General features: G+C 64.1%; 122 protein-coding genes and 2 pseudogenes (1 of these 124 only partly in view). 72 read left to right on the top strand and 52 right to left on the bottom strand.

The window, feature by feature from the left end:
- The 5 genes and pseudogenes from AC04SI_RS04945 to AC04SI_RS04965 form a co-directional block, all read left to right on the top strand.
- Positions 1–128 (top strand): annotated as a pseudogene (locus tag AC04SI_RS04945) (IS110 family transposase); the annotation flags it as partial.
- A 275-nt stretch (positions 129–403) separates the two neighbouring features.
- On the top strand, positions 404–787 hold the full coding sequence (locus AC04SI_RS04950; protein WP_404283421.1) for a RidA family protein: 384 nt from the start codon (positions 404–406) through the stop codon (positions 785–787).
- Positions 788–791: 4 nt separating this feature from the next.
- Positions 792–1,142, top strand: a complete 351-nt coding sequence (locus AC04SI_RS04955; RefSeq protein ID WP_404283419.1) for a VOC family protein — start codon at positions 792–794, stop codon at positions 1,140–1,142.
- An 86-nt stretch (positions 1,143–1,228) separates the two neighbouring features.
- Entirely contained in the window at positions 1,229–2,332 is a 1,104-nt protein-coding gene (gene leuB / locus AC04SI_RS04960) for a 3-isopropylmalate dehydrogenase (protein ID WP_404283418.1), read from the top strand.
- A gap of 4 nt (positions 2,333–2,336) precedes the next feature.
- Positions 2,337–2,822 carry a GNAT family N-acetyltransferase gene (locus AC04SI_RS04965; protein ID WP_404283416.1) on the top strand — a complete coding sequence of 162 codons (486 nt, stop codon included), beginning with the start codon at positions 2,337–2,339 and terminating at the stop codon, positions 2,820–2,822.
- Here the strand turns inward: AC04SI_RS04965 and AC04SI_RS04970 are convergent.
- On the bottom strand, positions 2,812–3,525 hold the full coding sequence (locus AC04SI_RS04970) for a DUF805 domain-containing protein (protein ID WP_404283415.1): 714 nt from the start codon (positions 3,523–3,525) through the stop codon (positions 2,812–2,814). The genes AC04SI_RS04965 and AC04SI_RS04970 overlap by 11 nt on opposite strands.
- 140 nt (positions 3,526–3,665) lie before the next feature.
- On the opposite strand from AC04SI_RS04970, the gene AC04SI_RS04975 reads away from it, so the two are divergent.
- Positions 3,666–5,087: a glycosyltransferase gene (locus tag AC04SI_RS04975; RefSeq protein WP_488473974.1), complete on the top strand. Its 1,422-nt coding sequence runs from the start codon at positions 3,666–3,668 to the stop codon at positions 5,085–5,087.
- Between the two features lie 31 nt (positions 5,088–5,118).
- Here the strand turns inward: AC04SI_RS04975 and AC04SI_RS04980 are convergent, their stop codons facing one another.
- Entirely contained in the window at positions 5,119–6,984 is a 1,866-nt protein-coding gene (locus AC04SI_RS04980; protein WP_404283412.1) for a DEAD/DEAH box helicase, read from the bottom strand.
- A 578-nt stretch (positions 6,985–7,562) separates the two neighbouring features.
- On the opposite strand from AC04SI_RS04980, the gene AC04SI_RS04985 reads away from it, so the two are divergent.
- Complete coding sequence (locus tag AC04SI_RS04985; RefSeq protein ID WP_404283410.1) at positions 7,563–8,597, top strand: aspartate-semialdehyde dehydrogenase; 1,035 nt, start codon at positions 7,563–7,565, stop codon at positions 8,595–8,597.
- A 201-nt stretch (positions 8,598–8,798) separates the two neighbouring features.
- Entirely contained in the window at positions 8,799–9,251 is a 453-nt protein-coding gene (locus AC04SI_RS04990) for a GNAT family N-acetyltransferase (protein ID WP_404283408.1), read from the top strand.
- Between the two features lie 9 nt (positions 9,252–9,260).
- Here AC04SI_RS04990 and AC04SI_RS04995 read toward each other — a convergent pair whose 3' ends face one another.
- Positions 9,261–9,665, bottom strand: a complete 405-nt coding sequence (locus AC04SI_RS04995) for an ACT domain-containing protein (RefSeq protein ID WP_404283437.1) — start codon at positions 9,663–9,665, stop codon at positions 9,261–9,263.
- A gap of 199 nt (positions 9,666–9,864) precedes the next feature.
- On the opposite strand from AC04SI_RS04995, the gene AC04SI_RS05000 reads away from it, so the two are divergent.
- The 4 genes from AC04SI_RS05000 to AC04SI_RS05015 all read left to right on the top strand — a co-directional run bounded on the left by AC04SI_RS05000 (position 9,865) and on the right by AC04SI_RS05015 (position 12,263).
- The gene (locus AC04SI_RS05000; RefSeq protein ID WP_404283407.1) at positions 9,865–10,770 is read left to right on the top strand and encodes a bestrophin family protein; all 906 of its coding nucleotides are present in this window, start codon (positions 9,865–9,867) and stop codon (positions 10,768–10,770) included.
- A 135-nt stretch (positions 10,771–10,905) separates the two neighbouring features.
- Entirely contained in the window at positions 10,906–11,310 is a 405-nt protein-coding gene (locus AC04SI_RS05005; RefSeq protein ID WP_404283405.1) for a DoxX family protein, read from the top strand.
- 20 nt (positions 11,311–11,330) lie between these two features.
- On the top strand, positions 11,331–11,858 hold the full coding sequence (locus AC04SI_RS05010) for an SRPBCC family protein (protein WP_404283403.1): 528 nt from the start codon (positions 11,331–11,333) through the stop codon (positions 11,856–11,858).
- Positions 11,859–11,999: 141 nt separating this feature from the next.
- Positions 12,000–12,263, top strand: a complete 264-nt coding sequence (locus tag AC04SI_RS05015) for a YMGG-like glycine zipper-containing protein (protein ID WP_404283402.1) — start codon at positions 12,000–12,002, stop codon at positions 12,261–12,263.
- 87 nt (positions 12,264–12,350) lie between these two features.
- On the opposite strand, the gene rpsP is transcribed toward AC04SI_RS05015, so the two are convergent.
- The 9 genes from rpsP to AC04SI_RS05060 form a co-directional block, all read right to left on the bottom strand.
- Positions 12,351–12,752, bottom strand: a complete 402-nt coding sequence (gene rpsP / locus AC04SI_RS05020; protein ID WP_404283400.1) for a 30S ribosomal protein S16 — start codon at positions 12,750–12,752, stop codon at positions 12,351–12,353.
- Positions 12,753–12,801: 49 nt separating this feature from the next.
- Positions 12,802–13,128: a chorismate mutase gene (locus AC04SI_RS05025; RefSeq protein WP_404283398.1), complete on the bottom strand. Its 327-nt coding sequence runs from the start codon at positions 13,126–13,128 to the stop codon at positions 12,802–12,804.
- A 7-nt stretch (positions 13,129–13,135) separates the two neighbouring features.
- Positions 13,136–14,737, bottom strand: coding sequence for a signal recognition particle protein (gene ffh / locus AC04SI_RS05030; protein ID WP_404283396.1), 1,602 nt, complete (start codon positions 14,735–14,737; stop codon positions 13,136–13,138).
- 135 nt (positions 14,738–14,872) lie between these two features.
- Positions 14,873–15,028: a hypothetical protein gene (locus AC04SI_RS05035; protein WP_404283395.1), complete on the bottom strand. Its 156-nt coding sequence runs from the start codon at positions 15,026–15,028 to the stop codon at positions 14,873–14,875.
- On the bottom strand, positions 15,025–15,966 hold the full coding sequence (locus AC04SI_RS05040; RefSeq protein ID WP_404283393.1) for a glycosyltransferase: 942 nt from the start codon (positions 15,964–15,966) through the stop codon (positions 15,025–15,027). Before AC04SI_RS05040 ends, AC04SI_RS05035 begins: the two co-directional genes overlap by 4 nt.
- Complete coding sequence (locus AC04SI_RS05045) at positions 15,966–16,910, bottom strand: CPBP family intramembrane glutamic endopeptidase (RefSeq protein ID WP_404283391.1); 945 nt, start codon at positions 16,908–16,910, stop codon at positions 15,966–15,968. The genes AC04SI_RS05040 and AC04SI_RS05045 overlap by 1 nt, the downstream gene beginning before the upstream one ends.
- 141 nt (positions 16,911–17,051) lie before the next feature.
- Positions 17,052–17,654, bottom strand: a complete 603-nt coding sequence (locus AC04SI_RS05050) for a DUF1236 domain-containing protein (protein ID WP_404283390.1) — start codon at positions 17,652–17,654, stop codon at positions 17,052–17,054.
- Between the two features lie 64 nt (positions 17,655–17,718).
- Positions 17,719–18,816: a zinc-binding metallopeptidase family protein gene (locus AC04SI_RS05055; protein WP_404283389.1), complete on the bottom strand. Its 1,098-nt coding sequence runs from the start codon at positions 18,814–18,816 to the stop codon at positions 17,719–17,721.
- A gap of 79 nt (positions 18,817–18,895) precedes the next feature.
- Complete coding sequence (locus AC04SI_RS05060) at positions 18,896–20,143, bottom strand: flavin monoamine oxidase family protein (protein ID WP_404283387.1); 1,248 nt, start codon at positions 20,141–20,143, stop codon at positions 18,896–18,898.
- Between the two features lie 253 nt (positions 20,144–20,396).
- Between AC04SI_RS05060 and AC04SI_RS05065 the strand changes: the two genes are divergently transcribed.
- The gene (locus tag AC04SI_RS05065; protein ID WP_404283386.1) at positions 20,397–21,191 is read left to right on the top strand and encodes a lytic murein transglycosylase; all 795 of its coding nucleotides are present in this window, start codon (positions 20,397–20,399) and stop codon (positions 21,189–21,191) included.
- Between the two features lie 123 nt (positions 21,192–21,314).
- Here the strand turns inward: AC04SI_RS05065 and AC04SI_RS05070 are convergent, their stop codons facing one another.
- Positions 21,315–22,532, bottom strand: coding sequence for an argininosuccinate synthase (locus AC04SI_RS05070; protein WP_404283385.1), 1,218 nt, complete (start codon positions 22,530–22,532; stop codon positions 21,315–21,317).
- 167 nt (positions 22,533–22,699) lie between these two features.
- Between AC04SI_RS05070 and AC04SI_RS05075 the strand changes: the two genes are divergently transcribed.
- On the top strand, positions 22,700–23,341 hold the full coding sequence (locus tag AC04SI_RS05075; protein ID WP_404283383.1) for a LysE family translocator: 642 nt from the start codon (positions 22,700–22,702) through the stop codon (positions 23,339–23,341).
- On the opposite strand, the gene AC04SI_RS05080 is transcribed toward AC04SI_RS05075, so the two are convergent.
- The 5 genes and pseudogenes from AC04SI_RS05080 to AC04SI_RS05100 all read right to left on the bottom strand — a co-directional run bounded on the left by AC04SI_RS05080 (position 23,313) and on the right by AC04SI_RS05100 (position 26,718).
- Positions 23,313–23,795, bottom strand: coding sequence for a hypothetical protein (locus tag AC04SI_RS05080; protein WP_404283382.1), 483 nt, complete (start codon positions 23,793–23,795; stop codon positions 23,313–23,315). The genes AC04SI_RS05075 and AC04SI_RS05080 overlap by 29 nt on opposite strands.
- The gene (gene rlmN, locus AC04SI_RS05085; RefSeq protein WP_404283380.1) at positions 23,792–25,027 is read right to left on the bottom strand and encodes a dual-specificity RNA methyltransferase RlmN; all 1,236 of its coding nucleotides are present in this window, start codon (positions 25,025–25,027) and stop codon (positions 23,792–23,794) included. The genes AC04SI_RS05080 and rlmN overlap by 4 nt, the downstream gene beginning before the upstream one ends.
- Positions 25,028–25,285: 258 nt before the next feature.
- Positions 25,286–25,678 (bottom strand): annotated as a pseudogene (locus AC04SI_RS05090) (invasion associated locus B family protein); the annotation flags it as partial.
- Positions 25,679–25,930: 252 nt separating this feature from the next.
- Entirely contained in the window at positions 25,931–26,293 is a 363-nt protein-coding gene (locus AC04SI_RS05095) for a YkvA family protein (protein WP_404283378.1), read from the bottom strand.
- 128 nt (positions 26,294–26,421) lie between these two features.
- Positions 26,422–26,718, bottom strand: coding sequence for a 4a-hydroxytetrahydrobiopterin dehydratase (locus AC04SI_RS05100; protein ID WP_081482158.1), 297 nt, complete (start codon positions 26,716–26,718; stop codon positions 26,422–26,424).
- Positions 26,719–26,825: 107 nt separating this feature from the next.
- Between AC04SI_RS05100 and AC04SI_RS05105 the strand changes: the two genes are divergently transcribed.
- Positions 26,826–27,344 (top strand): low molecular weight protein-tyrosine-phosphatase, encoded by a 519-nt coding sequence (locus AC04SI_RS05105; RefSeq protein WP_488473975.1) that lies wholly within the window; start codon positions 26,826–26,828, stop codon positions 27,342–27,344.
- On the opposite strand, the gene thpR is transcribed toward AC04SI_RS05105, so the two are convergent.
- Both thpR and AC04SI_RS05115 read right to left on the bottom strand, forming a co-directional pair.
- Positions 27,248–27,844, bottom strand: coding sequence for an RNA 2',3'-cyclic phosphodiesterase (gene thpR / locus AC04SI_RS05110; protein ID WP_404283375.1), 597 nt, complete (start codon positions 27,842–27,844; stop codon positions 27,248–27,250). The genes AC04SI_RS05105 and thpR overlap by 97 nt on opposite strands.
- 117 nt (positions 27,845–27,961) lie before the next feature.
- Complete coding sequence (locus tag AC04SI_RS05115; RefSeq protein ID WP_404283373.1) at positions 27,962–28,606, bottom strand: arylesterase; 645 nt, start codon at positions 28,604–28,606, stop codon at positions 27,962–27,964.
- Positions 28,607–28,690: 84 nt separating this feature from the next.
- Here AC04SI_RS05115 and AC04SI_RS05120 point away from each other — a divergent pair, with 84 nt between their 5' ends.
- From AC04SI_RS05120 to AC04SI_RS05135, 4 genes are all read left to right on the top strand, one after another.
- Positions 28,691–29,389 (top strand): ABC transporter ATP-binding protein, encoded by a 699-nt coding sequence (locus AC04SI_RS05120; RefSeq protein ID WP_006202690.1) that lies wholly within the window; start codon positions 28,691–28,693, stop codon positions 29,387–29,389.
- Complete coding sequence (locus tag AC04SI_RS05125) at positions 29,389–31,938, top strand: ABC transporter permease (RefSeq protein WP_488473976.1); 2,550 nt, start codon at positions 29,389–29,391, stop codon at positions 31,936–31,938. The genes AC04SI_RS05120 and AC04SI_RS05125 overlap by 1 nt, the downstream gene beginning before the upstream one ends.
- Before the next feature lie 236 nt (positions 31,939–32,174).
- Positions 32,175–32,948 carry a Bax inhibitor-1/YccA family protein gene (locus AC04SI_RS05130; RefSeq protein ID WP_192181748.1) on the top strand — a complete coding sequence of 258 codons (774 nt, stop codon included), beginning with the start codon at positions 32,175–32,177 and terminating at the stop codon, positions 32,946–32,948.
- 107 nt (positions 32,949–33,055) lie between these two features.
- On the top strand, positions 33,056–33,631 hold the full coding sequence (locus AC04SI_RS05135) for a GNAT family N-acetyltransferase (RefSeq protein WP_488473977.1): 576 nt from the start codon (positions 33,056–33,058) through the stop codon (positions 33,629–33,631).
- On the opposite strand, the gene AC04SI_RS05140 is transcribed toward AC04SI_RS05135, so the two are convergent.
- Together AC04SI_RS05140 and AC04SI_RS05145 are read right to left on the bottom strand one after the other, a co-directional pair.
- A complete protein-coding gene (locus AC04SI_RS05140) occupies positions 33,628–34,017 on the bottom strand; it encodes a DUF2794 domain-containing protein (protein ID WP_404283369.1) in 390 nt (129 codons plus the stop codon). The genes AC04SI_RS05135 and AC04SI_RS05140 overlap by 4 nt on opposite strands.
- A 659-nt stretch (positions 34,018–34,676) precedes the next feature.
- Complete coding sequence (locus tag AC04SI_RS05145) at positions 34,677–35,426, bottom strand: DUF1223 domain-containing protein (RefSeq protein ID WP_404283368.1); 750 nt, start codon at positions 35,424–35,426, stop codon at positions 34,677–34,679.
- A gap of 184 nt (positions 35,427–35,610) precedes the next feature.
- On the opposite strand from AC04SI_RS05145, the gene AC04SI_RS05150 reads away from it, so the two are divergent.
- A complete protein-coding gene (locus tag AC04SI_RS05150; protein WP_404283367.1) occupies positions 35,611–36,288 on the top strand; it encodes a ceramidase domain-containing protein in 678 nt (225 codons plus the stop codon).
- A 32-nt stretch (positions 36,289–36,320) separates the two neighbouring features.
- Here the strand turns inward: AC04SI_RS05150 and acnA are convergent, their stop codons facing one another.
- Positions 36,321–39,011 (bottom strand): aconitate hydratase AcnA, encoded by a 2,691-nt coding sequence (acnA, locus tag AC04SI_RS05155; RefSeq protein WP_488473978.1) that lies wholly within the window; start codon positions 39,009–39,011, stop codon positions 36,321–36,323.
- Positions 39,012–39,295: 284 nt separating this feature from the next.
- On the opposite strand from acnA, the gene ccmA reads away from it, so the two are divergent.
- The 5 genes from ccmA to AC04SI_RS05180 all read left to right on the top strand — a co-directional run bounded on the left by ccmA (position 39,296) and on the right by AC04SI_RS05180 (position 41,687).
- A complete protein-coding gene (gene ccmA / locus AC04SI_RS05160) occupies positions 39,296–39,904 on the top strand; it encodes a heme ABC exporter ATP-binding protein CcmA (RefSeq protein ID WP_404283364.1) in 609 nt (202 codons plus the stop codon).
- A gap of 223 nt (positions 39,905–40,127) precedes the next feature.
- Positions 40,128–40,793 carry a heme exporter protein CcmB gene (ccmB, locus tag AC04SI_RS05165; RefSeq protein ID WP_404283362.1) on the top strand — a complete coding sequence of 222 codons (666 nt, stop codon included), beginning with the start codon at positions 40,128–40,130 and terminating at the stop codon, positions 40,791–40,793.
- Complete coding sequence (locus tag AC04SI_RS05170; protein ID WP_404283361.1) at positions 40,793–40,921, top strand: hypothetical protein; 129 nt, start codon at positions 40,793–40,795, stop codon at positions 40,919–40,921. Before ccmB ends, AC04SI_RS05170 begins: the two co-directional genes overlap by 1 nt.
- Positions 40,918–41,112, top strand: coding sequence for a heme exporter protein CcmD (gene ccmD, locus AC04SI_RS05175; RefSeq protein ID WP_404283360.1), 195 nt, complete (start codon positions 40,918–40,920; stop codon positions 41,110–41,112). The genes AC04SI_RS05170 and ccmD overlap by 4 nt, the downstream gene beginning before the upstream one ends.
- Before the next feature lie 2 nt (positions 41,113–41,114).
- Complete coding sequence (locus tag AC04SI_RS05180) at positions 41,115–41,687, top strand: DsbE family thiol:disulfide interchange protein (protein ID WP_404283435.1); 573 nt, start codon at positions 41,115–41,117, stop codon at positions 41,685–41,687.
- A 153-nt stretch (positions 41,688–41,840) separates the two neighbouring features.
- On the opposite strand, the gene AC04SI_RS05185 is transcribed toward AC04SI_RS05180, so the two are convergent.
- Positions 41,841–42,008: a hypothetical protein gene (locus AC04SI_RS05185; protein ID WP_006202677.1), complete on the bottom strand. Its 168-nt coding sequence runs from the start codon at positions 42,006–42,008 to the stop codon at positions 41,841–41,843.
- 285 nt (positions 42,009–42,293) lie between these two features.
- Between AC04SI_RS05185 and AC04SI_RS05190 the strand changes: the two genes are divergently transcribed.
- Positions 42,294–43,214, top strand: a complete 921-nt coding sequence (locus tag AC04SI_RS05190) for an SMP-30/gluconolactonase/LRE family protein (protein ID WP_488473979.1) — start codon at positions 42,294–42,296, stop codon at positions 43,212–43,214.
- Positions 43,215–43,226: 12 nt separating this feature from the next.
- Here AC04SI_RS05190 and AC04SI_RS05195 read toward each other — a convergent pair whose 3' ends face one another.
- The 8 genes from AC04SI_RS05195 to AC04SI_RS05230 form a co-directional block, all read right to left on the bottom strand.
- On the bottom strand, positions 43,227–43,760 hold the full coding sequence (locus AC04SI_RS05195) for an NADPH-dependent FMN reductase (protein WP_404283357.1): 534 nt from the start codon (positions 43,758–43,760) through the stop codon (positions 43,227–43,229).
- Positions 43,761–43,800: 40 nt separating this feature from the next.
- Positions 43,801–44,421, bottom strand: coding sequence for a pyridoxamine 5'-phosphate oxidase family protein (locus tag AC04SI_RS05200; RefSeq protein WP_404283356.1), 621 nt, complete (start codon positions 44,419–44,421; stop codon positions 43,801–43,803).
- 10 nt (positions 44,422–44,431) lie between these two features.
- Entirely contained in the window at positions 44,432–45,100 is a 669-nt protein-coding gene (locus tag AC04SI_RS05205; RefSeq protein ID WP_006202673.1) for a septation protein A, read from the bottom strand.
- A gap of 60 nt (positions 45,101–45,160) precedes the next feature.
- Positions 45,161–47,107: a signal recognition particle-docking protein FtsY gene (ftsY, locus tag AC04SI_RS05210; RefSeq protein WP_404283355.1), complete on the bottom strand. Its 1,947-nt coding sequence runs from the start codon at positions 47,105–47,107 to the stop codon at positions 45,161–45,163.
- A gap of 12 nt (positions 47,108–47,119) precedes the next feature.
- Entirely contained in the window at positions 47,120–48,418 is a 1,299-nt protein-coding gene (gene mtaB, locus AC04SI_RS05215; protein ID WP_404283354.1) for a tRNA (N(6)-L-threonylcarbamoyladenosine(37)-C(2))-methylthiotransferase MtaB, read from the bottom strand.
- Entirely contained in the window at positions 48,418–49,302 is an 885-nt protein-coding gene (gene dapF / locus AC04SI_RS05220; protein ID WP_404283352.1) for a diaminopimelate epimerase, read from the bottom strand. The genes mtaB and dapF overlap by 1 nt, the downstream gene beginning before the upstream one ends.
- 97 nt (positions 49,303–49,399) lie before the next feature.
- A complete protein-coding gene (locus tag AC04SI_RS05225) occupies positions 49,400–49,561 on the bottom strand; it encodes a DUF1328 family protein (protein WP_120014473.1) in 162 nt (53 codons plus the stop codon).
- A 58-nt stretch (positions 49,562–49,619) separates the two neighbouring features.
- Positions 49,620–50,633 carry an MBL fold metallo-hydrolase gene (locus tag AC04SI_RS05230; RefSeq protein WP_404283350.1) on the bottom strand — a complete coding sequence of 338 codons (1,014 nt, stop codon included), beginning with the start codon at positions 50,631–50,633 and terminating at the stop codon, positions 49,620–49,622.
- A 133-nt stretch (positions 50,634–50,766) separates the two neighbouring features.
- Between AC04SI_RS05230 and AC04SI_RS05235 the strand changes: the two genes are divergently transcribed.
- From AC04SI_RS05235 to zapE, 3 genes are all read left to right on the top strand, one after another.
- Positions 50,767–51,210, top strand: coding sequence for a VOC family protein (locus tag AC04SI_RS05235; RefSeq protein WP_404283349.1), 444 nt, complete (start codon positions 50,767–50,769; stop codon positions 51,208–51,210).
- 264 nt (positions 51,211–51,474) lie between these two features.
- A complete protein-coding gene (locus AC04SI_RS05240) occupies positions 51,475–52,014 on the top strand; it encodes a protease inhibitor Inh/omp19 family protein (RefSeq protein WP_404283347.1) in 540 nt (179 codons plus the stop codon).
- A gap of 89 nt (positions 52,015–52,103) precedes the next feature.
- Positions 52,104–53,303 (top strand): cell division protein ZapE, encoded by a 1,200-nt coding sequence (zapE, locus tag AC04SI_RS05245; RefSeq protein WP_404283345.1) that lies wholly within the window; start codon positions 52,104–52,106, stop codon positions 53,301–53,303.
- A 252-nt stretch (positions 53,304–53,555) separates the two neighbouring features.
- Here the strand turns inward: zapE and AC04SI_RS05250 are convergent, their stop codons facing one another.
- Positions 53,556–53,984, bottom strand: coding sequence for a GNAT family N-acetyltransferase (locus AC04SI_RS05250; protein ID WP_404278410.1), 429 nt, complete (start codon positions 53,982–53,984; stop codon positions 53,556–53,558).
- A gap of 215 nt (positions 53,985–54,199) precedes the next feature.
- Between AC04SI_RS05250 and mdh the strand changes: the two genes are divergently transcribed.
- The 12 genes from mdh to AC04SI_RS05310 all read left to right on the top strand — a co-directional run bounded on the left by mdh (position 54,200) and on the right by AC04SI_RS05310 (position 66,219).
- Positions 54,200–55,168: a malate dehydrogenase gene (mdh, locus tag AC04SI_RS05255; RefSeq protein WP_404278412.1), complete on the top strand. Its 969-nt coding sequence runs from the start codon at positions 54,200–54,202 to the stop codon at positions 55,166–55,168.
- A 31-nt stretch (positions 55,169–55,199) separates the two neighbouring features.
- Complete coding sequence (gene sucC / locus AC04SI_RS05260; RefSeq protein WP_404278414.1) at positions 55,200–56,393, top strand: ADP-forming succinate--CoA ligase subunit beta; 1,194 nt, start codon at positions 55,200–55,202, stop codon at positions 56,391–56,393.
- A gap of 4 nt (positions 56,394–56,397) precedes the next feature.
- A complete protein-coding gene (locus AC04SI_RS05265) occupies positions 56,398–56,769 on the top strand; it encodes a cupin domain-containing protein (protein ID WP_404278416.1) in 372 nt (123 codons plus the stop codon).
- 50 nt (positions 56,770–56,819) lie between these two features.
- On the top strand, positions 56,820–57,722 hold the full coding sequence (sucD, locus tag AC04SI_RS05270; protein ID WP_192181726.1) for a succinate--CoA ligase subunit alpha: 903 nt from the start codon (positions 56,820–56,822) through the stop codon (positions 57,720–57,722).
- Between the two features lie 148 nt (positions 57,723–57,870).
- Complete coding sequence (locus tag AC04SI_RS05275; RefSeq protein WP_488473980.1) at positions 57,871–60,858, top strand: 2-oxoglutarate dehydrogenase E1 component; 2,988 nt, start codon at positions 57,871–57,873, stop codon at positions 60,856–60,858.
- A gap of 31 nt (positions 60,859–60,889) precedes the next feature.
- The gene (odhB, locus tag AC04SI_RS05280; protein ID WP_404278421.1) at positions 60,890–62,182 is read left to right on the top strand and encodes a 2-oxoglutarate dehydrogenase complex dihydrolipoyllysine-residue succinyltransferase; all 1,293 of its coding nucleotides are present in this window, start codon (positions 60,890–60,892) and stop codon (positions 62,180–62,182) included.
- 11 nt (positions 62,183–62,193) lie between these two features.
- Positions 62,194–62,463, top strand: coding sequence for a hypothetical protein (locus AC04SI_RS05285; protein ID WP_404278423.1), 270 nt, complete (start codon positions 62,194–62,196; stop codon positions 62,461–62,463).
- Positions 62,463–62,774, top strand: a complete 312-nt coding sequence (locus AC04SI_RS05290) for a hypothetical protein (protein ID WP_404278426.1) — start codon at positions 62,463–62,465, stop codon at positions 62,772–62,774. The genes AC04SI_RS05285 and AC04SI_RS05290 overlap by 1 nt, the downstream gene beginning before the upstream one ends.
- Before the next feature lie 69 nt (positions 62,775–62,843).
- Positions 62,844–63,296 (top strand): hypothetical protein, encoded by a 453-nt coding sequence (locus AC04SI_RS05295; protein ID WP_404278766.1) that lies wholly within the window; start codon positions 62,844–62,846, stop codon positions 63,294–63,296.
- Positions 63,293–64,048 (top strand): SDR family oxidoreductase, encoded by a 756-nt coding sequence (locus AC04SI_RS05300; protein ID WP_404278428.1) that lies wholly within the window; start codon positions 63,293–63,295, stop codon positions 64,046–64,048. The genes AC04SI_RS05295 and AC04SI_RS05300 overlap by 4 nt, the downstream gene beginning before the upstream one ends.
- A 25-nt stretch (positions 64,049–64,073) precedes the next feature.
- On the top strand, positions 64,074–65,477 hold the full coding sequence (lpdA, locus tag AC04SI_RS05305; RefSeq protein WP_404278430.1) for a dihydrolipoyl dehydrogenase: 1,404 nt from the start codon (positions 64,074–64,076) through the stop codon (positions 65,475–65,477).
- 409 nt (positions 65,478–65,886) lie between these two features.
- Positions 65,887–66,219 carry a hypothetical protein gene (locus AC04SI_RS05310; RefSeq protein ID WP_404278432.1) on the top strand — a complete coding sequence of 111 codons (333 nt, stop codon included), beginning with the start codon at positions 65,887–65,889 and terminating at the stop codon, positions 66,217–66,219.
- Between the two features lie 94 nt (positions 66,220–66,313).
- On the opposite strand, the gene AC04SI_RS05315 is transcribed toward AC04SI_RS05310, so the two are convergent.
- Positions 66,314–67,381 carry a TraB/GumN family protein gene (locus AC04SI_RS05315; protein WP_404278434.1) on the bottom strand — a complete coding sequence of 356 codons (1,068 nt, stop codon included), beginning with the start codon at positions 67,379–67,381 and terminating at the stop codon, positions 66,314–66,316.
- A 74-nt stretch (positions 67,382–67,455) separates the two neighbouring features.
- Entirely contained in the window at positions 67,456–68,394 is a 939-nt protein-coding gene (locus tag AC04SI_RS05320; RefSeq protein ID WP_404278436.1) for a tyrosine recombinase XerC, read from the bottom strand.
- A 113-nt stretch (positions 68,395–68,507) separates the two neighbouring features.
- On the opposite strand from AC04SI_RS05320, the gene rimM reads away from it, so the two are divergent.
- Together rimM and trmD are read left to right on the top strand one after the other, a co-directional pair.
- Positions 68,508–69,107 (top strand): ribosome maturation factor RimM, encoded by a 600-nt coding sequence (gene rimM / locus AC04SI_RS05325; protein ID WP_404278438.1) that lies wholly within the window; start codon positions 68,508–68,510, stop codon positions 69,105–69,107.
- Positions 69,104–69,802, top strand: a complete 699-nt coding sequence (gene trmD / locus AC04SI_RS05330; RefSeq protein ID WP_404278440.1) for a tRNA (guanosine(37)-N1)-methyltransferase TrmD — start codon at positions 69,104–69,106, stop codon at positions 69,800–69,802. The genes rimM and trmD overlap by 4 nt, the downstream gene beginning before the upstream one ends.
- 46 nt (positions 69,803–69,848) lie before the next feature.
- Here the strand turns inward: trmD and AC04SI_RS05335 are convergent, their stop codons facing one another.
- The 4 genes from AC04SI_RS05335 to AC04SI_RS05350 form a co-directional block, all read right to left on the bottom strand.
- Entirely contained in the window at positions 69,849–70,262 is a 414-nt protein-coding gene (locus tag AC04SI_RS05335; protein ID WP_488473981.1) for a GFA family protein, read from the bottom strand.
- A gap of 84 nt (positions 70,263–70,346) precedes the next feature.
- Positions 70,347–70,811: an SRPBCC family protein gene (locus AC04SI_RS05340; RefSeq protein ID WP_404278442.1), complete on the bottom strand. Its 465-nt coding sequence runs from the start codon at positions 70,809–70,811 to the stop codon at positions 70,347–70,349.
- Entirely contained in the window at positions 70,808–71,128 is a 321-nt protein-coding gene (locus AC04SI_RS05345; protein WP_192181840.1) for an ArsR/SmtB family transcription factor, read from the bottom strand. Before AC04SI_RS05345 ends, AC04SI_RS05340 begins: the two co-directional genes overlap by 4 nt.
- A 57-nt stretch (positions 71,129–71,185) precedes the next feature.
- Complete coding sequence (locus AC04SI_RS05350) at positions 71,186–71,812, bottom strand: LysE family translocator (protein WP_404278445.1); 627 nt, start codon at positions 71,810–71,812, stop codon at positions 71,186–71,188.
- A gap of 242 nt (positions 71,813–72,054) precedes the next feature.
- Here AC04SI_RS05350 and AC04SI_RS05355 point away from each other — a divergent pair, with 242 nt between their 5' ends.
- A complete protein-coding gene (locus tag AC04SI_RS05355) occupies positions 72,055–73,545 on the top strand; it encodes an aminotransferase-like domain-containing protein (protein ID WP_488473982.1) in 1,491 nt (496 codons plus the stop codon).
- On the opposite strand, the gene AC04SI_RS05360 is transcribed toward AC04SI_RS05355, so the two are convergent.
- Positions 73,527–74,279 (bottom strand): sulfite exporter TauE/SafE family protein, encoded by a 753-nt coding sequence (locus AC04SI_RS05360; protein WP_404278449.1) that lies wholly within the window; start codon positions 74,277–74,279, stop codon positions 73,527–73,529. The genes AC04SI_RS05355 and AC04SI_RS05360 overlap by 19 nt on opposite strands.
- 323 nt (positions 74,280–74,602) lie before the next feature.
- Here AC04SI_RS05360 and rplS point away from each other — a divergent pair, with 323 nt between their 5' ends.
- From rplS to AC04SI_RS05405, 9 genes are all read left to right on the top strand, one after another.
- Positions 74,603–75,163, top strand: coding sequence for a 50S ribosomal protein L19 (gene rplS, locus AC04SI_RS05365; RefSeq protein ID WP_006202641.1), 561 nt, complete (start codon positions 74,603–74,605; stop codon positions 75,161–75,163).
- Between the two features lie 179 nt (positions 75,164–75,342).
- Entirely contained in the window at positions 75,343–75,777 is a 435-nt protein-coding gene (locus tag AC04SI_RS05370; RefSeq protein WP_404278451.1) for an organic hydroperoxide resistance protein, read from the top strand.
- Positions 75,774–76,283, top strand: coding sequence for a MarR family winged helix-turn-helix transcriptional regulator (locus AC04SI_RS05375; RefSeq protein WP_404278453.1), 510 nt, complete (start codon positions 75,774–75,776; stop codon positions 76,281–76,283). The genes AC04SI_RS05370 and AC04SI_RS05375 overlap by 4 nt, the downstream gene beginning before the upstream one ends.
- A gap of 176 nt (positions 76,284–76,459) precedes the next feature.
- A complete protein-coding gene (locus tag AC04SI_RS05380; RefSeq protein WP_404278455.1) occupies positions 76,460–77,257 on the top strand; it encodes a transporter substrate-binding domain-containing protein in 798 nt (265 codons plus the stop codon).
- A gap of 270 nt (positions 77,258–77,527) precedes the next feature.
- Complete coding sequence (locus AC04SI_RS05385) at positions 77,528–78,343, top strand: amino acid ABC transporter permease (protein ID WP_404278457.1); 816 nt, start codon at positions 77,528–77,530, stop codon at positions 78,341–78,343.
- A gap of 56 nt (positions 78,344–78,399) precedes the next feature.
- The gene (locus AC04SI_RS05390; protein WP_488473983.1) at positions 78,400–79,035 is read left to right on the top strand and encodes a class I SAM-dependent DNA methyltransferase; all 636 of its coding nucleotides are present in this window, start codon (positions 78,400–78,402) and stop codon (positions 79,033–79,035) included.
- A gap of 504 nt (positions 79,036–79,539) precedes the next feature.
- Complete coding sequence (gene leuC / locus AC04SI_RS05395; RefSeq protein WP_404278461.1) at positions 79,540–80,949, top strand: 3-isopropylmalate dehydratase large subunit; 1,410 nt, start codon at positions 79,540–79,542, stop codon at positions 80,947–80,949.
- Between the two features lie 256 nt (positions 80,950–81,205).
- Positions 81,206–82,402: a GGDEF domain-containing protein gene (locus AC04SI_RS05400; protein WP_488473984.1), complete on the top strand. Its 1,197-nt coding sequence runs from the start codon at positions 81,206–81,208 to the stop codon at positions 82,400–82,402.
- Between the two features lie 98 nt (positions 82,403–82,500).
- Positions 82,501–83,709, top strand: a complete 1,209-nt coding sequence (locus tag AC04SI_RS05405) for a GGDEF domain-containing protein (protein ID WP_488473985.1) — start codon at positions 82,501–82,503, stop codon at positions 83,707–83,709.
- Here AC04SI_RS05405 and AC04SI_RS05410 read toward each other — a convergent pair.
- Complete coding sequence (locus AC04SI_RS05410) at positions 83,693–84,052, bottom strand: hypothetical protein (protein ID WP_488473986.1); 360 nt, start codon at positions 84,050–84,052, stop codon at positions 83,693–83,695. The genes AC04SI_RS05405 and AC04SI_RS05410 overlap by 17 nt on opposite strands.
- Positions 84,053–84,309: 257 nt before the next feature.
- Here AC04SI_RS05410 and AC04SI_RS05415 point away from each other — a divergent pair, with 257 nt between their 5' ends.
- From AC04SI_RS05415 to AC04SI_RS05445, 7 genes are all read left to right on the top strand, one after another.
- On the top strand, positions 84,310–84,672 hold the full coding sequence (locus AC04SI_RS05415) for a hypothetical protein (protein WP_488473987.1): 363 nt from the start codon (positions 84,310–84,312) through the stop codon (positions 84,670–84,672).
- Between the two features lie 235 nt (positions 84,673–84,907).
- Positions 84,908–85,327, top strand: coding sequence for a succinate dehydrogenase, cytochrome b556 subunit (gene sdhC / locus AC04SI_RS05420; RefSeq protein ID WP_404278472.1), 420 nt, complete (start codon positions 84,908–84,910; stop codon positions 85,325–85,327).
- 2 nt (positions 85,328–85,329) lie between these two features.
- The gene (sdhD, locus tag AC04SI_RS05425; RefSeq protein WP_404278474.1) at positions 85,330–85,725 is read left to right on the top strand and encodes a succinate dehydrogenase, hydrophobic membrane anchor protein; all 396 of its coding nucleotides are present in this window, start codon (positions 85,330–85,332) and stop codon (positions 85,723–85,725) included.
- A 2-nt stretch (positions 85,726–85,727) separates the two neighbouring features.
- Entirely contained in the window at positions 85,728–87,566 is a 1,839-nt protein-coding gene (gene sdhA / locus AC04SI_RS05430) for a succinate dehydrogenase flavoprotein subunit (RefSeq protein WP_404278476.1), read from the top strand.
- A 2-nt stretch (positions 87,567–87,568) separates the two neighbouring features.
- Positions 87,569–88,003, top strand: a complete 435-nt coding sequence (locus tag AC04SI_RS05435; protein ID WP_404278478.1) for a DUF3052 domain-containing protein — start codon at positions 87,569–87,571, stop codon at positions 88,001–88,003.
- Entirely contained in the window at positions 88,003–88,782 is a 780-nt protein-coding gene (locus AC04SI_RS05440; protein WP_488473988.1) for a succinate dehydrogenase iron-sulfur subunit, read from the top strand. Before AC04SI_RS05435 ends, AC04SI_RS05440 begins: the two co-directional genes overlap by 1 nt.
- Before the next feature lie 141 nt (positions 88,783–88,923).
- A complete protein-coding gene (locus tag AC04SI_RS05445) occupies positions 88,924–89,565 on the top strand; it encodes a YceH family protein (RefSeq protein WP_404278481.1) in 642 nt (213 codons plus the stop codon).
- Positions 89,566–89,616: 51 nt separating this feature from the next.
- Here the strand turns inward: AC04SI_RS05445 and AC04SI_RS05450 are convergent, their stop codons facing one another.
- The gene (locus AC04SI_RS05450; protein ID WP_404278483.1) at positions 89,617–90,042 is read right to left on the bottom strand and encodes an OsmC family protein; all 426 of its coding nucleotides are present in this window, start codon (positions 90,040–90,042) and stop codon (positions 89,617–89,619) included.
- A 214-nt stretch (positions 90,043–90,256) separates the two neighbouring features.
- On the opposite strand from AC04SI_RS05450, the gene AC04SI_RS05455 reads away from it, so the two are divergent.
- The 3 genes from AC04SI_RS05455 to AC04SI_RS05465 all read left to right on the top strand — a co-directional run bounded on the left by AC04SI_RS05455 (position 90,257) and on the right by AC04SI_RS05465 (position 91,539).
- Positions 90,257–90,484: a hypothetical protein gene (locus tag AC04SI_RS05455; protein ID WP_404278486.1), complete on the top strand. Its 228-nt coding sequence runs from the start codon at positions 90,257–90,259 to the stop codon at positions 90,482–90,484.
- Entirely contained in the window at positions 90,481–90,837 is a 357-nt protein-coding gene (locus AC04SI_RS05460; protein WP_404278488.1) for a YciI family protein, read from the top strand. The genes AC04SI_RS05455 and AC04SI_RS05460 overlap by 4 nt, the downstream gene beginning before the upstream one ends.
- Positions 90,838–91,011: 174 nt before the next feature.
- Complete coding sequence (locus AC04SI_RS05465; protein ID WP_404278768.1) at positions 91,012–91,539, top strand: hypothetical protein; 528 nt, start codon at positions 91,012–91,014, stop codon at positions 91,537–91,539.
- A 222-nt stretch (positions 91,540–91,761) separates the two neighbouring features.
- Here the strand turns inward: AC04SI_RS05465 and AC04SI_RS05470 are convergent, their stop codons facing one another.
- Positions 91,762–93,024 carry a ubiquinone biosynthesis hydroxylase gene (locus tag AC04SI_RS05470; protein WP_404278490.1) on the bottom strand — a complete coding sequence of 421 codons (1,263 nt, stop codon included), beginning with the start codon at positions 93,022–93,024 and terminating at the stop codon, positions 91,762–91,764.
- Positions 93,025–93,139: 115 nt separating this feature from the next.
- Here AC04SI_RS05470 and tesB point away from each other — a divergent pair, with 115 nt between their 5' ends.
- The 7 genes from tesB (at position 93,140) to AC04SI_RS05505 (ending at position 101,563) form a co-directional block, all read left to right on the top strand.
- Positions 93,140–94,003: an acyl-CoA thioesterase II gene (tesB, locus tag AC04SI_RS05475; protein WP_006206119.1), complete on the top strand. Its 864-nt coding sequence runs from the start codon at positions 93,140–93,142 to the stop codon at positions 94,001–94,003.
- A gap of 264 nt (positions 94,004–94,267) precedes the next feature.
- On the top strand, positions 94,268–94,606 hold the full coding sequence (locus AC04SI_RS05480; RefSeq protein ID WP_006201125.1) for a P-II family nitrogen regulator: 339 nt from the start codon (positions 94,268–94,270) through the stop codon (positions 94,604–94,606).
- A 31-nt stretch (positions 94,607–94,637) separates the two neighbouring features.
- Complete coding sequence (locus AC04SI_RS05485) at positions 94,638–96,068, top strand: ammonium transporter (protein ID WP_404278493.1); 1,431 nt, start codon at positions 94,638–94,640, stop codon at positions 96,066–96,068.
- 269 nt (positions 96,069–96,337) lie between these two features.
- Positions 96,338–96,613: a hypothetical protein gene (locus AC04SI_RS05490; protein WP_404278495.1), complete on the top strand. Its 276-nt coding sequence runs from the start codon at positions 96,338–96,340 to the stop codon at positions 96,611–96,613.
- Between the two features lie 438 nt (positions 96,614–97,051).
- Positions 97,052–99,718: an FtsK/SpoIIIE family DNA translocase gene (locus AC04SI_RS05495; RefSeq protein WP_488473989.1), complete on the top strand. Its 2,667-nt coding sequence runs from the start codon at positions 97,052–97,054 to the stop codon at positions 99,716–99,718.
- Between the two features lie 150 nt (positions 99,719–99,868).
- Complete coding sequence (locus AC04SI_RS05500; protein ID WP_192181867.1) at positions 99,869–100,549, top strand: outer membrane lipoprotein carrier protein LolA; 681 nt, start codon at positions 99,869–99,871, stop codon at positions 100,547–100,549.
- Positions 100,550–100,756: 207 nt separating this feature from the next.
- Positions 100,757–101,563, top strand: a complete 807-nt coding sequence (locus AC04SI_RS05505; protein ID WP_404278499.1) for an exodeoxyribonuclease III — start codon at positions 100,757–100,759, stop codon at positions 101,561–101,563.
- 23 nt (positions 101,564–101,586) lie between these two features.
- On the opposite strand, the gene AC04SI_RS05510 is transcribed toward AC04SI_RS05505, so the two are convergent.
- Both AC04SI_RS05510 and AC04SI_RS05515 read right to left on the bottom strand, forming a co-directional pair.
- Positions 101,587–102,042, bottom strand: a complete 456-nt coding sequence (locus AC04SI_RS05510) for a cyclic nucleotide-binding domain-containing protein (RefSeq protein ID WP_404278501.1) — start codon at positions 102,040–102,042, stop codon at positions 101,587–101,589.
- Positions 102,043–102,264: 222 nt separating this feature from the next.
- Positions 102,265–102,948, bottom strand: coding sequence for a response regulator transcription factor (locus tag AC04SI_RS05515; RefSeq protein ID WP_006201134.1), 684 nt, complete (start codon positions 102,946–102,948; stop codon positions 102,265–102,267).
- A gap of 147 nt (positions 102,949–103,095) precedes the next feature.
- Between AC04SI_RS05515 and AC04SI_RS05520 the strand changes: the two genes are divergently transcribed.
- The gene (locus AC04SI_RS05520) at positions 103,096–103,629 is read left to right on the top strand and encodes a L,D-transpeptidase family protein (RefSeq protein ID WP_404278504.1); all 534 of its coding nucleotides are present in this window, start codon (positions 103,096–103,098) and stop codon (positions 103,627–103,629) included.
- A 150-nt stretch (positions 103,630–103,779) separates the two neighbouring features.
- On the opposite strand, the gene AC04SI_RS05525 is transcribed toward AC04SI_RS05520, so the two are convergent.
- On the bottom strand, positions 103,780–104,034 hold the full coding sequence (locus AC04SI_RS05525; RefSeq protein ID WP_488473990.1) for a hypothetical protein: 255 nt from the start codon (positions 104,032–104,034) through the stop codon (positions 103,780–103,782).
- A 163-nt stretch (positions 104,035–104,197) separates the two neighbouring features.
- On the opposite strand from AC04SI_RS05525, the gene gcvA reads away from it, so the two are divergent.
- A complete protein-coding gene (gene gcvA, locus AC04SI_RS05530; RefSeq protein ID WP_404278508.1) occupies positions 104,198–105,148 on the top strand; it encodes a transcriptional regulator GcvA in 951 nt (316 codons plus the stop codon).
- A 34-nt stretch (positions 105,149–105,182) separates the two neighbouring features.
- Here the strand turns inward: gcvA and AC04SI_RS05535 are convergent, their stop codons facing one another.
- From AC04SI_RS05535 to tsaD, 6 genes are all read right to left on the bottom strand, one after another.
- Positions 105,183–105,605 carry a DUF1761 domain-containing protein gene (locus AC04SI_RS05535; RefSeq protein WP_404278511.1) on the bottom strand — a complete coding sequence of 141 codons (423 nt, stop codon included), beginning with the start codon at positions 105,603–105,605 and terminating at the stop codon, positions 105,183–105,185.
- Positions 105,606–105,708: 103 nt separating this feature from the next.
- Positions 105,709–106,407, bottom strand: a complete 699-nt coding sequence (locus AC04SI_RS05540; protein WP_404278513.1) for a class I SAM-dependent methyltransferase — start codon at positions 106,405–106,407, stop codon at positions 105,709–105,711.
- Positions 106,362–106,787, bottom strand: a complete 426-nt coding sequence (locus AC04SI_RS05545; protein ID WP_404278515.1) for an EVE domain-containing protein — start codon at positions 106,785–106,787, stop codon at positions 106,362–106,364. Before AC04SI_RS05545 ends, AC04SI_RS05540 begins: the two co-directional genes overlap by 46 nt.
- Before the next feature lie 27 nt (positions 106,788–106,814).
- Complete coding sequence (locus AC04SI_RS05550; protein ID WP_404278517.1) at positions 106,815–107,111, bottom strand: YciI-like protein; 297 nt, start codon at positions 107,109–107,111, stop codon at positions 106,815–106,817.
- Between the two features lie 27 nt (positions 107,112–107,138).
- Complete coding sequence (locus tag AC04SI_RS05555) at positions 107,139–108,164, bottom strand: NAD(P)H-dependent glycerol-3-phosphate dehydrogenase (RefSeq protein ID WP_404278519.1); 1,026 nt, start codon at positions 108,162–108,164, stop codon at positions 107,139–107,141.
- Positions 108,161–108,984, bottom strand: partial view of a tRNA (adenosine(37)-N6)-threonylcarbamoyltransferase complex transferase subunit TsaD gene (gene tsaD / locus AC04SI_RS05560; protein WP_404278770.1) — the 3' portion only. 262 nt of this gene lie beyond the right edge of the window; the window shows 824 of its 1,086 coding nt (coding positions 263–1,086); the start codon falls outside the window, past its right edge — the gene reads right to left on this strand; it ends in the stop codon at positions 108,161–108,163. Before tsaD ends, AC04SI_RS05555 begins: the two co-directional genes overlap by 4 nt.

Consider the following 108,984-nt stretch of genomic DNA (forward strand, 5'->3'; position numbering starts at 1 on the left):
GCTTCAAAGCCTTCTATGCTGCACTCGCGGCTCGCTCCGGATCAAAGAAACTCGCCATCGTCGCTGTCGCCAGAAAACTTCTGATCACTCTCAACGCCATCATTCGAGACAAAACCGCATTCGCATGAACACAGTTGCCATGCCGTGACCGTCGTCCAAGAACGCGACGGAACAGAATTCTGCACCGCAGCAGCGCCTTGATGTAACGGCATGGATCCTGGGGTCTTCGCCGCGTCGCTTCGCTCCTTGCTACGCCCCAGGATGACGAAGGCGCGAGGGTCCCACCAACAAACTACCAAAGTGATGCTGGCTCGTCGCTGGCATAACAATGGTCAATTCTCTCTGGCCCATGACTGACTACGCCTCCCCTGCTAGACGACCACCTACGAATGCGAGGAAGCCCATGCGCAAACTCATCTCCACCGGTTCGCCCTTCGAAAAAACCGCCGGCTACTCGCGCGCCGTCGTACAAGGCGATTGGTGTTTCGTGTCGGGAACCACCGGCTACGACTATGCGACCATGACGATGCCGGAGACGGTCGAGGCGCAGGCGCGCAATTGCCTGGCGACGATTGCCAAGGCCTTGCAGGACGGCGGCTTCGAGATGGCCGACGTGGTGCGGGCGCATTACTACATCACCGACCAGGCTTTCGTTGATGTCGTCTTCCCGATCCTTGGCGAGGCCTTCGGCGAGATCAGGCCGGCGGCGACGATGATCGTCTGCCAGTTGAACAGACCGGAAATGAAGATCGAGATCGAAGTTACGGCGCTGCGGCGCACGGTATGAGCCCATGAAAGTCCGGCGCATCGTTGCAAACATAGACACGCAGGATATCGCGGCGGCAAGGCGCTTCTATCAGGATGTGCTCGGCCTCGATGTGCTCATGGATATGGGCTGGATCGCCACCTATGGCTCGCAAGAGACAATGACCGTGCAGATCAGCTTCATGGCCGAAGGCGGCTCCGGCACGCCGGTGCCTGACCTGTCGATCGAGGTCGACGATGTCGATGCCGCGCTCGACGCCATGAAGAGCGCCGGCTTCGCCATCGAATACGGCCCGGCCGACGAACCCTGGGGCGTGCGGCGCTTTTATGTGCGCGATCCGTTCGGCAGGCTGGTCAATATCCTCTCGCATCGGTGACCACGCTTCCCACGCGCAGGCTTGCGCGCCGGCCGCTTGGCGTTTAGCAAGGCCGCGATTTCAACTTCTTTCCGGGACGGTTCTCCATGGCTTCGAAAAATCTTCTCCTGCTCGCCGGCGACGGCATCGGCCCCGAGGCGATGGCCGAGGTGAAGAAGCTGATCGCGGCCATGAACGCAAAGCTGGGCAGCGGCTTCGTCACCGACGAGGGGCTGGTCGGCGGCTGCGCCTATGATGCGCATGGCGCGGCGATCTCCGATGCCGACATGGAAAAGGCAATGGCGGCGGATGCCGTGCTGTTCGGCGCCGTCGGCGGGCCGAAATGGGACAAGGTGCCTTATGAAGTCCGCCCCGAGGCCGGGCTGCTGCGGCTGCGCAAGGACATGGAGCTGTTTGCCAATCTGCGTCCGGCCATCTGCTATCCGGCGCTGGCAGCATCCTCTTCGCTCAAGCAGGAGGTCGTCGAGGGTCTCGATATCCTCATCGTGCGCGAACTCACCGGCGGCGTCTATTTCGGCGAGCCGAAGCAGATCATCGACCTCGGCAACGGCCAGAAGCGCGGCATCGACACGCAGGTCTACGACACGTTCGAGATCGAGCGCATTTCAAGCGTTGCCTTCGAGCTGGCGCGGACGCGCAAGAACCACGTCACCTCGATGGAAAAGCGCAATGTGATGAAGTCGGGCGTGCTGTGGAACGAGGTCGTCAGCCACACGCACAAGGCCAAATACGCCGACGTCAAGCTCGACCACATGCTGGCCGATGCCGGCGGCATGCAGTTAGTGCGCTGGCCAAAACAGTTCGACGTCATCGTCACCGACAATCTGTTCGGCGACATGCTGTCCGACATCGCCGCCATGCTGACCGGCTCGATCGGCATGCTGCCGTCGGCCTCGCTCGGCGCGCCGGATGTGAAGACCAAGAAACGCAAGGCGCTCTACGAGCCGGTGCATGGTTCGGCGCCCGACATCGCCGGTCAGGGCATCGCCAACCCGATCGCCATGATCGCCTCCTTCGCCATGTGCCTGCGCTATTCCTTCGGCATGGTGGCCGAGGCCGACAAGCTCGAAGGCGCTATCGCCGCCGTGCTCGATCAGGGCTTGCGAACCAAGGACATCATGTCCGAGGGCATGACCGAGGTCGGCACCGTCGAGATGGGCGACGCGATCATCGCCAAGTTCCTGGGCTGATCCGATGGCGGTCGACGTCCGCTGGGCGACGACCGGCGATGCGGCGGCGCTTGCCGTCATGCTCTGCGAGATGGCGGTGCATTACCGGCAGCCGCCACTCGACAGCGAGCGCGCGCTGGCTGCGGCGCGAAAATGGCTTGGCGAGGAAAGCCCTGCCTATCCGCATTTCGCGCAGGCCTTCGTCGATGGCGAGGTTGCCGGCCTGGCATCGGTGGCCATCGCGCATCCCGGCATTGACCTTGAGAGACTGCTTTTCCTGAAAGATCTGTTCGTACGCGACCATGCCCGCAATGCTGGCGTCGGCCGGGCGTTGATCGGCTTTCTCGCCCGTCATTGCCTTAGCGAGGGCATCGGCCGCCTCGACCTCACCACCGAGGACTGGAACGAGGGCGCGCTACGCTTCTACGCGCAGCTCGGCGCCGAGCGTCACGGCCAGAAGGTCTTCCTCAGACTGTCGGGCAAGGCGCTGGAAACGGCAGCTAAACCCTGACGCCTACCGGCACCGGCCCCCACCGGTTTTCTTGTCCCTGCGTCGGGATCAGCGCGAAGACCAGCGTGGCGAGGCCGCCGACCGTCGGGATGAAAAACAGCACGGCAAGCCAGCCGGTCAGGCCGATATCGTGCAGGCGGCGCACGATCAGCCCGATCCACGGCACGAACGTTGCCAGGATGAACGTGATGGAAAGCCCCATCGCCATCGCCGGCAGGTCTGTGCCGGCGTCCAGATTGCCCATGGCCGCGTCGGCGGCGACGCCGATACCGAAGACCACGATCAAACTGACCATCCAGAACAGGCAAAAAGCCCAGAATTCCTTGCGGCGGGCGCGACCGGCAAAGTTGAAATAGTTTTCCGTCACCGCCCGCCAGAAATAGCCCCACAAACCGGTGGAGCCGCCGGTCTCGGTGTCGGCGAGACGGCCAAAATGCTGCGGTTGAGACGCGGCCGCCGCCGGCTTGCTGCCGGCCTGAGGTGATGTGGCGGTGGGGCCTGCCGGAGCCGCCGACGTCTGGGTACGGATCGAATAGACATTGCGCGCCTGGCCACCGCCCGGCTGGAATTCGACAAGCGCGCCCTTGGCCACCGAGGCGTCGCGGCGCATGTCCTCGCGCGCGAAGCCGTAGCGGTTGCCGTCAGCTCCGGCGATGAAACCGAAGCCCTGGTCTTCGTCATAGTGAAGAACTTCGCCGCGCATGTCCTTGCCCCCGCAATACATCCGGCCGAAATGTGACACGCGCCCGAACCGGCAAGCAAGGCCTGCGCCAGGAAAACGTGGCTTTTGCCGTCGCTGCAAATGAAGCATAAGGCGCAATCTTCCTCGTCAAGAAGTAGGCAATGACCATCCAAAGCTTGAATGCCGGTACGACGGGGGAAGACGAAGCGGGCACGAGAGCGCCAACGCTGTTCATCGACGCGACGGGATTGTTGTTGTGGCCGCCCGGCAAGGCCCTGGCGGGCATTCCGCGGATCGAAGAGTTTCTGGTCAAGGCAGCCTTGGCGGATCCCGACCCTGCCGTGGAGGTGGTGGCGTTCAGAGCTGCGGAGTGCAGGTTCGAACCGCTGGCCCCCTTCGAGCAGGATTATTGGGCGGCAAGCGGGATTGCGCCTTTTCGCGCCAGGCGACGGCCAGGGACGATAGAGGCGCTGTCGCAGGCTCTCCGGTCGGTGAGGCAATATCCGTGGGGCAAGCGAGATGCCGACCGTCACCTTGCCATGACGGTGACCAGCGGCAAGAAGGGACCCGGGTTTCACGCGGTGAGGCTGCTGATCCGTGCCTATCGCTCATACCGGCGGGTTCTTGGCAGGCTCGGCTGGCGCCAGGAGGTTCCGCATCGACCCGTCGATGCCGAACGGAGCCTGGTGCTGATCTCCAATCACATTCTCACACGGGAGGACCGATCGGCCATCTCGGGCGACGCCAAAGGCTTCGCCTTCATCTGCCACGATCTCATCCCGGTACTGCGCCCCGACCTGGTAGGCTCGGGCCCGACCGAGAAAGCCTTCGGGACCTACCTCGAGAGGCTTGTGCGGTCGGGGGCGACGGCTTTCTGCACCTCGGCCGAGGCCAGCGTCACGCTGACCGATCACACGCGCCAGGCCGGCATCGCGCCGCCGGTCATCCACCGCTTTCCAATGCCGTCGATCCTCTACGAGACTGCTTCGCGGCTCGATATGACGTCGCGCTTCGAGCCCGATGAGCCGTTCGTGCTTTACTGTTCGACCATCGAAGTGCGGAAGAACCACATCATGCTGGCGCGGATCTGGCGGCATGCGCTCGAAGACGGCGTCAGCCTGCCAAGGCTTGTCTGCGTCGGACGCCGGGGATGGATGGTTGAGGCGTTGAACGCCTATCTGAAGGCTCACCCCGAGCTGGCCGGTCCGGTGACGTTCACCGGCCCGATCAGTGACGAGGAGCTTATCCGCCACTACCGCAGCGCGTCCTTCGGCGTCTTCCCTTCGCATATCGAGGGCTGGGGCTATGGCGCCTCGGAATGTCTCGATTTCGGGGTGCCGGTGATCGTGTCGAAAACGCCGTCGCTGATCGAGGCGACCGGCGGCCTGATGCCGGCAATCGAGTCCACCGATCAGGCAGGTTGGTACGCAGCCATCCGCAGGATGGCCGAGGACACGGAATGGCGTTCCTCGCTGACGGACCGCATCGCGCGGCAGCACCGGCCGACGCCCGCAGCAGCCAGCTGGGCGGCGATCAAGGCCGGTCTCAAGGCAGGCAGATCACGTCCGCCTGAGGCCGGCTGAGGGCCGCAAGGCCGGCGGCAAGGGCTCGCCTCTACGCCGGCCGCGTCTTCGACTTCTTGTGCTTTGGCGGTCCGGCCTTGTCGAATTTCGGCTTGCCCGCTTTCGCGGCCCAGGGCTTTGCCTCGAACGGAGGGCGCTGGCCATCCGATGCCGCGGCGCGCTTGTCGAATTTCGGCTTGTGGGCACTTTGGGGCGCATTCTGGTCGAATGCCCGCTTGCCGCGGTGCGGCTTCTTGTCAGGCTGCGGCGGCTGAGAACCGGCGCGGGAAAGATCGGGCGTACCGTCCAGCCGCTGCACCACGATGTTGTTCTGCAGCTTCTTGTCGGGGCCGATCGCCGCCAGGAACCGGTCGGCCCAGTCGGCGGCGATCTGCACGAAAGTCTCTTCCGGCTGCATCTTGATGGCGCCGATCTCGCGCTTGGAGATGTTGCCGGTGCGGCACAGCATCGGGATCAGCCAGCGCGGTTCGGCATTTTGCCGACGGCCGACCGACAGCGAGAACCAGACGCTGGCGCCGAAATCGTCACGGCGGCTGGGCGTCTCGTCGCGGCGGGCAAACTTTTCGCCCGACGGCGTGAACGGTGCGACATCGAGCAGGTCCTCGGGCGCCGAGCGGCTGGCACGACATTGGCGTACGAAGGCGGCCGCCACCTGTTCGGCGCCATGCCGGGCGAGAAGCGCGTCGATGAAACCGCGCTCGTCATCCTTCACGGGCTCGTCGAAAGCCGGATCGGCAAGAATGCGCTCGTCGTCGCGCTGGATCACATCGTCGGCCGATGGTGGGCTCGCCCATGTCGCCTTCAGCCCGGCATTCTGCAAAAGCCGCTCGGTGCGCTTGCGGGCACTGTTCGGAACGATCAGCGCGCTGACGCCCTTGCGTCCGGCACGCCCGGTTCGCCCGCTCCGGTGGAGCAGCGTCTCAGGATTGGTCGGCAGGTCGGCGTGGATGACCAGTTCGAGGTTAGGCAGGTCGATGCCGCGCGCCGCCACGTCGGTGGCGATGCAGACCTTGGCGCGGCCGTCGCGCATCGCCTGCAAGGCATGGCTGCGCTCGTTCTGGCTGAGCTCGCCCGACAGCGCCACGACGGAAAAATTGCGGTTGTTGAAGCGTGCCGTCAGATGGTTGACGGCGGCGCGGGTGTTGCAGAACACCAGCGCGTTCTTGGCCTCGTAATAGCGGAGCACGTTGATGATGGCGTTTTCCCGGTCGGCCTGGGCGACGTTCAGCGCCCGGTATTCGATATCGAGATGCTGCTTTTCCTCGCCGGCGGCCGAGATGCGCACCGCATCTCGCTGGTAGCCTTGCGCCAGCGTGGCGATGGAGCGCGGCACGGTGGCCGAAAACATCAGCGTGCGGCGCTCGGCCGGGGCGGCATCGAGGATGAATTCCAGGTCTTCGCGAAAACCGAGATCGAGCATCTCGTCGGCCTCGTCGAGAACGACGGCCTTGAGCGCCGACATGTCGAGCGCGTGCCGAGTGATGTGGTCGCGCAGCCGGCCTGGCGTGCCGACGACGATGTGGGCGCCGCGCTCCAGCGCGCGCCGCTCCGTGCGCATGTCCATGCCGCCGACGCAGGACGCGACCGTCGCGCCGGTCAGCTCGTAGAGCCATTGCAATTCGCGCGTCACCTGCAAGGCGAGCTCGCGCGTCGGCGCCACGGCCAGCGCCAGCGGTGCTCCCGCCTGGGCAAAGCGATCCGCGCCTTCGAGAAGGGTCGGCGCCAAAGCAAGGCCGAAGGCGACGGTCTTGCCGGAACCGGTCTGCGCCGAAACCAGTGCGTCGGCCTGACCGAGTTCGGGGGCGAGAACCGCCTTCTGCACCGGCGTCAGCTCGGCATAGCCGCGTTTTTCCAGCGCCTGTGCAAGCGCAGGAACAATACCTTGGAAACTGGACATCTATCTCTTTCGGAATTCTGGGTCTGCGCTCGTCATGGAGCACATGCCGGCGCATGCCAGCCAAACAATCTTGGCCGTTCGTACTTCCTGCCGCCGCCATTGTACAGGGCGAGCGGCACTGCCTTTCCCTTCTCCCCTTGTGGGAGAAGGTGGATCGGCGCGCAGCGCCGAGACGGATGAGGGGTGTTGGACGGATCGCAGTCGGCGCCAAGCTGGAACACCCCTCATCCGTCGCCTTCGGCGACACCTTCTCCCACAAGGGGAGAAGGGAGAGCAGAGCGCGCAATTGACTCTTTTTGCAAACCGCGTAAAAGCCGGCATCGAACGGGATCGTCATTCGATGCGCGGCCTTTTGATGGCTCTTCTTGCATTCGACTTCCCTGGCCACAATGCGAACCATTGGGCCGGGCGCGTCGGCGCGTCCCCTCGTTCCAGCAAAACCACGGCCAAAACGACCACTAAAACGGTCTGATTCCCTTGGCCTAACCACCCTCTCCCGGGTCCGGCCTGGGGGTTGAAACCCGCATCGGCCGGCGGGTTTTCTCCAAAAACCGAGCGGAGAGGGACAGGAGATCTTTATGAGTTTCAAGGTTGCGATCGTCGGCGCCACGGGCAATGTGGGCCGGGAAATGCTGAACATACTGGAAGAGCGCGGCTTTCCGGTGAGCGAAGTGGTGGCACTGGCCTCGCGGCGCAGCCAGGGCACGGAAGTGTCGTTCGGCGACCGCACGCTGAAGGTCAAGTCGCTCGACCAGTATGATTTTTCCGATACCGATATCTGCATCATGTCGGCCGGCGGCAACGTCTCCAAGGAATGGTCGCCGAAGATCGGCAAGCAGGGCTGCGTCGTCATCGATAATTCGTCGGCCTTCCGCTACGATCAGGACGTGCCGCTGATCGTGCCGGAAGTGAACCCGGATGCGATTTCGCTGTTCACCCGCAAGAACATCATCGCCAATCCGAACTGCTCGACGGCACAGCTGGTGGTGGCGCTGAAGCCGCTGCATGACTTTGCCACCATCAAGCGCGTCGTCGTCGCCACCTACCAGTCGGTGTCGGGTGCCGGCAAGGAAGGCATGGACGAATTGTTCACGCAGACGCGTGCCGTGTTCGTCGCCGACCAGGTCGACGTCAAGAAGTTCACCAAGCGCATCGCCTTCAACGTCATCCCGCATATCGACGTCTTCCTCGACGACGGCTTCACCAAGGAAGAGTGGAAGATGGTGGCCGAGACCAAGAAAATGCTCGACCCCAAGATCAAGCTGACGGCGACCTGCGTACGCGTCCCGGTGTTCATCGGCCATTCGGAAGCGGTCAACATCGAGTTCGAAAAGCCGATCACCGCCGACGAGGCGCGCGACATCCTGCGCGAAGCGCCGGGCTGCCAGGTCTTGGACAAGCGCGAGGATGGCGGCTACATCACGCCACTCGAATCGGCCGGCGAGGACGCCACCTTCATCTCGCGCATCCGCGAGGATTCGACCATCGACAACGGTCTGTCGATGTGGATCGTCTCCGACAATCTGCGCAAGGGCGCGGCGCTGAACGCGGTGCAGATCGCCGAGCTGCTGGTCGAGCGCGGCCTGATCCAGCCCAAGAAGAAGGCGGCATAATCTCGCTCACGGGCGGTTCCGTTTTCGCTCACGGGCCGCACCGCCGCTACCGCGGCTGGCCCTCCGCGGGGGCGCCGGACGACCGGCGGCCCGCAGTCGCGGGCTCGGCCTTCGGCCGGGCAGCTCCCTTCTCCCCGTTCACGGGGAGAAGGTCCCGGCAGGGGGATGAGGGGCAGCGCCGGCCTCTGCTGAGAAACGTCCATGAACGATCCCGCCAAAGTCACGCTGCGCCCGGCCACCGGTTCTGACGCCGCTGCTATCGCCAGGCTCATGCGGGCAGCTCTTGGCTCGTTCGACTGGATGCCGGTCATCCACACGCCGGACGAGGATTTTTCTTTCATCCGCGATATCGTACTACCGCGACAGCAGGTGACGGTCGCAGAGGCCGGCGAGACGATCGTCGGCTTCATCGCCATCAGTGGCGACTGGGTCGAGCAGCTCTATCTCGATCCGGCCTGGACCGGACGAGGCATCGGCAATCGGCTGCTGATAGACGCGACCGCTGCCATGCCGGTCGTGAAACTGCATTGTTTTCAGGCCAACAGCGGCGCCCGGCGTTTCTATGAGCGGCACGGGTTTCGCGTGGAGGCCTTCGGCGACGGCACGAGCAACGAGGAGGGCCTGCCGGACATCCTGTATGTCCGCAAGCGTTGACCTCGCCTCTCAGGCGCTCTCGGTTGCCAAGTCCCTCAGCAGCTCCATCGCCTCTTCCGCCCGGTCGGCCGGTACGAACAGGTGGTCGTGATAAAAGGCCGAGACCGGGTTGACGCCCATGCCGGTTCTGGCCAGCCGCGCGGTGATGGCGGCGAGGAAGCCGACCGCCTCCAGCGGCGAATGGATGTTCAGCGTGATCATGCAGCACGGGAAGACGGCGTCGAGGCCAGCTGCCCTGGCTTCGCCTTCCAGCACGATCAGCGTCGTGCCCTCGCGCTCGCGAAACAGCATCACCGGTTCGAGCGTGCTGGGAACCGGCATACCGGGCGGCAAGGTGACGAAGACATGGATGCCGGCAAGCAGTTCCGGCGTCATCGTCGCCAGAAGTTTTTTCAGGTCGGTCTCGCCAGCCATCGGTTGCTTCCGGATCTTGTGCAACAGGCGGTCGTTGAGCGCCTGCGCCCTTTCGTCAGTTTCGCCGACTTCGATAACGCGCACCGCCGTTCCCTCGCAAGGCGACATGGCTATGTCGTTGACGGCTGAGCTTGCGCAGCAGCGCCGCCACACAATAAACGAGCTCAGGGCCGGCGCCGGTCCGTGAAAGGGTTTTCCTATGATCGTTCGCCCGCGTCCGGGGGTCCTGCACCTGTTCTTCATCATGCGCGGATCGGTGGTGCCGCGCATCCTGCCGCAGATCTTTGGTTTTGCCGCCTATGGCGCGCTGGTGGTGGTGATCGTCAGGGCGCTGAAGCTCGACTTCGGCCATGCCGGCACAGCACCCTTCGCCCTGCTTGGCGTCGCGCTGTCGATCTATCTCGGCTTCCGCAACAACGCCGCCTATGACCGCTGGTGGGAGGCGCGCAAGCTGTGGGGACAGCTGGTCTTCGACATCCGCAATTTGGCGCGCGCTTCCACCGGGCTGATCGAGGACCGGACCGAGTTGCGCTGCCTGTTGATGGAGGCGACGGCCTTCTGTCACTTCCTGCGCGGCCTGCTCAGACGGGTCGATGCCACGGCGGAAGCTCGCACCTTCATCGGCGACGAGGTTGAAGGCGCCGTCCAGGCCGCCAACGCGCCGGACGCCATGCTGCGGCGGATGGGCGGGCGTATTGCAGCACTCCGCAGGGCCGGCGCCATCGACACGATCGGTTATCGCATCCTCGACGAACGGCTGTCGGAGATCGCCGCCGCACAGGCAGGCTGCGAGCGCATCGCCGGAACGCCGTTGCCTTTTGCCTATACGCTGCTCTTGCAGCGCACCGCCTACATCTTCTGCCTGCATTTGCCCTTCGGGCTGACTTCCGCCGCCGGCTGGGCGACACCGCTGTTCACGGCGCTGATGGCCTACACGTTCTTCGGCCTCGACGCGCTTTCGGAGGAGCTCGAGGATCCGTTCGGCACCCAGCCCAACGACCTTGCGCTGGACGGCCTGTGCCGCGCCTGCGAGATCTCGGTGTTCGAGGCGCTGGGCGAGACGCCGCCGAAGATGATTGCGGCCGAAAGGTTCTATTTTTCCTAGCCTTGGCAATGGCTTACCGGGCGGCACCGCGCCCGGATGCCAAAAGATTCCGGCCCGTGTCGGATTGCCGCCTCCTGCCGCGTCCTTGGCTCGACTCCCAAAAAAGGGGGCTCGCAGCATCAGGAGGGAACATCAATGTCCATGTCGCAAACCGCACCCGTCTCATCAGGCGCCTTATGGACCGGCCGTGCGCTCAGCACGATCATCGTGCTGTTCATGATCTTCGATGGCGTCATCAAACTGCCGCCGCTGGATATCGTCACCCAGACCATGACGCAGCTTGGCTGGCCGGCCGATGCCAATGCCGCGCGCCTGCTCGGCATTATTGGGCTGGTTTCGACCGCGCTCTATGCGTTGCCGCGCACCTCGGTGCTCGGCGCCATCCTGCTCACTGCCTATATGGGCGGCGCCGTCGCCACCCATGTGCGCATCGGCAGCCCGCTGTTTTCGCACATTCTGTTCGGCGTCTATCTCGGCGTCATCCTGTGGGGCGGCCTGTGCCTGCGCGACCCCAGGGTGCGCGCACTGTTCGCCAACTAACCCATTGAAGGGATAGGACAATGCTTGCCACCATCCTCATCATTCTCGTCGTCATCATCGCCGCGGTGCTCCTCTATGCCGCGACCCGGCCCAACGATTTCGTCGTCAGCCGCTCGGCCGACATCAAGGCGCCCGCCGAGGCGATCTTTCCACTGATCAACGATTTCAGGCGCTGGCCTACCTGGTCGCCGTACGAAAAACTCGACCCGGACATGAAACGCACGCTCTCCGGCGCCGAAAGCGGCAAGGGCGCCGCCTATGCCTGGCATGGCAACAGCAAGGCCGGGGTCGGCCGTATGGAAATCACCAATTCGGTTCCGTCCTCACTGGTGGCGCTGAAGCTCGATTTCGAAAAGCCGTTCAGGGCCAACAATACCGTCGACTTCACCCTGACGCCGTCGGGCGAGAACACGAACGTCACCTGGGCAATGCGCGGCGGCCGGCCCTTCATCGCCAAGCTGATGGGCCTGTTCATGAATTTCGACACGCTGATCGGCAGGGATTTCGAGGCCGGACTAGCCAATCTGAAGCGGGCCACCGAGAAATAGATCCGGACCAGGCTTGCGACACCGCTGCTTCCTCGAGATCTGGCGGTCGCAAAGAAGCGCATCTGCATTCTCGCGTGGATCGATTCCTTCACTTTTGCGTTATTGCGCATGGCGTAGCGGGCGAAACCGAGAGGAACGACAATGAAGAAGCTAATGGTTTTGATGGCGTTGCTGGTGCCGCTCGGCGCGTGCTCGCAAACGGAAAAAGGCGCGGCGGTCGGCGGCCTGGGCGGCGCGGCCGTAGGTGCCGCGGTCGCAAACGATCCGGTGGAAGGCGCAGTTGTCGGTGGCGCTGTTGGTGCCGTCGCCGGTGCGCTGATCGGCCGGGCCAGCGAACCGGATCGTTGCCGCTACCGGGACCGCTATGGGCGTACCTATATCGCCCGCTGCCCGGACGGCTATTGAGCGGGCGCGGCCTTCGGCACAGGGCATACCCTGAAAAGAGAACGGCGGGCCAATGGCCCGCCGTTTTCGTAAGCAAATTGAGCCGGATTACTCGGCGGTGGCGGCTTCCGCCTCGGCAGGTGCTGCGGCCGCGGCGGCAACAGCGGCTGCGGCATCGTCCTGCGCCTTCTTCAAAAGGGCAGCGCGCTCCTGCGCCTTCTTGCCGGGCTCGGCCTTCTTCGGGTTGGAGCGGGCGTCGCGCTTGGCGAGGCCTGCCTCGTCGAGGAAGCGCAGTACGCGGTCGGTCGGCTGGGCGCCGTGCGACAGCCAATGCTTGACGCGGTCGGCGTCAACCTTGACGCGCTCGCCGTCCTTGGGCAGCAGCGGGTTCCACGAGCCGAGCGACTCGATGAAACGGCCGTCGCGCGGCGAACGGGCGTCGGCAACGACGACGTGGTAGTAAGGACGCTTCTTCGAGCCCGCACGGGCCAGTCTGATCTTCAATGGCATTTCTTTTCTCCTAGAAACTCTGATTTCGTTGGTTGGTTACGGCTGGTCCTCAGCCGGTTTTCGTCACGCCGTTGGCAGCGGCGATCTGTTCGTGGTGACGGATCACTTCGCGGACGACGAAGTTGAGGAATTTTTCCGCGAAATCGGGGTCGAGATGCGCATCCTTGGCCAATTGGCGAAGGCGGGCGATCTGCTGTTGCTCGCGCGCCGAATCGGCCGGCGGCAGGCCGTGCTCGGCCTTCAGCACGCCAACCGCCTTGGTACAGCGGAAGCGCTCGGCCAGCATATGGATGAGGGCGGCGTCGATGTTGTCGATCGAAGCGCGATAACCGGCCAGGATGGTGCGTGCGTCGGCCATGTCCTTGTCCTCGTTCATGACGCCCTCACTTCTTCTTACCAAGACCGGGCAGCCCGCCGCCGCCCAGGCCGGGAAGACCGGGTAGCTTCATGCCGCCGGGCAGACCGGGCAGGCCATCGCCGCCGGGGAGGCCGCCGGGCAAGCCCTTCATGCCGCCGAGGCCGGCCGCCTGCGCCTGCTTCTGCAAGGCTTCGAGCTGCTTGGGGTCCATCTTGGACAGGTCCGGCATGCCTCCCATACCGCCCATGCCACCCGGCATCATGCCACCAAGACCCATCTTCGAGGCAAGGCCGCCCATCATGCCGCGCATGAGGCCGCCGCCTTTGCCTTTGCCGCCCATCGCCTTCATCATGTCGGCCATGCCGCGATGCATTTTCAGCAGCTTATTGATCTCGGCTGCATCGGTGCCGGAGCCGGCGGCGATGCGCTTCTTGCGTGAGTGCTTCAGGATATCGGGGTTGGCGCGCTCGGCCTTGGTCATCGACGAGATGATGGCGAGCTGACGGCCGAACATCCTGTCGTCGAGGCCGGCCGCGGCCATCTGGTCCTTCATCTTGCCCATGCCGGGCATCATGCCCATGATGCCGCCCATGCCACCCATCTTCGACATCTGCTGAAGCTGGCCAGCAAGGTCGTTCAGGTCGAACTTGCCCGATTGCATCTTCCTGGCCATCGCCGCCGCCTGCTCGGCGTCGATGTTTTCGGCGGCCTTTTCGACAAGCGAGACAATGTCGCCCATGCCCAGGATGCGGTCGGCGATGCGCTTGGGATGGAATTCCTCCAGCCCGTCCATCTTTTCGCCGGTGCCGATCAGCTTGATCGGCTTGCCGGTGACGGCGCGCATCGAAAGGGCCGCGCCGCCGCGGCCGTCGCCGTCCATGCGGGTCAGCACCAGGCCGGTGATGCCGACGCGCTCGTCGAAACTCTTGGCCAGGTTGACGGCGTCCTGGCCGGTCAGCGAGTCGGCGACCAGCAGGATCTCGTGCGGCGACGACACCTTCTTGATGTCGGCCATCTCGACCATCAGCGGCTCGTCGATATGGGTGCGGCCGGCAGTGTCGAGGATGACGATGTCATGGCCGCCGAGCTTTGCCGCCTGCACGGCCCGCCGCGCGATATCGACCGGGTTCTGGCCGGCGATGACCGGCAGCGTCGCCACCTTCACCTGTTCGCCGAGCTGGCGCAGCTGCTCCTGCGCGGCGGGGCGCCGCGTGTCGAGCGAGGCCATCAGAACCTTCTTGTTCTGGCGCTCGGTCAACCGCTTGGCGATCTTGGCCGAGGTCGTCGTCTTGCCGGAGCCCTGCAGGCCGACCATCATGACGACGACGGGCGCCGGCGCGTTGAGGTCGACGGCGACGCCCTCGGCGCCCAGCATCTCGACCAGCTCGTCATGTACGATCTTGACGACCATCTGGCCGGGCTTGATCGACTTCACCACGGCGGCGCCGACCGCCTTCTCGCGCACCTTGTCGGTGAAGGAACGGACCACCTCCAAGGCAACGTCCGCCTCGAGCAGCGCGCGGCGCACCTCGCGCAGCGCCGCCGAGACATCCGCTTCGGACAGCGCACCGCGGCCAGTCAGGCCGTTCAGGATCGAACCAAGACGTTCCTGTAGCGATTCAAACATTCTTTTTCCTTTTCCCTGGCACCCGGATGGCTGCCCGAGAGGTAGTGCGTTCGCGCCGATCGTCCAACCAGAAGCCAAAGCCAAAAAGCACCCGGGGGCGCACAGCGCTGCCGGGTGTTGGCCTCCAGGATCGATTTACGGCACTCGCCTCAAAAAGGCTTCGGCGTCCTGGTCGGCTTGCTCGGAGGGATACTCGTCGCGGGATTCGCGGCGTGTAGACAGGAAATCGGCCGTAGAGTCAAGGCGCGGGCCGAGATGAGCGTCGAAACGCTGTTTTTGCGACTGGTTCAAGGGAGCACCTCTCCGTCGAGAATACGCGCGTAGAGGTCGAGGTAACCCTTGGCGGTCCGGGCGATCGGAAAGCGCTCGGCGGCCGAGTCGCGGCAGCGTTGCGGGGATAGATCCGCGACGGCGGCAAGGGCCGCGCCGAACTCCGCGTCCGTGTCGAAGAAGCGCCCGGTGTCGGCGTCGACGATCTCGGGCAGCGCGCCGCGCGGGGTCGTCAGCACCGGCGTTCCGCACAGCATCGCCTCGACCGAAGCCATGCCGAACGGCTCTTCCCAGGCGATCGGATTGAGAAAGGCCTTTGTCTCTCCCAGCAGGCGCAGCTTTTTGTCGCCATCGACGATGCCATGGAAGCGGTAGCGGCTGGCAAGGCTTTTGAAGAAGACGCCCTGGTTTCGAACATGGCTGCGCGTGAGCAGTTTCCAGCGCGAGCCGCCGGCGATATCGAGGGGGAAATCAAACTTCTTCGCCAGGTCGACGGCGCGGTTCAGGTTCTTGCCGGCGCGCGCGATGCCGGCAAGGAACATCAGACGATCGGTCTTGGTTTCGGCCAGCCGATAGGCCTCGGTCGGAAAGCCGTTGTGGACGAAGGTCTCGCGGCCGTGGTTGCGGGCATGGCTGGCGCTGACGAAACTCCAGTTCTTCTGCCGTCTGGGCTCGCTTGGAGTATGGCCGTGCTCGGTGTTGAGGGTCGGAAACGGAACCTCGATAAACCAGCTGTTGAAATGGACAATATCGGTGTCGGCGGGGATGGCGGCCCGGCATTGCTGCGCCGACGACGCCTGCCGCACTTCGCACAACGGATGGCTGGAGCCAGGGTCGGCGATAAGCACCACCCGGTGACCGAGGCGCGCGAGTTCGCTCGCCAGCCACTCGACCTGACGCTGAGTGCCGCCATAGCCCTTGCAGGGGATTGCGCCCCTGACCACCAATGTGATGCGCATTAGTCCGGCCCGACCTTCAGCGGCGAGCGCGGATGCAACAGGAGCAACACCGTCAGCAGGCTGCTGACGATGCCGATCGCGGCGATCAGGACCGCGTCCCACGTCGTCCAGCCGGGGCCTTCCAACGGCTTGGCGTTGAACAGGGCAAAGGAATTGTAGCCTGCCTGGTGCGAAATCAGCAGGAAGCCGGTCAGGTTGTTGCCGAGATGGGCGCCGAAGGCAGCACCCAGATTGCCCGTCGCATAGACCAGAAGCGTCAGCACCAGCGCGAAGGTGGCGATCGAGACCAGCACGCAGGCATTGATGGCGAGCGACGAGGCCGAACTCCAATGCAGCGCGGTGAACAGCAGCACCGGCAGCAACACCCAGATAAGAGGGCTGCGAAACCGGTTTGCCAGGCCTCTCAGCAGATAACCGCGAAACAGCGCCTCCTCAGAGGACGTCTGCAGAAAGGCCAGCAAGACGATCGGGACGAGGAACAGCAGCCAGGACGGCAGGCTGATCGCGCCGCGCGCGATCTCGGGTTGCAGCCAATAGAGCAACACCTCGGAGAGCAGCGAGGTGATCAGCACCGCCGCCAGGCCCTTGAGGAATCCCTGGCGCGAAACGCGGCGGCTGGTTCCGATCAGCGCCGACAGCGGCTCCCCGTGCACCCAGCGCATAGCGATCCAAAGGCCGATCCAGATGCCGGCGAAGGAGACCAGTGCGATAAGGATCCCTTCGGGCGATGCCAGGAAATCCTGCACCGGCCGGCCGATCGGCGCGCTGCCGGCCATCGAGGCCCGCCAGGCGACGAAGGCATAGGTGCCGCCGAGCAGCACGACCAGGGTCGTCGCCACCCAGAAAAGCACGACAATGGCGCTGCCGAGCAGGAGGCGCGGCAAATTTGTCCTGTCGTTCGGCGAGCGCCGATAGCGCTCGAAAGCGGCATTGTCGATGATCACGCGGCTCCCCTGCCCAACGTATTCGCGACGCATGATCTATGGGATCGGGGCTCCGTGCGCAATCATCCTCGTCAGGCCCTCATGTGCTGAGCTCGAAAAGAGCGGCGGCCGCCAGCGCTGGCGGCCGCGTGTTTCAGTGACCTAGTCACGCATGACGTAGACGATGCGCCGCGTGCCGGGGTCGACCAGCGCCGGCTGGTTGTTCACATAGACGTAGCGGTAGTCGTAATCGGGGATTTCGCGCAACTCGACCGTGTCCGGCAAGGTCGCGCCTGTCACCACCTCGCCGTCGAGATAGACAGGATCGAGCCGGTGCGTCGTGACGTAGGTGCCGACTTCGGCCGGAGGCCTGGCGATCGGGTCGATCGGTTCGGCCGCGACAATGGCGCTGGTATAGGTATCCGTATAGATATCGTCACTCGGCGGCGTCACAACCTCGATATCGGCGTCAACCGGCCGGCGCGTCAGCACCACCTGATTGCCGCCGAAATCGGCCGTTACATAATCCGAATAGACCCAGCCCTGGCCATTGGCCTCGGCGATCGTGCACCATTTGCTGTTTGCAATGCAGCCTTGGAGCGTTGCCGACTGGCCGGCGGCCAGCACGCCGATCACGGGATATTGCGGGCCGGGGCCGGCGCGCACGTTGAGATCGGTGACAGCCGAAACGGCGGTTTCGGCCAGGGCCGCGCCCGACATGGCGACGAGCGCCCCGGCGATGGCCGGAAACAGTATGGCTTTCATGATTTCTCTCCGTTCTTCGAACTCCCTCGCGAACGGAAACGAAACAAGGCTCTATGCGTTCCGGCTAAAATGCCCCTGCCGGCTCACGAATTGTTCCGGTTTCTTTCGGCAAACCGGTCAAAAGCGCGTGGACGAAGTCCAGTTTCCGCGCCGTCACGTCCGAAATGACGAAGGGATAGAGATCGGGCAGGCCCATGCAGCGGTTGATCGAGTTGGACGCCTCCGACAGGACCAGCCAGCGGGCGAGGATCCTGTCGAAGGGCTCGGGCACGGTGGCGGGTTCGGACGGCGCTGCCTGCAGTTCGCCGCCGGTATCGCCGCGCGGCAGCGCCTCGGCGTCAACCGTCTCCAGCCGGCCAAGCGGGAAATTCAGCGCATGCACCATCTCCAGCGTGTCGGTGATGTGCAGATAGTGCGCGAAGGTTTCGGCCCAGTCTTCCCAAGGGTGCGACGTCGCATAGGCGGAGATGTGGCCCTGCTGCCAGTCGGGCGCAGCCCCCGTGGCATAGTAGGTCTGCAGCGCCTGCTCATAGTCCGGGCGGTCGTCGCCGAACAAGGCGCGGAAGGCTGCAAGCCTTTGCGGGTCGTCTCGGATCAGACGATCCCAGTAATAGTGGCCGAGCTCGTGGCGGAAATGGCCGAGCAGCGTGCGGTAATTCTCGCCCATTTCGACGCGCCGTCTTTCACGTTCGGCGGAGTCCGCCTCGGCGACGTTGAGCGTGATCAGGCCGTTGTCGTGGCCGGTCAGGATGCGCTCGCCGCCGGGGCCGCCGCCGATCGGATCGGCAAGGAAGTCGAAGGCAAGGCCGGCCTCGTCGCCGGGGTTGTGCTTTGGTGCGGTCGGCAGGCCGAAGGCGAGCAGCGAATAGATGGCGCGCTTCTTGGCCGCCTCGACGCGGATCCAGCGCCGGCGGTTGCCGTCGACCGAGAGGTCCGGGATCAGCTGGTTCAGCGCGCAGGCGCGGCAGAAGGCCTGGCCCGGCTCCGCCCGCCAGTTGCAGGCGCATTCATCGGCATTGGTGCATTGGAAAACGCCGTCGACACCAGACAAGGTAAAGCTTGCCTGCTCGGGATCATAGAGGACGAGGCTGGCGCAGCTCAGGCACTGGGCGTTCTCGAAATATAGGCGGTGGCCGCAATGCGGGCAGTCGAACAGCTTCATTGTGCTCTCAAATCGTCAGAGCCCGCATATAGGGCGGGATCGCCGGCCACCCAAACGCGAGCCGCCGCCCCAGCCGCCGCTATCCAATCGCAAGCAAGGCGGCCACCTGCCGTGCCACGCTCTCTCCCGACAGGCGCGCGCCGCCGCAGGTCTGGATGAGCGGACCGGCCAGGTGCTCGCCGGCGAAGAAGATCTTTTCCGCCACCGGCTGCATCAGCGTGGCGCGCGCTTCGGAACGTCCCGGGCGGGCCGCCGCATACGCTCCGCGCACGAAGCGCTCGCCGCCCCAATTGGTCATCATGGCGCGTGCGACATGCTTGCGGGTGTCGGCACCGAAGATGTTGCAGAGCCGGTCGACGACGAAGTCGATACCCGCCGCCTCACCGGCAGCCGACATCTCCCAGGCGAAGTCGCCGCCGACGAAACCGACCATCAGGTCGAGATCGAAGGGAAAGCACAGGAAGTAGATGTCGTGCCTGGCCAACCGCTCGATCAACAGATCGTCGAAGGGCTGCAGGCCAAGCCTGGTGCCCCGGATCTCGACCGGCAGCTTGGTCAGCATGCCCATAGGCAGATCGAAGAAGGCGCCAAAATGCGTATCGGGAAGCGCCGGCGAGAATTCGATCTCCTCGAAGGCGAGCACCGCCGGCGAGGCTGTGACGATGACCGCCCTGGCGCGGATGGTGCCGCGATCGGTGACGCAGGCGACACCCGGCACGTCCCAGAGGATCTTGCGCACCGGCGTCGACAGTTCCACCGGCAGGTCTGCCCCGAAATGCGCCACCAGGGCGCCAAACCCTTCCTTGCTGAAATAATTGGGATCGAGATCGGCGGCGGCCTGAAAGTCACGGATCGATATTTCATCCTCGTCGGCGCCAAAATCCATCGGCCCGGCGAAGGTGGCGGCGGCGCGCGGCGCATGTCCCTTGGCGAGGAGTGCCGAAAGGCGGTCGTCGTCGCCTTCTTCCACCTGGTGCGCGGCCAGCAGTTCGAACAGCCGTGCATCGGCGGCCTTCATCTCGGCCTCTTCGACCTCGCTTGCCTTGCGCTGGCGGTAATAGAGATGATCGACATTCATGTCGTGATGGTGAAGCGTCCAGCCGGCGGCCTCGGCCTCGGGAAAATAGGGATTGCGGTCCGCGGCATGCAGCCAGGCGCAGCCGATGTCGAACGGGACGCCGAAATGCTGGTCGCTGGTCCAGGCGCGACCGCCGACGCGGCCCATCGCTTCCAGTAGTTTGAAGGAAAGGCCGGCGGCGCGAATGGTCTTGGCGGCGGCGAGGCCAGCGGAGCCGGCGCCGATGATCACGACGTCAACATCTTCCATGAATGCAAGACCCCCGCCACAATATCTACTTGATCGTAGGCAAATTGCGCGGCATTGGCCAGTGCGGTGGATTTTGAAGGTCCGGTGGCATCAGTGTTCGAAGGCGTTGAAACCGAATTTCGCGCGTAGCCTTGCTGCAAAGACTGCGATTTTCGGCTTCGCCGCATCGGCGCTCTACCGGAGCCAGTGACAATGAACCGGTTCACTGGCAAATTCGCAACCGGGACGTGATTCAGGCAATCAGGAGAAAAGCATGGCATTTCTTGCCAAGGGAAGAATTTTTGCGGCCGCGCTGGTGGCGATGCTTGCGCTGGCGACGGGCGCGCAGGCGGCCAGCTGCGGCAAGAACGGCGCCGGCTTCGAGGCGTGGAAGCAGGAGTTTGCCGCGGAGGCCAGGTCCAACGGCGTCGGTTCGAAGGGTCTGGCCGCTCTGGCCGGCGCCACCTACGCAACAAAGACGATCAGCGTCGACCGCGCCATCCATAAGGCTTTCAGCGGCTCTGTCGAAGAGTTTATGAAGCGCCGCGGTGGGGCCGCGATCATTTCAAAGGGCCGTTCGCTGAAGAAGTCGAACGCGGCGCTGTTCAACAAGATCGAAGCGACCTACGGCGTGTCGCCGGGTGTGTTGCTCGCCATCTGGGGCATGGAGACCGGCTTCGGTTCTTCCTTGGGCAAGCAGAATACGGTCTCTGCCATTCTGACGCTTGCCTATGATTGCCGCCGCCCGGGGTTCTTTTATCCGCATGCCATCGCAGCCCTGAAGCTGGTCGATCGGGGTGCGTTGAGCGCCTCGTCGGTCGGCGCAGCGCATGGCGAGATTGGCCATACGCAGTTCCTGCCCGGAAATGTTTTGCAGTATGGCGTCGGCAACGGGAATCTGCGCGACAAGGCCACGGCGCTGGCCTCCACCGCCAACTTCCTCAAGGCTCATGGCTGGCAGGCGGGTGCGAGCGCGAGCGCGAATATGGGCGCCATTGCCGGCTGGAATTCCGCGAGCGTCTATCAGCAGGCCATCGCCCGCATCGCCACGGCGATCGACGGCGATTGAAAAGACATCCCTGTTCGAAAGAAAGCCCGGCGATCGCCGGGCTTTTTTGTGCCTGTCGCTGCAGATTGGCGAAGGCCGGGATGACGGCCAATCTCCCCCTTGAGGGGGAGATCGGCTGCACCTCTAGCGGTTGCGCGCGGCAAGTGTGCGCAGCCGCAGCGCATTGAGGCGGATGAAGCCGGCGGCGTCCTTCTGGTCGTAGGCGCCGCCGTCGTCCTCGAAGGTGACCAGCGCGTCGGAATAGAGCGTCTTCTTTGACTTGCGGCCGGTGACCATGACATTGCCCTTGTAGAGTTTCAGCCGCACCGTGCCTTCGACGTCTTCCTGGCTCTTGTCGATCATCGCCTGCAGCATCAGCCGTTCGGGCGCGAACCAGAAGCCGTTGTAGATCAGCTCGGCATAGCGCGGCATGAACTCGTCCTTGAGGTGGCCGGCACCGCGGTCGAGCGTGATCGATTCGATGGCGCGATGCGCTGCGATCAGGATCGTGCCGCCAGGTGTTTCATACACACCCCGCGATTTCATGCCGACGAAGCGGTTCTCGACCAGGTCGAGCCGGCCGATGCCATTGTCGCGGCCGAGATCGTTGAGGGCGGCCAGCATGGTCGCCGGCGACAGCTTCTTGCCGTTCAGCGCAATCGGATCGCCCTTGAGGAATTCGATCTCGATTTCGGTGACCTTGTCCGGCGCGTCCATCGGCGAAACGGTGCGCTGGTGGACGAATTCCGGCGGCTCGGTCCACGGGTCTTCCAGCACCTTGCCCTCTGAAGATGAGTGCAAAAGGTTGGCATCGACCGAGAATGGCGCGTCGCCCTTCTTGTCCTTCGGCACCGGGATCTGGTGCTGCTCGGCGAAGTTGATCAGGTCGGTGCGTGATTTGAACGACCAGTCGCGCCACGGCGCGATGACCTTGATGTCGGGGTTCAGCGCATAGGCCGACAGTTCGAAACGGACCTGGTCGTTGCCCTTGCCGGTAGCACCATGAGCAATTGCATCGGCACCCGTCTCCCTGGCGATCTCGACCAGATGCTTGGAGATCAGCGGCCGGGCGATCGAGGTGCCGAGCAGGTAAGTGCCTTCATAGACGGCGTTGGCGCGAAACATCGGGAAGACGAAGTCGGCGACGAATTCCTCGCGCACGTCGACGACGCGGATGTCCTTGATGCCCATCATCTCGGCCTTGCGGCGCGCCGGCTCCAGCTCGCCGCCCTGGCCGAGGTCGGCGGTGAAGGTGACGACTTCGGCGCCGAGCTCGGTCTGCAGCCATTTCAGGATGATGGAGGTGTCGAGGCCGCCGGAATAGGCGAGCACGACTTTCTTGACGTCTTTTGCTTTTGACATTTGGCGGTTCCGCGACAGGAGTTCTCGGCGGGCGAGGTATCACGGCGTTTCCGGCCTGCGCAAGAGACGAACGGTGGCTGGACCAGACGCCGGATCAGTCAGAAGCTGGCAAGGGCAGGACACTTGCGTTATGGCTGCGCCGTCTTTTTGCTGCCTTGAGACCGGCCATGTCCTTCATTCCCGACACCACGACGCTGATCCAGTTTGCCATCGCCACCGTGATCCTGGCGATCACGCCGGGGCCCGACATGACGCTGTTTGTTTCGCGGACACTGAGCCAGGGCCGCGCCACCGGCTTTGCCTCGATGGCGGGTGCGCTGTGCGGCACGCTGATCCACACCACGCTGGTGGTGGTCGGCGTCTCGGCGCTGATCGTCGCCTCGCCGATGGCCTTCTTCGTGCTGAAGGTTTTTGGCGCCGGCTATCTGGTGTTCCTGGCCTGGCAGGCGCTCGCCAGGGGGTCCGCGTTTTCGCCGGAGAAGAAGAGCGGGCCACAAATCTCGTTGTTCCGCAGCTGGGCGGCCGGGCTGGGCGTCAATCTGCTCAACCCGAAGATCATCCTGTTCTTCATGACGTTTTTGCCGCAATTCGTTTCCGCGCACGACCCGAATGCGCCGGGAAAGCTGTTCTTCCTCGGCGTGATGTTCATCGTGCTGTCGATCCCGGTGACGGCGCCGATGGTGTTCGCGGCGGAAAAATTCTCGACGGCGATGAAGGCCAGCCCGCGGGTGACGCGGGTGGTCGATTATCTGTTCGCCGGCGTGTTCTCGGCTTTCGCGCTCAAGATCCTGACGGCCCAGGCGAAGTAGCGGCCTTGTCCTCCTTCCACCAGCTTCCGGCCCAGCGGCCGGCGGCGAGCCAGTAGAAGATGCCGCCGACCATGCCGCAGCCGATCACGGCGGCGATGGCGCGGGGGTCGGTGACGTCGAAATTGGCATCGGCATTCTGATGGACGAAGCCGAGGAAGACCGCGGCAATCACGCCGCCGGCTAGCGCATAGAACAGCCAGTCGCGCCGTCCCAGGATTTCGGCGATCAGGATGACGATCGCAGCCGGCATGAAGGCGAAATAGGCGACGAACAACGCCACGAACGGAATAGAAAAATAGAGCGAGGCGGTCGCCGTCGGGTGGGCCTGGTCCGGTGCATAGCCGAGCGAGGCCAGGAACAGGATGTTGAGGAATGCGCTCGCCGCCAGCGAGGCGACGACATAGCCGACCAGGATCACGGCGAAGCGGATGAGGTAGGCAAAGAGACGGCTCACGCCTCGCCGTGCCCCGCGATCATCATGGCTTCCAGCGCCAGCCGGTCGACTTTGCGCATGCGCTCCGATTCCGACTTGAGCTGGCCGCAGGCGGCGAGGATGTCGCGGCCGCGCGGGGTGCGGATCGGCGAGGCATAGCCGGCATTGTTGATGTAGTCGGCGAACTTCTCGATCGTCTCCCAGTCGGAGCACTGGTAGTTGGTGCCCGGCCAGGGGTTGAACGGGATCAGATTGATCTTGGCCGGGATGCCCTTGAGCAACTTGATCAGCCCCTTGGCGTCCTCGATGGAATCGTTGACGTCCTTCAGCATCACATATTCGAAGGTGATGCGCTTGGCGTTGGAGAGGCCGGGATAGGCGCGGCAGGCGGCAATCAGCTCCTTCAGCGGATACTTCTTGTTGATCGGCACCAGCAGGTCGCGCAGATCGTCATTGGTGGCGTGCAGCGAGATCGCCAGCATGACGCCGATCTCCTCGCCGGTGCGGAAGATCTCGGGCACGACGCCCGAAGTCGAGAGCGTGATGCGGCGCTTCGACAGGGAAAGACCGTCGCCGTCTGAGGCGATCAGCAGCGCTTTCTTCACCGCCTCGAAATTGTAGAGCGGCTCGCCCATGCCCATCATGACGATGTTGGACACTTTGCGTCCCTCGGCCGGCACGATGGCGCCGTCGGGCGTGTCGCGGTCGGGGAAATCGCCGAGCCGGTCGCGGGCGGTGAGCAACTGGGCGAGGATTTCCTCGGCCGTCAGGTTGCGCACCAGTTTCTGCGTGCCGGTGTGGCAGAAGGAGCAGGTCAGCGTGCAGCCGACCTGCGAGGAGATGCAGAGCGTGCCGCGGCCCTCTTCGGGGATGTAGACGGTTTCGATCTCGACCGGCCGGCCGGCGCCGCGCGGCGGAAAACGGAACAGCCATTTGCGGGTGCCGTCGGCGGAAATCTGCTCCTCGACGATCTCGGGCCGGGCGACGGTGAAGTGCTTGTCGAGCTCGGCGCGCAGATCCTTGGAGATGTTGAACATGCCGGCAAAGTCGGAAACGCCGCGTACATACATCCAGTGCCAGAGCTGCTGGGCGCGCATTTTCGACTGGCGCTCCGGCACGATGCCGGCACCGACAAGGGCTTCCCCAAGCTCGGCCCGCGTCAGGCCGATCAGCGACGGTTTTTCAGCCGACGCGGTGCGGGCACGCAACGCGTCACGGGCGCCGTCGGCGGTCAGATCGAACGAAAGGGTCATGGTTGCGCCAATATAAGCGGTTTGCGGCCGATTTCAGCATCGTGCCCGAAATGAAGCGCGGCGCATAGCACAGGTTGCGCGCGGAGTCATGCGGGGGAGCGGTGACTCTCCTTCTCCCCTTGTGGGAGAAGGTGGATCGGCGCGCAGCGCCGAGACGGATGAGGGGTGTTGGAAGGAATGAGGCGTTGGCTGGGTATCGCCGCCGTTAGTCAGTCAGCGTCTAGGCGGAGCGTTCCGCCAAGCTGGAACACCCCTCACGGTCTTCATGGCGGCGATCAGCACCGGCTCCTCGGCGGCGTTCTCGACCCAGGCCGACTTGCCGCGCGTGAACATCGAGAAGGATTTCTTGTCGATGGTGACGGTGGCCTTGGAGCCCTCCTGGAAATTGTAGCCGGCGATGAATTGCGGCTCGTAGGAGACTTGCTGTCCCGGCCGCTGGCTGACGAAGAAGAACATGTCGCCATGGTCGAGCGTCGGCGGCTGCTTGTCGGTCGGCACGGTGAGCACGTAGCAGACCTTGCCGCCGGATGCCTGGTAGCTGTAGGTGCCCCAGGCATTGTGCTGGCCGATCTTGGTCGCCGACTGCGCCAGCGCCGGCGCGGCCAGGGCCACCAGGACTAGGCTGGAAACTGTAGCAATCAATCCGCGCATCGTTTTTCCCGTATTCCAACTGGTGCGGCGGCAGGCCGGTCTGGCGTCCTGCCCGTCGCTTCATTTTGATTTAATCTGGGTTACCAAACGGTGAATTTTCCTCAAGAAAAGGACCCACACCCCAGGAAACCGCCGCCATCACCGCACTGCTGCTCGAAAAGCAGCAGCGCGACGTCCCTGTCTCGGACTTGGAGGCCACGAAAGCGGCAAGAGTTTGTCTTTTCAAACCACCCCTGCGTGTGCTGTGCCGGCTCAGCTCTTGTCGGCAATCGCCTGCTTGGCAGCCTGCCGGTGCGCCGGGGTGATGTGGGCGCTGACGGTGGTGATCGCGGCCGTCAGCACGGCGATATCGTCGGTGAAGCCGAGGCCGAGCACGAAATCGGGGATGAAGTCCACCGGCAGCACGAAGTAGCTGAGTGCCGCCACCAGGATGCCCTTGGCGCGCAGCGGCGTGTTCTTGTCCATGGTGCAGTAATAGGCTGCCACCACGTCCTCCATAAACGGGATCTGCCGGGCAGCCTTCTTGGCGGTGCGCCAGAACTTCTCGCGTACCTCACGCTCGCCGGCAAGCTTGTCGCCAAAGCCGAAGAAATCAAAACCGGAATCTTGCGCCATCAATCTCTCCTTGCAGGCGGCTGCGTATCGTTCAACGCGCGGCTGCGAGCAAAAATGTGGTGAAAGCCGACCCCCGCTGCAAGATGCCGGCGCCGATTTGGCATGCTGGGCCTGTCGCGGGGCGTCACTCAGCCGCCGAAATAGCGGTTCATCTTCTTCGCCAGTTCGATATCGAGAGCGGTCACGCCGCCGGCATCGTGCGTGTTCAGCGTGACGTCGACGGTCTTGTAGACGTTCGACCAGTCCGGATGATGATCCATCTTTTCCGCCGCAAGCGCGACGCGGGTCATGAAGGCGAAGGCCTCGGAGAAGTTCTTGAAGACGAAGCTGCGCTTGATCGAAGCGCCGTCGGCAGCCAGCGACCAGCCGCCCAGTTCAGCAAGGGCAGCAGCGATAGCGTCCTTGCCCAGTTTCTCTCTCGTCATGTCGGATTCCTGTGCTATTCGAAAAATGACCCTCACCATAATGCATGTCGCCCAGAAGTGCGTCGCGGTTTTGGGATAACGACATCCACAAAAATAGCGCCGGATCGATGAGCGCAAAGCCCATAAAGTCCATTCTGTTCGTCTGTCTCGGCAACATCTGCCGCTCGCCGCTGGCCGAGGGTGTTTTTCGCGCCGTTTGGAGTGAGCGTGCAGGGGACCTGGATATGGTGCTCGATTCAGCCGCAACCAGCGGCTGGGAGGTGGGCTCGGCCCCCGACCCACGCTCGATCGCGATCGCCACCCGCCACGGCATCGACATTTCCGGACAGACAGCACGCAAAGTTGCGCCAGAAGATTTTCACCGCTTCGACCTGATCCTGGGGATGGACCGGCAGAATGTCCGCGACCTGAAGGCGCTGTCGCCTGCCGCCGTGCACGACCGCATCCATCTTTACCTGAAGTTTGCGAGCGGCAGCGGTCGCGATGTGCCGGACCCTTACTATGACGGGCCGGAGGCGTTCGCGACCGTCTACCGCATGATCCGCGAGGCGTCGGAAGCGCTGGCGACGCGGCTGGCAGTGCGCGTGTCGGCGCCCGACAGCGGCCAGGCTTCCTCGACGATATAGGGGCCGCCGCCGACCGAATCGCGCGACGACATCAAGACGAAGCGGCCAACGCGGAACGGCAGCGTCGAAAAATTGCCGCGCGCCGAAAGATATTGGGCGACGTCGAGCGGACTCGAATTGCGCAAGCGCGCCAGCGTCACATGCGGCGTGAATTTGCGTGGGTCGGCCGGCAGGCCGAGCCGCTGGCAGATGCGGTCGATTTCGGCTTGCAGGCCGGTAAGATCCGGCGAGGCGGAAACGCCGGCCCACACCGCATGCGGCTTTTTCTGGCCGAAAGCGCCGACGCCGGACAAGGCTATCGGGAAGGACGGGCGGTGGACGCGGTCGAGCGCGATGGCGATCTCGTCGGCGACATGGCCCTCGACATCGCCGATGAAGCGCAGCGTCAGATGGTAGTTTTCGACGTCGATCCAGCGGGCTCCGGGCAGGCCGCCCCGGAGCAGGGACAGCGAAAGGGCAGCATCACGCGGAATTTCGAGGGCGGTGAAAAGACGTGGCATGGCAAGCCTCCTGTCCTCGAATCGAACTCACGCCCCTAGCGAATCATCGATATTCAAACGGGGCAAGCGGTTTGTTGGCTCCGCGGTTTCCCCAGCGGCAACCGTGACTTTCCGGCCTCACGACGCACCGCCCGCCCCCGCAATGGCCTTTTCGGCCGTCGGCAGGATACGTTCGACCATCATTTCGACACCCTTGGCGTTGGGATGCAGGCCGTCCTCCAGCCGCAGCCCGGGCTGGCCGGCGACGCCGTCGAGAAAGAACGGGTAGAGCGGAACGCCGTATTTCGCGGCCAGCTTCGGATAGATCGCGTCGAAGGCGTTCTGGTAGTCGGCGCCGAGATTGGGGGCGGCGCGCATGCCGGCCAGAAGCACGGCGATCTTGCGCTGTTTGAGCTTGGCCAGCATCTCATCCAGGTTCTTTTCGGTGATGCCGGGCGAGACGCCGCGCAGCATGTCGTTGGCGCCGAGCTCGAGGACCACCAGTTGTGTGCCGTCGGGCACCGACCAGTCGAGCCGCGCCAGGCCGCCGCTTGTCGTGTCGCCGGAAACGCCGGCATTGGCGACCGTCACGTCATGGCCCTTGGCGCGAAGTGCGGCCTGCAGCCTGTCGGTAAAGCCTTCGCCGGGGCCAAGGCCGAAGCCCGCCATCAGGCTGTCGCCGAAACCGACGATAGTGAAGGTCTCGGCGCGCGCCGACGAAATCGCGCCGCTGATCGCGGTGAAAAGAACGAGGGCTGCGGCAAGTGTGTGTTTGAAAGCCATGCGGCAGGCCCCATATGAGCGGAACAGTTTTTTGGCGAAGGCAAACTTCGTCCCCTATACAATCCCATATAGGACGCTTTCATTGTGACAGAAGCCGTCATCGTGCTGAAAGACGTATCGCTGACGCTCGGTGAAGGCGCGTCCTCGGTCCATGTGCTGAAGGGCGTCAGTCTCGATGTCGCCGCCGGCGAGGCAACCGGCATCGTCGGCCCTTCGGGCTCCGGAAAGTCGACGCTGCTGATGGTTCTGGCAGGGCTGGAAAGGGTCGATTCGGGTACGGTTCGAATCGCCGGCGAGCTGCTCAACGGCAAAAGCGAGGACCAGATCGCATCGTTTCGTGGGCGAAACATTGGCATCGTCTTCCAGTCCTTCCATCTCATCCCCAACATGACGGCGCTCGAAAATGTCGCGGTGCCGCTCGAACTCGCCGGCCATGCCGATCCGTTCGGTGTGGCGGCACGCGAACTCGCGGCAGTCGGCCTCAGCGACCGCGTCACCCACTATCCCGGTGAATTGTCCGGCGGCGAGCAGCAGCGCGTGGCGATCGCGCGGGCGCTGGCGCCTTCGCCGCGCATCCTGGTCGCCGACGAGCCGACCGGCAATCTCGACCAGGCGACAGGCCGGCAGGTCGCCGACCTCCTGTTCGCCAAGGCGGCCGAGCGCGGCATGACGCTGGTGCTGGTCACGCATGATCCGGCGCTGGCGGCGCGTTGCTCGCGCCAGGTCTCGATGCGCTCTGGACGGATCGAGGACACACCGAGGCCGCTGAAGGTGACGGCCTGATGCCGCTGTCGCAGACGCTGAAGCTCGCCGTCCGCTTCTCGCTGCGCGAAATGCGCGGCGGGCTGTCGGGCTTCCTGATCTTCCTTGCCTGCATCGCGCTCGGCGTCGCGGCAATCGGCGGCGTCAATTCGGTAGCGCAGGCAATCACTGCCGGCGTTGCCAATCAGGGCCAGACGCTGCTTGGCGGCGATCTGCGCTTCCAGCTCAACCAGCGCGACGCGACGCCGGACGAACGTGGTTTCGTCGATCGGCTGGGCGCTGTTTCGCACAGCGCCAGCATGCGCTCGATGGCGCGCCTCGAGGACGGCTCCGACCAGTCGCTGGTCGAGGCCAAGGCGGTCGACGACGCCTATCCGCTCTATGGCGCGCTGGAGACCGAGCCGCAGCTATCGAGGCAGAACCTGTTCGGCGAGAAATCCGGCGTCTTCGGCGCCGTGGCACCCGACCTGCTGTTCGACCGGCTGAACCTCAAGATCGGCGACCGGCTGAAGCTCGGCAGCGCCACATTCGAACTGCGCGCCAGGCTCACCAGCGAGCCGGATGCGGTGTCCGACGGTTTTGGCTTCGCGCCGCGGCTGCTGGTGTCGACCGAAGGGCTTGCCGCATCCGGCCTGATCCAGCCTGGCAGCCTGGTCGAGCACACCTACAAGATCCGCCTGCCCGCCGGCGCCAGCGAGGCTGATATCGAGGCGATCCAGGACCAGGCCGCAGCGGACTTTCCGCAGGCCGGCTGGTCGATCCGCACGCGCAGCAACGCCGCGCCCGCACTGTCCTCCAACATCGAGCGCTTCTCGCAATTCCTGACCCTGGTCGGGCTGACGGCGTTGGTGGTCGGCGGCGTCGGCGTGGCGAACGCGGTGCGCGCCTATCTCGACGGCAAGCGCGGCGTCATCGCCACCTTCAAGAGTCTGGGCGCCTCGGGTGGTTTCGTCTTTGCCGTCTACCTGGTGCAGATCCTGCTGATCGCCGGTCTCGGCATCGTGCTTGGCCTCATCCTCGGCGCCTTGATGCCGTTCGCGGCGAGTGCGGCCCTTCAGTCGGTCATCCCGGTGCCGGCGGAGGGCGGCTTCTATCCCGGCGCGCTTGCCATGGCGGCGCTGTTCGGCCTGCTGGTGACGCTGGCTTTCGCGCTGCTGCCGCTTGGCCGCGCCCGCGACGTGCCGGCGACGGCACTGTTTCGCGAGATGGGCTTCGAGAGCCGCGGCTTTCCGCGCCTGCCCTATGTGGCGGCAGCGGTCGGCATCGCGCTCGCCCTGGCGGCCTTGGCCATCTTGTTTTCCGGCGACCGCCGCATCGCCTCGATCTTCGTCGGCGCCACGCTTTTTGCCTTCCTGGTGCTGCGCCTGGTCGGTGGGCTGGTGCAGTGGGCCGCCAAAAAGAGCCCGAGGGTCCGCTCCTTCGCGCTCAGGCTTGCCATCGGCAATATCCATAGGCCGGGCGCCCTGACCCCCTCGGTGGTGCTGTCTTTGGGACTGGGGCTGACACTGCTGGTGACGCTGGCGCTGATCGACGGCAATCTCAGGCGGCAGATTTCCGGCAGCCTGCCGGAGCAGGCGCCGAACTTCTTCTTCGTCGACATCCAGAGCAGCAACGTCGATGCCTTTTCGGCGCTGGTCGGCGGGCAGGCGCCACAGGGAACGCTGGTCAAGGTGCCGATGCTGCGCGGCCGGGTCATGGCGCTGAACGGCGTCGATGTCGAAAAAGTCAAGGTGCCGGCGGAAGGCGCCTGGGTGCTGCGCGGCGATCGCGGGCTGACCTATGACGACCGCCAGCCTTCGAACGCGACGCTGATGGAAGGCTCATGGTGGCCGCAAAACTATGCCGGCGAGCCGCTGGTGTCGTTCTCGGCCGAGGAAGGCAAGGAGATCGGGCTGAAGCTCGGCGACACCGTCACCGTCAATGTGCTGGGACGCAACGTCACCGCCAGGATCGCCAATTTCCGCCAGGTCGAGTGGGAAACCATGGGCATCAATTTCGTCATGGTGTTCTCGCCCAACACATTTGCAGGTGCGCCGCATGGCTGGCTGGCGACGCTGACCGAGAAGAACGCGTCGGCGGCGGACGATGCCCGCCTGCTCAATGCCGTCACCCGCGCTTTCCCGGCGGTGACGACGGTGAGGGTGAAGGACGCGCTCGATATCGTCAACCGGCTGGTGGCGCAGCTCGGAACGGCCATCCGCGCCGCCGCCGGCGTGGCGTTGATTGCGTCCGTGCTGGTTCTGGCCGGCGCGCTCGCCGCGGGCAACCGGGCGCGCATCCACGACGCTGTGGTGCTGAAGACGCTGGGTGCCACCAGGCGAACGCTGATAGCGGCCTTCTCGCTCGAATATATGCTGATCGGCCTTGCCACCGCGGTCTTCGCTTTGGCGGCTGGCGGGGTCGCTGCTTGGTTCGTCGTCGCGCGCATAATGACCCTGCCATCGCATTTCATGCCGGAAGTGGCGGTGGCAACCATAGGCTTTGCGCTGGTCATCACGGTCGGCATCGGTCTTGCCGGAACCTGGCGGGTGCTGGGGCACAAAGCGGCGCCGGTGCTGCGAAATCTCTGATCCGCAACCGCCTGAATCGGCCCACCTTCGATTAAATCTCGTTAATGTTGCGGCTGGGACGGCTGACAAACCGCAATTTGGCTGCTTCACGAAGCATTACGCTCGGTTACGGTCTTGTTCTTGTCGCCAAGAACCATCATATTCCGCCGCAGGCATGCTGGAGCCCCGCCAGCGGCGCCTGGGCTCGATCGAGCCCGACACCGGACCGGACGGGGCAGAAGCAAAAGAGGATTCCAATGGCTGATCCCATTCGCAATTACCAGACGCGCGCCGTACCCGGCGCCGCCGTCGATATCGATCAGGGCCTGCGCGCCTATATGATCAAAGTCTACAATCTGATGGGGCTTGGCTTGCTCATCACGGGCCTTGCCGCTGTCGGCACGATCATGCTGGCCACCACCACCGATCCGGCCTCGGCGGTTGCAACGCTGCCGAGCGGCGAGATGCTGACCTCCTTCGGCTACGCGATCTTCGGGTCGCCGCTGCGCTGGGTCGTCATGCTGGCCCCGCTGGCCGCGGTATTGTTCCTGTCGTTCCGTGTCCAGTCGATGAGCGTGTCGGCCGCGCAGACGACGTTCTGGGTCTATGCCGGCCTCGTCGGCCTGTCGCTGTCGTCGATCTTCCTTGTCTACACGACGGCCAGCATCTCGCAGACCTTCTTCGCCACCGCTGCCGCTTTCGGCGCGCTGTCGCTCTACGGTTACACGACCAAGCGCGACCTGACCGCGATCGGGTCGTTCCTGATCATGGGCCTGTTCGGCCTGATCATTGCGATGGTGATCAACATCTTCCTGCAGTCGTCGGCTCTGTCCTTCGCCGTTTCGGCGATCGGCGTGCTGATCTTCTCGGGCCTGACCGCCTATGACACGCAGAAGATCAAGGAGATGTATTTCGAGGGCGACGCCACCGATGTCGCCGGTCGCAAGGCGATCATGGGCGCGCTGACGCTCTATCTCGACTTCATCAACCTGTTCATGTTCCTGCTGCAGTTCATGGGCGACCGCCGCTGATTTCGCAGTTGGACCATCGAGTTCCCGGAGGGCGGCCCAACGGCCGCCCTTTTCTTTTGTGCCGGCCTTTGCTGTTATCTCAGGCAGGCAAATGGCATGCATAAATTATGAGCAGCATCACCATACGGGCCGCCAGTTCGGCCGACCTCGATCGAATCACGGAAATCTACGCCGACGCGGTGACACACGGCACCGCGAGCTACGAGCTTGAGCCGCCCAGCCGCGCCGAAATGGGCAACCGATTCGACACGCTGATGGCGGGCGGCTTTCCCTTTCTGGTGGCGGAAAAACACGGCGCCGTGCTCGGCTATGCCTATGCCGGGCCGTTCCGGCCGCGCCCGGCCTATCGCTTCGTCGTCGAGGATTCGGTCTATGTCGCTCCGGAGGCCAAGGGCCAGGGCGTCGGGCGGCTTCTGATGCAGGGGCTGATCGAGGCGGCAAGGGCGGCGGGCTTTCGCCAGATCATCGCGGTCATCGGCGACGGCCATGCCGACAGCGCCTCGGTGCGGCTGCATGAGAAGCTCGGCTTTCGCCATTCGGGCCGCCTGGAAGGCTCCGGCTACAAGCACGGACGCTGGCTGGACACGGTGTTCATGCAGCTGTCGATGAATGGCGGAGCGCAGCTCCCGCCCGATCCGGCCTCGCTGCCGGAGCGGAAATTCCGGGAAAAATCAAATAGTTAAGCTTCGACGACCCTCAGCTCGCTGTCGAAGACGCCAAGCACGCGGCCGAGCTCCTGGCCGCGCTTGAGGATGCGGCCGCCTGCGGCGATGACTGCAAAGGCGCCCTGGCGGCGCGCCAGCTTCGGGTCCTTGACGATCTGAAACAGCGGCACTTCGCTGGCGCGGCGGAAGACGGAAAAGACGGCGCGGTCGGAGAGGTGATCGATGGCGTAGTCGCGCCATTCATTGGCGGCAACCATGCGCCCGTAAAGTCTCAGGATCTGGTCCAGTTCGCGCCGGTCGAAGCGCACCGGCTGGTCGAGGCGTTCGCGTCTTGCCTCTTGCAGCGGGATCAATATTGCGGATGCGTCCCCATCCTCCGTCCCACTGCCGCCGCGATCGGTCATGCCTCGATCCTTCGAATGAAGCTTCGCTTGCAGAAGTTGGCGTGTTCGCTGCCGAATTGCAAGGCCCGGCTAAGCAAGCCGGGGCTAAGCCGTTTCCGTCACGTCCAGTCACGTTTGTCAAACGCCTGTTGGAATTGGTGATGCTTCGCCACATTCCTGCCTTATTTTATCCGCGCTGATGCCCCAATCTCCGACGAGTTTACCGGCGTTGCCTGAGACGGTTCGGTCCGGCACCGGCTCGTAAACCCCAAGCCCCCCGCCCACGGGTCTGCGTCGGATCGAACCAACCTCGGTTTTTCCCTCGGAAGAATCGGGTGCGACGATCCCAAAACCTAAATGACCGGCGTCAGAAGCAAGCTGACGCCGGTTTTTTATTGGCTAGTTGGAACGATGGATCGACGCCAAAAGCGCGCGCGGTAAAATGGCGCCCAACATGAGGCGCTCGAACTGCTCTATTTCGTGCGTCGGTCAGGGCTGCCCCTCATTGCCCTGCCGGGCATTTCTCCCCGTTAGTGACGGGGAGAAAGACGCTGTCATTGACGGTTTCGCCGATCATCGACGCTGCAGAATGGGCGCCAACGTTGCGGCCAGTCCCCTTCTCCCCGTCACTATACGGGGAGAAGCCGGCAGGTGGATGAGAGGCGGCGCCGACGGTCCAGTTACGGCTTGCGGATGAAGGCCGCGCCCAGGATCGGCCCGGGGGTGCCGTCCTTGCCGACCGACTGCAGCAGCACCGCGCAGCCGCCTTTCTTGGAGATCTCGGTCATCGGCAATTCGTAGCGTTGCGCCTTGCCGTGCCACATGCCGGCGGTCTGGATGCCGGAGACGGCGTTCCAGTAGGTCATGCTGCGACCGCTGTTCTCACCCTCGCCGATCTTGATCGTCTGCGGCGCATTGAAATAGACGATGACGACATGGGCATCGGTCGGGCCGCTGCCGGCGTCGCCGGTGTCGATCATGACGCGGTCGCTGGTGCGGCTGACCTTGATGCCGACCCGCATGCCTTCGCCGGTCTTCTGCAGGCGGGCAAGTGTGCCGTCGACTTCCTTGCGGCTGGCGCCGTTGACATGGCTGCGGCCGTTGATGACGGCTTGCGGCGTGTAGACCGATCGGCTGCCGAAGGCGCGCATATAGTCATACTGCCGCTCGGTGTTCTCCTTGCGGCTCAGCGTGTCCTGCCAGCCGAGATAGTCCCAGTAGTCGACATGATAGGCCAGCGCGATGATGTTTTCCTTGGCGGCGAGCTCGGCGAAGAACGCGTCGGCCGGCGGACAGGAGTTGCAGCCCTGGCTGGTGAAAAGCTCGACCACGCCGAGCGGCTTGTCCGTTTCCTCCGCAAGCCCGTTGCCGGCCAACGCCGACAGGGCCAGCGCTAGTGCCGCAAGCCGCAATGATCCCTGAAATGCCATGGCCGTTCCAATTTCCCGCCGGTGACGCCGGCTTTGTCGTGATTGCTAAAATATGTGGCAGAAGCGACAGTCAACGGGAAGTCACGTTGCGGTGAAATTTTGTGGTTGCAACTGAAGGCAAGCCCGCAATAGGAGAGGCGTCTGCACTTTGCGGTGCGGTTCGATTGGTGGCGGCGGCTTCAGCATGTGGCAAACTCTCCTGACGCCGGTCGATCTTTATTGTGAACGGACAGGCCCGGAACTTTGGGCCGAACCGGTCAATGCTCTGACAAATCTTGCGTTTCTTGCCGCCGGTCTGTGGGGTGTGCGTGAGGTGCGCCGGCATGGCACCGGCACTTTCGCCGAAGTGCTGGCCTGGTGGGTGGTGGCGATCGGCATCGGCTCGATGCTGTTCCATACCTTCGCCATCCGAGCCACGATCTGGGCCGACGTGCTGCCGATCGCCGGTTTCACGCTCGCCTACACGTTGTTCACGCTGCGTCGCCTCCTCGGCATGGAATGGGGCAAGGCGATCGCCATCTTCGTCGCCTTCTACGCCATCGCCGGGCTGCTGACATGGGCGGTGCCGGACTGGCTGCGGCAGGCCTCGAACGGCACGACCGGCTATCTGGCGCCCTTCCTGGCGCTTGCCTTCCTCGGCACATGGACAGCGTTGAGCGGCAGCGGCGCCGGCCGCTATAATCTGGCGGCCTTGGCGATCTTCGTCGTCTCGGTCATCTGCCGTATGGCCGATCCGCTGGTCTGCGGCAGCTTCCCGCTCGGCACGCATTTCCTGTGGCACATCCTGAACGGCCTGATGCTCGGCGTGCTTCTGGCCGCGGCGGCGCGGTATGGAGAGCCGAAAGTAGGCAGCAGGCAGTAGGGGGTTCTATTCCCTACTGCCTTATTCCCTTCCTATGCCGCGAGATCGCGCAGCACGTATTGCAGGATGCCGCCGTTCTTGAAGTAGTCGAGCTCGTCCAGCGTATCGATGCGGCAGATGATCGGCACGTTCTTCACCGTGCCGTCGCCGTAAGTGACCTTGGCGGCCATCTTCTGGCGCGGTTTGATGGCGCTCAGCCCGTCGATCTCGACCAGCTCATCGCCCTTCAAGTTGAGCGAGGCCCATGACGTGCCATCCTCGAAGACGAAGGGGATGACGCCCATGCCGACCAGGTTCGAGCGGTGGATGCGCTCGAAGGACTGGGCGATGACCGCGCGGACACCCAAGAGATTGGTACCCTTGGCGGCCCAGTCGCGCGACGAACCGTTGCCGTATTCGACGCCGGCGAAGATGACCAGCGGCACGCCGTCCTTCTTGTACTCCATCGCGGCGTCGTAGATCGACGTCTCTTCCTTCGACGGGTAGTGGATCGTGTAGCCGCCCTCGCGGCCGTTCTCGCCCAGCATGTGGTTGCGGATGCGGATGTTGGCGAAGGTGCCGCGCATCATCACCTCATGGTTGCCGCGGCGCGTGCCGTACTGGTTGAAGTCGGCAACGCCGACGCCATGGTCGGTCAGGTATTTTCCCGCCGGCGAAGCGGCCTTGATGGAGCCTGCCGGCGAAATGTGGTCGGTGGTGATCTTGTCGCCGAACAGGCCAAGCACGCGCGCGCCCTTGATGTCGCCGATCTTGCCGAAGCCCGACGTCATGCCGGCGAAATAGGGCGGGTTCTGCACATAGGTCGAGTTGTCGTCCCAGGCATAGGTCTGGCCCTCCGGCGCCTTGACCTTCTGCCAGTACTCGTCGCCCTTGAAGACGTCGGCATATTTGCGGGCGAACAGCTCGCGCGTGACGTTCTTCTCGATGAACTCCTGGATCTCGGCCGAGCTCGGCCAGATGTCCTTGAGATAGACCGGCTCGCCGTTCTTGTCCTCGCCGAGCGGCTCGGTGGTCAAGTCCTTGGTCACGGTGCCGGCCAGCGCATGGGCGACAACCAGCGGCGGCGACGCCAGATAGTTCGCCTGCACGTCGGGCGAGACGCGGCCTTCGAAATTGCGGTTGCCGGACAGGACTGCGGCAGCAATCAGGCCCTTATCGTTGATGGTCTTGGAAATCGGCGCCGGCAGCGGGCCGGAATTGCCGATGCAGGTGGTGCAGCCGAAGCCGACCAGGTTGAAGCCGATCTGGTCGAGCTCCTTCTGCAGGCCGGATTTCTCCAGATATTCGGCAACCACCTGGCTGCCCGGCGCCAGCGAGGTTTTCACCCACGGCTTCTGCTTGAGGCCAAGCCGGTTGGCGTTGCGGGCGAGCAGGCCGGCGCCGATCAGCACGCTCGGATTGGAGGTGTTGGTGCAGGAGGTGATGGCGGCGATGACGACGTCGCCATGGCCGAGATCATGGGAAGTGCCTTCGACGGCATAGCGCTTGGAGATATCGGCGGCCTTCTTGTATTCGGTCTCCATCGCCTTGGCGAAGCCGGCCGGGATGCCTTCGAGCGCGACGCGGCCTTCCGGACGCTTGGGACCGGCCATCGACGGCACGACGTCGCCGAGCTCGAGTTCGAGCAGGTCGGTGAAGACCGGGTCGGCCGATCCGGTGTCACGCCACAGGCCTTGCGCCTTGGAATAGGCCTCGACCAGCGCTATGCGGTTTTCCTCGCGGCCGGACATGGTCAGGTAGCGGATGGTTTCAGAGTCGACCGGGAAGAAGCCGCAGGTGGCGCCATATTCCGGCGCCATGTTGCCGATGGTGGCGCGGTCGGCCAGCGTCATGTTGGACAGGCCGGGGCCGAAGAACTCGACGAACTTGCCGACGACGCCCTTCTTGCGCAGCATCTGGGTGACGGTGAGCACGAGGTCGGTGGCGGTGACGCCTTCCTTGAGCCTGCCGGTGAGACGGAAGCCGATGACTTCCGGCAACAGCATGGAAACCGGCTGGCCGAGCATTGCGGCCTCGGCTTCGATACCGCCGACGCCCCAGCCGAGCACGCCAAGACCGTTGATCATGGTGGTGTGCGAATCGGTGCCGACGCAGGTGTCGGGATAGGCCGTGGTTTCGCCGTCCTCGGCGTTGGTCCAGACGACCTGGCCGAGATATTCGAGATTGACCTGGTGGCAGATGCCGGTGCCGGGCGGCACGACGCGGAAATTGCGGAACGCCTGCTGGCCCCATTTCAGGAATTTGTAGCGTTCTTCGTTGCGCTCGTATTCGAGCTCGACATTGCGGGCGAAAGCCATCGGCGTGCCGAATTCGTCGACGATGACGGAATGGTCGATGACGAGATCGACCGGCACCAGTGGGTTGATCTTCTGCGGGTCACCGCCAAGCGAGGCCATGGCGTCGCGCATGGCGGCAAGGTCTACCACCGCCGGAACGCCGGTGAAATCCTGCATCAGGACGCGGGCCGGGCGATAGGCGATCTCGACGCCTGCGGTACCCTTGTCGGTCAGCCAGCCGGCGACAGCCTGGATGCTTTCCTTGGTGACGGAGCGCCCGTCCTCATTGCGCAAAAGGTTCTCCAGCAGCACTTTCATCGAATAGGGCAGCTGGGCGATGCCGGTAAGGCCGTTCTTTTCGGCCTCGATGAGGTCGAAATAGACATAGTCCGCGCCACCCACAGTCAGGGTGCGGCGGCAGTTGAAACTATCGAGGGATTTTGACACGTGCGATCCGTCCTTGTCTGTTCAGCCTGAAAGGGAACGGACGCCGATGGCATGCAATCACGCGCAAAGGTGCGGGTACGGCCATTTCCGCTGTCCGTTCCCAGCCAACCCGAGCCGTTCAAGGCGGCGCGTGCGCTGGTTCGGCGCTAATTCTGTTCCCGTGCCGACCGCTGGCACGGATGACCCGGATATAGAGAATTTCCTGGAATAGTTCTAGACACGGAATCGCCATTTTCGCTGCGGCGCACCGAAGCGGCGCTTGGACTTTCGGCGAAGGGGAACGAATGCGGCTGATCGCCGAAAATCTGGGCGGCGAACGCGGCGGCGAGACGGTCTTCTCCGGCATCGGCTTCGCCCTGGAAAAAGGCGAGGCGCTGGTCGTCACCGGGCCAAACGGCGCCGGCAAGTCGACGCTGCTCAGGGTCATCGCCGGGCTGCTTCCGGTGGCGGGAGGCCGCGTGTCGATCGAAGGCGGTGGCGAGGATTTCCCGTCGATTGCTTCGGCCTGCCACTATCTCGGCCATCAGAACGCGATGAAGACGGTGCTCAGCGTGGCGGAGAATTTGCGCTTCTGGCGGGATTTTGCCGGTGCAGGTTTGTTGAGTGTTGAAGAGGCGCTGGAGACTGTCGGGCTCGGTGGGATCGGCCATTTGCCGTTCGGCTATCTCTCGACAGGGCAGAGGCGACGGGCTTCGATCGCGAAGCTGCTGGTGAGCAGGCGGCCGCTGTGGCTGCTGGATGAGCCGACGGCTGGGTTGGACAAGGCGTCGGAGGCACGGTTTGGCGGGGTGATGACGGATCACCGTCGGCAAGGGGGGATCATCATAGCAGCAACGCATTTGCCATTGGGGCTGGATGGGGCGAAGGCGTTGGTCATGGGGGAGACCGTTTGATGTCGGCGCTCCGTCACGCCCCCCTCTGTCCTGCCGGACATCTCCCCCACGAGGGGGGAGATTGGCGGCTTCAGCGCCCCGCGCACCCTTGCAACGTTGGCGATTGGCGAAAGCCCGGACGACGGCCGATCTCCCCCCAAGTGGGGGAGATGTCCGGCAGGACAGAGGGAGGCGCGAAGGAACGCTACATTTCGCGTTGCCACCATCAAGGGCCCGCATCCTAATGTGGTCGCTCTTCCTCCGCGACATCCACCTCTCCATCCGTGCTGGCGGCGGGGCGCTGACCGGCGTGATCTTCTTCCTCGCCGTCATCGCCACGATTCCCTTCGGCGTCGGGCCGGACCTCAATCTGCTGGCCCGCATCGGTCCGGCGATCCTGTGGATCGCGGCCCTGCTCGCCTGCCTGCTCGGCCTCGACCGGCTGTTCCAGGCCGATCGCGAAGATGGCTCGCTCGATCTTCTGGTGCTGGGCCACGACCGCCACATGCTGGCGCTGACGGTGTTGGTGAAATGCCTGGCCCACTGGGCTGGCAGCGTGCTGCCGCTGGTGGTCGCCGCGCCCCTGCTCGGCCTGTTCATGAATATGGCGCCGATCGGCATCGGCGCAACCGCGCTGACCCTTCTGGTCGGCACGCCGGCGATTACTTTCATCGGAGCGGCGGGCGCCGCCGTGGCGGTGGCCCTGCCGCGCGGCGGGTTGCTGATCTCGGTGCTGGTGCTGCCGCTGACCATCCCGGTGCTGATCTTCGGCGTCTCGGCAAGCTATGGCGCGGTGGCGGACCCCGATCCGTTCCTGCAGCCCTTCCTCATTCTCGCCGCGCTGACCCTGTTTCTTGCCGTGCTGGGGCCGGTGGCCGCAGCGCTGGCGCTGCGCCACGGGACCGACTGATGCATTGGGCCGTGGACGGCTGCGGCGCGGCGGCCGATTGCGAAGCCGGAACGGCAAGGCTAAGGGAAGGCATGATCGAACACGGCGACATGGTTGGGTCGGACGCCCGCGCGGAGCAGCTGGCGTGAGCGTGCACGCGCTCTATGTGACTGCCGCCTATGCCATCACGGCGATCGTGCTGGCCGGGCTGATCGGCTGGATATTGATCGACCAGCGCGGGCGCAAGCGCGACCTGGCAGAACTGGAGGCGGCCGGCGTGCGCCGCCGCTCCAAGGGCGCCGGCGACAAAGGTGCCCGGGAAAAAGGCGCCAAGTCATGAGCATGGAGAGCGAAACGCCGGCGCCGGCCCGTCGCCGCCTGATCGTGCTGTTGCCGCTGGTGATCTTCCTCGGCCTGGCGGGGCTGTTCCTGTTGCAGCTTCTGTCCGGCCGCGATGTTTCGGAAGTGCCGTCGGCGCTGATCGGCCTGCCGGCGCCGCAAACCAATCTGCCGGCGCTCGAAGGCACCAACCTGCCCGGTCTCGATTCGAAACAGTTCGCCGGCAAGGTGACGCTGGTCAATGTCTTTGCGTCATGGTGCGCGCCGTGCCGCGAGGAGCATCCGGTGCTGCTGGCCCTGTCGCAGGACAAGCGCTTCGTCACGGCGGCGCTGAACTACAAGGACGAACCGGAAAATGCCCGCCGCTTTCTCGGCGAGCTCGGCAATCCGTTCCAGGCGATCGGCGTCGACGAAGCCGGACGCGCGGCGATCGACTGGGGCGTCTATGGCGTGCCGGAAACCTTCGTCGTCGGCAAGGACGGCAAGATCGCCTACAAGCATGTCGGTCCGCTGACGGCCGAGTCGGCTGAGACGCTGCTGTTGCCGCAGATCGAAAAAGCTCTGGCGGCACGCTGATATTCAGGTGATGCCGGCCTACGAACGGCGGTTTCCTGCGCTTCCGGTGCTCACGTACTTAAGTACGCTCCGCTCCGGTTCTCGGAACCCACCATTCTCGACTCGGCCTGACCTGAATCTCAACGTGCCGGACCGAGTCTTTCGACTAAAAGTTCAGCCGTAGATCTGCTTGTGGATCTGGTAGAGCATTTCCGAGCGGTCGGCGCGCATGTCGGCCAGGTCGCGGGCGGTGAAGCTGTCGATTTCGGCGACGAGGCGGTTGTAGTGCTTGCGCTTGGCAATGCTCTGGCGAGCGCGGGTCATGAGGCTGTCGATGATCATAGCAAGGTTCCTTTCGTGCCGCGTTCTGGCGGCGAATTGTTCCTCCCTTGATCGATACGAACCATGACATAGTAATGGTGCGTTGCAAAAAGAATATGTTGCAATGCACCATTGCGCCCAGTGCATAGCCGGTTAACCGGCCCTTACCCGCAATTCCCGCAAGGCGGCGTCACCCCGGTCTTGCTACGAGACCTCAAGATGCGGTGAAGCACTCATCATCGATCTTGCCAGATCGGCCGCCGGCTGGCTTGATCGCGCCCGATCTCAAGTGCCGGGAGGAAAAGCATGGCCGCCGCAGACTATTATGAAGTTCTCGATCCGCGTTTCGCGCGGCTGTTCAACTCCAACGCGCAAGTGGAAAAGCTGTTCACCGGCTGCCAGTGGGCGGAAGGCCCGGCCTGGTTCGCCGCCGGCCGCTATGTCGTGTGGTCCGACATCCCCAACAACCGCATGCTGCGCTACGACGAAACCGACGGCAATGTCAGCGTCTTCCGCCAGCCCTCCGCCAATTCCAACGGCAACACTGTCGACCGGCAGGGCCGGCTGGTGACCTGCGAGCATTCGGGCCGCCGCGTCAGCCGCACCGAACATGACGGCTCCATCATCACCATCGCCGACAAATGGCGCGGCAAGCGGCTGAATTCGCCCAACGACGCGGTGGTGAAGTCCGACGGCTCGATCTGGTTCACCGATCCGACCTACGGTATCGACACCGATTATGAGGGGGACAAGGCCGAGAGCGAGATCGGTGCCTGCCATGTCTACCGGGTCGATCCCGGCAGCGGCGAGATCGAAGCCGTGATCACCGACATGGTCAGGCCCAATGGGCTGGCGTTCTCGCTCGACGAAAGCAAGCTCTATGTCGTCGACACCGGCCGTACGCATGGCGCGAAGAACCCCGCTCATATGCGCGTGTTCAATGTCGGCAAGGGCGGCAAGAAGGTTTCCGGCGACAAGGTGTTCGCCGACTGCACCTCCGGCATGTTCGACGGCTTCCGGCTCGACGAGGACGGGCGCATCTGGACGAGTGCGGCCGACGGTATCCATTGCTACGATCCGGACGGGACGCTGATCGGCAAGGTCAAAGTGCCCGAAGTCACCGCCAATTGCGTGTTCGGCGGCAACAAGCGCAACTGCCTCTACATCGCCGGTACGAGCTCGCTCTACATGGTCCGGCTGATGGTCAACGGCGCCAAGACGTTTTGAACCTCATGTCGTTCAGCGGGCGCCGATGAAGCCGGCGAAGGCCGAAACCGCCTCGCGCATGGCCAGCCGGCTTGCCGGCTCGGCCAGGATCTTGTCCATCTCCGGCGGCTTCTTGCCGATCAGGACGATCTCGAGTGCGGTATCTTCATAGAGCGCGAACGACATCATGCGCATGATGTCGGCGAGTGCAGCGCGGGCAAACAGCGAGCGCGGCGAGGCGTGCACCAGCATCGCCGGCTTGTCGACGGCGGCATCGCGCGACACCAGCCAGTCGAGCGCGTTCTTCAGCCCGCCCGGCACGCCATGGGCGTATTCGGGGCAGGAGACGATGACGCCGTCGGCGCGGGTGACGGCGTCGATCAGCCTTGATGCCTCCGGCGGCGTGCGTTCGCCCTCGTCGTCGGGGTTGAAGATCGGCAGCCGGCCAAGCCCGTCATAGAGGCTGACACGGCAATCCGAAGGCGCGTTCGCGGCCAGCGCCGCGACGAGGGCCGAATTGGTCGAGGCGGCGCGCAGGCTGCCGGAGATGGCGAGGATTTCGATCAAAGGGATGCGAGCCGGGTGAACGGAGAATCGTTCTCAAAAGCTACCACAGGGTCTTGCGGTAATCCTCGTCCAGCTCGCGGTCGATATCCCCCGCGGTGTCGGCCAGCGCCAGCTGGTCGCGCATGATCTGGCCGAGGGTGGGCAGCGTGGCGCGGTCGTACCAGGTCTCGGGTTTCCACAGATCGGAGCGCATGAAGGCCTTGGCGCAATGCATGTAGGCGGCTCTGACCGACACCACGACGACGCTTTGCGGCGCCTTGCCGTCGATCGCGAGGCGTTCGCGCAAGCCGGCATCGACGGTGATGCGGGCATCGCCATTGACGCGCAGCGTCTCGTTCATGCCGGGGATGAGGAAGAGCAGCCCGATGGACGGATTGCGGATGATGTTTTCCAGCGTGTCCAACCGGTTGTTGCCGGGCCGGTCGGGGATGGCGATGGTCCTGTCGTCGAGCACGGCGGTAAAGCCCGGTTTGTCGCCCTTCGGCGTCACATCGGCATTGCCGGCGCCGTCGGAGGAACCGATCAGCACGAAAGGGCTCTTGCCGATGAAGGAGCGGCAGTGGCCGTCGAGCACCTTCTGTTCCTTACGGATGGAGCCGTCGGTCGGCCGGGGCGCCTTGTAGATCGTCCTCAGCTCGTCGCGCGTGGTGACGAAGTCCATCCCGGTCTCCCTACTTGCCGGCCTTCTCTTCGGTCTTGTCCTCGAGCGAATGGCGCAGGATCAGCGGCATCTGGCTGAAGGTGAACAGCAGCGTGATCGGCATGATACCCCAGACCTTGAAGGTAACCCAGGCGTCGGTCGAAAAATTCCGCCACACCACTTCGTTGACGAGGGCCAGGAACAGGAAAAACAGCCCCCAGCGGAAGGTGAGCTTCTTCCAGCCTTCGGCATCGAGGCTGAAGGCGGAATCGAAGACGTAGCCGAGCAGCGACCGGCCGAAGAACAGGCCGCCGAGCAGCACGCCGCCGAACAGAGTGTTGACGATTGTCGGCTTCATCTTGATGAAGACGTCGTCCTGCAGATAGAGCGTCAGCGCGCCGAAAATGAAGACGACGACGCCCGACACCATCGGCATGATCGGCAGAGTGCGGGTGAGCAGCCAGGAGGCGATCAGCGCGATCGCGGTCGCGGCCATGAACAGGCCGGTGGCGACGAAGATCGGGCCGCCGAATTCGGCCAGCACGGGAAATTTCTGCACCAGCCATCCGCTGCGCGCATTGGCGAAGAAGAACACCAGCAGCGGGCCGAGCTCGAGCGCCAGCTTGAGCACCGGGTTGACGGCTTCTTTCTTTTGTTTCTGCGGATCGGACGGGTCGCGTTCAAGGATGGGCGGGTTCATAGGCTTCCTTCTTGCGCGCGATCCAATCCAAAAAGCTTGCGCCTTTCGAGATCACGCTTGTTAGGCCACTCCAGCGATCGCCCTCGCGAATTCGCTTGCCGAGAAAGGTTCTAGGTCGTCGACCTGTTCGCCGACGCCGATGAAATAGACCGGCAATTTGTGCTTTGCCGCGATCGCCACCAGAATACCCCCACGCGCAGTGCCGTCCAACTTGGTCATCACCAGGCCATTGACGCCAGCAACATTGCGGAAGATTTCGACCTGGTTGAGCGCGTTCTGGCCGGTGGTGGCGTCGACCGTTTGCAGCACGGTATGCGGCGCCTCCGGATCGAGCTTGCCCAGCACGCGGACGATCTTTTCAAGTTCGGCCATCAGTTCGGTCTTGTTCTGCAGCCGGCCGGCGGTGTCGATGATCAGCACGTCGGAGCCGGCCTCCTTGGCCTTCTCGAAGGCGTCGTAGGCGAGGCCGGCGGCATCGGCGCCGATTTTCGAGGCGATGACCGGCGACTTCGTCCGCTCGCCCCAGATCTTGAGCTGCTCGATCGCCGCGGCGCGAAACGTGTCGCCAGCGGCGAGCATCACCGACACGCCACTATCGGTCAGCTTTGCCGCCAGCTTGCCGATGGTCGTGGTCTTGCCGGTGCCGTTGACGCCGACCACCAGGATGACATGCGGCTTGTGCGAGAGGTCGAGCTCCAGCGGTATGGCGACATGGGTCAGCACCTTCTCCACCTCGGCCGCCATCACGGCGCGCACCTCGGTATCGGAGACGTCCTTGCCGTAGCGGCTGGAGGCCAGCGCGTCGGTAACGCGCAAGGCCGTCTCCAGGCCAAGGTCTGCGCGGATCAGCACGTCCTCCAGATCCTGCAGAGTGTCCTCGTCCAGCTTGCGCTTGGTGAAGACGCCGGCGATGTTGCCGGAGAGTTCGCGGGACGAACGGGCAAGCCCGTCCTTCATGCGTTGGAACCAGGAACGCCTCGGCGCCGGCTCCGGCGCCTTCTGCGGCTCGGCCTTTTGCTCGACCTTCTTGGAGACGGTCACCTTGCCGGGAGCGGGTTTCAGCTCGGGGGCTGGTTGTGGGATAGGCTGCAGTTCAGGTGCGATCTCGACGAGGACAGGCTGTGCTTCAACCGGCGATGGCTGGCGAATAGGCGCTGGGATTTCGGCCGATGGTGCAGCTTCGGCAGAAGAGAGGCCAATATCGCCAGGTTCGCGCTGCCCCTCACCCTTACCCTCTCCCCGTGAAGGACGGGGAGAGGGGGGCGCGAGCGTTGAGGCTTCTTCTTTGATGTCTGCAAGAGGGGTGCTGGCGCTACGATCAGCTCCCTTCTCCCCGTCACTATACGGGGAGAAGGTGCCGGCAGGCGGATGAGGGGCAGGGCTGAGCTCTGAAGATGGCGGCGCAGAAGACGGAGTCGATGGTGGTATCTCGACCGGTATGGGCGTCTCCGCCGGGACCTCTGCAGGAGGCGTCGGCACTTCGACCGGTGCTGGTTCCGGCTGCCTTTCCGGGCGTGACGGGACGATCTCTGGCTCGGCCGGCGCGGGTGGCGGGACTTCCTGAGGCTGCGGTTCGGGGGCAGGCTCGGGAACGACGGGCGCAGGAACTTCCTGAGGCGCTGGCGGCTCGGCAGGTATCTCAGGAGCGGGTTTCGGCTCTTCTATAGGCTCGGGTTCCGGCAGAGGTTCCGGCTCGGACGGAACAATCGGCTCCGGCGCCGGTGGAATGGTCGGGGTCGGCTCGGGCTTTGGCTCCTCGGGGGCCGGTTGCGGTGCCGGCGGCGCTTCTGGCTCAACAGCGGGAGGCGGCGTCGGTTCAGCCTGCGGCGCGACCTCTGCCGCAGGCTCGTCGCGTTTCAAAAACTCCGGCAACACCTGCTCGGCAGCCGGTTGCAGTGCGTCCAGCGCGTCCCATTTGATCGGCGGCAGCGGTGCGGTCTCGTCGATCCGCTCCTCGACCACTTCCTTCTTGCCGAACGAAAATATCTTCTTGAAAAAACCAGCCATGCTTTGCGTTTCTCAGGCGGCGCGGGCGGTAGCCGGCGCGGCAATCAGGCGGGCGCCGTCATGGCCGGTGATCTCGGCCTCGACAATCTCGCCCGGCGAACCTGCAGCGATAGCGGCAAGCGTAAACCCTTCGGTGCGGCCGAGCCCGTCGCGCTCGACCAGGATCGACTGACGCGTGCCGGCGAGCGTAGCGAGATGACGGCGATAGGCGGCCTCGCCGGCGGCGCGCAGTCGGGCGGCGCGCTGCTTGACCACCTCGCGGCGGACCTGCGGCATGCGCGCGGCGGGCGTGCCTTCGCGCGGGCTGAACGGGAAGACATGCAGATGCGTCAGCCCGCATTCCTCGACGATCTTTTCCGAGTTCTCGAACATCGCCTCGGTCTCGGTCGGGAAGCCGGCGATGATGTCGGCGCCGAAGACGATGCCGGGGCGCAGCTTGCGCACATCCTCGCAGAAGCGGATCGACTGGTCGCGCAGATGGCGCCGCTTCATCCGCTTCAGGATCATGTCGTCGCCCGACTGCAGCGACAGATGCAGATGCGGCATCAGCCGCGGCTCGGTGGCAATCGCATCGAGCAAATCGTCATCGGCTTCGATCGAATCGATCGAGGACAGACGCAGCCGCTTCACGTCGGGCACCTGCCTGAGGATCGTCTTGACCAGCTTGCCGAGTTTTGGGCTGCCCGGCAGGTCGGCGCCAAAACTGGTCATGTCGACGCCGGTCAACACGATTTCGGCATATCCGTTGCCGGCAAGACGCTTGACCTGCTCGACCACGGCGCCCATCGGCACCGAGCGCGAATTGCCGCGGCCGTAGGGGATGATGCAGAAGGTGCAGCGGTGGTCGCAGCCGTTCTGCACCTGGACGAAGGCGCGCGCCCGGCCCTCGATGGCATCGACCATGTGGCCGGCCGTCTCGCGCACCGAGAAGATGTCGTTGACGCGCGCCTTCTCGGTGTCGTTGACGCCGAAATCCGGCAGCGCGCGATAGGAGTGCGCCTTCAGTTTCTCCTCATTGCCAAGCACGAGATCGACCTCGTCCATGGCAACGAAATTCCCCGGCTCGGTCTGCGCGGCGCAGCCGGTCACGATGATGCGGGCGGCCGGGTTTTCGCGGCGGGCTTTCCTGATCGACTGCTTGGCCTGGCGCACCGCCTCGCCGGTGACGGCGCAGGTGTTGAAGATGATGGCGCCGCCTTGCAGCTCGCCGAGGCCGGCGCTTTCGGCTTCGCGGCGCATCACCTCGGATTCATAGGTGTTCAGCCGGCAGCCGAAGGTGACGACGTCGACACCCTTTGTGAGAGCGCCCATCAGGCCGCGCTTTCGGTGTCGCGGGCCCAGGCGCCGGTCGACGGATCAAAACTGCCGGAAAATTCCCATTCGGCGGCACCGGTCAGGATGACGTGGTCGTCGTCGCGCCATTCGACATGCAGCGAGCCACCGCCCGGTGTCATCAGCGACACGCTGCGCCCGGTGCGCTTGGTGCGGGCGGCGGCGACGACCGCGGCGCAAGCGGCCGAGCCGCAGGCCTTGGTCAGGCCGGCGCCGCGCTCCCAGGTGCGGATGACCATGGTTTCCGGCGAGGTCACCTGCGCGATGGTGATGTTGGCGCGCTCGGGGAAGATCGGGTGGTTTTCGAGCAGCGGGCCGAAACGGTCGAGTTCATAGGACCAGACATCGCTGTCGACCCAGAAGATGGCGTGCGGGTTGCCCATCGAGACGACCGAGGGCGAATGCAGCACCGGCGCGTCGATCGGGCCGATCTGCAATTCGATCATGCGGGTGTCGCGGAATTCCTCGGCCAGCGGGATATCCTGCCAGCCGAAGCGCGGCGTGCCCATGTCGACCGAGATCGTGCCGTCGGCGTGTTCCCTGGCGTTGAGGATGCCGGCGACCGTCTCGAAGGTGAATATCTTCTGGCCGGTCTCGGCGGCGAGCGCCTGGACGACGCAGCGCATGCCGTTGCCGCAGGCCTGCGCGCCGGAGCCGTCGGAATTCAAGATGTCGATGAAGAATGCGGTGCCCGGCGTCCTGGCGTCGTGGATCGCCATGATCTGGTCGAACTTGGTCGCAGCATCGGCATTCAGGGCTATGGCGGCGGCCGGCGTCACCCGATCGGCACGGCTGCGCATGTCGGCAACGATGATCTCGTTGCCGATGCCGTTCATCTTGGCGAAGGGGGCGGTGCCTGCCATTGCTCCGATGGTTCCATGTCCGTTTGCCGCTATATGGCGGAAACGGCCGGGAATTACCAGTGTGCCACGCCTTTTGGCGACGGCGAAGACGCCGCGCCTACGTTACCGCGAAGACGCCGAGTACGAGCAGCAGGAAGATGATGAGGACGATGCCGATGAGGATGCGCGCGCCGGTGGCGGCGGCACCCGCCAGCGCGGGCATGCCGAGCAGGCTGGCAGCGGCGGCGACAATCAGTAGAATGATGATCCACTTGATCATGGAAAGGCTCCCAGCCGAATTGCGTTGTGAACCAACGCGTTTTCAAAAGTTGGGTTCCTCAGCCGTTTTCCGGCACGTCCCAGACCTCGCCCGGCCGCAAGGCGCGGAACCGCTCTTGCAGCACCCCCTCCGCGTCCAGCGCTTCGGCCAGTTTCCGGGCCGGCTCGTCGATCGGCTCGTTGGTGAGCTGGAACGTGCCCCAGTGGCAGCCGGCGGCATGGGCGGCTTTGCACAGCTTCATGCCTTGCACCGCCTCTTCCGGGTTCTGGTGCTGCGGTGCCATGAACCAGCGAGGCTCGTAGGCGCCGATCGGCAGGATGGCGAGGCGGAAGCCACCATGCTTCTCAGCCATCAGCCGGTAGTTGGTGCCGCCATGAAAGCCGGTGTCGCCGGCGAAGTAGACCTTTCCGGCCGGGGTTTCGACGACGAAACCCGCCCACAGCGCCATGCGCCGGTCGCGCGCGCCGCGCGCCGACCAGTGATGCACCGGCTCGACATGGACGGCGACATCGTCGCCGATTTCAACCCTGTCGCCCCAGTCATGTGCCGTGAGTCGCATGCCGGGCACAGCTTCGTCGATGATGGCGTCGTTGCCGAGCGGCGTCAGCACTTGCGGATCGTGCTTCGTCTTGAGCCGTGCCAGTGTGGCGAGGTCGAGATGGTCGTAATGGTTGTGGCTGACCAGTACGAGGTCGATCGACGGCAACTGCGAAAAGGCGATGCCCGGCGCATTGACGCGTTTCGGCCCGGCAAAGGACAGCGGCGAGACGCGCGGCGACCAGACCGGATCGGTGAGGATGTTCAGACCGGCGATCTGGATCAGCAGGGAGGAATGGCCGACCATGGTCAGCCGCAGCCCTGATCCGTCGATCCGTTCTGCCGGCTTTGCCTGATGAAACGGACTCGGATCGGACGCCGGCCATTTCGAGCGCTCGCCGCTCAACTGCCATTTCAGCAGATCGGCAAAGCGGCCCGGCGGCTGGCCGTCGGGATTGAAGAACAAGGTGCCGTCGAAATGGTCGCTGGGCGGGCCACTATAATAGCGGTTGGCGGCTCTCTTTCTCGCAGCCATTTTTCTCCCGCTCCCGCTGGGTTCGCTTTTTCCTGAGATAGGGTCTGGGGCGTCTGGCGCAAGCATTTGGCGGGCGAATGCCAAGGGCTGGCGGCCTGCATCGGCTAGGATCGCGGCAAGGCAGAGGACGACCATGGCGAAGAGGCGGACCAAGACACCGTGGATGAAGGCCGAGGATTTCGGCCGTTCGCTGCCACGCGGCATCGGCGTCAATCTTCTGGTCACCGACATGCCGGCCATGGAAGCGTTTTGCCGCGACGTGCTCGGCGCCCGGATCATCTATGCCGATGAGGATTTCGCCGCGATCGAACTCCTGGGGTCAGTGTTCATGCTGCATGCCGACCACTCCTATCTCGAGAACCCGATGACCGGCGTCATCGCTGGGGTGGAAACGCGCGGCGCGGGCATCGAGCTTCGCCTTTACGGCGCCGATCCGGACGCGGTTGAAGCCAAAGCGCGCGACTTCGGCCACATCGTGCTCACTGGGGCGATCGACAAGCCGCACGGCTTACGCGAATGCCATATCGTCGGTCCAGACGGATACGTTTTCGTGCCGAGCACGCCGCTCCCCGCGTAGAGCAATTCCAGGAAAAGTGCGTGGCGGTTTTCCGTCCGGAATTTGCGCAAAAAACAAATAGCCCTAGCTTTCACGTCCAAAATGCCGCGCATTCGCGGGCCGGACCGCAACAGGCGTCACACGCCTGTTGCGATAAAACTGCAACAATTGCGCCGAAAACCCTATTTTAACCATATCGGGTTGAAATTCTGCCACCTTCTCCATCTTGGTGAGGGAGAGATTGCGCGGACGGCGTCCCCCAAGCCGGATCCGACGGAGGTTGGAATGACTTTTTCGAAGACCGCTCTGGTGGCCGTATCGCTTGCTGCGCTCGTTGCAAGCGGCTGTTCGACCTCGCGATTCTCATCGATGGATGACCAGCAGCCGGCGCCGCTGACGCCGGCGCCTTCCGGAACGGTGACGGGAAACCAGCTGCCGCCGCCCGCCGCGCCTGGCACCACCGACCCGTCGCAGTTCCCGACGGCACCGGCGAACAGCCAGGTCGCCTCGCTGCCGCCGGACGGTACCGCGCCTGCCAGCGCACCGGATCTGACCGCGGCCAGCGTCGCTGGCGTCTGGAACGCCAGCGTGTCGGGCCAGAGCTGCAAGGTGGCGACGCCACAGACCAAATTCGGCGCCGGCTACCGTGCCGGCCCGCTGCATTGCCCGGCGCCGATCGACGGCATCAAGTCCTGGAACGTCGCCGGCAAGCAGCTGACGCTTTACGACGAGAATGGCGGCACGCTGGCGCGCCTCTATTCCTCGGGCGGCGAGAAATTCGACGGCCAGACTTCCACCGGCCTGCCGATCTCGCTTACAAGATAGGCCGATCCGCCCCTTGTTTGTTTTTACGCAATTCCGGACGGAAAACCGCTACACACTTTTCCTGGAATTGCTCTAGAACGACGTGACCGATGCATCTGCGTGACGGCCTCCAGACCCATGCGACCGTCAGGCAGCGCTACGACCATCTGGTCGAGACCGGCGCCATCGAGCGCGATCCGGCGCAGGAGCGCATCGCCGCCGCACTCGACCGGCTGACCGACGAGATCTCGGCCAAGCGGCTGGCGCAGAAGTCGAGCGCGCTGGGCTGGCTGTTCGCGCGCAAGCAGCCGCCCGCGGCGGTCAAGGGCCTCTACATCCATGGCGGCGTCGGCCGCGGCAAGACCATGCTGATGGACATGTTCTTCGAGCTCTTGCCGGTCCGGCGCAAGCGCCGCGTGCATTTCAACGACTTCATGGCCGATGTACAGGACCGCATCCAGAAGCACCGGGCGGCGCGCAAGAATGGCGACGTCAAGGAGGACGACCCGATCCCGCCGGTGGCGCGCGCGCTGACCGAACAGGCCTGGGTGCTGTGCTTCGACGAGTTCTCGGTCACCGATATCGCCGATGCGATGATCCTGTCGCGGCTGTTTTCGGCGCTGTTCGCCAATGGCGTGGTGCTGGTCGCCACCTCGAATGTCGTGCCAGACGACCTCTACCGCGACGGGCTGAACCGGCAGCTTTTCCTGCCCTTCGTCGGCATATTGGGGCGGCACGCCGATGTGCTTGCGCTCGACGCCGACAAGGACTACCGGGTCGAAAAGCTCAGTCGCATGCCGGTCTATGTCGCACCGGCGGATGCGGCGGCCGATGCCGTGCTCGACCAGGCCTGGGAAGCGATGACGCATGGCCGGCCGGCCATGGAGACGGCGCTGACGGTGAAGGGCCGACAGGTGGTGGTGCCGCGCGCGGCTGGCGATGCGGCGCGCTTCTCCTTCGCCGATCTCTGCGAAAAGCCGCTCGGTGCGCGCGACTATCTGGCCATCGCCGGCCGCTTCTCGACCCTCTTCATCGACCATGTGCCGGTGCTCGGCGAAGGCAAGCGCAACGAGGCCAAGCGCTTCATCCTTTTGATCGACACGCTCTACGACCATCACGTGCGGCTGGTGGTCAGCGCCGAAGCGCCGCCACAGGCGCTTTACACGGCCAAGCGCGGCAACGAGGTGTTCGAGTTCGAGCGCACGGCCTCGCGGCTGATCGAAATGCAGAGCCGCGACTGGCTGGAGGATTGGGCGGAGCGGCTGAAGGCGAGGATGGCGCCGGCAGAAGCGCATCAGGCGCAGGCGTAGCCGCCATGCCTTCGTCATCCTAGGGTGGAGCGACACAAAGCGGACCGCAGACCCTAAGATCCATGCCGTGACTTACGAGCGCCGTGGCGGCGCAGATCCTTGCGAGACGTCGGCGGGAACGCCAAAGAGGGGAGCCCGTTCTGCATCGCTGCGTTTTCCTCCGCGTCACGGGATGGATCTTGGGGTCGGCGCGACGTCGCTTCGCTCCTGCTTCGCCCTAGGATGACGAAGGTGAAGAGGCTTCGGCCAAGCCTAAAGCTTATACACATACATGACGAACTCCTCCGCCGGTCCATGCGGCTCCCGGCGCGACTCGTAAAGCGCTCGCGCCGCAGCATTGTCCGGCTCGGTGCCGACCCACGTTTCCTCGCAGCCATTCTCCCTGCCGATCACAAACATCGCGTCGAGCATTTTTCGGGCGATGCCCTGGCGCTGGAAGGCCGGCGTCACGCCGACCTCGTCGATGTAGAGTTCGCTCACCTTGTCGGGGTGGCGATGGATGACGGCGGCGCATTCACCGACGACCACGCCGTCGGCCAGCGCCACAATCATGAAATGACCCGGCGAAGCGAGATAGGCGGCAAGCCTGTCCGGCCGCACCGGCTCGTCGAACACGTCTTCGGCGACATGCATCACAAGGGCGTCATCGCCCGCTTCCAGCCTTCTGATTTCGATCGTCATTGTGTAAATTCCTCGAAGTCGGCTCACAAACTTTGACGTTTACGTAAGTCCCAAATCATCTAACCGATTGAAATTCCTACGCCCAAAATAATCGTTTGAATTTCATCTCCACCGAGGCTATTTGGTGCGGCGAAAATCCGCGGTTCCCCGCAGCATTCCGGCCTCTTCCTCGACGCCGTTTGGCGCCGTCACAGACCAAGGGAAAACATCCTGACATGGCACGCAACAAGATAGCGCTCATCGGCTCTGGCATGATCGGCGGCACGCTCGCCCATATGATCGGCCTCAAGGATCTCGGCGATGTGGTGCTGTTCGATATCGCCGAGGGCATTCCGCAGGGCAAGGGGCTGGATATCGCGCAATCGTCGCCGGTGGACGGCTTCGACTCCAGGCTGACCGGTGTCAATGACTATGCCGGGATCGAGGGCGCCGATGTCTGCATCGTCACCGCCGGCGTGCCGCGCAAGCCGGGCATGAGCCGCGACGACCTTCTCGGCATCAACCTCAAGGTCATGGAACAGGTCGGCGCCGGTCTCAAGAAATACGCACCGAAGGCCTTCGTCATCTGCATCACCAACCCGCTCGACGCCATGGTCTGGGCGCTGCAGAAGTTTTCCGGCCTGCCCAAGACCCATGTCGTCGGCATGGCCGGCGTGCTCGACAGTTCACGTTTCCGCTATTTCCTGGCCGAGGAGTTCAAGGTGTCGGTCGAGGACGTCACCGCCTTCGTGCTCGGCGGCCATGGTGACTCGATGGTGCCGATGATCCGCTATTCGACTGTCGCCGGCATTCCGCTGCCCGACCTCGTCAAGATGGGCTGGACCTCGAAGGAAAAGCTCGACCAGATCGTGCAGCGCACCCGCGACGGCGGTGCCGAAATCGTCGGCCTGCTCAAGACCGGCTCGGCCTATTACGCGCCGGCCGCCTCGGCGATCTCGATGGCCGAAGCCTACCTCAAGGACAAGAAGCGCGTGCTGCCCTGCGCGGCGCATCTCTCCGGACAGTATGGCGTCAAGAACACCTATGTCGGCGTGCCCGTGGTGATCGGCGCCGGCGGCGTCGAGCGCATCATCGAGATCGACCTCAACAAGAGCGAGCAGAAGATGTTCGACGCTTCGGTGGCGACGGTGCAGGGCCTCACCGAGGCCTGCGTCAAGATCGCCCCGCACCTCGCCTCGAAGTGATCCCCCAGCAGCTGATCTGGAGACAACGCGTATGAACATCCATGAATATCAGGGCAAGGCGCTGCTGAAGAGTTTTGGCGCGCCGGTGGCCGAGGGCGTGCCGGTGTTCAAGGCGAGCGAGGCGGAAGCCGCCGCCAAGGCGCTGCCCGGCCCGCTCTATGTGGTGAAGAGCCAGATCCATGCCGGCGGCCGCGGCAAGGGCAAGTTCAAGGAGCTGTCGCCCGACGCCAAGGGCGGTGTCAGGCTGGCGAAGTCGGTGGCCGATGTCGTCGCCAATACCAACGAGATGCTCGGCAACACGTTGGTCACCAAGCAGACCGGCCCGGCCGGCAAGCAGGTCAACCGGCTTTATATCGAGGACGGCGCCGACATCGAGCGCGAGCTCTATCTGTCGATCCTGGTCGACCGTTCGGTCGGCCGCATCGCCTTCGTCGTCTCGACCGAGGGCGGCATGGACATCGAGGCGGTCGCCCACGACACGCCGGAGAAGATCATCACCGTCGCCGTCGACCCGGAAAAGGGCGTGACGGCGGATGACGTGAAGACGCTCAACAGCGCGCTGAAGCTCGACGGTGACGCGGCCAAGGACGGTGGCACGCTGTTCCCGCTGCTTTACAACGCCTTCGTCGAGAAGGACATGAGCCTGCTCGAGGTCAACCCGCTGATCGTCATGAAGAACGGCCGGCTGCGCGTGCTCGACGCGAAAGTGTCGTTCGACAACAACGCTCTCTTCCGCCACCCCGACGTGATGGAATTGCGCGATACCACCGAAGAGGACGAGAAGGAGATCGAGGCGTCGAAATACGACCTCGCCTATGTCGCGCTCGACGGCAACATCGGCTGCATGGTCAACGGCGCTGGCCTCGCCATGGCGACGATGGACATCATCAAGCTCTATGGCGCCGAACCCGCCAACTTCCTCGATGTCGGCGGCGGCGCTTCCAAGGAGAAGGTGACGGCGGCGTTCAAGATCATCACCCGGGATCCGGCGGTCGAAGGCATTCTGATCAACATCTTCGGCGGCATCATGAAGTGCGACATCATTGCCGAGGGCGTCATTGCCGCGGTCAAGGAGGTCGGGCTGCAAGTGCCGCTGGTGGTGCGGCTGGAAGGCACCAATGCCGAGCTCGGCAAGAAGATCATCAACGAGAGCGGCTTGAACGTGGTGTCGGCGGATGACCTTGACGACGCGGCCAAGAAGATCGTCAAGGCGGTGAAGGGCTAAGCCTGTGCCTCCGCGCAAGATAAACCTCGTCGAGGCGGCGGACCGGACGATCACTAAGGTGTTCGATCCGCACATCGCCGGCGACGTCAATGACAGCCAGGCGAAGGTCGCCAAGTTCGGCGACGTCTTCGACTGGCACGCGCATGACAATGAGGACGAAGCCTTCCTCGTCCTGCGCGGGCGTATCGCCATCGATTTCCGCGACGGGCCGGTCGAGCTCGGCGAAGGCGACTTCATCGTCGTGCCGCGCGGCGTCGAGCACCGGCCGCGCTCGCTGAGCGAACAGCCCATCGTGCTGATGTTCGAGCCGGCGACGACTTTAAACACCGGCAATGCCAAGAGCGACCTCACCGTCGCCGATCTCAAGCGGCTCTGACCATGACCGCGCAGCCTTCCTCGATCAACGGTTTTTAGAAAAGGGCTCCAATGTCCATTCTCGTCGACAAGAACACCAAGGTGCTGGTGCAGGGCCTGACCGGCAAGACCGGCACATTCCATACCGAACAGGCGCTCGCTTATCACGGCACCAAGATGGTCGGTGGCATCCACCCCAAGAAGGGCGGCGAGACCTGGACCGGCGCGACGGGCGAGAGCCTGCCGATCTTCGCCACCGTCGCCGAAGGCAAGGAAAAGACCGGCGCCAATGCCTCGGTGGTCTATGTGCCGCCGGCGGGTGCAGCTGAGGCGATCATCGAAGCGATCGAGGCGGAGATCCCGCTGATCGTCTGCATCACCGAAGGCATACCGGTGATGGACATGGTCAAGGTCAAGGCACGGCTCGACCGCTCGACTTCGCGGCTGATTGGGCCGAACTGCCCGGGCGTGCTGACGCCCGACGAATGCAAGATCGGCATCATGCCCGGCAACATCTTCCGCAAGGGTTCGGTCGGCGTTGTTTCCCGCTCTGGAACGCTTACCTATGAGGCAGTGTTCCAGACCACCAATGTCGGCCTCGGCCAGACCACTGCCGTCGGCATCGGCGGCGATCCGGTCAAAGGCACCGAGTTCATCGACGTGCTGGAGATGTTCCTCGCCGACGACGAGACCAAGTCGATCATCATGATCGGCGAGATCGGCGGCTCGGCCGAGGAAGACGCCGCGCAGTTCCTCAAGGACGAAGCCAAGCGTGGCCGCAGCAAGCCGATGGCCGGCTTCATCGCCGGGCGCACGGCGCCGGCCGGCCGCACCATGGGCCATGCGGGCGCGGTGATCTCTGGCGGCAAGGGCGGCGCCGAGGACAAGATCGCGGCGATGGAATCGGCCGGCATCAAGGTATCGCCGTCGCCGGCACGGCTGGGCACGACGCTGGTCGAGGCGATCAAAGGTTAAGTGAGTAGTGAATAGTGAATAGTGAATGGAAAGAGTGGGTGAGTAGCGGCGCGCAGTGGGGAATTCCCCTGCTTACTACCGACTATTCACTACTCACTATTCACCATTCACTCTGACAAGGAGACGGAGCCGGGCTCCGCAGACAAAAATGGCACGACAAGATCAGGCCAACGACCAGTTTTCGCTTACCTCTTTTCTTTATGGCGGCAATGCCGACTATATCGACGCGCTCTACGCCGCCTATGAGAACGATCCTGAATCGGTCAATCCCGAATGGCAGGACTTCTTCGCGGCGCTGCAGGATGACGCCGGCGATGTCCGCAAGAACGCCAAGGGCGCTTCCTGGGCGAGGCCGTCCTGGCCGCTGCAGGCCAATGGCGAACTGGTGTCGGCGCTCGACGGCAATTGGGGCCTCGTCGAGAAGGCGATCGAGAAGAAGGTCAAGGAGAAGGCGGTCGTCAACGGCGTCGCGCTGTCCGACGCCGACGTGCACCAGGCGACGCGCGATTCGGTGCGCGCCATCATGATGATCCGCGCCTACCGCATGCGCGGCCATCTGCACGCCAATCTCGACCCGCTCGGCATCGCCAAGCCGCTCGAGGACTATAACGAGCTGTCGCCGGAGAATTACGGCTTCGTCGCCGCCGACTACGACCGGCCGATCTTCCTCGACAATGTGCTCGGGCTTGAATTCGGCACGATCCGGCAGATGCTGGAGATCCTCACCCGCACCTATTGCTCGACGCTCGGCGTCGAGTTCATGCACATTTCCGACCCCGAGGAGAAGGCCTGGATCCAGGCGCGCATCGAAGGCGCCGACAAGGAGATCACCTTCACCGCTCCCGGCAAGAAGGCGATCCTGCAGAAGCTGATCGAGGCGGAAGGCTTCGAGCAGTTCATCGACGTCAAGTACAAGGGCACCAAGCGTTTCGGTCTCGATGGCGGCGAGTCGCTGATCCCGGCGCTGGAGCAGATCCTCAAGCGCGGCGGCCAGCTCGGCCTCAAGGAAGTCGTGCTGGGCATGGCGCATCGCGGGCGTCTCAACGTTCTCAGCCAAGTGATGGCCAAGCCGCACCGTGCCATCTTCCACGAATTCAAGGGCGGCTCGGCCGCTCCCGACGAGGTCGAGGGCTCGGGCGACGTCAAGTACCATCTCGGCGCATCGTCGGACCGCGAATTCGACGGCAACAAGGTGCATCTGTCGCTCACCGCCAATCCCTCGCATCTGGAAATCGTCGACCCGGTGGTGATGGGCAAGGCACGCGCCAAGCAGGACCAGTTCGCCGGCCGCGAGCGCGGTGAAATCGTGCCGCTGTCGGAACGCGCCAAGGTGATGCCGCTGCTGCTGCACGGCGACGCCGCCTTCGCCGGCCAGGGCGTGATCGCCGAGATCCTCGGCCTGTCGGGCCTGCGCGGCCATCGCGTCGCCGGCACGCTGCACTTCATCATCAACAACCAGATCGGCTTCACCACCAATCCGCGTTTCTCGCGCTCGTCGCCCTATCCGTCGGATGTGGCCAAGATGATTGAGGCGCCGATCTTCCACGTCAATGGCGACGACCCGGAAGCCGTGGTCCACGGCGCCAAGGTGGCGACCGAATTCCGCATGAAGTTCCACAAGCCAGTCGTGGTGGACATGTTCTGCTATCGCCGCTTCGGCCACAATGAGGGCGACGAGCCGGCCTTCACCCAGCCGATCATGTATCGCAGCATCCGCAACCACAAGACGACGGTGCAGATCTATGCCGATCGCCTGATCGCTGAAGGCCACATCACCCAGGCCGAGTATGACAAGATGAAGGCCGACTGGCGGGCGCATCTGGAATCGGAATGGGAGGTCGGCCAGCACTACAAGCCCAACAAGGCCGACTGGCTGGACGGCGCCTGGTCGGGCCTGCGCACGGCCGACAACCAGGACGAACAGCGGCGCGGCAAGACAGCCGTGCCGGTCAAGACGCTGAAGGAAATCGGCAAGAAGCTGACCGAGGTGCCGAAGGATTTCGAGGCGCACAAGACGATCCTGCGCTTCCTTGAGAACCGCCGCCAGGCGATCGAATCCGGCGAAGGCATCGACTGGTCGACGGCAGAGGCGCTGGCCTTCGGCGCCATCCTGCTCGACGGCAATCCGATCCGGCTGTCCGGCCAGGATTCCGAGCGCGGCACCTTCTCGCAGCGCCATTCCGTGCTCTACGACCAGAGCGACGAAACCCGCTACATCCCGCTCAACAATCTGTCGGCGGCGCAGGCAGGCTACGAAGTCATCAACTCGATGCTGTCGGAAGAAGCGGTGCTCGGCTTCGAATACGGCTACAGCCTGGCCGAGCCGAAGGCGCTGACCTTGTGGGAAGCACAGTTCGGCGACTTCGCCAACGGCGCCCAGGTTGTGTTCGACCAGTTCATCTCGTCGGGTGAACGCAAGTGGCTGCGCATGTCCGGCCTCGTCTGCCTGTTGCCGCATGGCTATGAAGGCCAGGGGCCCGAACACTCATCGGCCCGGCTCGAGCGCTTCCTGCAGCTTTGCGCCGAGGACAACATGCAGGTGGCCAACGTCACCACGCCGGCTAACTATTTCCACATTCTGCGCCGGCAGCTGAAGCGCGATTTCCGCAAGCCGCTGATCCTGATGACGCCAAAGTCGCTGCTACGCCACAAGCGGGCGGTGTCGACGCTGCCGGAGATCTCGGGCGAAAGCTCGTTCCACCGGCTGCTGTGGGACGATGCCCAGCTGCTTTCCGGCCAGGCGATCAAGCTGGTCAAGGATTCCAAGATCCGCCGTGTCGTGCTGTGCTCGGGCAAGGTCTATTACGACCTCTACGAGGAGCGCGAGAAGCGCGGCATCAATGACATCTACCTGCTGCGCGTCGAACAGCTCTATCCGTTCCCGGCCAAGGCGCTGATCACCGAACTGTCGCGCTTCCGCAACGCCGAGATGGTGTGGTGCCAGGAGGAGCCCAAGAACATGGGCGCCTGGTCGTTCATCGATCCGTATCTCGAATGGGTGCTGGCGCATATCGACGCCAAGCATCAGCGGGTGCGCTACACCGGCCGGCCGGCTGCCGCTTCGCCGGCGACCGGACTGATGTCGAAGCATCTCAGCCAGCTCGCCGCCTTGCTCGACGACGCGCTCGGCGAATAGAACCCTTCAAGAGACAGAACGGACAGGCACAATGGCTACCGAAATCCGCGTCCCCACACTCGGCGAATCCGTCACCGAGGCGACCATTGGCAAATGGTTCAAGAAGGTCGGCGACACGATCGCCGCCGACGAGCCGCTGGTCGAGCTCGAAACCGACAAGGTGACGGTGGAGGTGCCGGCAGCAAGCGCCGGAACGCTGTCCGAGATCACCGTCAAGGAAGGCGAGACGGTCGAGGTCGGCGCGCTGCTGGGGACGATTTCGGCTGGCGCCGGCGCTCCGGCGGCCAAGTCAGAGGCCAAGCAGGAGACCAAGCCGCAGGCGGTGTCACAGGCGTCGAGCCCCGAGGCGGCGTCCACCGTCAAGCAGGCCGCGGCCGAGAGCGCCAAGATCGCCGGCGACGCCGGCGCGATCGAACAGCGCTCCATGCCGCCGGCGCCGGCCGCGGCAAAGCTGATCGCCGAGGCCAATCTCGCGGTCGACCAGATCGCGGGCTCGGGCAAGCGCGGCCAGGTGCTGAAGGGCGACGTGCTCGATGCCATCGCCAAGGGCGCGCCGTCGCAGCCGGCCGAGACGCCGAAGGCGGCACCGGTTGCCGTGCGCGCGCCGTCAACCGCCGACGACGCGTCGCGCGAAGAGCGCGTGCGCATGACCAAGCTGCGCCAGACCATCGCGCGCCGGCTCAAGGAAGCGCAGTCGACCGCCGCCATGCTCACCACCTTCAACGAGGTGGACATGAGCGCGGTGATGGCGCTGCGGACCAAATACAAGGACGTGTTCGAGAAGAAGCACGGCGTGAAGCTCGGCTTCATGGGCTTCTTCACCAAGGCGGTGACGCATGCGCTGAAGGAGATCCCCTCGGTCAATGCCGAGATTGACGCCACCGACATCATCTTCAAGAACTATGCCCATATCGGCGTCGCCGTCGGTACGGAAAAAGGCCTTGTCGTGCCGGTCGTGCGCGACGCCGACCAGATGTCGATCGCCGAGATCGAAAAGGATATCGGCCGGTTGGGTATTGCCGCGCGCGACGGCAAGCTCTCGGTGGCGGATATGCAGGGCGGCACCTTTACGATTTCCAACGGCGGCGTTTACGGGTCGTTGATGTCGACGCCGATCCTCAACGCACCGCAATCGGGCATTCTCGGCATGCACAAGATCCAGGACCGGCCGGTGGTGGTCGGCGGCCAGATCGTCATCAGGCCGATGATGTACCTGGCGCTGAGCTACGATCACCGCATCGTCGACGGCAAGGAAGCCGTGACCTTCCTGGTGCGCGTCAAGGAAAGCCTGGAGGATCCGGAACGGCTGGTGCTCGACCTTTAAGGTCTGGTGCTGTGGCTGAGCCTGTCGAGCCGATCGATCTGTTCGAGCTTGTCACGACAGGCCGGGCGGGGCCGATCGAACTCGGCAAAAGCAGCCGTGAAACGGTTCGAGGCTTGATCGACCCGGAGGATGTGCGGGCGGACAATTATTATCGCCACGGAGACACCGCGTCGGCGTGGTGCATCTATGGCACGAATTGCGAGTTCTTCTTCAGTCCCGATTTTCGCTTGCGGTCGATCAGCATCAAGCCTTCCACCGCAGGATTGGTAATCGGTATCTGATGGCGACCTGGCGCGGCGATTTCGAACTCAATCTTGGAAGGCATCCGGCAATTTTTTCCGGAAGCAAGCCGATTGCGCTTCACGCGCTGCCGAAGGCGCTGCAGTTCCTGAACAAATCCGAATTCAAGTGGAGAGTCGGTGGCGGCGATGAACGCGACATTTATGTCGAGCTGGCGGAAGGCTCCCGCTATTTGACTCTCAAATACGAGGTCAGCACCATTCCGGTGGACGGCAATGCAAAAATTGTCTTTGAGATAGACTACTTTCTGACTGCGGTCTCCATTGTCGACCGGGATGTTCAGGGCGGATAGAAGCGAATGACGATCCGGCCCTCCCGCATTTCCGAGCGTGCACTGGCTGCATCGATAGCAGTGGTCGTGATGGCACCGATTACCGCGCTCGCCGCCTGTCCGCTGGCGCTTGCCGTCTATGCGGATGCCGAAAGCGAGGCCGGCATCGATTTCAGGCCGACCATGGACTCGGCCACCGTCACCAACAGCTTCAAGATGGTGCTCGACAAGGGCGTCGTGCTGGACGGCATCGTCATGTGGACGGATGGCGTGGCACGGCCGCATGGTTCGCTGATGTACAAATGCCCGACAGGCGACGTCACCGGCGATGAGCTCGCCGCCTGCACGGTCTGGGAAGGTGTCGTCTACAGTTCCGACGACAAGGGCAATATCGCCTTGCTGCCGGCCGAAGGCGTCGACGCGCCGAAGACGCTGATCTTCCCCGACCTCGGGCCGTCCCTGCAGATGTCGGCGGCCTATGGCGCCAGCGGTTTTTCCAAGGTGCCGTGGGATGTGTTTCTGCTGAAGGGCTGCCAGGAATGAGCGCGGCGCAAAAGGTTCTTCTGGTCACCGGCGGCAGCCGCGGCATCGGTGCGTCGGTCTGCCGGCTCGGAGCGGAAGCCGGCTACCGCGTCGCAGTCAACTATGCCGCCAATGAAGGCGCCGCCAGGGCGCTGGTCGCTGAGATCGAGGCTGGCGGCGGCGAAGCGATCGCGGTCAGAGGCGATGTCGGCAAAGAGGCCGATGTCCTGGCAATGTTCGAGGCGGTCGACCGTGCCTGGGGGCGGCTCGATGCCTTCGTCAACAATGCCGGCATCGTCGACGTCAAGGCGCGCCTCGACGAGATGAGTGGCGCGCGGCTGGAACGCATGATGCGCATCAATGTCGTCGGATCCTTCCTCTGCGCGCGCGAGGCGGTCAGGCGCATGTCGACGCTGCACGGCGGCAAGGGTGGTGCCATCGTCAACGTCTCGTCGGCCGCCTCAGCGCATGGCTCGGCGGGTGAGTATGTCGACTACGCGGCATCCAAGGGCGCGATCGATACCTTCACCCTCGGGCTTGCCCGCGAGGTGGCGACCGAGGGCATCCGCGTCAATGCGGTGCGCCCGGGCATCATCGACACCGAAATCCATGCCTCCGGCGGCCAGCCCGACCGCGTGGCGCGCATCCAGGATACGCTGCCGATGAAAAGGGCGGGCACATCGGATGAAGTCGCGCGCGCAATCCTCTATCTGTTGTCGGACGCGGCGTCCTATTCGACGGGCGCGATCCTGAATGTAAGCGGCGGCCGCTGACGGCCGGACCAAGAAGGACACCATCATGGCTTATGACGTCGTTATCATCGGATCGGGACCCGGCGGCTATGTCTGCGCCATCAAGGCAGCACAGCTCGGGCTGAAGACGGCCGTGGTCGAGAAGAACGCGACTTTCGGCGGCACCTGCCTGAACATCGGATGCATCCCGTCCAAGGCGCTGCTGCATGCCTCCGAGGTGTTCGCTGAGGCCGGCCATTCCTTCGACGCGCTCGGCGTCGAGGTGACGCCGAAGCTCAATCTGAAGAAGATGATGGCGCACAAGGACGCAACGGTGGCGGCCAACGTCAACGGCGTCGCCTTCTTGTTCAAGAAGAACAAGATCAATAGTTTTCACGGCACCGGCAAGGTGGTCGCGGCCGGCAAGGTCTCGGTCACCGGCGAGGACGGCAAGGTCGAGGAGATCGAGACCAAGAACATCGTCATCGCCACCGGTTCCGACGTCGCCGGCATTCCCGGCGTCAAGGTCGATATCGACGAGAAGGTCATCGTGTCGTCGACCGGCGCGCTGTCGCTGGCCAAGGTGCCGGGCCATCTGGTGGTGGTTGGCGGCGGCGTCATCGGGCTCGAACTCGGCTCGGTGTGGGCGCGGCTCGGCGCCAAGGTCACCGTCGTCGAGTTCCTCGACACGATCCTCGGCGGCATGGACGGCGAGGTCTCCAAGCAGTTCCACCGCATGCTTTCCAAGCAAGGCTTCGAGTTCAAGCTCGGCGCCAAGGTCACCGGCGTCGCCAAGGCCAAGAAGGGTGCGACCGTCACTTTCGAACCGGTGAAGGGCGGTGCCGCCGAGACGATCGAGGCCGATGCGGTGCTGATCTCGACCGGGCGCAGCGCCTATTCCGACAGTCTCGGGTTGAAGGAAGCCGGCGTCGAGGTCGACGAGCGCGGCCGGGTCAAGACTGACGGCCATCTCAGGACCAATGTGCCGGGCATCTACGCTATCGGCGACGTCATCGCCGGGCCGATGCTGGCGCACAAGGCTGAGGACGAGGGCGTGGCGGTGGCAGAGTCGATTGCCGGCCAGGCCGGCCACGTGAATTATGACGTGATCCCGAACGTCGTCTACACCAGCCCGGAAATCGCCTCGGTCGGCAAGACCGAGGAGGAGCTGAAGAAGGCCGGCATCGACTACAAGGCCGGCAAATTCCCGTTCACGGCCAACGGCCGGGCGCGCGCCATGCTGCACACCGACGGCTTCGTCAAGATACTGGCCGACAAGGCGAGCGACCGCGTGCTTGGCGTCCACATCGTCGGCTTCGGCGCCGGCGAGATGATCCACGAGGCGGCGGTGCTGATGGAATTCGGCGGCTCGTCGGAAGATCTCGCCCGCACCTGCCATGCGCACCCGACAATGTCGGAAGCGGTGAAGGAAGCGGCGCTGGCCACGTTCTTCAAGCCGATCCACATCTAAGGCCCCTTCATAAACTCTACTCCGGCGGCCATCTGACGCGGTTTTCTGCGCTTCCGGTGCTCACGGCCCCAAATGTCCGCTGCGCGCCGGTTCTCGAAAACCACGCCAGCTGACTCACCGGAGCGAGTTTCTAAAGGAGCCTTTCGCGTGTCTTGCCCCAAAACAAAACGGCCCGCTTTGCAGCGGGCCGTTCGTCGTTGAATTCAGGGCCTGATCAGTTGGCCGGTGCGGGCGCCGGGGCTGGTGCAGGCGCCGGTGCAGGTTCTGGAGCAGGCGCCGGGGCTGGTGCGGGAGCCGGAGCGGGTTCTGGCGCAGGTGCGGGAGCCGGTTCGGCGGGCTTCATCGGCTCAGCCGGTGCGGGCGCAGGCGCCGGTGTGCTGGCGGCCGGCGGTTCGGCGGGCGCCGAGGGGTGTTCGCCGCTTCTTCCGAAAACATAGTACGCGACGATGGCCAGGATGATGACAACCAGGGCAATCAGCCAGCCGCTACCGCCGCCACCCGATTTGGGCGCAGGGCCAGGAGAGGTGAAGGGGTCGTTTGGGTTCGCCATAAAGTGTCCTCCGAGGATGAAAAGTATCAATCAACACCCATCAACGCGCAACCGTTGAACGGGTTTCATACTACGCTTGGAAAATGCCGAAAGCAGGGCAATTTTAACCCGGAATCGCTGGTTGGCATGTATTTCCCCCGCAAATTTGGCCGCGAGCGAGCGGAAGCCAACCGCTTTGGCCTTTTTCGCTGAAAACAGGACCCGTCCGCCATCGATCTGCGAATCAGGGCGAATCCCGACAAGGACGGCGACTCGCGTGATTCGACGTGCAACCCGACCGTGCAGATCAGCGCACGGCGGTGACGGTATAACCCGCCTTGCGAAAATCCTCGACCAGGCCTTGCGCGCCCGGAAGGTGCATGGCGCCGACCGCCATGAAGGCGTTGCCGCGAGCGAGGATTGGTCCGGCATGGTCAGCCATCACCTGGTTGCGGCTGGTGATCATGGTTTGATCGAAGGCCGCGTAGCCCGCCGCGTCGTCGCCATCGCCTGGCAGGATCGCGCGGAACAGCGGCCAGAACATGCCGGTGTCGCCGTTCAAGTAGAGCACGATCATGGTTTCGTTGACGTCGTTTATCCTGTCGCCGAGCTTGAGTGTGTCGACCAGCCCCTTCATGTGAAAGGCGAGCGGCAGCGAGGCCATGGCGCGCAGCTGGCCGGCGACCGTTTCCAGACCTTCGACGGTCTTGCCTGAAGCCATGGCATCCTGCGCGAGCTTGACGTCGAGCACCGGCGTGCCGCCGGCCTGGCGGGCGACCTCGCAAACCGGGAGCGCCACCATGGCCGACAACAGCCACGGCTTCATCTTGGACACGCTGCCCGGCGGAATGCCGCGTGCGTCGAGTGCCTTGTTCACCACCGCGGCATCGTCCGGCGACAGCAGCGACGACAGCGTGGTGTTGTCGGTGAACATCATCAGGTCCGGCTCGTTGAGCATGGCCGCCATCATCTTCTGCTTGTCGAGCACTTCCGTGGTCTCGATGATGATGGTGTCTGCGGCGTCATAGGCCGTTTGCGCGGCGGGCGGCAGCGTGGTGACGCGCGGGTCGGTCATATGCATGGTGCCGAACAGCCAGGATGGCTTCTCGCCGGCCTTTTCCAGTTTCCACAACAATCCCTTGCCGTTCGGGGTCGCGGCCGCCTCCGTCTCGATCTTGCGGTAGGTGTCCGGGTTGTCCTTCTGCAATGCCGACAGCATGTCGGCACCGCTGCAGACCGGCGTCTGCGCATGCGCCCTGCCGGCCGCAAGCAGCGCGACGATCAGGAAAGACAGGAAAAACAGGACGTTGAACGCAACAAGCAGCTTGAGCGACACAGAGGCCGCGCGGTCAGCGGTGGCGATGACACGTTTCATGGCCTGCGTCTTAAGGGAAAAAAGCGGCAAAGCGGTTAACCGGCGTGGCAAAATTGTTCTGAGACCCAAGCCGATCACGCCCTCGGATGCGCGGAGTCGTAGATTTCGAGCAGCCGTGCGGTGTCGACGCCGGTGTAGATCTGGGTGGTCGACAGGCTGGCATGGCCTAAGAGTTCCTGGATGGTTCGGAGGTCGCCGCCGCGTCCGAGCAGATGCGTGGCGAAGGAATGGCGCAGCGCGTGCGGTGTCGCCGTATCCGGCAAATTGAGCGCCGAGCGCAGTTTTGCCATCTCGCGCTGGACGATGGCCGGATTGAGCGGACCGCCGCGGGCGCCGCGAAACAGCAGCCCCTTCGGGTCGATATGATAGGGGCAGAGCCGCCGGTATTCGGCAACTGCCCTGAGCGCCACCGGCAGCACCGGCACCAGCCGCGTCTTGCCGCCCTTGCCGGTGATGCGCAGCACGGTGTCGGTCTCCGACGACAGGTCGGCGCCGCTGAGGCCGAGCGCCTCGGAAATGCGCAGGCCCGAGCCATAGAGCAGCGTCAGCACAGCGGCGTTGCGGGCGGCGATCCATGGCTCCTCCGCCAACTGGCCCTCCACCGAAACGACGTGCCGCGCGTCGCCGGCGGTCAGCGGCTTGGGCAGCGACTTCGGCTGGCGCGGCGCGCGCAGCGCTGCCGCGCCCGCCGCATTGGCGAGGCCGCGCCGTTCGAGAAAGCGCAGCAGCGAGCGGATGCCGGCCAGCCCTCGCCCGAGCGTGCGGGCGCTGGCGCCGGCGTTGCGGCGGGCGGCGAGAAAGCCGCGCAGGTCTGCCGGGCGCAGATCGGCGATATCCGAAATTCCGGGCGGGCCGCCGCAATGTCCGGTCAGGAAATGCAGGAACTGGCGCGTGTCGCGCTCATAGGCTTCGACGGTTTCCGGCGACAGCCGGCGTTCGCGCGCCAGCATCTTCAGCCAGCTTTCGCGCGCTGCCTGAAGGTCGGGCTTTGCCGGGATGAGGAATTCCTGCATGGCGCTCTTCCAGTTCCCGGCCATTTTCCGGCAGCCGGGTTAGGAAGCGGTGAAGAGCGCGTCATTGAAATGACAACTGGCTAGGGATAGAGCAAGGCAAAGGACCTTTCGCCATGAGCAAGCCCCAGAACCCCGTCCAGATGGCCGTGATCGGCGCCGCGCATGGCATCAAGGGCGAAGTGCGCGTCAAGACGTTCACCGGCGAGCCGCTTGCGCTGGCCGATTACGGGCCGCTCTATGCCAGGGACGGCCGCGCCTTCCAGATCATCGACATCAGGCCGGCCAACACCGTGGTCGTGGTGCGGTTCAAGGGCGTCAGCGACCGCAACGCCGCCGAGGCGCTCGCCGGCACGGAACTCTTCGTCGACCGCTCGATGCTGCCGGACGATGGCGAGGAGGACGAATTCTACCATGCCGACCTGGTCGGCCTGGCGGTCAGGGACGACACCGGCGCCGAGATCGGCAAGGTCGTGGCGGTACACAATTTTGGTGGCGGCGACATACTCGACGTGACTCTAGGCGGGCGCAAGGGCGTGCTGATCCCGTTCACGCAGGCCGCCGTGCCGCAAGTGTCGATCGCCGAGGGTTTTGTTCGCGTCGATCCGGCGGCCGCCGGCCTGGTCGACGACGAGGACAGCGAGGCGTCCGGCCGCGACGGTTTCGATCCGAAGGGCCGGCCGCGCGGACCAAGGGATGCCGGGGGCAACCGGTGAGCTTTGCCGCCTCGGTGCTGACGCTCTATCCCGAGATGTTTCCGGGCGCGCTCGGCCTGTCGCTGGCCGGGCGGGCGCTGGAGGCCGGGACATGGTCGCTGGACGCGATCCAGATCCGCGATTTCGCCACCGACCGGCACCGCACCGTCGACGACACGCCTGCCGGCGGCGGCGCCGGCATGGTAATGCGCGCCGACGTGCTGGCGAAGGCGATCGACCATGCTTCGCCGCCGGGCGATGCGCGACCGCGCCTGCTGATGAGTCCGCGTGGAAAACCGTTGACGCAGGCTCGGGTACGCGAGCTCGCCGCCGGGCCGGGCGCTGTCATCCTCTGCGGCCGTTTCGAAGGCGTCGACCAGCGGCTGATCGAGGCGCGCGGGCTGGAGGAGGTTTCGGTCGGCGACTTCATCCTCTCCGGCGGCGAGCCGGCCGCACTGGTGCTGCTCGACGCGGTGGTGCGGCTTTTGCCCGGCGTCATGGGCAATGCGGTGTCGGGCGAGGAAGAAAGTTTTGAGAACGGTCTGCTCGAACACCCACACTATACAAGGCCGCAGGAGTTCGAGGGCCGACCGATCCCCGAGGTGCTGATGTCGGGCAATCACAAGAAGATCGCCGCCTGGCGGCGTGCGGAGTCCGAGGCGCTCACAATAACACGACGGCCGGACCTGGTGCAGAACGGCAAGATCAAAGGCTGAGATCGCTTCAGAGTCTCTGGCGACAACTTGGCTACCCTGTTGGCTATTAGCCGGGCATCCGCTCGAACTTCTGCAAGACGGGATCCATCGTGTCCCAGGCATGGCCGCGAATGCTGTATGTCACAACCCGCGGATTGAATTGGCCTGGGTCGTCAAGGCTGGTCGCGTGGACCGCGATCAGGTCCGGCATGGCGGCGAATGTCAGATAGACCGGCGTTCCGCAGGTCGGGCAGAAGGCATGCACCTTTTCGTTGCCGCTGTCGCCCGCCAACCGCCAGGTTTTCGCTTCGCCGGTGATTGCCATATCGGCGCGCCGGCCGAAGGTCAGATAGGATCCGTGGCCAGTGCCACTGCGTTTCTGGCAATCATGGCATTGGCAGTGGTTCTCGAAGATGGGTTCGCTGCTCGTTTCGTAACGGATTGCGCCGCACGCACATCCGCCGCCATAGATCTTGCTCATCGTCGTTCTCCCGCTAACTCTTTGTTTTCACGCAATTTCGGACGGAAAACCGCTACGCACTTTTCCTGGAATCGCTCTAGCGTTTCAGGCCGATTTCGGCTTGGCGAAAAGGTCGATTCCGCTGCCGGTTTCGAGGAAGGATTTCATGCTGGACAGCACCGCCGGCCAGCCCTGGCTGATGCCTTTCGCCATGCCGCTGCCGGCTTCGAGCTCGTCATGGGTGACGGTCAGCCGCACCATGGTCTCGTATTCCTCGATGCCGAACGTCACCCGGCTGTACTGCGACGGATCGTCGGCCTGCGAGGCGTTCGCCCAGGTCATCACGAGACGGGTCGGCGGCGAGATTTCGGCGACCTTGCCGACGAGTTCGACGGTGCGCTCGTCATTGGCGCGGATATGTTCCCATTTCGATCCCGCCTTCCAGTCGGAGACGTTCTCGTGGCCCCAGTAGCGCCTGGCGATATCGGGCCTGGTTATGGCCTCGAACACTTTTTGCGGCGTAGAGCGGATATAGGTCACGTAGACAAAACTGGTCGTCTCTCTGGTCATCGGTCCTCTCCTTCGAGTTCTTGCTTCAGGTCGTGCAGCAGGCTGAGCCGCTGCCGTTCGAATTTTCGCACCCACCGCTCGTAGATGTCGTGCAGCGGCACGGGGTTGATGAAGTGCAGCTTTTCCCGGCCACGCCGGACCGTGCTCACCAGATTGGCCGCCTCCAGCAGGTCGATGTGCTGAGTGGCGGACTGCCTTGCCATCTCCAGGTTTTCGCACAGCTGGCCGAGCGTCTGCCCGTTCTGCTCGCACAGAAGGTCAAGCAGCTTTCTGCGTGTCGGGTCGCCCAGCGCTTTGAAAACCTTGTCGGCGTCCATCGCCCTCACTCCGTTGTGAGGCCAACATGCAGGTAAATACCTGCATGTCAATGAAGCTCAGCCGTGTTTCATCGCGGCGGCGGACAGGCCGGTCATGACGAACGTGATGCCTGCGCCGATATTGATCCCGGCAACCGCGCGCGGACGGCTAAGCAGCCATCGGCTCAAAACCGAAGCAAAGCCGCCGATGAGCGAAAGGCCGATGGCGGCGATGATGGCAAGCCAGGCGCCGTAGGTCAGCATCTGCGTGTTGACCGGGCCGCGGTCGGCGCTGACGAACTGCGGGATGAAGGCAAGCACGAACAGTCCGATCTTCGGATTGAGGACGTTCGACATCAGCCCCGCCAGGTAGATCGCGTGAAGAGGCCGCCGCGCCGTCGGCGCGAAACTGACGAGATTTCGCGAGAACAGCGCCTTCGCCCCCAGCCAGACAAGATATGCAGCTCCGGCGAGTTTTAGCGCCAGGAACGCGGCGGCCGAGGTCTGGATCAGCAGCGCCAGCCCGAAGGTGGCGGCAAGCGAGTGGATCAGGATGCCGGTGCCGGCCCCCATTCCCGATACCGTCGCCGCGAGGCGGCCCTGGCTCAGGCCGCGCGCAATCGAGAGCACGATGTCGGGTCCGGGCGCGAGCACGATCAGGACGCTCGCGATTGTGTAGGCCAACCAGATATCGATCGGAAACATGGCTCAGTCCTCCGTGTGAATGCGTTGGTGTCGGCTGGCTGTTTTGCGTGGTCCATTTCGACCACCAGGCTCGGGGCCGACATCGGTCATGGGCTGAACGGTAGATCGCCAGCGTCAGCACGCACAGTCACAGCCAGCGGGCATCTGATATGGTACAGTGAGGATTATCGGGCATCTGTACCAGGCGAAGTGCCTGCAATCTGTGTCAGTCGGCTCAGTCGATTTTGCGGTAGGCATTGCACATGCAAGACGATCAATCCGCAGAGGTCCTTTACCTGCAGCTCGCGCATTCGATCGCGACGCCGATCCGGGCGGGTACGCTGATGCGGGGCGAACGCATTCCCTCCGTGCGCGAACTGGCGCGCAGCCGCGCCGTGTCGATCGGCACCGTGCTGCAGGCCTATCGCATGCTGGAGGATGCGCACCTGATCGAAGCGCGACCGCGCTCGGGCTATTTCGTCGCGACACGGTCGCCGAGCCTGCCCGAACCGGAGACATCGAATCCGCCGGCAGATTCCATGGCGGTGGACGTCGGTTCGCTCGCGGCGCGAGTGATGCATCTCGCGCACGATCCCGCCTACATCTCCTTCGGCGCTGCCTGTCCGAGTGCGGACCTGTTTGCCGAGGAGCGTGTCCGCCGTGCCGTCAGCCGCGCCGTGCAACGCCACCGGGCGACACTGTGCAACTACACGACCGGCTATGGCGACGAGAGCCTGCGGCGCGCCATTGCACGCCATGCGCTACGCATGGGCTGCCAGCTCGACCCACAGGACATCGTCGTGACCAACAGCTGCCTGGAATCGATCACGCTGTGCCTGCGGGCGGTGACGAAACCGGGCGACATCGTTGCGCTGGAATCGCCGACCCTGTTTGCCTTCCTGGAGATCCTCGAGAACCTGCACCTGCGCGCGCTCGAGATCCCGACCCATCCACGCACCGGCTTCTCGCTCGATGCGCTGCAATTCGCCTTCGACACTCAACCGATCAAGGCCGTGCTCGCAGTGCCCACGCTTTCCAATCCGATCGGATCAAGTATTCCCGTGGCCGACCGGCAGCATTTGGCGCGGATGGTTGCCGACCGTGGCATCCCGCTGGTCGAGGACGTCCTCTACAACGATCTCGCCGAGCTGGACGAACAGCGCCGCGCGGTGCGCTCATTCGATGCGACCGGGCACGTCATGATGTGCGGGTCGTTCTCCAAGACGATCGCGCCAGGCCTTCGGCTTGGCTGGGTGGAGGCCGGGCGCTGGGGTGCCAAGCTCGTGCGCCTGAAGGAATCGACCAGCGGCAGCCAGACGGCGGTGCTGGAGCGTGCAATGGCCGACCTCTTGACGCAGCCGGGCATCGAGGCCGGATACCGTCAATTGCGCGCGACGGTCGCGACGCGGGTCGACGAGGCGCGCGGATTGATAGCGCGGAATTTTCCAGCGGGAACGCGCGTCACCGATCCGCAGGGCGGGTTTATTCTCTGGGTGGAACTGCCGCACAGCATCGACTCGCTTGAGCTGTTCCGGGTCTGCCTGGCGGAGAACATCGTGATTGCGCCTGGAAAGATGTTCAGCGCCACAAACCATTTCGGCTACTGCATCCGGCTGGGGCTGGGCGGACGCTGGGACGATGCCCACCGGCACGCACTGCGGCGGGTGGGGGAGCTGGCGAATTCCATGGTGACGAACGAGACCGATGCCGAGAAAGCTTCCGGCAATGGTCGGGTTCACCCCTTGGCGAAGTAATAGAAGGCGAGAAAGAGGCCGACGGCGACGACGAAGCCGCGCACGACATTTTGCGGCACGCGTTTGGCGATCCAGACGCCGGCATAGCCACCGAGCGCGCCGCCCGGGATCATGACGATCGCCTGCGGCCAGGCGATGACGCCGCCGGAGACGAAGACCAGGATGGCGATCGCGGCGATGACCATGGCCAGCATGTTCTTCAGTGCGTTCAGCTTGTGATAGTCGCCTGACTGGGTAAGGCCAAGCGTCGCCAGCATCATCACGCCCATGCCCGCGCCGAAGAAGCCGCCATAGATGGAGGTCAGGAACTGTGCCAGCGAGCCGACGAGCGAGCCCACAGACGCTTCATGATCCGGCTTCGGCGACGGCTTCAGCCATGGCCCGGCAGCGAAGAGAGCAGTTGCGGCCAGCAGCAGCCACGGCACCATGGCGCGGAAGGACGGATTGTCGAGCGCCAAAAGGATGAGCGCGCCGGCCAGCGCGCCGAAGGCCGAGATCAGACAGAGCAGCAATGCCTGGCGCCAGAAATGTCTGATGTCTGCGGCGTAGGCGAGCGTCGAGGTGACGTAGCCGGGAAACTGCGTCACCGAAGAGGTGGCGTTGGCGACGATCGGCGGCAGGCCGACCAGCGTCATGGCACCGAAGGTGATGAACGTGCCGCCGCCGGCGACCGCGTTGGCGGCGCCTGACAAAAAACCCGCCAGAAAGAGCAGGATCACGTCGAAAACAGACATCAGGGCGCCGCCGAAGACTGAATGCTTGCCCCGGATTAGGAAGCTTGACAGGAGGGCGCAACCCCGCCCGGGACAATTGCGTGATGGCATGCGCGCAAAAAAGACAGGGCCAAGGCGTGACAAAGCGTCGAAATAGCTGTATGTGCCCGCCCGAACCGGAAGAACAATCTGCCAAGCGCGATCTTCTGGCCCGTCAACAATGACGGTGTAGTCGCCCCTGCCCGATGTCTCCGACAAAGGGCATAGCCGAGCGGTCAATGGAACTGCAAGGCGAGTGTCGGACGCTCTGACTGTCGGAAGAACAAGAAGTGGATTTTTAAGAGATGGATATCCTCCGTCAGCTCGAGGCCGAACAGGCCGCCAAGATCGAAGCCAAGCGCAAGCTTCCCGAATTCCAGCCCGGCGACACCGTGCGCGTTCAGGTCCGCGTGACCGAAGGCACCCGCACCCGCGTCCAGGCCTATGAGGGCGTCGTCATCGCCCGCTCCGGCGCCGGCTTCCAGGAAAACTTCACCGTCCGCAAGATCTCCTACGGCGAAGGCGTGGAGCGCGTGTTCCCGGTCTATTCGCCGATGGTCGAGGGCGTCGAGATCGTGCGCCGCGGCAAGGTGCGCCGCGCCAAGCTCTATTACCTGCGTGACCGCCGCGGCAAGTCGGCCCGTATCTCCGAGAACACCGGCGTGCGCGCCCGCAAGCTGAACGACGAGGAGCGTGATGCGCTGAACGCCGAGAAGGCGCGCATCGAGGCCGAGAAAGTCGCCGCTGCCCAGGCGCTGGCCGCCGAGAAGGCCGCCCAAGAAGCCGCCGAGAAGAAGGCCGCCGACGAAGCCGCCAAGGCCGCCGACGAGGCCGCCAAGGCCGCGGAAGCGGCTACCGCCGAATAAGTTTTTCGATACGCATTCTTCGGAAAGGCGGCTTCGGCTGCCTTTTTTTCGTTTGGGGGCAGGCAGAGCCCGTCCCGATGGGATCGGCTTGCTCCAGGCGGAAAATCTGCCCCAGCTTTGGTTGACTCCAATTATCTTGTACACTAAACAATCGTGCATAAAATAATTGGAGAAACGAAATGCCTGCACTCTACTCCACCGAAGCCCGTGCCGTCGGCGGCCGCGCCGGCCATGTACGGACCAATGATGGCCTGCTCAGCGTCGACCTTGCCATGCCGAAGGAACTGGGTGGCAAGGGTGGCGCCACCAATCCGGAGCAACTGTTTGCTGCCGGCTATGCGGCGTGCTTCGAAAGCGCCATGCGCTTCATCGCCGGCAAGCAGAAGCTACCGCTCGAGGACGCTGTGGTGACGGCCAATGTCAGCCTGCACCCCAATGGCCAGGGCGGTTTCGCGCTTGGCGTTTCGCTGTCGGCCGAGACGAAAGGCCTTGATCAGGCGGCCACGGAAGCGCTTGTATCGGCGGCGCACCAGATCTGTCCCTATTCCAACGCCATCAAGGGCAATGTCGAGGTAGCGCTTTCGGCAGTGGCGCTTCCGGCAAAGGCAGCATGACGACAAAGACCATAGAGAGTGCCAGCGACGTCCCGGCGGCAACCGCCGGGACTTTTCCCGTTCCGCGGCTCGACCAGCAGCTCTGTTTCGCGCTCTATTCGGCGAGCGGGCTGATGACGAAGCTCTATCGGCCGTTGCTCGATCCGCTCGGGCTCACCTATCCGCAATATCTGGCGATGCTGGCGCTGTGGGAGCACGCGCCGAGCACGGTGGGGGCGCTTGGCGCGGCGCTGGGCCTGGATTCCGCGACGCTGACCCCGCTGCTCAAACGACTGGAAGCAGGTGGTCTGGTCACGCGTCGGCGCGACGCGGCGGACGAGCGCCGCGTGCTGGTCGAGCCGACCGCCAAGGGCCATGCGCTGCGCGGGCGGATGAAGGAGGTGTCCTCCGGGCTTGCCTGCAGCATGCCGCTGGAGCCTGGCGAGCTGAAGGCCCTGCACGCGACGGTCAGCCGTTTGGTCACTCGGTTGCGGAACGCTACCGAGAATGCGGCGGATCGCGACTGATCCTCACCACGACACGATCGTTCCGGAATCCGCCGATTGAAAGCATGGGAATCCGCTATCGCGCCAAGCGGTGCAGCGGATCGGCTTGCATGGCGCTTGCGGAAAGCTAAAGTCGGCGCCGGATTTTCCTGCAAGCCCCAAACGGATGGGGGCGTTTCACGTTCCGGGAGTGTGTCATGACCAAATCGAAACTGCTGCTGGCCGGCCTGCTGGCCTGCCTACTCGCGCCCGTCGCCGCATGGGCGCAGGCGCTGCCCGATCTCGGCGGCAAGAAGGTGGTTGTGGTGACGGAAAACGCCTATCCGCCGCTGCAGTTCATCGATGCCAAGACGGGAAAACAGATCGGCTGGGAATATGACGCGATGGATGAGATCGCCAAGCGGCTGAACTTCAAGGTCGAGTACCAGAACACTTCCTGGGACGCGATGATCCAGGCGGTTTCCGACAACCAGTACAACATCGGCATGACCGGCATCACCATCAAGGACGACCGCAAGGAGAAGGTCGACTTCTCCGACCCCTATATGCGCTCGGAACAGTTCATGCTGGTGCGTGGCGACGAAAGCCGCTTCACCGACGCCAAGACCTTCGGCGCCTTCAAGGACGGGCTGATCGGCGCGCAGGCCGGCACGACGCCCTTCTACACCGCCGTCTACAGCGTGCTCGACGGCAATGAGCAGAACCCGAGGATAAAACTGTTCGAGACGTTCGGCGCCACGGTGCAGGCGCTGAAGTCAGGCGACGTCGACGTGGTGCTTACCGACGGCACTGCCGGCAAGGGCTATGTCGATGCCTCCGAAGGCAAGCTGAAGTTGATCGGCGGACCGCTCGGCACCGAGGATTTTGGGTTTATCTTCCCGAAAGGATCCGACCTGGTGAAGCCGGTCAATGCGGCGATCGCAGCGCTGAAAACCGACGGCACGCTGGATGCGCTGAACAAGAAGTGGTTTCTTGATTACAAGATGGGGCAGTGAGCTCGTCTTGGCGCGAATGATGCGCGACGGTTGTGCGTCGAAAATCCCGCTGGCATTGCGCCAGGCTACCCCCCTCTGCCCTGCCGGGCATCTCCCCCTCGAGGGGGGAGATCGGATGTCGCTTCGGTCTTCGCCAATCTCCAAAGTTGCAGGATGGGCGGCGAGGGTGAAGCTGCCAATCTCCCCCCTTGAGGGGGAGATGGCCGGCAGGCCAGAGGGGGGTGCCTTGGCGCCCGGCTTTCGGAAAGCCACCTTGATCGCTGTCGCCTGATGGCAACGCCCGCAACCTCCTCCGCCAAATCCGAGTTCCCCTGGTGGCTAGCCGTAGCCGCGACGCTTGCGCTTGCGGCCGCCGTCTTTATCGCGACGAGCGGCCTCTACGCCCAGGTTTTCGCCACCGTCGCAAAGGGCATCGGCATCACCGTCTTCGTCACCGTCATTGCCTTCGCGCTGGCGTCAGTGATCGGGCTTGGCATCGCGCTGATGGGATTGTCCGGCTCGCGTGTGCTGCGCCAGGTCGCGCGCTTCTATGTCGAGATCATCCGCGGCGTGCCGATCTTGGTGCTGCTGTTCTGGATAGCCTTCGCCGGCGCGCCGGCCTTCGTCGCTGCGTGGAACGCGCTGACAGCACCGTTGCAGAATGCCGGTATCCTCGGCGAGCTTTTGGTGCGCGACGTGTCGCTCTTATGGCGCGCCATCATGGCGCTGACCATCGGCTATTCCGCCTTCATCTCCGAAGTGTTTCGCGCCGGCATCCAGGCGGTCGAGAAAGGCCAGATCGAGGCGGCCAAGGCGCTCGGGCTGACGCGTGCCCAGCGCTTCCGGCTAATCGTGTTTCCGCAGGCAATCCGCACCATCCTGCCGCCGCTCGGCAATGATTTCGTCGCCATGGTCAAGGATTCCTCGCTGGTCTCGGTGCTCGGCGTCGCCGATATCACCCAGATGGGCAAGGTCTATGCCGCCGGCTCGTTCCGCTTCTTCGAGACCTACTCGATCGTCGCCTATATCTATCTCATCCTCACCGTCGGCCTGTCGCTGGCCCTGCGGGCGCTGGAGAAGCGGTTGCGAAACCAGCACGGGGAATAGAAGTCCGGCGAAGACGGCGCTACGATGGCAGAATGCGACCAGCTCCGGAGAGTCCCATGATCGTCGACAAGGCCAATGCGGCGCTGGATTCCGTCTATGCGGCCGATACGCCGGAAGCGCTCGCCAAGGCCTATGCGGCATGGGCCGCGACATATGACAGCGAGACCGCTTCGCTCGGCTATCTGCTGCCGTTCCTGATCACCGCCTGGGTGTCGCGCCATGTGCCATTGAGCGAAGGGCCACTGCTAGACGCCGGCTGCGGCACCGGTCTGTCGGGGCCATCTCTCAAGGCGCTTGGCTATCATGACATTGCCGGGCTCGACCTGTCCGACGACATGCTCAAGATCGCCGGCAGCCGCAATGCCTACAGCGAACTGAAGAATGCGATGCTCGGCGGTCCGCTGCCCTGGCCGGACGGGCATTTTCGCGCTTTCTTCTCCACCGGCGTGTTCACCATCGGCCATGCGCCGGCCTCCGGCCTGCACGAACTGGTGCGCATCACCAGAAAGGGCGGCCACGCCATCTTCACCGTGCGCGACCAGGTTTTTGAGGCCGGCGGGTTTCAGGCCGTGTTCGATGAGCTTGCGCAGGCGCAAAAATGGCGGCCGGTCGAGGAAAGCCCATGGTTCCGCTGCTATGCGATCGGCGATCCGGAGGCGCTGGTGAAGACGTTCGTGTTCGAGGTGCTTTGATTGGGAGGGGCTCTTGGGTTCCTCGCCCCTGCGAAGCGGGGGAGAGGTGGCCCGGCGAAGCCGGGACGGAGAGGGGGACGACTTTCGCGAAGCCAAAGCCCGGTGAGAGACCGGGCGCGCCGGACAGGCCATGATATGAAGGGCCTACCAGGCCCTGAGACAACGAATCCCCAACGCCGCGCAGGCCCCTCTCCGTCCCGGCTGCGCCGGGCCACCTCTCCCCACTTCGTGGGGCGAGGAACGCAGATCCTGAAAAGGCAGCCGCAATTGCCGAAAAGCCAAAACATTGATATGAGCAGCGCCATGGAAGAGCTTTTTGGCGATCCGGCCTACAAGGGTTTCGTGCTGCAGGACAGAAAACGCCTGCCGTCGCGATTTTCCGCGCGCGTCTGCGGCGCGCCGACCAGCCGACTTAGCTAGGCCGAACTGACCAGACCGCTTGCCGGGCCGGTTGGCTTCCGGCGCTCACCTCTTCCCCATTTTCATATCGACGGATTTACGCACATGAGCGCACCGCGCACCCTCTACGACAAGATCTTCGACGACCATGTCGTCGACCGCCAGGACGACGGCACCTGCCTGCTCTATATCGACCGTCACCTCGTCCATGAAGTGACCAGCCCGCAGGCCTTCGAAGGCCTGCGCATGACCGGCCGCAAGGTTCGGCATCCGGAAAAGACGCTGGCCGTGGTCGACCACAATGTGTCGACCTCGCCGGAGCGCAAGTTCGGCATCAAGAACGAGGAAAGCCGCATCCAGGTCGAGGCGCTGGCGACGAACGCCAAGGACTTCGGCATCGAATATTATTCCGAGAACGATATCCGCCAGGGCATCGTCCACATCATCGGCCCGGAGCAGGGTTTTACGCTGCCCGGCATGACCATCGTCTGCGGCGACAGCCACACTTCGACGCACGGTGCCTTTGGTGCCTTGGCGCATGGCATCGGCACCTCGGAGGTCGAGCATGTGCTGGCGACGCAGACGCTGATCCAGCGCAAGGCCAAGAACATGCTGGTGCGTGTCGACGGCGTGCTGCCGGAAGGCGTTACCGCCAAGGATATCATCCTCGCCATCATCGGCGAGATCGGCACGGCCGGCGGCACCGGCTATGTCATCGAATATGCCGGCGCGGCGATCCGCGCGCTGTCGATGGAAGGCCGCATGACCATCTGCAACATGTCGATCGAGGGAGGTGCCCGCGCCGGCCTGATCGCGCCCGACGAGACGACCTTCGCCTATGTCAAGGACAAGCCGCGCGCGCCGAAGGGCGCTGCCTGGGATGCGGCCCTTGCCTACTGGCAGACGCTGCAGTCGGACGAAGGCGCGCATTTCGACAAGGTGATCGTGCTCGATGCGGCGAAACTGCCGCCGATCGTCTCCTGGGGCTCCTCGCCCGAGGACGTCGTCTCGGTGCAGGGCATCGTGCCGAATCCGGAAGACATCACCGATGAGAACAAGCGCACATCGAAGCTGCGCGCGCTCGACTATATGGGGCTGACGCCGGGCACCAAGATCACCGACATCGCGCTCGACCGCGTCTTCATCGGGTCCTGCACCAATGGCCGCATCGAGGATCTGCGCGCCGCCGCCAAGGTGGTCGAGGGCAAGACCGTCAATCCGCGCGTCAACGCCATGATCGTGCCGGGCTCAGGCCTGGTCAAGGAACAGGCCGAGGCCGAGGGTCTGGACAAGATCTTCCTTGCCGCCGGCTTTGACTGGCGCGAGCCGGGCTGCTCGATGTGCCTGGCCATGAATGACGACCGGCTGAAGCCGCATGAGCGCTGCGCCTCGACCTCGAACCGCAATTTCGAGGGCCGGCAGGGCTTCAAGGGCCGCACCCATCTGGTGTCGCCGGCGATGGCGGCGGCGGCGGCGATCGCCGGTCATTTCGTCGACATCCGCGACTGGAAATAGGTACTGACCTCAGCAATCCGTTGCGAACCATGCCAAACCCCGAGACCGCAATGCGGCTCGGGGTTTTGCTCTGTTTGTTTTGATGCAATTCCGGACGGAAAACCGTTCACACTTTTCCTGGAATTGCTTTGAAGGATCGCGCCGGCGACCCGCCGATAGGAGACGATCCCTGTATATTTCCGGTGTCGTTTAACTGCTTGTTTGGGCTTGGGGCCTAACGTCTTCCCCGGCGTAAGCGAGGGGAAGTCACGGTCCTTTGGACACAGGCCTATTCATAGCGCTGCTCAATCCGACGATAGCGCTGGCGCTCGGCGGTGCGTTCCTCGGGCTGTGGTTCCATCAGCGCCACCGTCCCTATCTGGCCGTGCTGGCTGTCAGCTATACCTTCTGTCCGGCGGGTTTCCTGCTGCAGTATTTCACGCTGCCGATCGGCATGGCGCCGACCAAGCTCCTGTCCAACATATGCTTCACCATTGCCGCCTGCTGCCTGGCCGGGGCGATCGTTTCGCGTTACGGGCGGCGCGTGCCCTATGTCGGGATCGGCATTCTGGCGGGCGGCGGCTTGTCGGCGCTGTGCTGGTTCCTGTTCGTCCAGCCGGACCTGACATGGCGGATTCTCTCGATGAATTTCGGTTTCGGCGGCCTCAGCCTGCTGGTCGCCGCGGAACTGCGCACCGTGCGCAGAAATGGCCCGACGGAGATGATCCTGTTCGTGCTGGCGCTGCTTTCCGGGCTCAATTTCATCGGCCGCACCCTCGCCATCGTCGTCGTGCATGGCCCCTTCACGACCTATGACGGGTTTTATTCCTCGTCCTACTGGACGACGGCGCTGCTGTCGCAGGCGTTGCTGTCGCTGTTGATCGCGCTCTCGCTGTTTACCGCCGCCGCGCTCGACGTGATGAAGGCGCTGAAGGCCGAGACCTACACCGATCCGCTGTCCGGCCTGCTCAACCGCCGCGGCTTCGAGGAACGGGCGGCTCTGCTTCTGCGGCAGTGTGACTCGGCCAGGCTCCCGGTTGCGCTGGTGCTGGCCGACCTCGATCACTTCAAGGCGCTCAACGACCAGCACGGGCATGCGGCGGGCGACAGGGTCATCGCCGATTTCGCCGCCAAGCTGAGTTTCGCCACCGGCACGCGGGGTGCTGCCGGCCGCATCGGCGGCGAGGAGTTCGCCGTGCTCCTGCCGCTGTGCGATCTTGCTTCGGCGCGCCTGTTCGCCGAGGCGATCCGTTCGCTCTATTCGTCCGATGGCGTCGCCACCCTGCCGCCGGGTGTCAGGGTGACGGCAAGCTTTGGCGTCGCCGCCCGCACCGGCGATGAAGGGCTGGCGCCGTTGATGCAGCGCGCCGACGAGGCACTCTACAAGGCCAAGAAGAACGGCCGCGACAGCGTGCGCCTGTCCTACGAGCGGGCGGAAACCGTCTTCGTTCCGGAGAACGCCAGCGTCGGCTGAAGGCGAACGCGCTTCGGCCAACGACTATGTCATCATGCCGCCCGTTAACGTCTTTTTCGCCCGTCGATGGTTTGCTGTCCTGCGGGGTATGAAGAACAATGGGCAGCGCCGAATTCATTCTGATTATCAATCTGTTCGTCGCCGGCCTGCTGGCGGCGGCCTTCATGATGATCGCCATCCACGACGTGGGCCGCGTGTCGGCGCGCTGGCTGGCGTTCGGCTACATGCTGGGCATGGCCTATTTCGCCATCGAATTCAGCATCCCGGCCTTCGACAATGCCCGGCCGGTGGTTGTCACGGCCTTTGCCGTGTTCCTCGGCGCCACCATCGCCTTCAATGGCGGGCTGGCCCATAAATACGGTGTGACGCCGCCCTGGCCGCCGATGCTGGCCTTCTTGGCCGTCGCTTCGGTCGCGGTGTGGTTCGTGCAGGATCTGCCGCGCCATTCGCTCACCCGCATGATGGCCTATCAGCTTCCCTACGCAGCCATGCAGTTCGCGGCCCTCGGCATCGTCTGGTCGTCCAGGCAAAGGCGCGGGCGTCTCGATGCCCTGCTGATGGCCGTTCTGGCCGCCAGCGCCGCGCAATTCGCCTCGAAGCCGTTCATTGCGCATGCGCTGGGTGGCTGGGGCGCCAATCCGCAAGCCTATGGGCAGACCGTCTACGCGTTGGTGTCGCAATCGCTCGGCACGGTGTTCGGCTTCGCGCTGGCGCTGCTGGCGCTGGCGATCCTGGTGCGCGACGTGCTGGCCGAAGCGACGTCGAAGTCGGAGACGGACACGCTGTCGCGGTTGCTCAACCGCGGCGGCTTCGAGCGTCATGCCGAGATCGCGCTGAAGGACGCGGTGCGCCAGGGCGTTCCGGTGGCGCTGGTGATCGCCGATCTCGATCATTTCAAGAGCATCAACGACAGCTATGGCCATGCCGCCGGCGACCGCGTCATCGAGACGTTTGCCGGCTTCCTGCGCGAGGCGGCGGCCGAGCATCACGTCGCCGGCCGCATCGGCGGCGAGGAGTTCGCCATCATCCTTCCGGGCACCAACCTCGCGGCCGCGCGGCTGTTCGCCGAAGGCGCGCGCAGTGCTTTCGGCGCGCTGCCGATCGACAGCCTGCCGGTCGAGCATCGCTGCACCGCCAGCTTCGGCGTCGCCGAGCTTCATGCGGGCGAGGATTTTTCCGATCTGCTGCGGCGCGCCGACGAGGCGCTGTATCAGGCCAAGGGCAGCGGCCGCGACTGCGTGCGCGTCTCGGCCGGGCCGGCCGCGCGGCAAGACCGCGCGATGCCCAAGGTCAGCGGCAAGGGCTGAGGTTCGGCATCTCGCCGTCGGAGAGGCCGTACATATAGGAGCGGCCCTTAACGAAGACCGGCGGCTGGTAGCAGCCGGGGCCCGAGACATCGTCCGATTCGTTTTCATAGATCACGTCGGGCTGGCCGGCGCCGGTGTAGTCGGACAGTTCCTTGGCCAGCTTGCCCTCGCCGACGATGATGCGCTTGTAGCCGGCGGCGCTGTCGATGACGAGATTGCCGAAGGAATCGGCATAGACGCGATCGTGATGCCTCAGCCCGGCATAGGCCGGGGCCGTAAAGCCGACGGCCAGCGCCGTCAGCGTGAGCGCCGCAAGGCGCAGTCTGCCCGAATTCGAACGCATGGCGTCCTCCATGATGTTTCGACCTTTTGGTCTGGGCCTGTTCGAATCGGAAATTAACCTTTTCTTAACCTTTGTTAATAGCCCGGCGGCTTCCGGGGCAGGATCTTGATGAACATGGTTAATATCCTGGGCCTGGCAGCCATCTTTCGGCCATGCTTGCTCGCACCATCGCCGCCGGCGCTGGCGGCGGATTGACGTAAGGCGAGCTTGATCTCGGCCAGGCATCGCGGCTAGCTTGCCGCGCGGGAGGACAGCATATGGCGTTAGGCCGGACGTTTCAGGTGGCGCCGTTGGTTTTGCTGCTCTTGGCCGTCGCGGCCTGCGTGCCGCAAAACAGCGCGCCGAAGGCTGGAAATGCCGTTGCCCCCACTGCCACCGACCTGACGGCGCCACAGCCGCGCACCGCGACCTACAACTGCGCCGACGGTGGCAGGATGACCATCGAAAATCTCGGCACGTCACTGCGCGTGCTCGGTCCCGACGGCACGAGCGAGGATTTGCCGGCCTCGCCCGCCAACCAGAGCAGCCGGTTCGGCATCGCACATGACGCAATCGTGATCGACGGTCGCGACGCTCTGGTGATGAAGGGTGGAAAGACGCCGCTTACCTGCACCCGGTAATGCGGTGCTACCGGTATACCGCACTGCAGCGAACGTTGCGCCGGCTTCGAGCCGGCGCCCTAATCGATTGAAGCAAAAGACCGTCGATTTGTCAGACTAAATGACGTTTCCAAAACGATTTTCTGGCTTTGACGCGGTGCAAAAAGAGCATTAGAAACCGGCTGTCCGAAGTCATATGTAAAAGCGGCAAATGCCGCATTTATCGCGGCTCCGGGACGCCGAACCTGGGGGAGCCATGAGCAAATCACCAGCCACCCGCGCAACTGCCAGACGTGAACGGCCGCTTTCGCCGCATCTGACCGTATACCGGCCGCCGATCACGATGACGATGTCGATCATCCATCGCATCACCGGCGGCGCGCTCTATTTCGGCACGCTGCTGGTGGCGCTCTGGCTGATGGCTGCGGCGAGCACCGAGGCCACCTTCGATCTCGTCAACTGGGCCTTCGGCTCGTGGCTGGGGCGGCTGATGCTGTTCGGCTACACCTGGGCCCTAATGCATCACATGCTGGGCGGCGTGCGCCACCTGGTCTGGGACACCGGCGCCGGGCTTGAGAAGCACACCGCCTCGAAGATCGCCTGGGCGACGCTGGCCGGTTCGATCGCGCTGACGCTGCTGATCTGGATCGCCGGCTACATGGCGCGGGGAGCCTGACCATGGGCGGCAAGAATACCGATATGCGCACGCCGCTGGCCAAGGTCCTTGGTCTTGGCTCGGCCCGCGAGGGTACCGAGCATTTCTGGCGCCAGCGCCTTACCGCAATCGCCAACATCCCGCTGATGCTGTTCTTCGTCGGCTTCCTGATCGCGCTCAACGGCGCCGGCTATGCCGAGGTGCGGGCAGCGCTCGCCAATCCGTTCGTGGCGCTGATCCTGGCGCTGGTGCTGATCTCGGGGCTCTACCATATGCGGCTCGGCATGCAGGTCATCATCGAGGACTATGTGCATGGCGAGGGCATGAAGCTGGCGCTGATTGCGCTCAACACATTCTTTTCCATAGCGGTCGGCGTCGCCTCGCTCTTCGCCCTGCTCAAACTGGCATTCGGAGGCTGACGTTGGCCAAGGACGCAAAAGCCGCCAGCACGGCTTCCGCCTATACCTATGTCGACCACAAGTTCGACGTGGTGGTCGTCGGCGCCGGCGGTGCCGGCCTGCGCGCCACGCTCGGCATGGCCGAGCAGGGGCTGCGCACCGCCTGCATCACCAAGGTGTTCCCGACCCGCTCGCACACAGTGGCAGCGCAAGGCGGCATCGCCGCCTCGCTGTCCAACATGGGCCCGGACTCCTGGCAGTGGCACATGTACGACACCGTCAAAGGATCCGACTGGCTGGGCGATGTGGACGCCATGGAATATCTGGTGCGCGAAGCGCCGGCCGCCGTCTACGAACTCGAGCATTACGGCGTGCCGTTCTCGCGCACCGAAGAGGGCAAGATCTACCAGCGGCCGTTCGGCGGCCACATGATGAATTTCGGCGAGGGTCCGCCGGTGCAGCGCACCTGTGCCGCCGCCGACCGCACCGGCCACGCCATCCTGCACACGCTCTACGGTCAGTCGCTGAAGAACAACGCGCAGTTCTTCATCGAGTATTTCGCGCTCGACCTGATCATGGAGCCGGACGGCACCTGCACCGGCGTCGTCGCCTGGAACCTCGACGACGGCACCATCCATCGCTTTTCAGCGAAGATGGTGGTGCTGGCGACCGGCGGCTATGGCCGCGCCTATTTCTCGGCGACGTCGGCGCATACCTGCACCGGCGACGGCGGCGGCATGGCCGCACGTGCGGGCCTGCCATTGCAGGACATGGAATTCGTGCAGTTCCACCCGACCGGCATCTACGGCGCCGGCTGCCTGATAACCGAAGGCGCGCGCGGCGAGGGTGGCTATCTCGTCAATTCCGAGGGCGAGCGCTTCATGGAGCGTTACGCGCCGTCGGCCAAGGACCTTGCCTCGCGCGACGTCGTCTCGCGCTGCATGACGCTGGAGATCCGCGAGGGGCGCGGCGTCGGCAAGAACAAGGACCATATTTTCCTGCATCTCGACCATCTCGATCCGGCGGTGCTGCATGAGCGGCTGCCCGGCATTTCGGAATCGGCCAAGATTTTCGCCGGCGTCGACCTGACCAAGGAGCCGATCCCGGTGCTGCCGACGGTGCACTACAATATGGGCGGCGTGCCGACCAATTATTGGGGCGAGGTGCTCAACCCGACGGCGAATAACCCGGACAAGGTGTCGCCCGGGCTGATGGCCGTCGGCGAGGCAGGCTGCGCCTCGGTGCACGGCGCCAACCGGCTGGGCTCGAACTCGCTGATCGACCTGGTGGTGTTCGGCCGCGCGGCGGCGATCCGGGCTGGCCAGGTCATCGACCGCAAGGCGGCGATCCCTGCGCCCAACGAAGCTTCGGTCGAGAAGATCATGGACCGCTTCGACCGGCTGCGCCACGCCAACGGCTCGACGCCGACCGCCGTGTTGCGCGAGAAGATGCAGAAGGCGATGCAGGACGACGCGGCGGTGTTTCGCACCCAGGAGTCGCTCGAAAACGGTTGCAAGCGCATTTCGCAGATCTGGGGCGAGCTGAAGGACATCAAGGTGTACGACCGCTCGATGATCTGGAATTCCGATCTGGTCGAGACGCTGGAGCTGGAGAATTTGATGGCCAACGCCATCACCACGGTCTACGGCGCCGAGGCGCGCAAGGAGAGCCGCGGTGCGCATGCGCGCGAGGATTTTTCGGCGCGCGACGACGCAACCTGGCGCAAGCATACGCTTTCGAGGCTCAGCGAAGACGGCAAAGTGACGCTTTCCTATCGGCCGGTGCATACCGAGCCGCTGCTGGCGGAAAAGGACGGCGGCATCAACCTCGCCAAGATCGCGCCCAAGGCCAGGGTGTACTGACCATGGCGCTGGCGGCAGCGGGATATTCCGACACGCCCCTTCCGGCCAAGCTCGGCCTGAAGGACGGGATGGTCGCCGCTTTCATCGCGCTGCCGCCGGAACTCGACGAGTTGGCCGATGCCGTCAATTTCGCCCAGGTTGACCGTCTGGCCGAATGGTCGGCGATCTCGGGCAGCCTGAAGTATGACGCCGTCCACGCTTTCACCCGGCAGCGCGCCGAGATCGAGGATCGTCTCGGGGCCGTCGAGACGGCGCTCAAGCGCGACGGCATGGTGTGGGTTTCGTGGCCGAAGAAGGCTTCTAAGGTGCCGACTGATGTCACCGAGGACGTCATTCGCGCCGAGGCGCTGAAGCGCGACCTTGTCGACGTCAAGGTCGCCGCCGTCAACGAGATCTGGTCCGGGCTGAAGCTCGTCATCCGAAAGGACCGCAGGTAATGGTCGAACTCACGCTCCCGAAGAACTCGAAGATCCAGCAGGGCAAGACCTGGCCGAAGCCGGAGGGTGCCACCAATCTGCGCGAGTACCGCATCTATCGCTGGTCGCCGGACGATGACGAGAACCCGCGCATCGAAACCTACTTCGTCGACATGGACGATTGCGGGCCGATGGTGCTCGACGCGCTGCTTTGGATCAAGAACAAGATCGATCCGACGCTGACGCTGCGCCGTTCCTGCCGCGAAGGCATTTGCGGCTCCTGCGCCATGAACATCGATGGCTCGAACACGCTGGCCTGCACCAAGGGCTGCGACGACATTTCCGGTGCGGTCAAGGTCTACCCGCTGCCGCATATGCAGGTGGTCAAGGACCTGGTGCCGGACCTCACCAATTTCTACGCCCAGCACGCCTCGATTGAGCCGTGGCTGAAGACGGTGTCGCCGGAGCCGGCCAAGGAATGGCTGCAGAGCCATGAGGACCGCGAGAAGCTCGACGGGCTCTACGAATGCATATTGTGCGCCTGCTGCTCGACCTCGTGCCCGAGCTACTGGTGGAACGGCGAGCGCTATCTCGGTCCGGCGACGCTGCTGCAGGCCTATCGCTGGCTGATCGATTCCCGCGACGAGGCCAAGGGCGAGCGGCTCGACAATCTCGAGGATCCGTTCCGCCTCTATCGCTGCCACACCATCATGAACTGCGCCCAGACCTGCCCCAAGGGGCTGAACCCGGCCAAGGCGATCGCCGAGATCAAGAAGATGATGGTGGAGAGACGGGTTTAGGTTCTCCGCCTCGCATCTCATAAAGCAGCGATCCTTCGCGCCCCCTCTGTCCCGCCGACTTTGAGAGGGTCGGCCCTGTCGCGGCGCTCTGATGTCTGTCAAAATCACTGCGCCGAGAACCAGCAGCAAGTAGCCAAACCTATGACCGACACCGACCTTCCCATACTCCCACCCGCCGAAGCCCGCGTGCTCGGTTGCCTGATCGAGAAGAAGGAGCTGACGCCGGATATCTATCCGCTGACGCTCAATGCCGCGCATGCGGCCGCCAACCAGAAGACGGCGCGCGAGCCGGTGATGGCGCTGGAGCTCGCCGAGATCGCAAGGGCGTTCGGCCAGCTCGAGCAGAAAGGCTTGGTCAGGCGAGCTTTCGCCTCACGCGTCGAGCGCTATGAGCACAGCGTCGCGCAGCGTTTTTCGCTCACCTCTTCGCAGATCGCGGTGCTTGGCCTGATGCTGCTGCGCGGGCCGCAGACGGCTTATGAATTGCTGGTGCGGGCCGAACGCATGGCGCGTTTCTCCTCCATCGAGGCACTACGCGCCGATCTCGATCTTTTGATCGGCCGCAGGCCGCCGCTCGTCGTGCTGCTCGAGCGCGGCCCCGGTCAGCGCGAGGAGCGCTATGCGCATCTGTTGAGCGGAGCCGTGCAGATGCCGGCGTCAGCGGCCTCTGTGCAGCGGTCCTCGCCAGCCTCGGATCTGGAAGCGCGGGTCGAGGCTCTCGAAGAAGAGCTCGCGCAGCTGCGTGCACGCATCGACGCCCTGACCGGCGAAGGACGCTCCTGAACGAAAACGCCGGCCCCGAGGCCGGCGTTTCCCAAGACAAGGTCGTCTCGTTCAGGCGAGCCTGGCGTCGAGCGATACGTTGATGGCGCCGAGCGCCTTCGACACCGGGCAGCCGGCCTTGGCCTTCTCGGCCAATTCCTGGAATTTCGCGGCATCAATGCCCGGCACCTTGCCGACCACCGTAAGTGCGCTGCCGGTGATCCCCGTACCGGGAACCAGCGTCACCACCGCTTTGGCGTCGACTTGGTCGGCGGGCGTGCCGTTCTCGGCCAGGAAATGCGAGAACTGCATGGCAAAGCAGCCGGCATGCGCGGCGGCGATCAGCTCTTCCGGATTGGTGCCGGATTTGCCGCTCTCGTCTTCGAAGCGCGCCTTGAACGAATAGGGCGTGCCCTTGAGCGCCCCGCTCTGCGCGTCGAGCGTGCCTTTGCCCTCTTTCAGATTGCCTTGCCAAACGGCGTTTGCGGTGCGGTCCATGGAGTCCTCCTTGATTGTCGTGGTTGCGCCGGCCGGGCGGCGGCGTTCCCATGGACTATAGCGCGGGCGCACGGGAAGGCCACCGCGAGCCGTCATGCAATGTCGGCGGCGGCAAAAATTTTTCTGAAAAAATGTGCGTGCAAAAATGTCGACTTCCATCCGCCTCGCTCGTCCTGCGGGCGGCCATGGGTTCGTGGCCGGATGGAGGTTCAAGATGGACAATCTGTTTTTCGCCCTATGGAAGAGGCCAGGCCGCAAGGCCGAGCGACAGGAAGATTTTTGGCTGCATCCGCCGCCTTCCGGTCTCGGCCGGTTGCTGGCGGCGGTCGCGATCATCGCGGTCGCGGCGTGCCTTCTCGATCATGCGGCGGCAGTCAAAGGCCCCGCAGACAGCGTCGTCACCGCATCCTATGGTTCGTCACTGCAAGGGAGCCGGAAATGAAATATGTCTGCCTGGTCTATGGCGAGGAAAAAGACCTCCATGCGCTCACCGCCGAGGGGTCAGCCAAGCTCGACACCGATTCGCTGGCCTATGACAGGTCGTTGGACCAGCAAGGCAAGCTGATCGTCGCGCAGGCGCTGCAGTCGGTGAAGACGTCGAAGTCGGTGCGGCGGCGCAAGGGCAAGCGGCTGGTCACCGACGGTCCCTTCGCCGAAACCAAGGAGCAATTGCTCGGTTTCGTCATGATCGAAGCGAAGGATCTCGAAGAGGCGCTGGATATCGCCGGCAACATCCCGCTGGCCGAACTCGGCACGATCGAAGTCCGCGCGATCTACAACGTGCCGGGGTCCTAGGAACGGGATCCTGCTCTCACTCTTGCGGCTGGCGACCTGAAACCTGGGACGTGCGACTTCGGTGTGTAGATGCCTGAACGAAAGACCTCGGATTTCTTCGCCAGCCGCAACTCCAAAGTGTTGAAGCAAGGCAATACTTCTCTTATCCTCGCCGCGGTTTTGGGGGATTTCGACATGCCTTTCCTGCTTGCTATCCTTGGCGTGTTGGGAGCGGCCGCGTTCTGGTGGTATCGGATGAAAGCCATGAACGACGCGGCGCGCGAGGTCGCGGATGTCGTCGGGCGCGTGCAAGGCAGCATCCGGCGCAAGAAATTGCGCAAGCAGGCCGCACTGTCGCCGCTGACGGCAATCGACGATCCGGTGGTGGCCGCCGCGACGCTGATTACCGCCATCGTCTCCGAAAATGGCCCCGTGCTGCCGCAGCGCGAAGCCGTCATCCGCTTGGTGATCTCGGAGATCGCCGACAAGAAGAAGACCGATGAGGCCGTGGTCTATGCCAAATGGGCGGCGGCACAGATCGACGACACCACGATCGTCATCGACAAGCTGGCGCCGTTCCTGCGTGAGCGCCTAGACGTGGCCGAGCGAAACGATCTGCTGCAGATGGTGAACCGTGCGGCCCAGGGCGGCGAGAAGAAACTGGAGATAGCCGACCAGCGTATTCTACGGCTAAGGCAAAAGCTTGGTTTTGAGGTGAATTGACCCAGGCGACGGCCGATCTTTGAACGGAAGGCAGTCGTGCCTACATGAGGTTAGGCACACCGAACTGTCACGGCACAAATGGAAGCAATAGCCTACCTGGCTGCGGAATTGGCTGATCTGATAGGCACGCTGTTTGGAGACTGGTTGCGCAAATCCAGGGCCGGCAGGTTGGTGATCGGCATGCTGATCGCCATCGTGGTTTTTTACTACCTTCTTTGGCTGCTAGATCGCTTCCCCTTTTAAGAGCCTTGGCGTGTCGCCTGAAAGCCCCGATGCCTGGCGGATGAAGAAGTCCTTGAGCTTGGGCATGCGTTCGACGAGGCCGAGGCCGATGTCGCGGACAGTGCGCAGCGGACCGATGTCGTTCGAAAACAGCCGGTTCAGCACATCGGTGGTGATGCCCATCTGCACGGTGTCGAAGCGCCGCCACTGCTGGTAGCGTTCGAGCACGTCGAGCGCGCCGATGTCCTGTCCCAGGCGGTCGGCCTCGACCACCACTTCGGCAAGCGCGGCCACATCCTTGAAGCCGAGGTTGAGGCCCTGGCCGGCGATCGGGTGGATGCCGTGGGCGGCATCGCCGGCTAAAGCGATGCGCGGCGCGACGAAGGCGCGGGCGAGCGTCAGGCCAAGCGGCCAGGCGCGCGGCTTGTCGGCTACGTGGATCGCGCCGAGCTTGAGGCCGAAACGCTGTTCGAGCTCGTGCTCGAAGACGAGGTCGTCGCCGTCGACCAGTTTCTGTGCGTCCTCGGAGCGTTCGACCCAGACGATCGACGAGCGGTTGGTGCCGCTGCCGTCCGGCTTGAGCGGCAATGTGGCGAAGGGGCCGGCGGGCAGAAAATGTTCCTCGGCGCGACCATTGTGCGGGCGCTCATGCGCCACGGTGCAGACGATGCCGGACTGGCCGTATTCCCACTTCACCGTCTTGATGCCGGCCATGTCGCGCAGTTTCGAATTGACGCCATCGGCGGCGACCAGCAGCCGCGCCTTCAGCGTCGCGCCGTCGGCCAGATGCACGGTGATGCCGGCGCCATCGGTGTCGAAGGCGCTGACGGCGAGACCCTCGATGATGTCGATGCCGAGTTTCTCGGCGCGCCGGCGGAGCGCACCGTTCAGATCCCTGTTGGCGACCATATGCGCGAAAGGCTCGCCGGGCGCCACCTCGCCGTCGAAGGTGAGAAACACCGGACGCACCGGATCGGACGCGCGCGAATCGGTGATGATCATGTCGGTGATCGCCTGCGCCTCCGGCGCGATTTCGTTCCAGACCTGAAGCTGTTCCAGCATGCGGCAGGCGGCCGCCGCGATCGCCGAGGCGCGGCCGTCTCTTTGCCAGACGCCGGCGGGCGCGGCGTCGACCACGGCGACGGCGAGGCTGGGACGTGCCTGTTTCAGCGCCACGGCGCTGGCCAGGCCGACATAGCCGGCGCCGGCGACCAGCACGTCGAGCGAGGCCCGGGTTTTCGCATCCGCCTTGCGGTCAACCATGACAAATTCCTTTCGTGGCCCTGGCCCTTGCCGGCCATGTCCGGCCATTCGGCCTTGACTGGCCGTCATTCCTGTCGGAAACCGCCATAACACTTCCGCGGATGGAGCGCGAAACATGACAGCGGCCATGGACGAGCTTCTCGGCATTCTCGACCTCGAGCAGCTGGAACACAACCTGTACCGTGGTCGCAGCCCCAAGCTCGACTGGCAGCGCGTCTTCGGCGGCCAGACCATCGCCCAGGCGCTGGTCGCTGCCCAGCGCACGGTCGAGCCCGAGCGCCATGTGCATTCGCTGCACGGCTATTTCATGCGGCCGGGCGACACCACGGTGCCGATCGTCTACGAGGTCGATCGCATCCGTGACGGCGGCTCCTTCACCACGCGCCGCGTGGTCGCAATCCAGCACGGCCAGGCGATTTTCTCGCTGGAAGCCTCGTTCCAGCAGGATGAGGTCGGTCTCGAGCACCAGGTGCCGATGCCGCAGGACGTGCCGGCGCCCGACAGCCTGCTGTCGCAGCGCGAGTTGCTGGGCAAGTTCGGCGAGGCGGTTCCGGAAGGCATCAAACGCTACTGGGACCGCGACCGGCCGATCGAGATGAAGCCGGTGATGCTGAAGCATTATACGAGCCGGGAAAAGCTAGAGCCGGAGCAGAACATCTGGATCCGCACCACCGGGCCTGTGCCGGCCGACCGCGCCACGCAGGCGGCGGTGCTCGCCTATCTCTCCGACATGACGCTGCTCGACACCTCGACCTTCGCGCATGGCCGCGCCATCTTCGACCGTGACATCCAGGCGGCCAGCCTCGACCACGCCATGTGGTTCCACCGCAGCCATCCGCTCGACGACTGGATCCTCTACACGCAGGACAGTCCGTCGACTCAAGGCTCGCGCGGCTTTACGCGCGGCTCGCTGTTTGCCCGCGACGGCACGCTGATCGCCTCCGTTGCCCAGGAAGGGCTGATCCGGCTCAAGCGGTGAGCAGGACAGGAAAGCGGCCGTACCCGCTTCGGCCTGTCAAATAGGCATTTTCAAAAAATTGCCTATTTTTTAATCAGTGACAATACCGTGACTGTGCACGACTTGCCGTTCTGCGGCCTTCAATCTCTTTGTTTACAATAGGTTAACAGGCTGCTTCGGCAATTGGCACGGAGCTTGAATCCTAGCGGGCACTCTCCGGCTCTCATTGGGATCGGCGAAGTCGTGCAAACGCGGGGGACCCGCAACAGCAAAGGGTGAAACCTTATGAAAATCGTGATGGCTATCATCAAGCCGTTCAAGCTCGACGAGGTGCGCGAGGCGCTCACCGCAGTCGGCATCCAGGGCCTGACCGTCACCGAAGTCAAAGGCTACGGGCGTCAAAAGGGACATACGGAAATCTATCGCGGGGCGGAATACGCGGTCAGCTTCCTGCCGAAGATCAAGATCGAAGTCGCGGTCGCTCTCGACATGGTCGACAAGGCCGTCGAAGCCATCACGGCGGCGGCCAAGACCGGCCAGATCGGTGACGGCAAGATCTTCGTTTTCGGCATCGACCAGGCCGTTCGCATCCGTACCGGCGAAACAGACACAGACGCGCTTTGAGCAGCGAGCACGTATTCCAATGGAGAGTTCAATGAATATACCTTCCACCTTGAAGTCGGCGGCGCGCTCCGCGCTGCTGGGCTCGTTCGCGCTCGGAGCATTGGGCACGGTCGCCGCGCTGGCGCAGGAAGCGGCCCCCGCCGTCGCCGCAGCCGCGCCGGCAGCCCCCGCTTTCACCGTCGACAAGGGCGACACCACGTGGATGATGATTTCCACCGTGCTGGTGCTGTTGATGACCATTCCCGGCCTTGCCCTTTTCTATGGCGGCCTGGTTCGTGCCAAGAACATGCTGTCGGTGCTGATGCAGGTCTTCACCATCACCTGCGTGGTCATGATCATCTGGGTCTTCTACGGCTACAGCCTCGCCTTCACCGCCGGCAACGCCTTCATCGGCGGTCTGTCCAAAGCGTTTCTCTCCGGTGTCAGCGTATCGACGCTGTCGGAAACCTTCACCAAGGGCGTCGCCATTCCTGAACTGGTGTTCGTCGTCTTCCAGATGACCTTCGCCTGCATCACGCCCGCGCTGATCGTCGGCGCCTTCGCCGAACGCGTCAAATTCTCGGCTGTGATCCTTTTCGTCATCCTCTGGGTCACGTTCGTCTACTTCCCGATCGCGCATATGGTCTGGTTCTGGGGCGGCCCGAGCGCCTATTCCGACCCGTCCGGGCTGATCTTCAGCTTCGGCGCCATCGACTTCGCCGGCGGCACGGTCGTTCACATCAATGCGGGCATCGCCGGCCTCGTCGGCGCGCTGATGATCGGCAAGCGCATCGGCTACAAGAAGGACATCATGGCGCCGCACTCGATGACGCTGACCATGGTTGGTGCTTCACTGCTGTGGGTCGGCTGGTTCGGCTTCAACGCCGGTTCGAACCTCGAGGCGAACGCCTACGCGGTGCTCGCCATGATCAACACCTTCGTCGCCACGGCGGCGGCGGCTGTGACCTGGGCCGTGCTTGAATCGCTGCTGCGCGGCAAGGCGTCCATGCTGGGCATTGCTTCCGGCGCGGTGACCGGCCTCGTCGCCGTCACGCCGGCTGCCGGCTTTGCCGGACCGATGGGCGCGATCGTGCTCGGCATCGTCGCCACCTTCGTCTGCTATTTCTTCGTCTCGGTGGTGAAGAACACGTTCGACTATGACGACAGCCTCGATGTCTTCGGCGTCCATTGTGTCGGCGGCATCATCGGCGCGCTCGGTACCGGCATCCTGGTCAACCCCGCACTCGGCGGCGCCGGCATCGTCGACTATTCGACGGCCGACTTCGCCGCCGGCTATGCCGGAACGGCCACCCAGTTACTGGCGCAGGGCAAAGGCGTGCTGGTGACCGTGCTCTGGTCGGGCATCGGCAGCGCCATCCTCTACAAGATCGTCGACATGATCGTCGGTCTGCGTCCGTCGGCCGACGCAGAGCGCGAAGGCCTCGATCTCACCTCGCATGGCGAAGCGGCCTATCACTCGTAAGCTTCACCAGTGCCGGGCGGCTTGCACCGCCCGCATCCTCCCATCCCGTCGTGACGCTCCCGAAAAGGGCTCACGCATTGAGGCCCGGACCTGTTCCGGGCCTCTTTTTTGTCCGGAAATGCGTGCGGCCATCCCGGCGGCCCGATCACTATCAGTTGATCGGGCGCGTCTTCAGGCTTCCGGCCTGAAACATCCGGCATGCCGGTTCCGAACTGGGGTGGCGATCGTCGCTTGGGCGTTCGCGAAAAACAGGGAAGGAAACCCATCTCATGAATATCAGGAACATCTGCCTTGGAGCGCTTGCTCTTTCCATGGTCAGCGGCGTGTCGTTCGCCGGTGCTCTCGACTCGCCGGACAACATGGCGCCGTTCTTTACCGACAGCGGCATGAAGGCCATGAAGCCCAAGGCCGAGTTCAAGGCGGCCTGGGACTCGATGGCCAAGGACAAGCAGGACGCGATGATGAAGGAATGCCAGGATGCGGCGATGAGCAAGCCGTATGCCGAATTCTGCGCCAATTTGCAGGCGCTCGGCGGCGCCAACTGAGATGGCAAGGATCAGGCCCACGCGAACCTGATCTTTCCAAGCAAGCGATGGCGGGCTCGCGGGTCCGCCATTTTTGTTGGTATGGATCCGGCCCGCCAAGCATCAAGTGAATGTGATTCAGAGTGATTCCACAGGCGCATCGTTTGTCGGCTAGCTTGCGCCTCGATCCCACCCCCGGATCAGCGGAGGGCCAAATCCCACTTTTGCCCTCCTCAAGAAAGGCCTCGCTGGCTCCGGCTCGCGAGGCTTTTTTGCGTCGACCCGTCCGGCTCGGCAAGGCGGGCGTCGGCAGGCATCCGCAACTCACGGTATCGGGTATTGGTCGCCTCAACTTCTTATAGTTAATGCGGCCTTAACCTTCCCACCGATAGTCTGGCATCCGAATCTGCCGGAGTGCGTGTTGCGCCCGGCCAGTCCATGACAGACGGGGAACGAGGCATGCGTTCAGGGGCTTCAGCACCGCTCGCGCTGACCGATACGGGGCACGGCATCCAGGCATTCGCACGGCGCCAGGTCGGCCGGCTGGTCGGCGTCACCCTGTTCGTGTTCGTTGCCTTCGGCATCGCCAGCCTCGCCACCTGGAACGTCGCGGATCCGAGCTTTTCCCACGCCACCGCCAACATCGTCACCAACGCCATGGGCTATACGGGCGCGGTCTTTTCCGACCTTGCCATGCAGTTCTTCGGTCTTGCCGCCGTTGCTGCCCTGGTGCCGGCGGTGATCTGGGGCTACCTGCTGTTTTCCGCGCGCGGCGTCGACAGGCTACCGAAGCGGGGGCTCACCTGGTTCGGCTTCGCGCTGCTCGCGGCGGCGATCGCCGGCTGCGTGACGCCGCCCAAGACCTGGCCGCTGCCGACCGGGCTCGGCGGCGTGTTCGGCGACATGGTGCTGAAGATCCCCGGCCTGGTCATCGGCGGCTATCCGACCGGTCTCTTCGCCAGTGTGCTCGCCGTGCTGCTTGCCGCGCCGGCGCTGTGGCTGTTCGCCTATAGCTCGGCGCTGATCGCACGCAAGAACGGCTTCGCCGTGCTCGAGCCGGCTGCCGCGCCCGATCCGCGAGAGGACGACCTGCTCTTCGACAATGACGAGGATGAGGGCGACGAAGGCATATTGGCGCTCGGCGCAATTACTCATTGGTGGCTCTCGTTCCGCGCGTGGATGCATCGCCGCGCCGTGCGCCGCCAGCTGGAGCGGGACGAGTTCGAGCCGGAGATGGAGCCGCGTGCCAGTGCCTGGCGGCGCGCCGCCGAACGCGTCGAATCGGCCGAGTATGCCGAGGCGCGGATGAGCCCGGGCGGCCGCGCCCGGGTTGAGCCGGAATTCTTCGCAGCCATGGTCAACGACCGCAGCGTTTCCGTCGACCCCGACGATGACGACGTCTTCGACAATGACGACGACGCCGACATGGACTTCGCCGCCGACGAGCCGGTCCAGCGCCGCGCCGCGCCGAACGCCAAGGTGCAGAACTTCCGCTCCGATGCCGCGACCCGTGTCGAGGCACCGGCGCCGCGTCCGGTGGCCGGCGCCCGCGTCCAGCGCGAGGCGCAGACCTCGCTGATCGGCTCGGAAACATTCGAAATGCCGTCACTGCATTTCCTGTCCGAACCGAAGAACGTCGTGCGCGACGCCAGCCTGTCGAAGGACGCGCTGGAGCAGAATGCCCGCCTTCTCGAGGGCGTGCTGGAGGATTTCGGCGTCAAGGGCGAGATCATCCATGTCCGTCCCGGCCCGGTCGTCACGCTCTACGAGCTTGAACCCGCGCCCGGCATCAAATCCTCGCGCGTCATCGGCCTGTCCGACGACATCGCCCGTTCGATGAGCGCTATCGCCTGCCGCGTCGCCGTCGTGCCCGGCCGCAATGCCATCGGCATCGAACTGCCCAACGCCAAGCGCGAGACGGTGTACCTGCGCGAAATCATGGCCAGCCGCGATTTCGAGACCACCAAGGCCAAGCTGGCGCTGGCGCTCGGCAAGACCATCAATGGCGAGGCTGTCATCGTCGACATAGCCAAGATGCCGCACGTGCTGGTCGCAGGCACCACCGGCTCCGGCAAGTCGGTCGCCATCAACACCATGATCCTGTCGCTGCTCTACCGGCTGACGCCGCAGGACTGCCGGTTGATCATGATCGACCCCAAGATGCTCGAACTCTCGGTCTATGACGGCATCCCGCATCTTTTGACGCCCGTCGTCACCGATCCGAAGAAGGCGGTGGTGGCGCTGAAATGGACCGTGCGCGAGATGGAGGACCGCTACCGCAAGATGTCGAAGGTCGGCGTGCGCAACATCGACGGCTTCAACGCGCGCGTCCAGCAGGCGGAGAAGAAGGGCGAGAAGATTTCGCGCACCGTGCAGACCGGCTTCGACCGCCAGACCGGCGAGGCGATCTACGAGACGGAGAATCTCGATCTCGAGCCGATGCCCTACATCGTCGTCATCATCGACGAGATGGCCGACCTGATGATGGTCGCCGGCAAGGACATTGAAGGTGCCGTGCAACGCCTGGCGCAGATGGCGCGTGCCGCCGGCATCCATGTCATCATGGCCACGCAGCGCCCATCCGTCGACGTCATCACCGGCACGATCAAGGCCAATTTCCCGACCCGCATCTCCTTCCAGGTGACGTCGAAGATCGACAGCCGCACCATTCTGGGCGAGCAGGGCGCCGAGCAGCTGCTCGGCATGGGCGACATGCTCTACATGGCCGGCGGCGGCCGCATCCAGCGCGTGCACGGGCCCTTCGTCTCGGACGACGAGGTCGAGAAGATCGTCGCCCATCTGAAGCTGCAGGGCGTGCCTGAATATCTCGACGCCATCACCGAGGACGATGGCGAGGACGACGACGACGAGCCGTCCGGCAAGGGCGGGTCCGGCGGCGGCGGTGGCGGCAATTTCGAGGATTCCGACGATCCCTACGACCAGGCGGTGGCCGTGGTGCTGCGCGACGGCAAGGCCTCGACCAGCTACATCCAGCGCCGGCTCGGCATCGGCTACAACCGCGCCGCCTCGATCATCGAGAAGATGGAGAAGGAAGGCATTGTCGGTCCGGCCAACCACGCCGGCAAGCGCGAGATCCTGGTACCGACGGAGGACGACAAGTTCTGATGCGCTGGCAGGCGCTGCGCAGCGCCTGGCAGCAACCTTTGAACCTTCTGGCGCGTTGAAGCGACTGAGCGCTGTCCGACCCGCCAAACTTAAGCCTAACTGGGGGTCCACGGACTGCTACACCATACGCAACAGACGAAAGTGACCGGCATGAAAAACTTGATTTTCGCCAACAGCGATTTTGCCCCAACCCGCCGTCAGGTGCTTGGCCTTGGCATGGTCCTTGCGGGTGCCGCGGCCATAAACGTCGTGCCCGGTTTCCAGCTGCTGGCGTCGGCGCAAGCGGCTGTTCCGCCGGCGGCGCAGAAGATCGCCGACCATTTTTCGTCCGTCAAATCGATGTCTGGCGAATTCGTGCAGTTCGGGCCGAAGGGCGAGCAGACCGGCGGCAAGTTCTTCCTGGAACGTCCAGGCAAGATCCGCTTCAACTATGACGGATCGTCGAATTTCCGGGTGATTTCCGACGGCAAATCGGTAGTCATCCTCAACAAGAAGCTGAAGACGTCAGACCTCTATCCGCTGTCGAAGACGCCGCTGAAGCTGTTGCTCGACGACAGGATCGACCTCTCCGGCAACCGCGTAAAAAGCGTCAAGGAAGAGGACGACCTCACCACGATCCAGCTCTCCGACAAATCCGTGTTCGGCAATGCGAGGATCACCATGATGTTCGATCCGAAGTCCTACGAACTGCGCCAGTGGACCATCACCGACGCGCAGGGCAAGGACACGACGGTGATGATCTTCAACGTCAAGGAAGGCGTCAGCTTCGCCCCCGACACCTTCGCCATCGACTATACGGCGAACCGCGAACTGAACACGAAGACGCGGTAGGGTCCGCTCATATTCAGGTGATGCCGGCCTGACCTGAATCTCGGCGAACCCCGACCGCAGCCTGAGCCGGGGCTTCAAGCACGGCCCGGCTTGTCTTTGCCGGCGGCGGCTGGCAGGGTCCGGGGACTGACACTTTCAAAAAAGGCGTCATTTCCCGTCAGAGCCGGTCCGGCTGTGGCGGGTCTTGCGCTGTCCCGGATCCTTCGCATGCCCTTTTCCGTCGCCACCTGGAACATCAACTCCGTTCGCTTGCGCATGCCGATCGTCGAGCGCCTGCTTATTGAGCAGGCCCCCGACGTGCTCTGCCTGCAGGAGACGAAAGTTCCCGACGAATTGTTTCCCGAGAAGGCCTTCCGCAAGCTTGGCTACGAGCACATCGCCTTCCACGGCCAGAAGGGCTACCACGGCGTCGCGACGGTGGCGCGGCGGCCGATCGCGGTGGTCGAGAAACGGCGCTTCTGCGAGATCGACGACAGCCGGCATCTGTCGGTTACCGTGCGGGCCGGCGGCAAGGCGATCCTGCTGCACAATTTCTATGTGCCTGCCGGTGGTGACGAACCCGACCCGGAGATCAACCGCAAGTTCAGGCACAAGCTCGACTTTGTCGCCGAGATGAACGCCATCCGCGCCGAGCACGACGAGGTGTCCGGCTCGATCCTGGTCGGCGACCTCAACATCGCGCCACTCGAGCACGATGTCTGGTCGCACAAGCAGTTGCTCAAAGTCGTCAGCCACACGCCGGTAGAGACGGAAAGCTTCGAGGCGATGCGGCGTGCCGGCAACTGGGTCGACCTGATGAGGCTCAACGTGCCGCAGGAACTAAAGCTCTACACCTGGTGGAGCTATCGCGCGCAGGACTGGGAGGCATCGGATCGCGGCCGCCGGCTCGACCATGTCTGGTCGTCGCCGAACCTGGTGGCAAATTTTGCCGGCTATGAAATCCTGCGCCCGGCACGTGGCTGGGAGCGACCGTCGGACCATGTGCCGGTCATTGCGCGATTTGATTTAGAATAGGCGTGGTCGGCGCGTAGTCGAACCTACTCCGTAAATCGCGGCGCCAGCTCTTCGATACGGCGGATCAACGCCTGAAAATCCTCCAGGATGCGCTGATGCAGTTGCACCGCGATCTCGGGATATTCTTCCAGGATGCGGTGGAACATCTTGCGGCTCAAGCGCAGCACTTCCGAATCGATCTCGGCGGAAGCGCTGGTCAATCGGTTGGTGTCGGCAATCAGCGCCAGCTCGCTCAACATGGTGCCCGGACCGACCGTGTTGATGGGGATGCGGTCGCCATTCTGCTCGCGATAGAGCACGATGCGGCCGCTGACCACGATATAGGCCGAATCGGCCACGTCGTCCTCGCGGTAGAGCTTGTGGTTCGCCTGCAGCAGCGTGGTTTCGGCGCCGAAGGCGAGCAGGCGCAGCTGTTCCTGCGTGAAGCCCTCGAAGAGCCTCACGGCGGACAGGATGCGGATGTCGTCATCCAGCGCCATCTAGCTATGTCCCCGAGCGGTCAGTCCAATCCCTCCCTTAGAGCGCCGCATCCCATTGGACGCGCAAAGGACGCTCTAACATCTTGAATCTACGCATCATGCCTTCCAAAAATCGATTCCGATCTTTGGCCGATGCGTTTCGGAGTCGATCCTACCACCCTCCAGCATCAGGATCGCACCCGAAAGCGGTCCCGCCCGACCGCCCATTGGATCATGAAAAGTTTAAGGAACCAGCTTGTAGCCGCCGCTTTCTGTCACAAGAATTTCGGCATTGGAAGGATCGCGCTCGATCTTCTGGCGCAGACGGTAGACGTGGGTTTCCAGCGTGTGCGTGGTGACGCCGGAATTGTAACCCCAGACCTCTTCCAGCAGCACGTCGCGCGTCACCACCTTCTGGTCGGCGCGGTAAAGATATTTGATGATCGAGGCCTCCTTTTCGGTCAGCCGCACCTTGGCGCCGCGCTGGTCGATCAGGAGCTTCTGGCTCGGCTTGAAAGTGTAGGGACCGACCGAGAAGGTAGCGTCCTCGCTCTGCTCGTGCTGGCGCAACTGGGCGCGGACGCGGGCAAGCAGCACCGCGAAGCGGAACGGCTTGGTCACATAGTCGTTGGCGCCAGCCTCGAGACCGAGAATCGTGTCGGAATCGGTATCGTGCCCGGTCAGCATGATGATGGGCGCCTTGTAGCCGCCCTTGCGCAGGATTTTCACGGCCTCGCGGCCGTCCATGTCGGGCAGGCCGACATCCATGATGAGCAGGTCGACAAGGCCGCCGCGGGCCGCAGCGACGCCTTTTGCGGCCGTTGCTTCCTGCTGGACGTCGAATTCCTCGTAGAGGGCCAGTTGCTCGACGAGAGTGCCGCGCAGGTCGTCATCGTCGTCAACGATCAGAATGGTGCGTGAGGTCATGGATCAATCCGTTGTTTTGAAAAGAAAATTCAGTTGACCGCCCCCCGTTTATGCGGAAGCTGATCGACAGAACAGCCGATCACAGTGATTTGTTCCGTGACACGATCATACAAGAAAAAACGTCCATGCAATGCAGCCGGCGCATTTTTGCCAAAAGGGTTGCGCGTGCTCAGCGTGCGCGCCAGGCCAGGCAACCCTAGCCAGGGGTTTTTGCAGGCCGGCCGCCTGGTGTTTGCCTGCGCCCTGGGGCGCGCCGGCATTTCTGCCAACAAGCGCGAAGGCGACGGCACCACGCCGCTTGGCCCCATGCGGATCCTGTCCGGCTATTTCCGTGGGGATCAGTTTTCCAATGGCCGCAGGACGCGGCTGGCAATGACGCCGATCGGCCCCGATCTCGGCTGGTGCGAGGTGCCGGACGACCGCAACTACAATCGCCCGGTGAAAATCCCCTACGGCGCCAGCCATGAGCGGATGCGGCGTTCCGATCGGCTCTATGACGCCTGCCTGGTGCTTGACTGGAACATTTCGCCGCGGCGGCGCGGGCGCGGCAGCGCCATCTTCTTCCATCTGGCGCGACCCGGCTTCACGCCGACGCAAGGCTGCGTGGCGGTGACGGCCCAAACCATGGCGCGGCTGTTGCCGCTGCTGTCGGATAGGACGGTGGTGAGGGTGGTTCGTTAAGGGCCATTGATATTCAGGTAATGCCGGCCTGCAAACGATGGCTTCCTGCGCTTCCGGTGCTCATGTACTTAAGTACGCTCCGCTCCGGTTCTCGGAAGCCATTCGTTTTCGACTCGGCCTGACCTGAATCTCAACAGCCCTTCGAGCGTATCAATGGTTCGGACGGCGTGGCGGCTGCCAGCCTGTGTCGAGCAGGCCCAACCGGCCAAGCTCCCGGTCCATTGCGCGGGCGACATCCTTCCGTTCGGCGCCGATGTCGCGCAGTTGGCGATCGGAGAGGTCCTCGACATCCTGGTGGGCGATATCCTGGTGGGCGAGGCGTATGGCGACCCTGGCGTGGCGAAGCCAGTCAAGCGCAACGCTGATCCAGCTCGGCCGGGGGGCCCTCAAGGCGATGTGTGACATGGTGTGATCCGTTCTCCGGATGTCAAATCCGGTTTGATGGTGTTTCGATGGTCACATCATGTCGGATTGAAATCTAACGGGGAAACGAGTAGTTCTTGTCTCATCATCAAGTTTTCTTTGAGGATCGAAGCGCCATGATCCCACCTGATCAGGTCTCGCCCTGATGGCCCGCCTGCTGCCGGGAACCCGTGCCTTGAGAACGCTGGAGGCGGCGGCAAGGCACCTCAATTTCACCCGCGCCGCGGATGAGCTCGGGCTGACACCGGCCGCGGTCAGCCATCAGATCAAGGAGATCGAGGACCAGCTCGGACTGGTGCTGTTCACCCGCACCAGCCGCACCATCCGGCTGACGGAAGCAGGTACGGTGCTTTCCGACGCCGCGACCGACGCGCTCGACCTGCTGGGCCGGGCGGTTTCGCGGGCGCAGAAGACGGCGCGCGGAACGGCGCTGCTGAAGATCACGCTGGACGCGCAATTCGCGACGAAATGGCTGATGCGGCGCGTCGATGATTTTCGCCGGCAGCGGCCTGGCATCGAGCTGCGCTTCGACATCTCCTATGAAGTGCGCGACTTCGACCGCGACGACGTCGATATCGGCATCCGCTTCGGCACCGGCAAATATCCGGGACTATGCGCCGACCGACTGTTCGAGAACATCATCACTCCGGTCTGCAGCCCGGCCCTGCTGCGCTCCGGGCCGCCGCTCAAGGAGCCGCGCGACCTGTTCCAGCACACGCTCGCCCATATCGTATGGTCGCGCCAGGGCGTCACCTGGCCGAACTGGCGCATGTGGATGGCGGCGGCGGGCGTCGATGATTTCGACGACAGCCGGACCATCGTTTTCGGCAGCTCATCGGATGCGGTGCAGGCAGCGCTCGACGGCAATGCGGTGGCGCTCGCCGATTTCGCCATGGTGGCCAATGATCTGTCGGAAGGCCGGCTGGTGCGGCCGTTCGCACTGGGCATCAAGGTCGCGCCCGAATTCGCCTACTTCCTGGTCTATCCGGTCGGATCCGCGAATGACGCCAGGATCGTGGCCTTCAAGGACTGGATCCTGGACGAGGTCCACAAGCCGCAGCCGGACCCGACACGCCGGAGTTGGGACGAGCTTTAGATTGCGCCAGCCGCCATGCGGTCGGGGGGTGCGCTCAGCCGGCAACGACCGGCGCACCGAACCAGCCGATCACCGCGCCGATGAGAAGCAGCACGCCGAGCCAGTGACCGGTGTCGATGAGGGTCAGGTCCCAGCCAAATCCTTCATAGCGGTGGTTGACCGACAGCGTCGTTGCGACGAAGCCCAGCCACAGCACGAAGCCGAAGACCAGTCCGGCGACCAGGGTCGGTTCGCCGCCGGTCATCGCGCCGATGACAAGGGCCATAACCAGAGCCATGATCAGTTCGGCGATGAAGGAGATGATGAAGGGCAGCAGCGAGCGTTTCATCGTCGCCGGGTCGAGCTTGGCGGCCTTCAGCCACGGCTTGCTCAAGCCCATGTACCACGCGGCGCCGAACAGCCACGCCACCACGGCGGCGACGATCACCGCCAGCCAGTTCACTGCCGAAAAATCCATGGTCCCCCCCTCCGTATGCAAGTCGCCCAAAGTGCGCAGCTGCTTCGGGACAACGACATGCATATTCTTAGATGCGCGATGGAACGCCTGTTCGGCGGCGGCGTCAAGCAAGGCGCCAGACGGTCGTGCGCTTGACCTCGGCATCCTCCAGCGCGCGTGTCACCGGCACTTCGTAGACGCCAAGCGGCTCCAGGCCCGTCCTGGGCAGATAGGAGCGGCCGGGATCGCCGATCAGGATTTCCGCGTCGCGCGCCTTCAGCGCCGCGAACCATGGCATCATCTTGTCGGCGAAGGGCTTGTCGTAGAAGACGTCGCCGGCAAGAACCACATCCCAGCCTTCATCAGTGCCGATGCAGTCTGTACCGAAGAATTCCACCTCGACCTGATTGGCTTCTGTATTGAGGGCAATCGCCGTCGCGCAGAACGGGTCGACGTCGGCGGCGATCACCGCGGCCGCGCCGGCCTTCGCAGCCGCGATGGCGACAAGGCCCGAGCCGGAGGCGAAGTCGAGCACGCGCTTGCCGCGTACCGTGGCCGGATGGTCAAGCACGTAGCGGGCGAGACCTTGGCCACCGGCCCAGGCGAAGGCCCAGAAGGGCGGCGGCAGGCCGATCGCCGCCAGTTCATCCTCAGTGCGCAGCCACAGATCATGCGCCTCGTCGGCTAGGTGAAGGAGAATCTCGGGCACGTGCGGTGGCGCCATCAGCGCCGTATTGTCGAGGATGAATCTTCTGGCGCTGTTCGGCGTGAGTATCGTCACGGAGCGGGCGTCAGCCCGCCCATGCGACAGACTTCCTTCCATTCGGCCGGCGTCACCGGCTGCACGGAAAGCCGCCCGAGCCGGACCAGCGCCATTTCGGCGAGCTTGGGATTGGCCTTGACCTCTTCCAGCGTCGGCGGGTTCGGCACGTCCTTGACGGCGCGGATGTCGACGCATTCCCAACGCGGATCGTCGGTGGTGCTGTCCGGATGTGCCAGGGCGCAGACCTCGGCGATGCCGACCACGTTCAGCCCCTCATTGGAATGGTAGAAGAAGCCGAGATCGCCGATCTGCATCGCCTTCATGTTGTTGCGCGCCGCGTAGTTGCGCACGCCGTCCCACTGCGTGCCGGCCTTGCCCTTGGCCTTCAGCGCCTCGAAGGAGAACACCGAAGGTTCGGATTTGAACAGCCAGTAGTTCATGATTTTGCTCCTCCGTTCGGCCTGCAATCAACTAGCCGCCGGCTTGTTGAAGGTCCAGTTCCACTGGCGGATTTCGACGCTCTCGAACAGGCCGGCCTTGGCATAGGGGTCCGCCGCCGACAGCCTCTCGGCGCCGGCCAGGTCCGGGGCTTCGACCACGACGAGGCTGCCGTCCGGCTTGCCGTCGGCATCGAGGAACGGACCGGCGAAGGCGAGCTTCTTGTCGCCGTTCAGCCCTTCCAGGAAGGCGATATGCTCGGGCCGCGTATCGAGGCGCACCTGCAGGCTGCCCGGCTTGTCCTTGCAAATCAACGCAAACAGCATCTTTTTCAGCTCCGGTTTGTTCGAGACTTACATGTCGGTTTCGGTCTTCAGCGGCCGCGTCATCAGCGCCGACACAGCCTGTCGGACTGTAACCGTGCCGTCCAGTATGGCAGCGATGGCGGTGATGATCGGCGCATCGATGCCGCGCTCCGCGGCGATGCGGGCGGCTATTGCCGCTGTCGGCACGCCTTCGGCCAGTGGCAAACCGGCAAGCGGCTTGCCTTGACCCAGCGCCAGCCCATAGGCGAAGTTGCGCGACTGCGCCGATGAGCAGGTCAGCAAGAGGTCGCCGAGGCCCGAAAGCCCCATCAGCGTCTCCGGCTTGGCGCCGAAGGCCGCACCGATGCGGCGCAGTTCGACGAAGCCGCGCGTCACCATGGCAGCTTGGGCGCTGGCGCCGAGGCTGGCACCGGTGACCGCGCCGGCGGCAATGGCAAAGACATTCTTCAGCGCGCCGCCGATCTCGACGCCGACGAGGTCGTCGCTCGAGTAGCAGCGCAGGTTCTCGGCCGAAAAGCGGGCGGCAAGGTCGGCGGCCAGATCAGCGTCGCGGGCCGCGACCACCACAGCCGTCGGCAGTCCACGCGCGACGTCAGTGGCAAAACTCGGGCCGGACAGAGCGGCAACCGGATTCTTGGGAAGGATGTTCTCGACGATCGCGGACAGCAGCGCACCGGTGTCGCGTTCGATGCCCTTGGCGCAGAGAACCAGCGGCACGTCCTTCGGCACATGGTTCTTTGCGGCGGCCAGCATGGTGCGCAGAGCCTGCGCCGGGGTCACGGCCAGCACGCAGTCGGTGCCGTCGAGCGCGGCCCTGATGTCACTGGTCGCCACGATGCCGGGCTCGATCGCAATACCCGGCAGATAGCGCGGATTTTCGCCGCGGTCGATCGCGGCGACGGTCTCGGGGTCGCGCGCATAGAGGCGGACGAAATGGCCGGCGCGCAGCATTGCCAGCGCCAGCGCGGTACCCCAGGCACCGCCGCCGAGCACGGCAACGCGCCAGCCGCTTGGCGCCATATCCTCGCCGCCGATCATGCCCCCCTCGATCATGCCTTTGCCCCGCGCCGGCCCGAGCCGACCATCGGCGCCGAGATGCTGTCCAGCGGCCAGCGCGAGCGCGGCACGAAATCGGCGGCGTTTTCCTCAGCCATACCGGCGCGCAGCCGTTCGAGGCCGGCCCAGGCGATCATTGCCGCATTGTCCGTGCAGAGCTTCAGCGGCGGCGCGACAAATCGAAAGCCGGCCTCTGCGCACAGTTTCTCCAGCGTCGCCTTGATCGTGACGTTGGCGGCAACGCCGCCGGCAACGACCAGCGCCGGGTCCGCCTTGCCCGGGAATTCCTGGCGGAACCGGTTCAGCGCCCGCCCGACACGATCGCCCAGTGCGTCCGCCACTGCCGCCTGGAAGGAGGCGCAGATGTCGGCGACATCCTCATCGCTCAACGGGGCGATGGCCGTCGCCGCCTGGCGCACGGCGGTCTTGAGGCCGGAGAAGGAAAAGTCAGGCTGCGCCGAGCCTTTCATCGGACGCGGAAAGGCAAAGCGTGCGGCATTGCCTGACGCCGCCGCCTTCTCGACATTGGGGCCGCCGGGATAGGGCAGGCCGAGCATCTTTGCCGTCTTGTCGAAGGCTTCGCCCAGCGCATCGTCGATCGTCGTCGCCCAGCGCTGGTAGTCACCGACGCGGCGCACGGCGACGATCTGGGTATGACCGCCGGAAACCAGCAGCAGCAGATAAGGGAAGTCGAGCCCGTCGGTCAGCCGTGCCGTCAGAGCATGGCCCTCGAGATGGTTGATGGCAATCAGCGGCTTGTTCGCGGCGGCGGCAATCGCCTTGGCGGTCATCAAACCGACGATCAGCCCGCCGACGA

This window comes from Mesorhizobium sp. CNPSo 4689 (assembly GCF_057784325.1).

Coding starts and splice junctions, on each gene's coding strand:
- AC04SI_RS04950 (WP_404283421.1), top strand. CDS start 404: ATGCGCAAACTCATCTCCACCGGTTCGCCCTTCGAAAAAACCGCCGGC.
- AC04SI_RS04955 (WP_404283419.1), top strand. CDS start 792: ATGAAAGTCCGGCGCATCGTTGCAAACATAGACACGCAGGATATCGCG.
- leuB (WP_404283418.1), top strand. CDS start 1,229: ATGGCTTCGAAAAATCTTCTCCTGCTCGCCGGCGACGGCATCGGCCCC.
- AC04SI_RS04965 (WP_404283416.1), top strand. CDS start 2,337: ATGGCGGTCGACGTCCGCTGGGCGACGACCGGCGATGCGGCGGCGCTT.
- AC04SI_RS04970 (WP_404283415.1), bottom strand. CDS start 3,525: ATGCGCGGCGAAGTTCTTCACTATGACGAAGACCAGGGCTTCGGTTTC.
- AC04SI_RS04975 (WP_488473974.1), top strand. CDS start 3,666: ATGACCATCCAAAGCTTGAATGCCGGTACGACGGGGGAAGACGAAGCG.
- AC04SI_RS04980 (WP_404283412.1), bottom strand. CDS start 6,984: ATGTCCAGTTTCCAAGGTATTGTTCCTGCGCTTGCACAGGCGCTGGAA.
- AC04SI_RS04985 (WP_404283410.1), top strand. CDS start 7,563: ATGAGTTTCAAGGTTGCGATCGTCGGCGCCACGGGCAATGTGGGCCGG.
- AC04SI_RS04990 (WP_404283408.1), top strand. CDS start 8,799: ATGAACGATCCCGCCAAAGTCACGCTGCGCCCGGCCACCGGTTCTGAC.
- AC04SI_RS04995 (WP_404283437.1), bottom strand. CDS start 9,665: ATGGCTGGCGAGACCGACCTGAAAAAACTTCTGGCGACGATGACGCCG.
- AC04SI_RS05000 (WP_404283407.1), top strand. CDS start 9,865: ATGATCGTTCGCCCGCGTCCGGGGGTCCTGCACCTGTTCTTCATCATG.
- AC04SI_RS05005 (WP_404283405.1), top strand. CDS start 10,906: ATGTCCATGTCGCAAACCGCACCCGTCTCATCAGGCGCCTTATGGACC.
- AC04SI_RS05010 (WP_404283403.1), top strand. CDS start 11,331: ATGCTTGCCACCATCCTCATCATTCTCGTCGTCATCATCGCCGCGGTG.
- AC04SI_RS05015 (WP_404283402.1), top strand. CDS start 12,000: ATGAAGAAGCTAATGGTTTTGATGGCGTTGCTGGTGCCGCTCGGCGCG.
- rpsP (WP_404283400.1), bottom strand. CDS start 12,752: ATGCCATTGAAGATCAGACTGGCCCGTGCGGGCTCGAAGAAGCGTCCT.
- AC04SI_RS05025 (WP_404283398.1), bottom strand. CDS start 13,128: ATGAACGAGGACAAGGACATGGCCGACGCACGCACCATCCTGGCCGGT.
- ffh (WP_404283396.1), bottom strand. CDS start 14,737: ATGTTTGAATCGCTACAGGAACGTCTTGGTTCGATCCTGAACGGCCTG.
- AC04SI_RS05040 (WP_404283393.1), bottom strand. CDS start 15,966: ATGCGCATCACATTGGTGGTCAGGGGCGCAATCCCCTGCAAGGGCTAT.
- AC04SI_RS05050 (WP_404283390.1), bottom strand. CDS start 17,654: ATGAAAGCCATACTGTTTCCGGCCATCGCCGGGGCGCTCGTCGCCATG.
- AC04SI_RS05055 (WP_404283389.1), bottom strand. CDS start 18,816: ATGAAGCTGTTCGACTGCCCGCATTGCGGCCACCGCCTATATTTCGAG.
- AC04SI_RS05060 (WP_404283387.1), bottom strand. CDS start 20,143: ATGGAAGATGTTGACGTCGTGATCATCGGCGCCGGCTCCGCTGGCCTC.
- AC04SI_RS05065 (WP_404283386.1), top strand. CDS start 20,397: ATGGCATTTCTTGCCAAGGGAAGAATTTTTGCGGCCGCGCTGGTGGCG.
- AC04SI_RS05070 (WP_404283385.1), bottom strand. CDS start 22,532: ATGTCAAAAGCAAAAGACGTCAAGAAAGTCGTGCTCGCCTATTCCGGC.
- AC04SI_RS05075 (WP_404283383.1), top strand. CDS start 22,700: ATGTCCTTCATTCCCGACACCACGACGCTGATCCAGTTTGCCATCGCC.
- rlmN (WP_404283380.1), bottom strand. CDS start 25,027: ATGACCCTTTCGTTCGATCTGACCGCCGACGGCGCCCGTGACGCGTTG.
- AC04SI_RS05095 (WP_404283378.1), bottom strand. CDS start 26,293: ATGGCGCAAGATTCCGGTTTTGATTTCTTCGGCTTTGGCGACAAGCTT.
- AC04SI_RS05100 (WP_081482158.1), bottom strand. CDS start 26,718: ATGACGAGAGAGAAACTGGGCAAGGACGCTATCGCTGCTGCCCTTGCT.
- AC04SI_RS05105 (WP_488473975.1), top strand. CDS start 26,826: ATGAGCGCAAAGCCCATAAAGTCCATTCTGTTCGTCTGTCTCGGCAAC.
- thpR (WP_404283375.1), bottom strand. CDS start 27,844: ATGCCACGTCTTTTCACCGCCCTCGAAATTCCGCGTGATGCTGCCCTT.
- AC04SI_RS05115 (WP_404283373.1), bottom strand. CDS start 28,606: ATGGCTTTCAAACACACACTTGCCGCAGCCCTCGTTCTTTTCACCGCG.
- AC04SI_RS05125 (WP_488473976.1), top strand. CDS start 29,389: ATGCCGCTGTCGCAGACGCTGAAGCTCGCCGTCCGCTTCTCGCTGCGC.
- AC04SI_RS05130 (WP_192181748.1), top strand. CDS start 32,175: ATGGCTGATCCCATTCGCAATTACCAGACGCGCGCCGTACCCGGCGCC.
- AC04SI_RS05135 (WP_488473977.1), top strand. CDS start 33,056: ATGAGCAGCATCACCATACGGGCCGCCAGTTCGGCCGACCTCGATCGA.
- AC04SI_RS05140 (WP_404283369.1), bottom strand. CDS start 34,017: ATGACCGATCGCGGCGGCAGTGGGACGGAGGATGGGGACGCATCCGCA.
- AC04SI_RS05145 (WP_404283368.1), bottom strand. CDS start 35,426: ATGGCATTTCAGGGATCATTGCGGCTTGCGGCACTAGCGCTGGCCCTG.
- AC04SI_RS05150 (WP_404283367.1), top strand. CDS start 35,611: ATGTGGCAAACTCTCCTGACGCCGGTCGATCTTTATTGTGAACGGACA.
- ccmA (WP_404283364.1), top strand. CDS start 39,296: ATGCGGCTGATCGCCGAAAATCTGGGCGGCGAACGCGGCGGCGAGACG.
- ccmB (WP_404283362.1), top strand. CDS start 40,128: ATGTGGTCGCTCTTCCTCCGCGACATCCACCTCTCCATCCGTGCTGGC.
- AC04SI_RS05170 (WP_404283361.1), top strand. CDS start 40,793: ATGCATTGGGCCGTGGACGGCTGCGGCGCGGCGGCCGATTGCGAAGCC.
- AC04SI_RS05180 (WP_404283435.1), top strand. CDS start 41,115: ATGGAGAGCGAAACGCCGGCGCCGGCCCGTCGCCGCCTGATCGTGCTG.
- AC04SI_RS05185 (WP_006202677.1), bottom strand. CDS start 42,008: ATGATCATCGACAGCCTCATGACCCGCGCTCGCCAGAGCATTGCCAAG.
- AC04SI_RS05190 (WP_488473979.1), top strand. CDS start 42,294: ATGGCCGCCGCAGACTATTATGAAGTTCTCGATCCGCGTTTCGCGCGG.
- AC04SI_RS05200 (WP_404283356.1), bottom strand. CDS start 44,421: ATGGACTTCGTCACCACGCGCGACGAGCTGAGGACGATCTACAAGGCG.
- AC04SI_RS05205 (WP_006202673.1), bottom strand. CDS start 45,100: ATGAACCCGCCCATCCTTGAACGCGACCCGTCCGATCCGCAGAAACAA.
- ftsY (WP_404283355.1), bottom strand. CDS start 47,107: ATGGCTGGTTTTTTCAAGAAGATATTTTCGTTCGGCAAGAAGGAAGTG.
- mtaB (WP_404283354.1), bottom strand. CDS start 48,418: ATGGGCGCTCTCACAAAGGGTGTCGACGTCGTCACCTTCGGCTGCCGG.
- dapF (WP_404283352.1), bottom strand. CDS start 49,302: ATGGCAGGCACCGCCCCCTTCGCCAAGATGAACGGCATCGGCAACGAG.
- AC04SI_RS05225 (WP_120014473.1), bottom strand. CDS start 49,561: ATGATCAAGTGGATCATCATTCTACTGATTGTCGCCGCCGCTGCCAGC.
- AC04SI_RS05230 (WP_404283350.1), bottom strand. CDS start 50,633: ATGGCTGCGAGAAAGAGAGCCGCCAACCGCTATTATAGTGGCCCGCCC.
- AC04SI_RS05235 (WP_404283349.1), top strand. CDS start 50,767: ATGGCGAAGAGGCGGACCAAGACACCGTGGATGAAGGCCGAGGATTTC.
- AC04SI_RS05240 (WP_404283347.1), top strand. CDS start 51,475: ATGACTTTTTCGAAGACCGCTCTGGTGGCCGTATCGCTTGCTGCGCTC.
- zapE (WP_404283345.1), top strand. CDS start 52,104: ATGCATCTGCGTGACGGCCTCCAGACCCATGCGACCGTCAGGCAGCGC.
- AC04SI_RS05250 (WP_404278410.1), bottom strand. CDS start 53,984: ATGACGATCGAAATCAGAAGGCTGGAAGCGGGCGATGACGCCCTTGTG.
- mdh (WP_404278412.1), top strand. CDS start 54,200: ATGGCACGCAACAAGATAGCGCTCATCGGCTCTGGCATGATCGGCGGC.
- sucC (WP_404278414.1), top strand. CDS start 55,200: ATGAACATCCATGAATATCAGGGCAAGGCGCTGCTGAAGAGTTTTGGC.
- sucD (WP_192181726.1), top strand. CDS start 56,820: ATGTCCATTCTCGTCGACAAGAACACCAAGGTGCTGGTGCAGGGCCTG.
- AC04SI_RS05275 (WP_488473980.1), top strand. CDS start 57,871: ATGGCACGACAAGATCAGGCCAACGACCAGTTTTCGCTTACCTCTTTT.
- odhB (WP_404278421.1), top strand. CDS start 60,890: ATGGCTACCGAAATCCGCGTCCCCACACTCGGCGAATCCGTCACCGAG.
- AC04SI_RS05290 (WP_404278426.1), top strand. CDS start 62,463: ATGGCGACCTGGCGCGGCGATTTCGAACTCAATCTTGGAAGGCATCCG.
- AC04SI_RS05295 (WP_404278766.1), top strand. CDS start 62,844: ATGGCACCGATTACCGCGCTCGCCGCCTGTCCGCTGGCGCTTGCCGTC.
- AC04SI_RS05300 (WP_404278428.1), top strand. CDS start 63,293: ATGAGCGCGGCGCAAAAGGTTCTTCTGGTCACCGGCGGCAGCCGCGGC.
- lpdA (WP_404278430.1), top strand. CDS start 64,074: ATGGCTTATGACGTCGTTATCATCGGATCGGGACCCGGCGGCTATGTC.
- AC04SI_RS05315 (WP_404278434.1), bottom strand. CDS start 67,381: ATGAAACGTGTCATCGCCACCGCTGACCGCGCGGCCTCTGTGTCGCTC.
- AC04SI_RS05320 (WP_404278436.1), bottom strand. CDS start 68,394: ATGCAGGAATTCCTCATCCCGGCAAAGCCCGACCTTCAGGCAGCGCGC.
- rimM (WP_404278438.1), top strand. CDS start 68,508: ATGAGCAAGCCCCAGAACCCCGTCCAGATGGCCGTGATCGGCGCCGCG.
- AC04SI_RS05335 (WP_488473981.1), bottom strand. CDS start 70,262: ATGAGCAAGATCTATGGCGGCGGATGTGCGTGCGGCGCAATCCGTTAC.
- AC04SI_RS05340 (WP_404278442.1), bottom strand. CDS start 70,811: ATGACCAGAGAGACGACCAGTTTTGTCTACGTGACCTATATCCGCTCT.
- AC04SI_RS05345 (WP_192181840.1), bottom strand. CDS start 71,128: ATGGACGCCGACAAGGTTTTCAAAGCGCTGGGCGACCCGACACGCAGA.
- AC04SI_RS05350 (WP_404278445.1), bottom strand. CDS start 71,812: ATGTTTCCGATCGATATCTGGTTGGCCTACACAATCGCGAGCGTCCTG.
- AC04SI_RS05355 (WP_488473982.1), top strand. CDS start 72,055: ATGCAAGACGATCAATCCGCAGAGGTCCTTTACCTGCAGCTCGCGCAT.
- AC04SI_RS05360 (WP_404278449.1), bottom strand. CDS start 74,279: ATGTCTGTTTTCGACGTGATCCTGCTCTTTCTGGCGGGTTTTTTGTCA.
- rplS (WP_006202641.1), top strand. CDS start 74,603: ATGGATATCCTCCGTCAGCTCGAGGCCGAACAGGCCGCCAAGATCGAA.
- AC04SI_RS05370 (WP_404278451.1), top strand. CDS start 75,343: ATGCCTGCACTCTACTCCACCGAAGCCCGTGCCGTCGGCGGCCGCGCC.
- AC04SI_RS05375 (WP_404278453.1), top strand. CDS start 75,774: ATGACGACAAAGACCATAGAGAGTGCCAGCGACGTCCCGGCGGCAACC.
- AC04SI_RS05380 (WP_404278455.1), top strand. CDS start 76,460: ATGACCAAATCGAAACTGCTGCTGGCCGGCCTGCTGGCCTGCCTACTC.
- AC04SI_RS05385 (WP_404278457.1), top strand. CDS start 77,528: ATGGCAACGCCCGCAACCTCCTCCGCCAAATCCGAGTTCCCCTGGTGG.
- AC04SI_RS05390 (WP_488473983.1), top strand. CDS start 78,400: ATGATCGTCGACAAGGCCAATGCGGCGCTGGATTCCGTCTATGCGGCC.
- leuC (WP_404278461.1), top strand. CDS start 79,540: ATGAGCGCACCGCGCACCCTCTACGACAAGATCTTCGACGACCATGTC.
- AC04SI_RS05405 (WP_488473985.1), top strand. CDS start 82,501: ATGGGCAGCGCCGAATTCATTCTGATTATCAATCTGTTCGTCGCCGGC.
- AC04SI_RS05410 (WP_488473986.1), bottom strand. CDS start 84,052: ATGCGTTCGAATTCGGGCAGACTGCGCCTTGCGGCGCTCACGCTGACG.
- AC04SI_RS05415 (WP_488473987.1), top strand. CDS start 84,310: ATGGCGTTAGGCCGGACGTTTCAGGTGGCGCCGTTGGTTTTGCTGCTC.
- sdhC (WP_404278472.1), top strand. CDS start 84,908: ATGAGCAAATCACCAGCCACCCGCGCAACTGCCAGACGTGAACGGCCG.
- sdhD (WP_404278474.1), top strand. CDS start 85,330: ATGGGCGGCAAGAATACCGATATGCGCACGCCGCTGGCCAAGGTCCTT.
- AC04SI_RS05435 (WP_404278478.1), top strand. CDS start 87,569: ATGGCGCTGGCGGCAGCGGGATATTCCGACACGCCCCTTCCGGCCAAG.
- AC04SI_RS05440 (WP_488473988.1), top strand. CDS start 88,003: ATGGTCGAACTCACGCTCCCGAAGAACTCGAAGATCCAGCAGGGCAAG.
- AC04SI_RS05445 (WP_404278481.1), top strand. CDS start 88,924: ATGACCGACACCGACCTTCCCATACTCCCACCCGCCGAAGCCCGCGTG.
- AC04SI_RS05450 (WP_404278483.1), bottom strand. CDS start 90,042: ATGGACCGCACCGCAAACGCCGTTTGGCAAGGCAATCTGAAAGAGGGC.
- AC04SI_RS05455 (WP_404278486.1), top strand. CDS start 90,257: ATGGACAATCTGTTTTTCGCCCTATGGAAGAGGCCAGGCCGCAAGGCC.
- AC04SI_RS05460 (WP_404278488.1), top strand. CDS start 90,481: ATGAAATATGTCTGCCTGGTCTATGGCGAGGAAAAAGACCTCCATGCG.
- AC04SI_RS05465 (WP_404278768.1), top strand. CDS start 91,012: ATGCCTTTCCTGCTTGCTATCCTTGGCGTGTTGGGAGCGGCCGCGTTC.
- AC04SI_RS05470 (WP_404278490.1), bottom strand. CDS start 93,024: ATGGTTGACCGCAAGGCGGATGCGAAAACCCGGGCCTCGCTCGACGTG.
- tesB (WP_006206119.1), top strand. CDS start 93,140: ATGACAGCGGCCATGGACGAGCTTCTCGGCATTCTCGACCTCGAGCAG.
- AC04SI_RS05480 (WP_006201125.1), top strand. CDS start 94,268: ATGAAAATCGTGATGGCTATCATCAAGCCGTTCAAGCTCGACGAGGTG.
- AC04SI_RS05485 (WP_404278493.1), top strand. CDS start 94,638: ATGAATATACCTTCCACCTTGAAGTCGGCGGCGCGCTCCGCGCTGCTG.
- AC04SI_RS05490 (WP_404278495.1), top strand. CDS start 96,338: ATGAATATCAGGAACATCTGCCTTGGAGCGCTTGCTCTTTCCATGGTC.
- AC04SI_RS05495 (WP_488473989.1), top strand. CDS start 97,052: ATGCGTTCAGGGGCTTCAGCACCGCTCGCGCTGACCGATACGGGGCAC.
- AC04SI_RS05500 (WP_192181867.1), top strand. CDS start 99,869: ATGAAAAACTTGATTTTCGCCAACAGCGATTTTGCCCCAACCCGCCGT.
- AC04SI_RS05505 (WP_404278499.1), top strand. CDS start 100,757: ATGCCCTTTTCCGTCGCCACCTGGAACATCAACTCCGTTCGCTTGCGC.
- AC04SI_RS05510 (WP_404278501.1), bottom strand. CDS start 102,042: ATGGCGCTGGATGACGACATCCGCATCCTGTCCGCCGTGAGGCTCTTC.
- AC04SI_RS05515 (WP_006201134.1), bottom strand. CDS start 102,948: ATGACCTCACGCACCATTCTGATCGTTGACGACGATGACGACCTGCGC.
- AC04SI_RS05525 (WP_488473990.1), bottom strand. CDS start 104,034: ATGTCACACATCGCCTTGAGGGCCCCCCGGCCGAGCTGGATCAGCGTT.
- gcvA (WP_404278508.1), top strand. CDS start 104,198: ATGGCCCGCCTGCTGCCGGGAACCCGTGCCTTGAGAACGCTGGAGGCG.
- AC04SI_RS05535 (WP_404278511.1), bottom strand. CDS start 105,605: ATGGATTTTTCGGCAGTGAACTGGCTGGCGGTGATCGTCGCCGCCGTG.
- AC04SI_RS05540 (WP_404278513.1), bottom strand. CDS start 106,407: ATGGAAGGAAGTCTGTCGCATGGGCGGGCTGACGCCCGCTCCGTGACG.
- AC04SI_RS05545 (WP_404278515.1), bottom strand. CDS start 106,787: ATGAACTACTGGCTGTTCAAATCCGAACCTTCGGTGTTCTCCTTCGAG.
- AC04SI_RS05550 (WP_404278517.1), bottom strand. CDS start 107,111: ATGCTGTTTGCGTTGATTTGCAAGGACAAGCCGGGCAGCCTGCAGGTG.
- AC04SI_RS05555 (WP_404278519.1), bottom strand. CDS start 108,164: ATGATCGAGGGGGGCATGATCGGCGGCGAGGATATGGCGCCAAGCGGC.